We start from the raw sequence: 85,125 nt of genomic DNA, 5'->3' as shown, positions 1-85,125 counted from the left end.
TTGAAGCCGTTGTCCCAGTAGGCCAGGCCCTTGATGCCGCGCGGCTCCAGCTTGTCCAGCAGTTGCTGGCCGACCGGGCCCTTGGTGACCCTGTGCAGGGCTTCGTAGCCATTGAAGATGTAGGGCAGGTCGAAGACCTCGAACTCGCGCACGCCCAGCGGACCGAACTTCGACAGCGAGGGCGCCAGCATCTGCACCGCGCCCAGCTGCAGCGCCTCCACTTCCTCCTTGTCCTTGTACAGCGTGCTGTTGGGATACACCTCGATCCTGACCGCGCCATTGGTGTATTTCTCGGCCAGCTCCTTGAACTTGTCGGCCCCCTTGCCCTTGGGCGTGTCCTGCGCGACGACGTGGCTGAACTTGATGACGATCGGCTCGGCGGCGACGGCAAGCGTCGACAAGGGTGCCAGCGCCAGCGTCAGCGCGCCGCCGATCAGGGTACGGCGAAGATGGGAAAATTTGCTCATGGTCTCCTCCTGCTTGTTGTAAGAACGACTGCAAAAAAACGACTGATCAAAGGCCGAAGGTGGCGGCGACGGCCAGCACACGCTCGGCCCGCGCGATGACGGGAGCATCGATCATCCGCCCCTCGACCACCGCGGCGCCCCCGCCCGCGGCCGCCGCGGCCTGCTGCACCGCGCGCGCCCACTGGATCTCGCTGGCAGAGGGGGTGAATGCGGCGGCGGCCGCCTGCACCTGGCTGGGATGGATCAGCAACTGCCCGCCGAAGCCGTGCCGGCGCGCGCGCGTGGCATAGCGCTGCAGCGCCTGGGCATCGCCGATCACGGTGAACACGCCATCCACCGGCGCCGGCAGGCCGGCGCGCTGGCTGGCGAGCACCAGCATCGCGCGCCAGGGCAGGAAGACGAGCTCCTCGGGATCGGCTTCGTCCGGCACCAGGTCCAGCTCGACGGCGAGGTCGAGCTTGCCGAACACCAGGCGGGCACAGCCTTCGGCGCCGGCGATCTCGCGCAGCGCATCCAGCCCGACCGCGGTTTCGATGATCGCCAGCACCGGCTTGGCGCTGCTGGCATGGGCATGCCGCAGCTGGGCGGCGCTGTCGGCCTTCGGCAGCATCACCCCGGCCACGCCCGCATGGCGGCAGGCCTGCAGGTCGTCCTCGTGCCAGGCCGTGCCGGCGGCGTTGATGCGCACCACCACCGCTGCATTCGGGTTGGCATCCAGCCAGGCCACCAGTGCCTGGCGGGCAGCCGGCTTGTCGGCGGGCGCGACTGCGTCCTCCAGATCGACGATGACGACGTCGGTACCGGTGGCGAAGGCCTTGGCGATGCGCTCCGGACGGCTCGCCGGCACGAACAGGAAGGTCCGTGCCCGCGCCAGATCGAGTTTTTCTTCCATCACACCACCTTCCTTGCATGCAGCTCGGCGGCCCGGTCGCCGTAGCCGAGTTCGTCGAGGATCGCGTCGGTATGGGCGCCGAGCGCGGGCACCGGGTCCATGCGCGCCGGATGGTCGCCGCCCATGCCGGGCGGCTGCAGCGCGGGCAGCGGGCCGGCCGGCGAATCCACCGTGGTCCAGCGCTGGCGCGCCTGCAGCTGGGGGTGGGCCCAGATGTCGTTCATGGTGTTGACGTTGGCATTGGCGATGCCTGCCGCATCGAGCCTGGCAAGAACTTCCTCGGCGCTGAGACTGGCAAAGGCCTGCTCGATCACGGCGCGGAGCGCTTCGCGGTTGGCCACGCGCTGCGCATTGCTGGCAAAGCGCGCGTCGGCCGCGGTCGCGGCATCCCCCAGCACCTTGTCGCAGAACACCGCCCATTCGCGCTCGTTCTGCAGGCCGAGCATCACGGTGCGGCCGTCTCCCGAGCGGAACGGGCCGTAGGGATAGATCGTGGCGTGCGCCGCGCCGCAGCGCCGGGGTGGCTCCTGGCCGTTGTAGGCGTAGTACATCGGGAAGCCCATCAGCTCGACCATCGCATCGATCATCGCGATCTCGATGCGGCGGCCGCGGCCGGTCCTGCCGCGCTGGATCAGGGCGCCGAGGATGTTGGTGTAGGCGTACATGCCGGCGGCGATGTCGGCGATCGAGATGCCGGCCTTGGCCTGTTCCTCGGGCGTGCCGGTGATCGACAGGAAGCCCGACTCGCTCTGGATCAGCAGGTCGTAGGCCTTCTTCTCGGTGTAGGGGCCGCCTTCACCATAGCCGGAGATGTCGCAGACGATCAGGCCCGGGTTGTTCGGCGACAGCGCCTCGTAGGACAGGCCCAGGCGCGCAGCCGCGCCGGGCGCGAGGTTCTGCACCAGCACATCGGCCTTGGCCAGCAGCTTGTGCAGGATCTCCTGCGCCTCGGGCTGCTTGACGTCCAGCGTCAGGCTTTCCTTGGAGCGGTTGGCCCAGACGAAGTACGAGGCCTGGCCATCGACGCGGTGGTCGTAGGCGCGGGCGAAGTCGCCGACGCCAGGGCGCTCGACCTTGATCACGCGGGCGCCGAGATCGGCCAGATGGCGGGTGGCGAAGGGCGCGGCGACGGCGTGCTCGAGCGAGACGACGGTCACGCCTTCGAGCGGCAGCGAGCCCGCTTGCGGTTTGGGGGTATCGGTTATGGTCGCAGTCATGGTCCCACTCTCAGGAAGATGGAAGAAGCGCGCCGATGCGGGGCGCGGTACGCAGTTGCCACACGCGCCCGATCAGGGCGTCGATCTCGGCCCGGCCGGCGGCGCCGGAGAAGGCCGCCAGGCGCCGCGCCTTGTCGGCGAGCTCGGCGCGCGACAAGGTGTTGCCCGGATCGCCCTTGGGCTCGTCGATCGCCCCCTGGAAGCAGGCGCCCGATCTGGTCCTGACCTCGACCCGGCCCAGCCAGCGCTTGGGGTAGGCGGCATCGACCTCGTCGTCGAGCGTCATGCCGACCTTGTCGCGGAAGGCGGCGACCGCCGGGTCGGTCAGCGCGTGGTCGCGGAAGCTCTCGAGACCGGCATCGCCATGCACCGCGAGCAGGCCCAGCACCGTGCCCATCGAGAACTTGGCCTGATGCACGGTCGTCGGCACATCGACGACGCCGAGCACGTCGATCGCGCCCTTGTGCACCCGGGTCAGCACCGCTTCGATGTCGTCGGCAGCGAGCCCTTCGCGCTGCATCACGGCCTGCAGCGCATCCGCCGCCGGGTGGGTATGGCGGCAGGAGGCATGGAACTTGAACGAGGTTTCGAGCAAGGCCCAGCGGCTGCCGAGCCGGTCGCCCAGGCGTGCCGGATCGGCATCGGAGGACATGCCGGCGGCCATGCCTTTTTCGCCGTCGAGGATGCGCCGCGCCGCGGTGACGCCATCGCGCGCCAGATAGGCGGCCGCCAGCCCGCTGGCCGCCGCGTGCGCGGTATGGAGCTGCTTGGAATCGGCGGCGTCGCGCAGGAATTCCCACAGCCCCGCCGCCTGGGTGCCGGCCGAGCCGATGGCGTTGCGCATCTGCTCCGGCGACAGCTTCAGCACGTGCCCGGCGGCAACGGCGGCCGCCAGCGTGCCGACCGTGGCGGTGGTGTGGAAGATGCGGTAGTGCGAACGGCCGAGGAATTCGCCGATGCGGATGCCCGCCTCGTAGCCGGCCACGCAGGCGGCGATGAACTCCTCGCCCGAGGCGCCCGCGTCCTGCGCCGCCGCCAGCGCAGCGGGAAACACCACCGTCGCCGGATGCAGCACCGAACTGTTGTGCAGGTCGTCCTGCTCCACCAGGTGCGAGGACGCCGCATTCACCCAGGCGGCGAAGTAGGGCGAAGTCCGGCCGCGGCTGGCCAGCACTTCCGCCGGCCCGTCGGCCGGGCCCATGGCGCGGGCAAAGGCTTCGAACTGCGGCAGCGGATGCATGCCTTTCGCCGCCAGCGCCGAGGCGATCCAGTCGAGGAACAGTTCTTCGCAGCGTTCCACCACCGGCATGGGCAACTGCTCGTAGCGCAGGCCGGCGACGAAGGCGCACAGTGCGTCGGCGGGCGTGTTCTGATCGATCATCGCGAACTCCCTGGCCGGACTCAGAACGAACGCGGCAGCCCGAGCAGGTGCTCGGCGACGTAGGAGAAGATCAGGTTGGTCGAGATCGGCGCCACCTGGTACAGGCGGGTCTCGCGGAACTTGCGCTCGATGTCGTACTCGTTGGCGAAGCCGAAGCCGCCGTGGGTCTGCATGCAGACGTTGGCCGCTTCCCACGAGGCCTTGGCGGCGAGGTACTTGGCCATGTTGGCCTGGGCGCCGCAGGGCTGGTGGGCGTCGAACAGCTCGCAGGCCTTGAAGCGCATCAGGTTGGCGGCCTCGATCTCGATGAAGGCGTCGGCGATCGGGAACTGCACGCCCTGGTTCTTGCCGATCGGGCGGTCGAAGACGACGCGGTCGTTGGCGTACTTCACCGCGCGCTCGATGAACCAGTAGCCGTCGCCGATGCATTCGGCGGCGATCAGCGTGCGCTCGGCGTTCAGGCCGTCGAGGATGTACTTGAAGCCCTTGCCCTCTTCGCCGATCAGGTTTTCCTCGGGGATTTCGAGGTTGTCGAAGAACAGCTCGTTGGTCTCGTGGTTGACCAGGTTGGGGATCGGCCTGACGGTCAGGCCCTTGCCGACGGCGTCCTTCAGCTCGACGATGAAGATCGACATGCCTTCGGACTTCTTCTTCACCTCGGCCAGCGGCGTGGTGCGCGCCAGCAGGATCATCAGGTCCGAGTGCTGCACGCGGGAGATCCACACCTTCTGGCCATTGACCACGTAGCGGCCGTCCTTCTTCACCGCCACGGTCTTGATCTTGGTGGTGTCGGTGCCGGTGGTCGGCTCGGTGACCGCCATCGACTGGATGCGCAGCTTGCCGGCGGCGATGTCCGGCAGGTACTTCTCCTTCTGCGCCTTGCTGCCGTTGCGCAGCAGCGTGCCCATGTTGTACATCTGGCCATGCACCGCGCCGGAGTTGCCGCCCGAGCGGTTGATCTCTTCCATGATCACCGAGGCCGCGGTGAGGCCGAGGCCGGAGCCGCCGTATTCCTCCGGAATCATCGCCGACAGCCAGCCGGCGCCGATCAGGGCATCGACGAAGGCTTCGGGGTAGCCGCGCTGCTCGTCGATCTTGCGGAAGTATTCGTCGGGAAATTCCGCGCACAGGCTGCGGACGGCGTCGCGGATGTCCTGGTGCTGGTCGGGGGCGTTCATGACGGACATGGTTGTCTCCTGTGGTGGTAAGCGGGGGAATCGCGGCCAAGGCGCACCCCTGCGCTTCGCTGTCGAAGCGCATCGGTCGGTGAAGCGGAAGTGGAAGAGAAGCGGCCTACTCGAAGCCGACGGCGGCCTTCATCGTCAGGCGCCCGTTCTCGTCGGTCCAGAGCTCGGCGCCATCGGGCCCGGTGATGCGGCCGCAGACGTCGAAGCGGTGGATGTCGAACAGCGGCCCGACGGCGCGGAACGAGAAGCGGGTGATGCGCTTGTCCGGGTTGGCCTGGCGGAAAGCCTCGAGCAGCAGGGTCGCCGTCAGCGGGCCGTGCACGATCAGGCCCGGGTAGCCCTCGACCTGGGTCACGTAGGGATGGTCGTAGTGGATGCGGTGGCCGTTGAAGGTCAGCGCCGAATAGCGGAACAGCAGCACCGGGTCGGGATCGATGCTGCGGCGGAAGTCGGCTTGCGCCGGCACCGCTTCGCCCGCCAGCTTGCCGCCGCCGCCGGGCGAGGCGTTGCGATAGACGATGTCGTGCTCTTCGACCACCGCGGCGGCGCCGTCGGCGCCGGAGATGGTGTGCTCGACGGTGACGAACACCAGGTCGCCGCTGCGGCCGCTCTTGCGCTCACAGCTCAGGATTCGGGACACCCGGCGCAGGTTTTCGCCGACGCGCAGGGGCCGCTCGAAGCGCAGCCGCCCGCCCGCCCACATCCGGTTGGGCAGCTCGACCGGCGGCAGAAAACCGCCGCGCCGGGGGTGGCCGTCGGGGCCGATCTCGCTGGCGCGCGCATTGGGCGTGAAATACACCCAGTGCCACAGCGGCGGCAGCGCATCACCGTCGGCGATGGCCGACGGCTCATGGTCGAACGTGGCGGCCAGCGCCTGGGCGATGCGCAGATCGACGCGGTCGCTGCGAACTTCCTCCCGCCCCACCCACGCTGCCAGATCGGCGTTCGTGCTGTTGGCCCCAGTCTCCATAAACCCTCCTTTTCGGCGCATATATTTTTCTGCGGGACATGATCCGCCCGGCGCCGGACGATCACAATTCGCCATTCCTTTACCCTGCCTTAACGACAATCGAAGCCCCGAAAGCCCATCGAAGCCATAACATTCGAGGGGATAACGACCGGAACGACGGCATGAACATCGATCTGCGCGATCTGACCCTTTTCAGTCTCATCGCCGAAACCAAGAGCCTGACGAAGGCCGCGGAACGCAATTACCTGTCGCTCCCTGCGGTCAGCGCACGCGTCAAGAACCTGGAAGGCAATGCCGGCGTGCGATTGCTGTACCGCACGCCGCGCGGCGTCGCGCTGACGCCGGCCGGCCAGAGCCTGCTGCGGCATGCGCGCACGGTGCTGAGCGAGATCGAGCACATGAAATCGGAGCTGCAGCGCTTCGGCGAAGGGGTGCAGGGCAGCATCCGGATCTTCGCCAACACCACGGCCGTCACCGAGTTCATGCCCGAAGTGCTCGCCACCTTCCTCGCCGCCCATCCCAAGGTCGACGTCAATCTGCAGGAGCGCCCCACTTCGGAAATCATCCGCGGCGTGCTGGACGGCACCACCGACCTGGGCATCACTTCCGGCCCGATCACCGCCGACGGACTCGAACTCCATACCTTCAGCACCGACCGCCTGGTGCTGGCCGTGACCCCGGGACACCCGCTCGAAGCGCTCGACAAGGTCCGCTTCGCTGACATCATCGACTACGACTACATCGGCCTGCACCAGGGCAGCACCCTGCAGGCCTTCGTCGACCAGTTGATGCAGAACGCGCGCAGGCGGCTGCACATCCGGGTCCAGGTGAGCAACTTCGAATCGGTCTGCCGGATGGTCGAAGCCGGCGTCGGCGTCGGCATCGTCCCGGAGTCCGCCGCGCGGCGAAACAGCAAGACCATGGCGATCTCGATCAAGACGCTCGACGAGGACTGGGCGCTGCGCGAGCGCCACGTGCTGTCGCGCTGCGGCGACTCGCTGCCGAGCCATACGCTGGCGCTGATCGAAAGCATCATGGACTACCCCGGCCATGCAGAAAGCCGGGCAGGCATCCTCCCGCCCTCCGGCGGGGCTTCCTGAGCGCCACGCCAGCTCCGGCCCGCGCCGGCTGCGGCACCCCTTCTGCGACACGAAAAAAAAAGCCCGGCGAGCCATGCATCGCCGAGCCATAGCTCGCCACGAAAATCCGGAGGAGGGAGAGACGGATTTTCCTGGCGAGGAAAGAAGCGCCGGAGCGGGCCGGGAGCCCGCCCGACGCAACCGGTTGCCGCGCTCAGACGGCGGCGGTCAGTTCCGGCACGACCTCGAACAGATCGCCCACCAGGCCGTAGTCGGCCACCTGGAAGATCGGCGCCTCCGGATCCTTGTTGATCGCCACGATCACCTTCGAGTCCTTCATCCCCGCCAGGTGCTGGATCGCCCCCGAGATGCCCACCGCGATGTACAGCTGCGGCGCAACGATCTTGCCCGTCTGGCCCACCTGGTAGTCGTTCGGCACATAGCCCGCATCGACCGCCGCACGGCTCGCGCCCAGCGCCGCCCCCAGCTTGTCCGCCAGCGGCTCGAGCAGCTTGTGGTAGTTCTCCCCGCTGCCCACGCCCCGGCCGCCCGAGACAATGACCTTGGCCGCACCCAGCTCCGGGCGCTCGCTCTTGGTCAGCTCGCGGCTGACCAGCGCCGCCACGCCCAGGTCGGCCCCCGCGGCCAGCGCTTCGACCGGGGCGGCACCGCCTTCTGCGGCCGCATCGAAGGCGGTGGTGCGCACCGTGACGACCTTGACCGCGTCGGCGCTCTTGACCGTCGCCAGCGCGTTGCCGGCGTAGATCGGGCGCACGAAGGTGTCGGCGCTTTCGATGGCGACGATGTCGCTGATCTGCGCCACGTCCAGCAGCGCCGCCACCCGCGGCAGCATGTTCTTGCCGTTCGGCGTCGCCGGCGCCAGCACGTGGCTGTAGTTCGGCGCGAGGCCCTTGACCAGCTCGGCGACGTTCTCGGCCGTCTGCGCTTCGTAGTGCGCGGCATCGCATACCAGCACCTTGGCCACGCCGGCGATCTTCGCCGCCGCCTCGGCCGCCGCGCCGCAGCCGGCACCGGCCACCAGCACGTGGATGTCGCCGCCCAGCTTGGCCGCCGCGGTCACGGTGTTGAGCGTAGCGGCCTTGAGCGATTGGTTGTCGTGTTCGGCAATGACGAGAATGGCCATGTTCAGATCACCTTCGCAACGTTCTTGAGTTTGTCGACCAGCTGGGCGACGTCCGCCACCCGCTCTCCCGCGCTGCGCTTGGGCGGCTCGGCCACTTTCAGCGTCTGCAGCCGCGGCGCCACATCCACGCCCAGCTCTTCGGGCTTCAGCGTGTCGAGCGGCTTCTTCTTCGCCTTCATGATGTTGGGCAGCGTCGCATAGCGCGGCTCGTTGAGCCGCAGGTCCGTCGTCACCACCGCCGGCAGCGAAATCGACAGCGTCTCCAGCCCGCCGTCGATCTCGCGCGTGACCTGCGCCTTGCCGTCGGCGATCACCAGCTTCGAGGCAAAGGTCGCCTGCGGCCAGCCCGCCAGCGCCGCCAGCATCTGGCCGGTCTGGTTGGCGTCGTCGTCGATCGCCTGCTTGCCGCCGATCACCAGCGTCGGCTGCTCACGCTCGGCCACCGCCTTCAGCAGCTTGGCCACCGCCAGCGGCTGCAGCTCGGCATCGGTCTCGACCAGGATCGCACGGTCGGCACCGATCGCCAGCGCCGCGCGCAGCGTCTCCTGGCACGCGCCCACGCCGCAGCTCACCGCCACCACCTCGGTGGCCACGCCCGCTTCCTTCAGCCGAACCGCCTCTTCCACCGCAATCTCGTCGAACGGGTTCATGCTCATCTTGACGTTCGCTATATCCACGCCGCTGCCGTCAGCCTTGACGCGAACCTTCACGTTGTAGTCGACAACGCGTTTCACGGGTACCAGGATCTTCAATGTCATCCTCCTTGTTTTGGCGTCCGGGCATGTGTCCCGAACGGAAGCAGTTTAGTTTTATCGCGCCGGCGGCAGATTCATCATTTCCGAACTCTCGCTTCAGCAGGCTCGAAGCGGCGATCTGCCCCGGCAACGGCGAAGACGGGTTTCACGCCCCCTGGCGCGTCACCTCGGCCGACAGCAGATAGCCGTCGCCCCAGGCGGTACGCAGCAGGCGCGGGCGGCGCGGATCTTCCTCGATCTTCTTGCGCAGACGGCTGACCTGGGTGTCGATGCTGCGGTCGAAGGCGCCGTGTTCGTCGCGGTGGGTGAGATCGAGCAGGCGTTCGCGGCTCAGCACGGTGTTGGGATGCTCGGCCAGGGCGAGCAGCAGGCGGAACTCGACCGCGCTCAACTCGACGATGCGGCCGTTCCGATGCGACAGCGCGCGCTGGCCGATATCCAGCGTCCAGGCCTCGAAGCTCAGATAGCGCGCCTCGCCCATCACTGCAGGCGCAGCGGCCTCCGCACTACGCATCGTATTGCGCATCCGGCGCAGCACGGTCTTGATGCGGGCGACGAGTTCGCGCGGATCGAAGGGCTTGATGATGTAGTCGTCGGCCCCCAGCTCCAGCGCCGCCACACAGTCGGCCGGATCGGCCAGCACCGACAGCAGGATGACCGGCAGCTTCAGGTGTTCGTACAGGTAGCGGCACAGCGACAGCCCGTCCTCGTCCGGCAGCATGACCTCGGCGAGCGCCAGGTCGAAACGCTCGCGCGCCAGCAGGCTGCGACCGCTGCCCGCATCGGCGGCGGTGCTCACCTCCATGCCGTAGCGGCTCAGATAGGTGGTCAGCGAAGCGCGGATTTCGGGGTCGTCATCGATGAGCAGGATGCGGGGAGCGTCGGTCGGCACGATGATTCATCCGGAATGCCGCGCCACGGCCGGTTGCGGGTGAGCGCGGACGAGCGGGGAAATGGGGTTGTTCATGGGTATTCGCGGATAGCTTGCCCGACACCCTGCCCTCGGCCAGGCGTCCCATCGTGAAATGGCACGGGCATGCCACACATTTTCCATATTTCGACAAACAATTACAATTGTTAATGATTATGATTCTTATTTTATTGCTCATCCAAACACGCGATTCTACCTGCAGTCATGCCGGTGGCGTTGCCGTGCGACGTTTTTTAACTCCTGCCCGACGAGAACAACGATGCCTCGCTCTTCCTCCAGCCCTCTCACCTCGCACCGCCTCAGGCCACTGGTCGCGGCCATCGGCCTCGCCTGCCTGCCCGCGCACAGCGCATTCGCCCAAGACGCCACGCTCGCCGAGGTACAGGTGCTTGGAACCGCCGAAGAACAACTGCGCCAGGCACCCGGCGTTTCCGTTATCACCGAGGAAGACATCGCCGAGCGGCCGCCGGCCAACGACCTGTCCGAACTGATCCGCACCATGCCCGGCGTCAACCTGACGGGCAACAGCTCGTCCGGCGCCTATGGCAACAACCGCCAGATCGACCTGCGCGGCATGGGGCCGGAAAACACCATGATCCTGATCGACGGCAAGCCGGTCAGCTCGCGCAACTCGGTGCGCATGGGCCGCAACGGCGAGCGCAACACGCGCGGCGACTCCAACTGGGTGCCTGCCAGCGCCGTCGAGCGCATCGAGGTGCTGCGTGGCCCCGCCGCCGCGCGCTATGGCTCCGGCGCCGCCGGCGGCGTGATCAACATCATCACCAAGCGCCCGAGCGACACGCTCAGCGGCTCGGTCACCGCCTACACCCTGGTGCCGCAGGACAAGGACTTCTCCAGCACCCAGCGCCTCGGTTTCAACCTCGCCGGCCCGCTGGCCGAGAAGTTCTCCTTCCGCCTGTACGGCAACGTCGCCAAGACCGACGCCGACGAACCCGACCTCAACGCCTCGGTCGTGGATCCCGACGCGACACCGCCCGCCGGGCGCGAAGGCGTGCGCAACCGCGACATCAACGGCCTGCTGCGCTGGGACCTGACCGCAGGCCACGTGCTCGAATTCGAGGCCGGCTTCTCCCGCCAGGGCAACATCTACACGGGCGACCGCCTGTTCGACGGCAGCAACGCCGCGATGCAGGAGCTGGCCAACTCCGGCGCCGAAACCAACACCATGTACCGCCGCACCGGCAGCGTCACCCACCGCGGCGACTATGGCGAAGGCCGCACCTCGCGCGTCACGCTGGCCTACGAAGGCACGACCAACCGCCGCCTGAACGAAGGCCTGGCGGGCGGCGGCGAAGGCTCGATCGGCGCCAACGCCCAAGCTTCCGAAAACCAGCTCGACCAATACTTCCTGAACGGCGAATTCAACACGCCGCTGGAGATCGGCGGCATCCGGCAGATGCTGACCGCCGGCTTCGAATACCGCAAGGAGAAGCTCGAAGACCCCTACGCCACCACTCGCGGCCAGACCATCAACAACAACCCGACGGCGATCAGCAAATCCGACTCGCGGGCCGTGTTCGTCGAGAACAACATCGCCCTGGGCAACTGGGTGGTCACACCCGGCCTGCGCCTGGACGACCACGACAAGTTCGGCCTCAACTGGAGTCCCAGCCTGAACGCATCGTGGGAAGTCACCCCCGAAATCACCGTCAAGGGCGGCATCGCGCGCGTGTTCAAGGCGCCCAACCTCTACCAGTCCAACCCCAACTACCTGTACGTGACCGGCGGCAACGGCTGCCCCTACCTGCCCGACGGCACCCGCGTGCAAGGCCCCTGCTACATCTTCGGCAACGAGGATCTCGACCCCGAGATCAGCATCAACAAGGAACTGGGCGTGGCCTGGAACCGTGCCGGCTGGGGCGCGGGCCTGACCTATTTCCACAACGACTACAAGAACAAGATCATCGCCGACATGGGCGACCAGGACATCCCCGACTTCATCGACATCGGTGGCTCGCTGGCACGCCCCTTCCAGTGGGTCAACACCGGCAAGGCCATCATCCGCGGCTTCGAGGGCAACCTGGACATCCCGCTGTCGAGCGATCTCGGCCGCAGCCTGATGCTGCGCAACAACTTCACCTACATGATCGAAAGCAAGAACAAGAACACCGGCCAGCCGCTGTCGGTGATTCCCCGCTACACGATCAACAGCATGCTGGACTGGCAGGCCACGGAGAAACTCTCGGTGCTCGCCACCGCCACCTTCTACGGCAAGCAGGAGCCACGTGACCGCAACCCGGCCAACAACACCACCGTCACCGGCGACGGCCTGAAGGTGCGCGGCGCTTACGCGCTGTACGGTCTCAGCGCGGGCTACCAGTTCAACAAGACCTTCAACCTGCGCGCAGGCGTCAATAACCTGTTCGACAAGCGCCTCTATCGCGCATCGTCGGGCTCCGGCCAAGGCGCCAACACCTACAACGAGCCCGGCCGCAGCTTTTACGCGACGCTGACCGCTTCGTTCTGAAGCGGCACGGCAAACCCGATCCGCCTTGCACCGTCTCGGTGCCCGGTTTTCGCCGGGCCCGATTTTCATCGTGCTGCCGACCTGTGGTCGGACATCCCGCCCAACGAACGGCCGTGGCGATATCGACGAGCGGACATGGAAAGCGCCTGGCCGGGGCGCCTCGGCCCTGCAGGAATGTCAAGCCAGCCTGACACAGTTTTGACGCATTTAGACAAAATATGAAAATAATGAATGGATATGATTCTCATTATTTTGTTTATCCACCAGCACGATTCCGGCTGCAGCCATGCAAGCAGAATCGGTGCCCGGCACTTTCTTCAATCCTGCCCCACGAGAATACGATGCGCCGCACTTCTCCCAGTCCCTTCACCACGTTTCGTCTCAAGCCGCTGGTCGCGGCCATCGGCCTCGTCTGCCTTCCCACGCACGGTGCATTCGCCCAGCAGACGGGAGGAGCCGACGCCACGCTCGCCGAAGTCCAGGTGCTCGGCACCGCCGAGGAAACGCTGAAGCAGGCACCGGGGGTATCCGTCATCACCGCCGAGGACATCGAGAAGCGCCCGCCGGCCAACGACCTGTCCGACATCATCCGCCGCATGCCGGGCGTCAATCTCACCGGCAATGCCGCCAGCGGCGCACGGGGCAACAATCGCCAGATCGACCTGCGCGGCATGGGGCCGGAAAACACCCTGATCCTGATCGACGGCAAGCCGGTCACGTCGCGCAACTCGGTGCGCTACAGCCGCAACGGCGAACGTGACACGCGCGGCGACAGCAACTGGGTGCCGGCCGAGGAAGTCGAGAGCATCGAAGTCATCCGCGGCCCGGCGGCAGCGCGCTACGGCAGCGGCGCGGCCGGCGGCGTGGTCAACATCATCACCAAGGGCATTCCGGAAAAGCTGCGCGGTTCGGTGTCGCTGTACACCAACCAGCCGGAGGATTCCGACGAAGGCGATACCCGGCGCATCAACTTCAACGCCAGCGGCCCGATCAACGACCAGTTCGGTTTCCGCGTCCATGGCAACTACAACAAGACCGATGCCGATGCGCCCGACATCAACCTCGACGAGACCGTCGGCAGCACTGCCGCCGGCCGCGAAGGGGTGAGGAACAAGGACATCAAGACCACGCTGCGCTGGAAGCCGGTGCAGGGTCAGACGATCGACTTCGACTACGGCTATTCCCGCCAGGGCAACATCTACGCCGGCGACACCAACCTCGGCTCGAGCGCCACCGACCCGGGCCAGGCCACCGGCACCAACCCGGCGACCTTCCTCGGCAAGGAAACCAACACCATGACCCGCCGCACCTATGCGATCACGCACAAGGGCGACTGGGCCTTCGGCAAGTCCAGCGGCTACATCCAGTACGAGAACACGCGCAACAGCCGTCTCGGCGAAGGCTCGGCGGGCGGCGGCGAAGGCAACATCAACACCGACCAGAAATTCACCAGCGAGCTCGACAACCTCACCCTCAACGGCCAGGTGGACGTGCCCTTCAAGCTCGGCGTCAACCACGTGCTGACCGCCGGCGCCGAATGGAGCCGCTCGACGCTGGACGATCCGCGCTCGGTGCAGAACGCAGTTTCCGGCGGCATCAACTGGCCCGGCGTCCTTCCCGCCGACCAGCGCGACACCGAATCCAAGGCCACGCTGACCTCGGTCTTCGTCGAGGACAACATCGAGCTCACACAGGACGTCATCCTGACCCCGGGCCTGCGCTTCGACCACCACAGCGAGTTCGGCAACAACTGGAGCCCCTCCCTGAACGCGTCGTGGATGATGACCCCGGAGTTCACCCTGAAGGGCGGTATCGCCCGTGCCTTCAAGGCGCCCAACCTGTACCAGATCAACCCCAACTATCTGTACAACACGATGGGCAACGGCTGCCCGGTAGGCATGACCGGTCCGTGCTACGTGCTGGGCAATCCCGATCTCGATCCGGAGGTCAGCGTCAACAAGGAAATCGGCATCAACTACACCGCCAACGGCTGGAACGCGGGCTTGACCTATTTCCACAACAAGTACAAGAACAAGATCACCTCCGGCGAGATCAACTACAACACCGGTGGGCTCGTCACCGGCTCGGTGCTGAAGTGGGAAAACGCCACCGACGCCACCATCGCCGGTGTCGAAGGCAACCTGCTGATCCCGGTCGCGCACAACATCAACTGGATCAACAACTTCACCTACATGGACAAGCACCACGACAAGAACGGCCAGCCGCTGTCCATCATTCCGAAATACACCGTCAATACGACGATGGACTGGCAGGCCACCGACAAGCTTTCCTTCGTCGTCACCGGCACCTTCTACGGCAAGCAGAAGCCCCGCACCACCAACATCAGCACGGGGGGGGAAGTCACCGGCAATTCGCTGAACGAGCGCGAAGCCTACAGCCTGTGGGGCATCAGCGCCGGCTACGCCTTCAGCAAGACCCTGAAGGGCCGCGTCGGCATCAGCAATCTGTTCGACAAGCGCCTGTACCGCGAAGGCAATGGCAGTTCCGCCGGCGCAAACACCTACAACGAGCCCGGCCGCGCCTATTACGCGACGCTGACGGCCTCGTTCTGAACCGGCAGCCGCAGCGCTCGAGGCGTTGCGCTGTCTCGCGTCCGGCGGGAGCCGGGCACTTTTCGATTTTCGGCAACCACGCATGCATGCGACGCGCTTCGTCCTCGTCCTGATCTCCGCCGTCCTGGCCCTGTGCGGCGGCACGGCCATCGCCCAGCCCAGCCTCGAACGCGGCCCCGGGCCGGACATCACGGAGCGGGGTTCGGTCCATTACCGCTTCGAGACCCTGATGCTGGAGGCCCCCGGCGGCGAGCGCCGCTACCGCGTCCAGATCGCGCAACCGCGACTGGCGCCGCCGGCAGCAGGCTATCCGGCCATTTTCCTGCTCGACGGCAATGCCGCGATTGAGGCGCTCGACGACGAGCTGCTGGGCGAACTGGCCGCGGCCAATCCGCCGGTGATCGTCGCCATCGGTTACGACACGCCGCTGCGTTTCGACGTCGTCGCCCGTGCCTACGACTACACGCCGCCGCTGCCCGGCGGCGGACCGCAGACCGATCCGCTCGATCCCACGCGGACGAACGGCGGCGCTGTGCGCTTTCTCGATTTCATCCAGACCCGGGTCAAGCCCGAGCTCGCTGCGCGCGTCCCGCTCGACGCCGGGCGCCAGGGTGTGTGGGGGCACTCCTACGGCGGCCTGTTCGTGCTCCACACCCTGCTGACGCAGCCCGCCGCATTCAGCCACTATGCCGCCGCCAGCCCCGCGCTGTGGTGGCGCGACGGCCACCTGCTGACACTCGAGGAAGCGTTCGGCCGCAGCTTCGCCGGCCATCACGCCCATCTGCTGGTACTGCGCGGCGGCGCCGAAGGCCGCCGCACGCGTCCCGCCCCTTCCGCGGCACGCCTGGCCGAGCGCGAGCGCGCAACGGCCGCCGTGCCCGCCGACGCCGTGCCAGCCCTCGTCTTCCGTCTGGACAAAGTGACCGGGCTCGACGCGCAATACCGCGAACTGCCGGGCCTGGAGCACGGCCCCATGCTGCCGGCGTCGCTCGGCCACGCGCTGCGCTGGATGGCGGGGGCAGAACGATGAAACCCGCCTGGAGCGACGGCTATCATGCCGATCTCGCCTATCCGGCATTCTTCCATCGCGAGTTGACGCCGGCTTGGCTGCACGCCGTCCTCACCGCGCTGGGCCATCGCGCACCGGATCCCGCCGCGCCCTACACCTGGTGCGAACTGGGCTGTGGTCCCGGCCTGACGACGCTGCTGTCGGCCGCGACCAATCCCGGCGGGACCTTCCACGGCGTGGACTTCGACCCGGCCGCGATCGCGCACGCCCGCGGGCTGGCCGCGCAGGCTGAACTGGGCAACGTCCGTTTCCTCCAGCACAGCTTCGCCGAGCTCGCCGAAGCCGAGGACAGCGCGCTGCCGCCGCTGGACTTCATCGTCATGCACGGCGTGCTGTCGTGGATCTCGCCCGACAACCGGCGCGCGGTGATGCGCATCGTCGAACGCTGGCTCAAGCCCGGCGGCATCGCCTGCCTGGGCTACATGACCCAGCCCGGCAGCGCACCGATGATGGCGATGCAGCGCATCCTGCGGCGCAGCGCGGAAATCACCGGCGCCACGACAGGCCTGGCCTCGGGGCTGGCATTGATGCGCAAGCTGCGCGACGGCGGCGCCGGCCAGTTCGCCGTGGTGCCGGAGCTGGGTGCGCAGCTCGACCAGGTCATGATGCATCCGCCTGGCCATCTGGCCCACGAATTTCTGGGCGGCCACTGGGAGCCGCTGCACGTGGCCGACATGCTGGCCGCGGCGGAGCAGGCGGGATGCAGCTTCATTGGCAGCGCCACCCCGCTGGAGAACATCGACGCGGTCTCGCTGCCCGGCGGCACGCAGGCGACGATCGGCGCCCTGAGCGATACGGCGCTGCGCGAAACGGCCAAGGACATCGCCCGCAACCAGACCCTGCGCCGCGACATCTACCAGCGCGAACCGAGGCCACTCACTCCGGCCGAACATCGCCAGGCGCTGCAGACACAGCAATTCGCCGCCCTGCCGGGCGCGCCCGCTGGCGGCGCATTGCGCTTCGATACCCGCATCGGCCCGGTCGACGGACCCGCGCCAATGTTTTCGCCCTTGCTGAAGGCCCTGTCCAGCGGCCGGCCAGCCTCCTTCGGCAGCCTGCTGGCCCTGCCCGCCTATGCCGGCCACGGCGGCATGCTCAACCAGGCCTGCCAGATGCTGCTGTGGGCGGGACACCTCCACCCCTGCCTGCCGGCGACGGCTGCGGCGCCGGCTCAGGCGCTCAACCGTGCATTGTGGCGCGCCGCCGCCGCTGGCCACGACTACGGCTGGCTGGCCGCGCCCGCCCTCGGCTCCGGCCTGCCGGTAACACGGCCTGCCATGCTGGCCGCGCACGCGCTCGACCTCGACCCTTCACTGCGCGGCGAGGCGCTGCTGGCCGCGGTCCGTGCCCTCGACCCCGAAGCCGCGGACGCAGGCCGCCTCGCCGCCTTCGAACGCGAATCGCTGCCCGCATGGCAGCGGCTGGGCGTGCTGGCCAACTCGAGCTGACACACATCCCCGTCCCGGCGCCTCGCCATACACCCATATCGACCAGACAGAGAAAACAACAATGAAATCCGACACTCCCTATTCCACGTGTTTCGCCGACTATCGGCCCAGCCTCAACATCACCCTGCGCTCGATCATGGCCATCTTCGGCAGCTACGGCGTCGCCGCGCTGGCTGCTGCCGCATTCGCAGTCGGCCTACCGCTGCCGCGCACCGACGCGGTGATGGCCGCCATCATGCTCGCCTTCCTGGTCTACACCCTGGCGGTAATCTGGGTCTTCGCCGCCGCCACGCTGCTGCGCTCGGCCGCCGGCCTGGCGATCGGCGCAAGCGCCTTCGCCGCCTGGCAATGGCTGGCCGCCCCCGGAGGTGCAGCATGAGATTCGACAAGCCACGCACCTTCCGCCAGTCCATGTCCTGGGTGCATACCTGGGCTGGACTGCTGCTCGGCTGGCTGCTGTTCGCGGTATTCGTGACCGGCACCCTGTCCTTCTTCCGCAACGAGATCACGCTGTGGATGCAACCCGAACTGCACCGCGCCCATGACGACGGTCGTGCCACCGACAACGCACTGCGCACCCTGGAGCGCGTCGGCAGCGGCGCCCAGCAATGGACGATTTCGCTGCCCAGCCCCCGCAGCAACGTGGTCAATCTGAGCTGGCGAGAAGCCCAGCCCGAGCAGGCGCAAGGCCGCGGCACCGACGCGCGCAGCGGAAACGCCCGGGGTGGCGATGCGCGTGCGGACAGACAGCCCCAGAGCATGCGCGCTGCGGCGGAAACCGGCTCCAGAGCCACACGCGCACAGGGCGAACGAAGTGGCCCGCGCGCCGCCGACGGCAGCCGCCGCGCGGGCCGCGGCGCAGACGGAGCGGATGAGGATGGCGAAGGCGAGACGCCAGCGGCACCGGCGGCCCGGCCCGCCGCCGCTACGCAAGCCCCCGCTCCACAAGCCGCTGCAGCACAAGCCGGCGGTGGCGGCGGACGCCAGCAGCCCGGCCTGCACCGCGCGATCATGGACCCCGCCACCGGCGAGTTGATCGAGGCCCGCCAGACCGCCGGCGGCAACTTCCTCTACCGCTTCCATTTCGAGCTCTACGGCATGGATCGGGTCTGGGGGCGCTGGATCGTCGGCATCGCCACGATGGCGATGTTCGTGGCGCTAATCACCGGCGTCATCGTCCATCGCCAGATCTTCCGCGACTTCTTCACCTTCCGCCCGGCCAAGGGCAAGCGCTCCTGGCTGGATGCACACAACGCCAGCGGCGTGCTGTCGCTGCCCTTCCACCTCGTCATCACCTTTTCCGGCCTGGTGTTGCTGGGCTCGATGCTGATGCCCTCGGCCGTGTCGTCCGCCTATCCCGAGGACAGCGCCGCCTACGGCCGCGAGCTGCGCGGCACGGGCAACGCCGCTCCGGCTCCCCGCGCTACCGGCCAGGCGGCGCCGCTCATGGCGATCGCCCCACTGCTGGCCGAAGGTCAACGGCGCTGGCCGGAGGCCGGCGTCGGCAGCATCTCCATCACCCATCCCGGCGATGCCGGCGCCATCATCGAGCTGCGCCAGGCACGCGGCGACAGCCTCGCCAACCGTGGCGCCACCGAACGGCTGCTGTTCAACGGTGTCAGCGGCGAACTGCTCGATGCACCCCCGGTGACCGAGCCTTCCGCCGTGCGAGCGATCCAGAACGTGCTCAGCGCCGTCCACCTGGGCCGCTTCGCCTCGCCGCTGCCGCGCTGGCTGCTGTTCCTGTCAGGCGTGCTCGGTTCGCTGATGGTCGCCAGCGGCCTGGTGCTGTGGGTCGTGTCGCGCGCCAAGGACGCGCCTTCGGCCGAGACCTCGGTTGCCTCCTCAGTTGCCTCCATTCCGCGCGGCCACCGCCTGGTGCAGGTGCTCAACATCGCCGCCGTCGCCGGACTGATGATCGCCATCGCCGCCTACTTCTGGGCCAACCGCCTGGTTCCGGTCGAACAGGCCGAGCGCAACCTGTGGGAAATCCGCACGTTCTTCAGCGTCTGGGGACTGACGCTGATCCATGCCCTGTTCCGTCGCCACAAGCAGGCGTGGATCGAGCAGCTCGTCGCCGCCGGCACACTGTTCGCCGCCCTGCCCCTGCTCAACGCCCTCAGCGGCGGCATGCACCTGGGCTACAGCCTGGCGAACGGCCAGTGGCAGGTGGCCGGCTTCGACCTCACGGCGCTCGCCTGCGGCCTGCTGCTGTTCTTCACCGCCCGCGGCGTGATCCGCCACGTGCCGCGCGCACGCCCGAACAAGGCGCGCCCGGCAAAAACCCCTGCGCCCGCCGCGACCACGACGGATGCCGCCACACCCGGCGCCCTTCCTTCCACCCCTGCCGCAGCTCCGGCGCTGCGCACCGCGGAGCATGCCGGATGAACATGCCGACTCTCGACCTTCTCTCCTTCGCGCTGGCCTTCGCCGCCTTCAGCGCCATTGCCCTGGGCACTGAACGACACGCCAAACAGGTTTTCGGTCGGCAGCCCGCATCGACGGTGCGCCACACGCTGACCACCACCGGCTGGGTGCTGCTGCTGGCATCGATCGTCCCTGCGCTCGCCGCGCGCGGCCCTTCCATCGGCAGCCTGGCCTGGCTGGGTTATCTATCGGCGGCCAGCGTCACCATCGGCCTGATGCTGAGCTACCGGCCGCGCCCCTTGCGCTTCGCCGCACCGGCACTGCTGGGGCTGGCGGTGCTGGCATGGGGGATGGCCGGACGCTGAAGAAGCTGAACCGCTGACCATCCGCGCTGCCACCAGCAGCGTCAATAGCGCGCCCCGAACATCGACGTCCGGCGTAGCGCTTTCCTTACTCCAAAGCCATCAAGCAAAAACGCCTCGCATTTTCGTGCGAGGCGTTTTTGCTCGGCCGCAGGCCGGATCTGGTTTCACAAGAGTTCGGTTTCGGCCCCAGCACTGAATTCCGATTTCAATACCGGGCCCCACTCCATCCGCCTTACTCCACCGTCACCGACTTCGCCAGGTTGCGCGGCTTGTCCACGTCCGTACCCTTGACCAGCGCCGCGTGGTAGGACAGCAGTTGCAACGGGATCACGTGCAGCACCGGCGACAGCATGCCGTAGTGCTCGGGCATGTGCAGGATGTGCACGCCTTCGGACTCGGGGATCTCGCTGCCGGCGTCGGCGAAGACGTAGAGCTCGCCGCCACGGGCGCGGACTTCCTGCAGGTTGGACTTGAGCTTCTCCAGCAGTTCGTCGGCCGGGGCGACGGCGATGACGGGCATGTCCTTGTCCACCAGCGCCAGCGGGCCGTGCTTGAGCTCGCCGGCGGCATAGGCTTCGGCGTGGATGTAGGAGATTTCCTTGAGCTTGAGCGCGCCTTCCATCGCGATCGGCCAGTGGCTACCGCGGCCGAGGAAGAGCGCGTGCTCCTTGCCGGCGAAGCGCTGCGCCCATTTCGCGATCTCGGGTTCGAGCTCCAGCACCTTCTGCACCGCAACCGGCAGGTGGCGCAGCGCGGTGAGGTGGCGTTCCTCCTCCTCTGCGGACAGGCGGCCCTTGATCTTGGCCAGCGCCAGCGTCAGCAGCGCGAAAGCGGCGAGCTGGGTGGTGAAGGCCTTGGTCGAGGCGACGCCGATCTCGGGGCCGGCGCGGGTGATGAAGCGCAGCGCGGTTTCGCGCACGATGGCGGATTCCGGCACGTTGCAGATCGCCAGCGTGCGCTCCATGCCGAGCGACTTGGCGTGCTTGAGCGCGGCCAGGGTGTCGGCGGTTTCACCCGACTGCGAGATGACGACGACCAGGGTGTCAGCGTCAGGCACGGATTCGCGGTAGCGGTATTCGCTGGCGATCTCGACCGTGACCGGCAGCTTGGCGATGGCCTCGATCCAGTAGCGCGCGACGAAGCCGGCGTGGTAGCTGGTTCCACACGCGAGGATCAGAACGCGGCGCACACCGTCGAAGATTTCGGCCGCACGCGCGCCGAAATGCTGGGGCGCGACACCGCCGCCACCGGCGATCATTTCCAGCGTGTTGCCCAGCGCCTGCGGCTGCTCGAAGATTTCCTTCTGCATGTAGTGGCGGAACTGGCCCAGTTCGACCGCGTCGGCCGACAGGCTGGACAGGTGCACCTGGCGCTCGACCGGCGTACCGTCGGCCAGCACGACGCGATAGCTGTCGCGGCGCAGTTCGGCCAGGTCGCCGTCTTCCAGATACACGACCTTGCGCGTGACCTGCAGCAGCGCGGCGGTGTCGGAAGCGGCATACATGCCGTCCTCGCCCACGCCCAGCAGCAGCGGCGAGCCGCGACGGGCGACGATGGCGCGGTCGGGCTCGTTTTCGGCCAGCACGCCGATGGCGTAGGCGCCGATCAGTTCGTTGGTGGTCAGGCGCACCGCCTCGAACAGGTCGGGCGTGCTCTGCAGCTTGCTATGCAGAAGGTGGGCGATGGCTTCGGTGTCGGTGTCGGAAGTGAACACGTAGCCGCGTGCCTGCAGCTCGGCCTTGATGCTCTCGAAGTTCTCGATGATGCCGTTATGCACCACCGCCAGGCCGTCGGAGATGTGCGGGTGGGCGTTGCGCTCGGACGGCACGCCGTGGGTGGCCCAGCGGGTGTGGGCGATGCCGATGTTGGCGGAAAGCTTGCTGTCGTCGGCCAGCGCGGCGAGTTCGGCGACGCGGCCGGCGGAGCGCAGGCGGGTCAGTTCGCCCGCCAGCACGGCGAGGCCGGCCGAGTCATAGCCGCGGTATTCGAGTTTGCGCAGACCTTCCAGCAGGACGGGAACGACGTTGTTCGTTGCAATGGCGGTGACGATGCCACACATGGCGAAGCTTCCTTGAAAAAGTGATTCGTTGGCGTTGGCGGAGAGCAGGCGATCAGCGCGGCTGCTTCACCGGCCGCTTCCAGCTCTCGAGGCTGATCTGCCGGACGCGGGTGACGGTGAGCTGCCCCGCCGGCGCATCCTTGGTCAGCGTGGTGCCTGCACCAAGCGTGGCACCGCGGCCGACGCGCACCGGCGCGACGAGCTGGCTGTCGGAGCCGATGAAGACTTCGTCCTCGATGATGGTGCGGTGCTTGTTGGCGCCGTCGTAGTTGCAGGTGATGGTGCCGGCGCCGATGTTGACCTTGCTGCCGACGTCGGCGTCGCCGACGTAGGCCAGGTGGTTGGCTTTGGAATGGTCGGCGATGACGCTGTTCTTGATCTCGACGAAGTTGCCCAGATGCACGTCGCTGCCCAGCACGGTACCCGGGCGGGTGCGGGCGTAGGGGCCGATCACGCAGGCCTGGCCCATCGTCGTGCTGTCGACATGGCTGAAGGCTTCGATGCGCGAGCCGGCGCCGATACGCGCATTGCGGATCACGCAGTTGGGGCCGATGCGGACGTTGTCGCCGAGCTCCACCGTGCCTTCGAACACGCAGTTGGCGTCGATCTCGACGTCGCGGCCGATGCTCAGGCTGCCGCGCACGTCGATGCGCGCCGGGTCGATCAGCGTCGCGCCCTCTTCCATCAGGCGGCGGGCGATGTTGCCCTGGTGGATGCGCTCCAGTTCGGCGAGCTGCATCTTGTTGTTGACGCCCAGCGTCTCGGCGAAGGCGTCGGGCTGCTCGCTGACGACTTCGACGCCGTCGGCCACGGCGAGGCCGATGATGTCGGTCAGGTAGTACTCGCCCTGGGCGTTGTCGTTGCCGATGCGGCCGAGCCAGCCGCGCAGCCGGGCGACCGGGGCGACGAGGATGCCGGTGTTGACTTCCCGCACCTTGCGCTCCTCGTCGCTGGCATCCTTTTCCTCGACGATGCGGGTGATCCGGCCGGTCTCGTCGCGCAGGATGCGGCCGTAGCCGGTCGGGTCGTCCATCTTTACCGTCAACAGTGCCAGGCGCTCGCCGCCGGCAGCAGCGGCCAGACGGCGCAGCGTGGACACGCCGATCAGCGGCACGTCGCCGTACAGCACCAGCGCCATGTCGCCGTCGCTCAGGTGCGGCAGGGCCTGCTGCACCGCATGGCCGGTGCCCAGTTGCGGCTGCTGGCGCGCCCAGGCCAGGTCGGAAGCATCGAGATGTTCGCGCACCACCTCACCACCGTGGCCATAGACCACGCAGATGCGCCGGGCATCGAGGGTGCGGGCGGCATCGAGCACATGGGCCAGCATCGGCTTGCCGGCGATGGGTTGCAGAACCTTGGGCAGGACGGAGCGCATGCGCTTGCCCTGGCCGGCGGCGAGAACGACGACTTCCATGGAAATCTTCCAGCAGGTTGATGAATGGCGCGCGGAGTGTACCACTGCGACGCAGCACGAAATGTGAGCGAATGCATGGCGAATGCGTGAAAACGCCAGCCATGCTCCAGCAAATCCCGCACAAATTGACGCATTGCACAAATGCCGCGCTTTTCCGCTTATATTCGTCACAGGCAGCAGCTAGAATCGTATGCTGCACCGCACACAATAAATCAGGGATCCACCATGGAACATTCCGACACCCAGTTCATCCAGAACCGCACCTTCGACGAGATCCAGGTCGGGGATTTCGCCCAATTGGTGCGCACCCTGCGCCCGGAAGACATCCATCTGTTCGCAGCCATGTCGGGCGACGTCAACCCGACCCACGTCGATGTCGAGTACGCCCGTTCCAGCCAGTTCCGTGAAGTGGTCGGCCACAGCATGTGGGGCAGCACGCTGATCTCGACCGTGCTCGGCACCGAATTCCCCGGCCCGGGCACGGTGTACGTTTCGCAGGGACTCAACTTCTGGCGTCCGATCACGATCGGCGACACGCTGACGATCACCGTCACCTGCAAGGAAAAGTTCGAGCACAATCACCACATCATCTTCGACTGCCTGGCGGTCAACCAGGATGGGCTGAAGGTCATCGACGGCATCGCCGAAGTCATGGCGCCGACGCAGAAGATCAAGCGCACCCGCATCGTGCTGCCCGAAGTCACGATCTCCGACCGCGAGCTGCGCTACCGCCACCTGCTGTCGGTGTCGGCCGGCCTGTCGCCGATCCCGATCGCGGTGACGCATCCCTGCGACAAGGAATCGCTGTCCGGTCCGGTGCAGGCGGCCAAGGCCGGCCTGGTCGACCCGATCCTGGTCGGCCCCGAGAACAAGATCCGCTCGGTGGCCGAGGAACACGGCATCGACATCAAGGGTTTCCGCATCATCGACACCGAGCACAGCCACGCCTCGGCGGAGAAGGCCGTCGCCATGTGCCGCGACGGCGAGGCCGAAGCGCTGATGAAGGGTTCGCTGCACACCGACGAGATGATGAGCCAGGTGGTCAAGAACCTGCGCACCGGCCGCCGCATCAGCCACGTCTTCCTCGCCGACGTACCGACCTACCCGCATCCGCTGATGATCACCGACGCGGCGATCATGATCGAGCCGACGCTGGAAGACAAAGTCGACATCATCCAGAACGCGATCGAACTGGCCCACATGCTCGGCCTGCCCGAACCCAAGGTCGCGATCCTGTCGGCAGTCGAGACCGTCACTTCCAAGATCCGCTCCACCATCGAAGCAGCCGCGCTGTGCAAGATGGCCGATCGCGGCCAGATCAAGGGCGCGCTGCTCGACGGCCCGCTCGCCTTCGACAACGCCGTGTCGCTGGTCGCGGCCAAGACCAAGGGCATCAAGTCGGTGGTCGCCGGCAATGCCGACATCCTCGTCGTGCCCGACCTCGAATCCGGCAACATGGTCGCCAAACAGCTCGAATACCTCGCCAATGCGCTGATGGCCGGCGTGGTGCTGGGCGCGCGCGTGCCCATCGTGCTGACCAGCCGTGCCGACACCGCCGAAACTCGCGCCGCCTCGTGCGCCGTGGTCCAATTGATGGTGCACAAGAAACGGGAGATGTTGAAAGCATGAAAGCCGTCCTCGTCCTCAATGCGGGCTCCAGCAGCCTGAAGTTCGCGCTCTACGCCATCAACGGCGAAGTCGCCGCGGCGCCTGCCGTCTCCGGCCAGGTCGAAGGCATCGGCGCCACGCCCGAGATCACGCTGAAGACGGCCGACGGCGAGCGCATCCAGGAAGCGGTGAACACCACGGGCAGCCAAGGTGAACAGCACCGCGACGCCCTCGACCACGTCTTCAAGCTGCTGGCGACGCACAACCCCAGCCTCGAAATCGTTGCCGCCGGCCATCGCATCGTGCATGGCGGCGACCGCTACAGCGCGCCGGTGGTGCTGGACGCCGAGCTGATCGACGAACTGGAAGATTTCATCCCGCTCGCGCCGCTGCATCAGCCGCACAACCTGCGGGCGGTGCATGCGGTGATGGCGCTGATGCCGTCCATTCCGCAGGTGGGCTGCTTCGACACCGCTTTTCACCGCACCCAGCCCGCCATCGCCCAGGCCTTCGCGCTGCCGCGCCGCCTGACCCAGGGCGGCATCAAGCGCTACGGCTTCCACGGCCTGTCCTACGATTACGTCTCCCGCCAGTTGCCGGAAGTCATCGGCGAGCGCGCCAAGGGCGCGGTCGTCGTCGCTCACCTCGGTAACGGCGCCTCGATGACGGCGCTATGCGACGGCAAGAGCGTGGCGTCGACAATGGGCTTCACCGCCGTCGATGGCCTGATGATGGGGACGCGCACCGGCAGCATCGACCCCGGCGTACTGCTCTACCTGATGGAAGAAAAAGGCATGGACGCGCGCGCGCTGACCCGCCTGCTGTACAAGGAGTCGGGCCTGCTCGGCGTCTCCGGCATCAGCCAGGACATGCGCACCCTGCTCGCCTCCGACGCCCCGGAGGCGAAGGAAGCGGTGGACCTGTTCTGCTACCGCATCGCCCGCGAGCTGGGCTCGCTGGCGGCGGCGGCCGGCGGCCTGGACGCGCTGGTGTTCACCGGCGGTATCGGTGAGCACGCCGCGCCGGTCCGCCAGAAGGTGGCCGAACTGGCGGCCTGGATGGGCGTGAAGATCGACGCCGCGGCCAATGCCGACCATGCCCGCCGCATCGATGCCGCCGACAGCCGCGTCGCCGTGGCGGTGGTGCCGACCAACGAAGAGCGCATGATCGCGCGCTACACGGCCGAAGCCCTGAGGCTGTGATCGCAGCGCGGGCGCGGCCGGGCAGGCCGCGCCCCGGCGCCTTGCGCCTTTTTCCCCGCCCGGAGTTGCCCGCCCCGAGCTGCCCGCTTGGGGTTCTCCCGCCTTGAGGCGGCTTTCCGCCGGGTGCTAATGTCATTGCTCCAGCACGATGGAGTAAGGACATGATCCCCGCCCGCAAGCTTCTCGCCACCGCCCTGATGATGGCCGCCTTCGGCGCCTGGGCGAAACAGGCTGTCGACACCGGCCACGGCGGCGCCGTCGCCACCATCTCGCACCACGCCAGCCAGGCGGCGATGCAGATCCTCGATGCCGGCGGCAACGCCATCGACGCCGCAGTCGCCGCCGCCGCCACGCTCGGCGTCACCGACCCCTTCAGTTGCGGCATCGGCGGCGGCGGCTTCATGCTGATCTACTCGGCGCGGGACAAGCGCGTGATCGCGCTCGACCACCGCGAAACGGCCCCCGCCCGCTTCCATCCCGAGGTCTTCCTGAATGCCGACGGCAGCGAAATGGAATGGGAGGCCGCGGTCCCCAACGGCCTGTCGGTCGGCGTGCCCGGCACCGTGCGCGGCTGGCACGACGCGCTGGCGCGCTACGGCACGATGGACTTCGAGCAGGTGCTCGCACCGGCGATCCGCGTCGCCGAGCAAGGCTTCGCCATCGACGACAACTTCCACCGCCTCAACCAGGGCAACGAAGCGAAGTTCGCGCGCTTTTCCAGTACCGCCGCGCTCTACCTGAAGGACGGCAAGGCGCTGCCGGTCGGCACCCATTTCCGCAACCCGGACCTGGCACAGACCTACCGCGACATCGCCCGCGGCGACGTCAAGGCCTTCTACGAAGGGCCGATCGGCGCCAGCATCGTCGCCGCGGTCAACTACCCGCCGGCCAACCCGGGCGTCAGCGTCATTCCCGGCCACCTCGGCATGGCCGACCTCGCCGACTACGAAGCCCGCGTCCGCCAGCCGATCCGCTCCAGCTATCGCGGCTACGAGATCCACGGCATGCCGACGCCGTCCAGCGGCGGCATCGCCATCGCCCAGGCGCTGAACATGCTGGAGACCTTCGACCTCTCCCGCCTGCCGCGCGCCGAAGTCGAGCACCTCTACCTCGAAGCCTCGCGCCTGGCCTTTGCCGACCGCAACGCCTACGTCGCCGACGAGGCCTTCATCGACGTCCCGCGCGACGGCCTGCTGTCCAAGGACTATGCGCGTGAACGCGCCGGGGCCATCGGCGCCGCTGCCGCGGCGGGCAAGGTCGCGGCAGGCGATCCCTACCCGTTCCAGCACGACCTGTCGGTGCCGCTGCGTCCGGCGGCACCGCCGCTCGCACACGAGTCGATGCACACCACCCACCTCACGGTGTCCGACCGCGAGGGCAACGTCGTCGCCTACACCTTCACCATCGAATCCTGGGGCGGCAGCGGCATCGTGGTACCGGGGCGCGGCTTCATCCTCAACAACGAGATGACCGACTTCGACTTCAGCGGCCCGCACCCCAACGTGCCCGAAGCCCACAAGCGGCCGCGCTCCAGCATGAGCCCGACCATCGTGCTGAAGGACGGCGCCCCCGCCTTCACCATCGGCTCGCCCGGCGGCTCGACCATCATCACCACCGTGCTGCAGACCATCGTCAACCACATCGACCTCGGCATGAGCCTGGCCGACGCGCTCGCCGCACCGCGCATGAGCCAGCGCAACGCCGGCACCACCCAGGTCGAGACGCTGCTGGACTTCCCCGGCAGCGCACAGGCCAGGGCGCTGGAAGCGAAAGGCCACGCCTGGAGCGAAACCGATCAGATCGGCGCCGCCAGCGGCATCCGCTTCAACGCCGACGGCACCGTCACCGCCGTCAGCGAGCCGCTGCGCCACGGCGGCGGCAGCGCCATCGTGCAGAAGCAGTGACTCAGGCGAACATGCCCGCCTCGTCCGCGGCGATCCATGCCGCGGTCGCGGCGAGCAGCACCGCCATCGTGTAATTGAAGAGCCTCAGCGCCGCCGGCGCCTGCAGCCATTCGCGCAGGCGCGCACCCGCCCCAGCCCACAGCGCGATGCAGGGCAGATTGACCACCAGGCAGACCAGCGCCAGCCCGGCCGCCGCCTGCCAGCCCGCGTTCGGCGGCAGGAACAGGATCGCGGCATTGAGCGCCATCATCCAGGCCTTCGGATTGACCCACTGGAACATCGCCGCGCCCAGGAAACCCAGCGGCCTTGCCCGCCCGCCGCGGCCCGGCTGGCCGGCGCGGGCCTGGCGCAAGGCCAGCCACAGCAGGTAGCCGCAGCCCACCGCCACCAGCGGCGGCCGCAGCGCATCGAACCAGGCCATGGCCCAGGCCAGGCCGGTGGCGACGATCAGCATCTGCAGGCTGCTGCCGACGCTGACGCCGAGCATGTGCGGCAGCGTGCGGCGAAAGCCGAAGTTCACCCCGCTGGCGGCGAGCATGATGTTGTTCGGCCCCGGCGTCACCGACATCGTGGCCACGTAGGTCATCAGCGGCAGGTCGATCATGGCGTTCTCCTGATGGGCATCGAGGAAGAACTATACGAATCGGCGCCTCATGGTTACAGAGTCAGGAAAATTGATTTATAGTGGATACAGATGATTCTCCGCACCATCTGTATCCATCGAAGGCAGCGTGTACTGTGACCCCTGGCCCCCACTCTCCGGATCTCCCATCCCCGCCGCTCTACCAGGCGCTGACCGAGGAACTGCGCGAAGCCATCCGCGACGGCCGCCTCGCTGCTGGCGCGCGCCTGCCGTCGGTGCGCGAAGCGGCCGCCAGCCGCGGCATCAGCATCAACACCGTGCTCGCCGCCTACCGCCAGCTCGAAGCCCAGGGGCTGGTCGATGCGCGGCCGCAGGCCGGCTATTTCGTTCGCGCCCGGCTGGCCGTGCCACCCGCCCCGCAGGCCGCGGCGGCCGAACCGAGTTCGGCGATCGCGGCCGAGAGCACCGTGCTGAGCCGCATCGCCGCGGTGCTGGCGGCGCAGACCCGCCCGGACACCATCGACCTGTCGCTGGCCTGCCCCAAGGGCAGCGATTTCTACCCGGGCGAAAAGCTCGGCCGCATCGTCGCCGAGCTGACCCGCCGCCACCCGGAACTGCTCACCGATTATTCGCTGCCGCCCGGCTCGCTGCTGCTGCGCCGGGAAATCTGCCGCCACGCCACCGAGCTGGGCATGCAGTTGCAGCCCGACGCCATCCTGCTGACCAACGGCTGCATGGAAGCGCTGCAACTGGCGCTGCGCGCCACCACCCGGCCCGGCGACACCGTGGGGCTGGAATCGCCGACCTATTTCAACCTGATTCCGCTGCTCGACCGCCTGGGCCTGAAGGCGATCGAGATCCCCACCCATCCGGAAGGCGGGCTGTCGCTGGACGCGCTCGAACTGCTGCTGTCGGAAAAGCGCCTGCAGGCGGTGGTGACGATGCCGACGGTGCACAATCCGCTCGGCACCAGCATGAGCCCGGCCAACAAGCGCCGCCTGGCCAGGCTGGCACACGACTGGCGCGTGCCGGTGATCGAGGATGCGCTGTATGCCGAACTGCAGTTCAGCACGCCGCTGCAGCCGACGGCCAAGGCTTTCGACCGGGACGGCTGGATCATCGTCTGCGCCTCCTACACCAAGACCCTGGCGCCCGGCATGCGGGTGGGCTGGATGGAAGGCGGCCGCTTCGGCCGCGAACTGGCCGAACTCAAGTTCTGCGCCTCGGTGGCGCAGCCGGCGCTGCTGTGCGAAGCGATCGGCCGCTTCCTCGAGAGCGGCGGCTACGCCCAGCACATGCGCCGCCTGCGCCGCACCTATGCCGCCCAGACCGAGCGCCTGCGCGGCCTGATCCACGACGCCTTTCCCGCGGGCACGCGCGCCACCCGGCCCGGCGGCGGCTTCCTGGTGTGGGTCGAGCTGCCCGAAGGCTGCGACACCAACCGCCTGTTCGACCTCGCCCTGCGCCGCGGCATCGGCATGACGCCGGGCAAGCTCTATTCACCTTCCGGCCGCTACGACCGCCACCTGCGCCTGTCGGGCTGCTATCCCTTCAGCGACCGCCACGTGCATGCGCTGATGACGCTGGGTGAACTGGCCGGCGGGCAGCTGCGCTGAACGGCCCACCGGCCGGCTCTCACCGGTTGTAGCTGCCGACCGCCACCAGCAGGCCCTGGCTCAGGCGAAACAGGGTGTGCTTGCTTTCCATCTTGCCGGTGGTCGGGTTGCGCCAGAAGTAGTCCAGCTCGCCGCTGCCGTCCTTGCGGGCGATCTCCAGCATCTGGCGGATGATGTACTGGCCGCGCGGATCGCGCAGTTCGAAACCGTCGGTGCCCACCAGCACCGGCGTCGCACCATGGGCGAGGAAGCGGCCGCTCTCGGCATCGACGACGAAGACGTACAGGTCGTTGCGCACGAAGCGGCCGTTCAGGTCCTGGAACTCGGCGAGCGCCGCATCCTTGCCACCATCGAGCGCCCGCAGCGCGGTGCGCAGCATGGCCCTGGCTTCCAGCGCAGTCGCGCGGGGCGGGTAGTAGCCCACCGCCACGATCACCTCGCCGACCTTGCGGAACAGCGTCGTCTTCGGCTCGCCCCGGCTGTCGGCGGGATTGAACCAGCGGTACTCGACGCTGCCCTGGCCATCCCGCCTGGCGATCTCGATCATCTCGCGGAAGAAGGCCTTGCCATCGGTATCGGTGTAGTCGAGCACGTTGTCGCCGACCAGCGCCGCGGACGAGCCGCCGCTAGCGAGGAAGACGCCGTCGGTCCGCAGCGCGTAGGCATAGAGGTCGCGATCGACGAAGGCCGACTGGCGGGCGAAGTCCTGCGCACCGGCCTCGCCCTTCTCGGCGACGTGCCGGGCAGCGATGTCGAGCAGGACTTCAGCGCGTGCCTGCAGCACGCTCCTGGCCACCGGGGCATCAGCCGTCTCCGCCAGCGAGGGCGCAGGCGCGGCGATCGTGGCGAGCATGGCCCCCAGGATCAGCGGTTTCAGGCAAGAAACCAGCGATTTCATCATGTTCTCTCTCCCAATGATCTTCAGTAACCCATCATTCGTGGCAGCCACAGGCTGATCGCCGGGAAGAAGGCGATCACGAACAGGGCCAGGGTCTGCGCAAAGACGAAGGGCGGCACGCGGGCAACGATTTCCTCGACGGTCGATCCGCCGATCCCCGAGGCGACGAAGATGTTCTCGCCCAGCGGCGGCGTCATGAAGCCGATCGACAGCGCGCAGATGACGACGATACCGACGTGGGTCGGGTCCGCACCGAGCATGTACATCATCGGCAGCAGCACCGGCACCAGGATCATGATCGCCGCCAGCGTTTCCATGAACATGCCGAAGAACAGCAGGAACAGGATCAGGATGGTCCAGATCAGGTACATGTTCTCGGTCAGGCTCAGCAGCGAGGCCGCGACCGTGGCCGGAATCTGCTGCTCGACCATCAGCCGGCCGAACACCGTGGCGGCGAACAGGATCAGCAGCACGCGGCCGGTGATCCAGGTGGTGGTGCGCAGCGAGATCAGCACTTTCGAGAACTTCAGTTCGCGGTGCAGGAAGAAGCCGACGAACAGCGTGTAGAAGATCGCCACGATGGCCGATTCGGTCGGCGTGAACATGCCGGTGTAGATGCCGCCGAGGATCACCAGTGGTGCCAGCAACGACCACACGCCGCGGCGCACGGCCAGGCCGATGTCCTCGAACGACCATTTTTCGGTCAGGCCGCGGTAGCCGCGCTTCTTCGAGATGACATAGTTCATCAGGATCAGGCTGACGGCCATGATCAGGCCCGGGATCACGCCGGCGACGAAGAGCTTGGGAATCGACAGCGTGTCGAACTCGCCGAACTTCGCCACCGCCTCGGCCGGCGGCACCAGGCCCAGTCCCGAGATGCCGAAGATGACCATCGGAATCGACGGCGGCAGGATGATGCCCAGCCCGCCGGAAGCCGCCGTCACCGCCGAGGCGTAGCTCTTCTCGTAGTTGCGCTTGGCCATCGCCGGAATCATCAGCATGCCGACCGCGGCGGTCGTCGCCGGACCCGAGCCCGAGATCGAGCCGAAGAACAGGCAGGCCAGCACCGTGGCGGCGCCCAGCCCGCCGGTGATCGGCCCGGCCAGGGCTTCGGCGAGATCGACCAGGCGTTTGGAGATGCCGGCCGCTTCCATCAGCGCCCCGGCCAGCACGAAGGCCGGCAGGGCCATCAGCGGAAAACTGCCGACCGAGGTGAAGGCGATCTGCACGAAGGCGATCGGGTTCTTGTCCAGCGCCAGAAAGGCGACCATCGCCGAACCGGCGAGCGCCACCGTGATCGGCGCGCCCAGCAGCATCAGGCCCAGGAAGCCGCCGAACAGAATGGGGATCAGATATTCTTCCATTGTTTTGTCTCCTCCGCGTGGCGGCAATCAGCCTTTCTGGGCTCTCACGGCAGCCACCCGCTTGATGTTCTCGATTTCCTTCGCTTCCGGATCGAGGATCTCGACGCCCTTGACCAGGCTCAGGTAGTTGTTCCACAGGATGCGGATCGACATCAGCACGAAGACGACCGGCAGGATCATGTAGAAGTACTTCATCGGCAGGCCGATGGTCTGCGACTTCCAGAACAGGTTCATGCGGTTGAAGACGAAGTCGTAGCTCAACCAGGCCATGTAGAGGTTGAAACCCACCCACAGCAGATCGGCGATCGCCTCGCTGACCTTCTTGACGATCGGCGGGAAGTAGCGGAAGTGGAAGGACACCCGGTTGTGCGCCGACATCTTGGCGGCGACCACGGCGCCGAGATAGGCGAACCAGACGAACATGTAGGTCGCCAGTTCCTCGCCCCACGGGATGGTGTAGCCCCAGAACTGGCGCAACAGGATCTGCACGAAGAGCAGCACGACGAAGAACGCCAGCAGCACTTCACAAAAGTACTCTTCGATGTTTGCAAAGAAATTGACGATGACGCGCTTGGCGGACACGGCGGACTCTCCCTGTCTGTTGCACCTCGGGCGCGCCTCGCCGGGCCGCTGCAGGCAGCGGCCCTGTGGCGGCGAAGGCGCCGTGCAGGTACGGGTTGGGATTGGAGATGCGGAGGGGTTTCCCCCGCGGACCCGGAGGCGACCGGCACCGTCGGTGCGCCGGCCACCTCCCGCATGCGGGGGCCCGGCGGGATCAGCGGCCCAGTGCCTTCAGCGTGGCATCGAGCTTGTCCTTGCCGCCGATGCTCTTGTGGAACTTCGGCCACACGGTGGTCGTGGCCTTCTCGATCCACTCCTTCTCGCCATCGGCCGGATCGGAGATTTCCATGCCCTTCGCCGCCAGGTCGGCGCGGATCTTTTCCTCGGATTCGAGCAGGAAGCGGTAGCTGTGCTCGGTTGCCTCGCGGCCGGCTTCCAGGATCGCCTGCTGCACATCCGGCTTCTGCGACTGGAACACCTGCTCGCTGACGATCAGCGGCTCGAGCGAGAACAGGTAGCGGATGTTGGTGATGTACTTCTGCACCTCGTTGAACTTCATCGCCGACACGGTGATGTAGGGATTGTCCTGGCCATCCACCACGCGCTGCTGCAGCGCGGTGAAGGTTTCGGACCAGGCCATCGGCGTCGGGTTGATGCCCCAGGCCTGGTAGGTGGCGATCATGATCTCGTTCTTCGGCACGCGGACCACCACGCCCTTGAGATCGTCCAGGGTCTTGATCGGGCGCTTGGAATTGGTCAGTACGCGAAAGCCCGAGTAGGACCAGCCGATGATGCGCACGCCGGCATCGCGGATGGTGTTCTCGGCCAGTTCCTTGCCGATGTCGCCCTGCGTCAGCAGCTTCGCCTCCTCGGCGCTCTGGATCACGTAGGGCAGCGTCAGCACGCCGACCGTCGGCGAGAAGGGCGTGATGTTGTTGATTGCGACGATGGAGAAGTCCAGCACCCCCATGCCGGCGTTGTTCACCGTGTCCTGCTCGTCGCCGAGCTGGCCGTTGGGGAAGAGGTCGACCTTGTGCTTGCCGCCGGTCTTGTCGCTGAAGCTCTTGGCGAAGCTGGTGCCGAGCTCCCACTGGGTGCCGCCGGCGGCATCGCCGATCGCCATCTTGAAGGTCGCGGCCATGGTCGCGGGCGCGGCCATCATCAGGCTGGCGGCGGCCAGTACGGGCATCAGTACGGTCTTGCGGATGTTCATGATTGTCTCCTCGGGCACTTGAAGTGGCCTTATAGGTTTGAAAAGGTGCTGCAAACTCGACTGCTCATGCAAAGCGGGCTCCGGGGCATGCGGGCACCCCTGTCGTCCCGTCGTCGTTGTTGTCTTCGCGGGCGCTCCTCAGAGGACCTCGTCCTTCAGGTGGTACCAGCGGTACAGCCACCACTGGCCGAAACGGCGGAAAGGCGCAAACATCTCGGCTTCGACCATTTCGCGCACGTTCGGGAAAGGCAGCCTGGACTTGAAGATCGGCAGCTCCAGCTCCCGGCCGCGGCCCGCGATCCACTGCGCCAGCCGGCGTCCGGCCTGGGCCGAATACATCACGCCGTTGCCGCCGTAGCCCAGCGCGTAATAGATCGTCTGCGCCGGATCGGGCTGATAGATGCGCGGCATCATGTCGTGGCTGACATCCACCCAGCCCCACCACGAGTAGTCGATCTGGATGCCTTCCAGCGCCGGGAACTTGCGGTGCAGGTCGCGGACCAGGAAGTCCTCGTACTTCTTCTGCGGCGCATCCATGCCGGAGATGGCGCTGCGGCTGCCGATCTGCACGCGGTTGTCGGGCATCAGCCGGTAGTAATGGCGCAGCACGCGCGTATCGGTGATGACCTGGGTGGTGCGGAAGTTGCACGCCTCGATCTCGGCCGCCGTCAACGGACGCGTGACGATGGAGTTCGACAGGATGGGCAGCAGCCGGTTCTTCAGCTCCGGATGCAGGCTGTTCGAGGTGTAGCCGCCGGTGGCGATGCCCACCGCGCGGGCGCGCACGATGCCGCCCGGCGTGCGCAGGTGATGCACGCCGTTGCGCGTCTCCCAGCCCTGCACCGGGCTGGCCGGATGTACCGTGGCGCCCAGTGCGCGCGCCTTGCGGAGGTAGCCGAAGGCGAGCTTGCCGGCGTGGATGCCGATGCCTTCCGGCTCGTGCATGGCGCCGCAGGCTTCCTTGTCGTCGACGTACTCGCGCTTGACCGTCTCGGCGTCGAGGATACGGGCGTTGTAGCCGAAGGTCTCGCGTAGCAGGCGGGCTTCCTTCTCCAGCACCGGCATCACCTTGTCGCGGTGGGCGATGTACAGGTGGCCACCGGGCTGCGGATCGCAGTCGATGTCCTTGATCAGCTCCTTGAAGTTCTCCATGCCATCGAGACACTCCTGGTGCATCTTCTTCGCCGTGTCCAGGCCCCAGCGCTCGATCCATTGCGAACGCTTCAGACGCCCGGAAGCGCATTGCGCCTGGCCGCCGTTGCGCACGCTGCAGCCCCAGGCGCTGCGGTTGGCTTCCAGCACCGTGGCCTTGATGCCGTACTCCTGGGCCAGGAAGATCGCCGTGGTCAGGCCGGTGAAGCCGGAACCGATGATGGCAACGTCGACGTCGATGTCGCGGGTGATCGGGCCATCGTCCTCCGGCGGTTCGCCGGCGGTGCCGATCCAGTAGGTCGGCGCGTAGTCGCGCCCATGCCCGGGCGTGGGCGATACCAGCGGGTCGTAGGCCGGATCGTAGGGCGCCGACGGCGCCGTGGCCCGCCCCGCTCCGCCAGATTGATTGAAGGCTGCTGCATCCATGTTCGGACTCCGTATCGGTGAGGGCCGTATCCGAATCAGGCGGCGGCGACCGGCGGACGATCCTTGCGGTAGGCGTTCTTCACCGCGATCTTGCCGTTGTGGAAAGTGAAGACATCGACCATGCGCGCCTCGATCCGCGTGCCGTCGGCCTTGGTGCCGGAGAAGGTGGATTCGCTGACGCCGCGGTCGCCGGCAATGAAGTGGTCGGCGTCGAGCCAGGCCGCATCCGGGAAGGTCTGCCAGGCGAGCTGGAAGCCTTCGCGCACCGCGTCGCGGCCGACGAAGCTGCGGCCGAGCAGGTCGGGGCCGGCCACGGCATGGAAGGAGCAGTCGTCGGCCATGAAGCTCATCAGGGCGTCGATGTCGTGGCGGTTCCAGGCATCGCTGAAGGCTTGCAGGAACTCGACGGTAGGCTGGGTCATGGGGGTCTCCTTTATCTTGGCTCGTCTGTTGTCGGTCGCCGCCGGCGCCGGGCCGCAGCGGTGTCGAGGCTCAAGATTAGAAAACCGTCGAAGATCTGCGTAGAACCAGTTGGCAACAATCGTTTGGGCCAGCAGAACCGCTCAGGCCCGGCCGGCTGGCTCCAGGCGCTGGAAAGCCGTGGCGAGCCGACGGATGCCGGCTTCGACGTCGCCGGCGGAGATGGACGAGAAGCCCAGGCGGAAGCAGTTGGCCGGCGGCGGCTCGACGTTGAAGAACACGCTGCCCGGCTCGATCAGCACCCCCTCGGCTTCGGCTTCGCGCGCCAGCTCGGCGGCATCGAGCCAGGCCGGGCCTTCGACCCAGCAGGCCGAGCCGCCCGACACCGGCCGGTAGCGGAACTCCGGCAGATGGCGGTCGAGCGCCTGCATCAGGGATGCCGCACGCTCGTGGTGCGCCGCCGACAGCCGGCGCAGCAGGGCGTCGTGATGGCCGAGCGACAGGAACAGCGCGAAGGCGCGCTGCATGAAGGCGGTCGGGTGGCGCAGGTTGAGGCGGCGGATGCCGCGGATCTCGCGGATCAGTTCGGCCGGACCGACGATGTAGCCGATGCGCAGGCCGGGTGCGAGGCTCTTCGACAGGCTGCCGACGTAGATCACGCGGTCGTGCCGGTCCAGGCTCTTCAGTGCCGGCACCGGCTCGCCCTCGAACGGATTCTCGCTGTCGTAGTCGTCCTCGATCAGGACGAAATCCGCCTCCTCGGCCATGTCCAGCAGGGCTTCGCGCCGCGCCACCGGCATCGTCACCGTGGTCGGGCACTGGTGGCTGGGCGTGACGTAGACGTAGTCGCAGGTCCGCAGCAAGGCATTCGCGACCAGGCCGTCGGCATCGACGTCGAGGTCGACGATGCGCGAACTGCGGCTGCTGAAGATGTTGCGCGCATCGGGATAGCCGGGATTCTCGATGCCCACCGGCGTGTCCGTGCCCACCAGCAGGTCGGCGAGCAGATAGAGCGCCTGCTGCGCACCGACGGTGACGACGATCTCGTCGTCCGAGGCCCACACGCCGCGGCGCGGCAGCACGCGGGTGCGGATCTGGCGCACCAGCGATTCGTCGTCGCGCAGGATGCGGTCCTGCGCCCACTCGCCGATCTCCAGCGCGCTCAGCGTCTTCATGCAGCACTCGCGCCAGTCCGAGGTCGGGAACAGCGAGGGATCGAACTGGCCGTACAGGAAGGGATAGGGATAGCTCTGCCAGTCGGCACGCTTGGCGATGTTGCGCTGCAGGGACGGGCGGAAGCGGAAGCGCCGGCCCCACTCCGGCGAGCGCGCACTCGGCGTGGGCGCCGTTTCGGCCGGCGGCGGCGTGGCGCCGGCGGGCTGCGCCCGCCCTTCGAGCATCGCCGGATTGACGAAATGCCCCTTGCGCTCGTGCGATACCAGATAGCCTTCGTCGGCCAGCTGCTGGTAGGCGATGACCACGGTGTTGCGGGCAACGCCCAGTTGCGCCGACAGTTCGCGGCTGGACGGTATCGGTGCATCGAGCGGCAGCTGGCCATCGAGGATGGCGCTCACCAGCATTTCGCGGATCTGCCCCTGCAAGCTCAAACCCGGAGACGTCGAACGCTGGAAGAACTGCTGCCACATCGTACCGGTCAGTTTGACGCTCATCGCCGGAATCATTCCTTTCGATCGTGTCCGGGCGCGGCCCAGCAAGAATTGCTGCCGCCCCTCGGTAAAGCGCTTTTACCTTGGAGGCGGCCCTGCGGCAAAAAGATCATCAGCCTCCACGCTCCGCCGCTACGCGGGTCGCAAGAGGGCCAGCTTTGCACAGCCGGCCCGTTCCGCAGGCGCGGAGCAGTGCTCCGCGAAACCCCTGCTCCACCCCCCGAGGGGGCGCTTTTTGCCTCGGGACGGCCCGGCGGCAAAAAAGAAGAGGCGCGAGGGTATCACTCCCGGAAACGTTTGGGGTGCGGGCTCAGGCCGCCTTGCCGAGCGGGGAAATCATGCCGGTGGCCGGCGACGATGCTTCCGCCATGTAGAGCTTGCGCGGCATGCGCCCAGCGAGGAAGGCCTCGCGCCCGGCGCGCACCGCATGGCGCATCGCGCCCGCCATCAGCACCGGATCGCGCGCATGGGCGATGGCGGAATTCATCAGCACCGCGTCGCAGCCCAGCTCCATCGCGATCGCCGCATCCGAGGCCGTGCCGACGCCGGCATCGACCAGCACCGGCACCTTGGCGTTGTCGATGATCAGGCGCAGGTTCCAGGGGTTCAGGATGCCCATGCCCGAGCCGATGATCGAGGCCAGCGGCATCACCGCGACGCAGCCGATGTCTTCGAGCATGCGGGCCTGGATCGGATCGTCGGAACAATAGACCATGACGTCGAAGCCTTCGTTCACCAGCGTCCGCGCCGCCTTCAGCGTCTCGGGCATGTTGGGGTAGAGGTTGTTCGGGTCGCCCAGCACTTCGAGCTTGACCAGCGCGTGGCCATCGAGCAGTTCGCGCGCCAGGCGCAAGGTGCGCACCGCATCCTCGGCGGTGTAGCAGCCGGCGGTATTCGGCAGATAGGTGTAGCGCGACGGCGGCAGGTAGTCGAGCAGGCTCGGCTCGCCCGCGCTCTGGCCGATATTGGTGCGGCGGATGGCGACGGTGACGATCTCCGCCCCGCTCGCCTCCATCGCCAGCCGCGTTTCGTCGAAATCCTTGTACTTGCCGGTACCCACCAGCAGGCGGGACGTGTAGGGCCTGCCGGCGATGATCAAGGGATCCTGCATGTCTGTTGTCTCCTCTTTCTGCTTGTCGTGCCGGCCCGCAGCCGGCGGCCGGACTCAGCCGCCGCCGACGGCGGCGATCACTTCCAGCGAATCGCCGTCATGGAGCAGGATCTCGCCATGCTCCGCTCGCGGCACGATGTGTCCGTTGCGCTCGACCGCCACCCGCTTGCCGGCGAGCCCCATGTAGTCGAGCATGTCGCGCACCGTCAGGCGGTGCTTCAGGGTCTGGGTCTGGCCGTTGAACGTCACTGTCAGCATCGCCGTCACACCGTCCTGCAGATGGCCGCTGCGCCGCCGTGGGCGAACGAGGCGGAAAGTTTTTCGGGGGCAGTCATGGGGGTCTCCGTGGGGACTCAGGCCGGCAGCAGGCGCATCAGCATCACGATGGCCATCATGTAGAAGGCGATGAACAGGGTTTCGCTCGACAGCAGCGCGATCGGCTTCCAGCCCAGCGCGGCCAGCTTCTCGAACGAGGTCTTGACGCCCAGTGCGGAGATCGAAATCACCAGGCACCAGCGCGACACGTCCGAACTCACCTCGACCACCTGGGCCGGAATCCAGCCCAGGCTATTGACCACCACCAGCGCGGCGAAGGCGATCAGGAAGAAGGGCAGCAGCGGCGCCTTCTTGCCGCCGGCCGCCTGGGCGGACTGGGCGCGGAAGCCGAACGCGAGCACCATCACCACCGGCACCAGCATGGCGACGCGGAACATCTTCGCCAGCGTCGCCGCATCGCCGACCGCTGGCGAGATCATGAAGGCGGCCCCGACCACCTGGGCGACGTCGTGGATCGAGCCGCCGAGGAACATGCCGGCCTCGCCCACCGAAAGCCCGCCGGCGGACACCACCAGCGGATAGAGGATCATCGCCGCGGTTGAGAAAGTCGCCACACCGATCGCCGTCAGCAGGGTGTAGTGCTCGTTCTCCTTGGTCTGCGGCAGCGTGGCGGAGATCGCCATCGCCGCCGAGATGCCGCAGATGCCGGTCGCGCCGCCCGAGATCAGGCCGAGCATGGAAGGCAGGCCGAGCATGCGCGCCATCAGCATGCCAAAGCCGATCGTCAGCACGACCGCGCCGGCCAGCGCGCCGACACCGGCCAGGCCGAGGTCGGCGACGTCACTGAAGGCGATGCGCGCGCCCAGCAGGGCGACGCCGATGCGCACCAGCTTCTTCGCCGAGAACTCGATCCCGGGAATGCACTTGTCGTTGTCCGAGAGGAAATGGAAGGCGATGCCGAGCAGCAGCGCGTACAGGAATTTGGGGCCGCCGTAGTGATCGGAGACGAAGGCGGCGGTAATCGCGATCACCGTGCACAGCATGAAGCCGGGCAGCAGCTTGCGCGCGTCGGCGAACATCGAGGCAGGCATGGCATTGGTCTGGGCGGTCATGATGCAAAGGCGCGCGAGCGCGCTCGTCCCTCTGTGCGTGGTCCGGGGGGAAAATACCCCGCCCTTTCGGGCGGGGCCTGTTTCACGGCGCGTTGCCGCTCAGACGTAGTCCTTGTACTTGTCGAGGAAGCGCACCGGCTTGGAGAGCGCATCGCGGCGGAACGGATCGCCCAGCTCGCGCGTGCACATGATCTCGATGATCGTCGTCTTGCCGTGGTTCATCTGCAGATCGATCGCCTTCTTCAGCGCCGGACCCACGTCCTCCAGCCGATCCACCGTGATCCCTTCCGCGCCCATCGCCCGCGCAATCTCCGCAAAGCTCTGGTTGTCCAGCTCGCCCGCGACGAAACGACGGTTGTAGAAGTCCACCTGGTTCTTCTTCTCCGCGCCCCACTGCCGATTATGGAACACCACCGCCGTCACCGGGATGTTGTGCCGCACGCAGGTCATCGTCTCCATCAGGCTCATGCCCCACGCACCGTCGCCCGCGTACGACACCGCCGGACGGTGCGGCGCCGCCGCCTTCGCGCCGATGATCGTCGGGAACGCGTAGCCGCAGTTGCCGAAGCTCATCGCCGCAAAGAAGCTCCGCGGCTTCTCGAAGCGCAGGTAGCTGTTGGCCACCGAGTTGATGTTGCCGATGTCCGTCGACACCATCACGTCTTCCGGCATCGCCTTTTCCAGCTCGCGCAGCACCTGGCGCGGATGCAGGTATTCACCGCCCGAGAACGGCTTTTCCTTCGCGTTCTCTTCGATCATGTCCAGGCTGAACGGGTCGCGCTCGTGCGTCCATTCGTCCAGCTCCTTTTCCCACGCCGCCTTCTCGGCTGCCACCCTGGCCGCGCGCTCGGCCTTGGTCGCGTCGCAATCGAGCGTGCGGCCGGCCAGCCGCTGCGTCAGCGCCACCGCCGCCGCCTTGGCGTCGCCGCAGATGCCCACCGAGATCTTCTTCACCAGACCCAGCATTTTGTTGTCCGCGTCGATCTGGATGATCTTGGCGTTCTTCGGCCAGTAGTCCATGCCGTGCTGCGGCAGCGTGCCGAACGGCCCCAGCCGCGAACCCAGCGCCACCACCACGTCGGCCTGGCTCATCAGCTTCATCGCCGCCTTCGAGCCCTGGTAGCCCAGCGGGCCGCACCACAGCGGGTGGCTCGCCGGGAACGAGTCGTTGTGCAGGTAGCTGTTGACCACCGGCGCGCCCAGACGCTCGGCCAGCGCCTTGCATTCCTCGACCGCGTCGGCCATCACCACGCCGCCGCCCGAGATGATCACCGGGAACTTCGCCTTCGCCAGCAGCTCGGCCGCTTCGTTCAGGCTCTGCTCGCCGCCCGCGCCGCGTTCCAGGCGCTGCGGCTTCGGAATCTCGCAGGTGATCTCGCCGTAGAAGTAGTCGCGCGGGATGTTCAGCTGCGTCGGGCCCATCTCGCTCATCGCACGGTCGAAGCAGCGCCCGGTGTACTCGGCCATCCGCGCCGGGTGCGTGACGTGGCCCTGGTACTTCGTGAACTCCTGGAACATCGGCAGCTGCTTGCATTCCTGGAAGCCGCCCAGCCCCATCGTCATCGTCCCCGTCTCCGGCGTGATGATCACCACCGGGCTGTGCGCCCAGTACGCCGCGCCGATCGCCGTCACGCAGTTGCTGATCCCCGGGCCGTTCTGACCGATCACCACGCCGTGACGGCCCGACACCCGCGAGTAGCCGTCGGCCATGTGGCCCGCGCCCTGCTCGTGCACCACCGGAATCAGACGGATCCCCGCCGGCGCGAAGATGTCCATCGCGTCCATGAACGCCGAACCCATGATCCCGAACATGTCGGTCACACCGTTCGACACCAGGGTCTCGACGAACGCCTCCGACGGCGTCATCTTGGTCGGACCGCTCGGAATCGTGCGGCCATCGGAAAGAGTGTGCGGCTGGCTCATGGGTAGCGTCTCCGTCAATGTTCTTGGATATAAATAAAACGATACATTAAGTTCCGATAAACGAAACTTGATCGGAACTCTAGTGCCAGACGCACATGGCGTCAAGCATGAAAAACAAAAATCGGAACTTTATGTACAAATTTCCGGAACTAAAATAAGATTGCCTGACCCCCACACATGCGCGCTCCGGCCCGCGGCATCGCAAGCCGGACCGGCACGTGCAAAAAAGGAAGCAAGGAGACAGAGGTGACGGAATTCGTCCTGCAAAGCCCCGACCACATGGTGTCGGTGCGCGAGGTGTTCGGAATCGATACCGATCTGAAGGTGCCTGCCTTCGCCGAGCGCGAAGACCACGTGCCGGACATCGACGACGCCTACCGCTTCAACCCCGACGTCACGCTGGCGATTCTGGCCGGCTTCAGCCGCGACCGCCGGGTGATGGTGCAAGGCCTGCACGGCACCGGCAAATCCACCCACATCGAGCAGGTCGCGGCGCGGCTGAACTGGCCCTGCGTGCGGGTGAACCTCGACGGCCACATCAGCCGCCTCGATCTCGTCGGCAAGGACGCCATCGTGCTGCGCGACGGCCTGCAGGTGACCGAATTCCAGGAAGGCATCGTGCCGTGGGCGCTGCAGCGCCCGGTGGCGCTGATCTTCGACGAATACGACGCCGGCCGGCCGGACGTGATGTTCGTGATCCAGCGCATCCTGGAGCGCGACGGCAAGTTCACCCTGCTCGACCAGAACCGGGTGATCCACCCCCACCCCTGGTTCCGCCTGTTCGCCACCTCCAACACCGTCGGCCTGGGCAACCTGTCGGGCATGTACCACGGCACCCAGGTGCTGAACCATGCCCAGATCGACCGCTGGAACATCGTCGCCACGCTGAACTACCTGCCACACGACGAGGAGATGGCGATCGTGCTGGCACGCGTGCCGGCCAAGAACGACGACAGAGGCCGCAAGCTGATCTCGGCGATGGTCACGGTCGCCGAACTGACCCGCAAGGGCTTCGCCGCCGGCGACCTGTCGACGCTGATGTCGCCGCGCACCGTGATCACCTGGGCGGAGAACTGCGAGATCTTCCGCGACCCGGCGCTGGCCTTCCGGCTGTCCTTCCTCAACAAGTGCGACGAGGCCGAGCGCCCGATCGTGGCCGAGTACTACCAGCGCTGCTTCGGCACCGAACTGGACGAATCCTGGATGCGCGCACCCGGAGCGCAGTGATGTCCAGCGCCCAGCAAAAGGCGAGGCGCCAGCAGCGCGTCGAGGAACTGTGCGCCGCCACGCTGCGCGCGCTGACCGGCGACCGCCGGCTGCACTACCGCGGCCGCCGCCTGTACGCCGGCGAGCGGCCGCTGGCCATGCACGCGCCGCACCTGCGCGTCGATGCCGGCGAAAGCGGCTTCGGCGACTGCCGTGCCGCGGCCGACGGCATGGCGCTGCGCCTGCTCCACTCCGACCCCGCGCTGCACCGCAGCCTGTGCCCCACCGACCCGGTCGAGCGCCTGGTGTTCGAGCTGCTCGAGCAGTTGCGGGTCGAGACTTTCGTGCCCGCGGACATGGCCGGCATGGCCGACAATCTGCATCGCCGCTTCGAGAGCTGGTCGCTGGCCTTCTACCGCTCGGGGCTGACCGACAGCACGCTGGGCATGCTGCTGTACACCGTGGCGCAGATGTGCTGGTCGCGCCTGACCAGCTTGCGCGTGCTGGAGGAAACCGAGGACTACATCGAGAGCATGCGCTTCTCGCTGGCCGGCGAACTGGGCACGCACCTGGCGGGCCTGCGCCGCAGCCGTGCCGACCAGCGCGCCTTCGCCGTCCATGCGCTCGCCATCGCCGCCATCGTCGGCGAGCGCGTGCGCGCCGAGCAGGCCGCCGCCGCGGACACCGACGGCAGCGACGAAAATGACGACGAGACGCTGCGCGAATTCGCCCTGCTGCTCGATTTCGACCAGGACGGCGATGACGGCGACGGCATCGCCGCCGCCACGACCGGCACCAGCAAGGTCTTCGACGAGGCCGAGCATGCCTATCGGGTGTTCACCACCCGCTTCGACAGCGAAGTCGCCGCCGCCGGCCTGGTGCGCAAGGCCTTGCTGCGCGAACTGCGCGAGCGGCTCGACAAGCGCATCGCCGAACAAGGCCTCAACCTCGCCCGCCTGGCGCGCATGCTGGGCGCGGCACTGGCCGAACCCCGGCACGACGGCTGGCTGTTCGGCGAGGAAGAAGGCCGGGTCGATGGCCGCCGGCTGGCACAGCTGATCAGTTCCCCCACCGAGCGCCGCCTGTTCCGCCAGGATCGCCTGCGCCCCCACGCCGACTGCGTGGTCGCCTTCCTGGTCGATTGCTCGGGCTCGATGAAGGCCCACATCGAAGCGGTGGCGGTGATGCTGGACGTGCTACTGCGCGCGCTGGAAATGACCGGCGCGCGCACCGAGCTGCTCGGCTTCACCACCTCTGCGTGGAATGGCGGCCGCGCCTGGCGGGAATGGCTCGCCCAGGGCCGCCCGCCGCGACCCGGCCGGCTCAACGAGGTCTGCCACATGGTGTTCAAGGACGCCGACCGCAACTGGCGGCGGGCACGCACCGATGTCGCCGCGCTGCTGAAGGCCGACCTGTTCCGCGAAGGCATCGACGGCGAGGCGGTGGACTGGGCCTGCAACCGCCTGCTGGCGCGCGGCGAACGCCGCCGCATCCTGGTGGTGATCTCGGACGGCTGCCCGGCCGACAGCGCCACCAGTCTCGCCAACGACGCCTTCTACCTCGACAACCATCTGAAGGACGTGGTCGCGCGGCGCACGCAGCAGGGCGCGGTCGAGATCATCGGCCTGGGCGTCGGCCTCGACCTGAGCCCCTTCTACCGGCGCTGCCTGGCCACCGACATGAGCCAGGCGCTGGACAACACACTGTTCTTCGAGATTGCCCAGATGCTCGGCGGCCGTCTGCACGGCGCCCGCCGGAACCCGTAGCGCGCCGGCCCGCGCGCAGCTTTCCGTGCCGGCCAGGCGGCGCGGCATTCGACAGGAGAAAACGCATGGCAAGGAAACGTCTGGCCGTCCAGCTCGGCCTGGGCACCTCGATCCGCAGCCGGAACTATACCCAGGCCGCGGCCCGCGCGATCCGCGACGCGCTGTGGCACAACTCGCTCAACCTCGCCGACGCCTTCGGCTTTCCGCGCGAGGCGATGCAGATCGACGTGGAACTGGGCGTGCCCTGCCCGGAAGCGGTGGATTGCGCCGCGCTGCTGCCGATCTTTCCCTATGGGCAGGTGACGATCCGCGTATCCAGAGGCGGCCTGGAAGTCGCCAAACCCGATGGCAGCAGCAGTTCCGTGATGGTCAATGCGGCGCTGGTCGTCTACTTCGACATGGAGCAAAGCCATGACTGAAAAGCGCATCATCCTCGAAATGGGAAGCGGCAACGATCTCTACGGCGGCGACTACACCAAGGCGGCCTGCCGCGCGGTGCAGGACGCCCTGCACCATTCCTCGCTCGTGCTGCTGCGATCGCTCGGCTACGACCACCTCGACATGCGCGTCGAAGTGACGATCGGCGTGCAGGCGCCGGAAAAGGTCGATACCGCCGCCGTCGCCGCCACACTGCCGCGCGGCCGCGCCGAAGTGAAGGCGGTGTTCGGCGGGCTCGACGTCCATGATCCCGAAGCCGACACCACCCACATCGTCGCCACCGCGGCGATCGCCGCCTTCTTGCCGATCGAAGCCGGCGCCTGGCGGCTCAGTGCCGCCGCCGAACGCTGAGGCCGCTATTCCGTGGCGAACCCGGGCCGGGATTGCCCGGGTTCGAATGCCCCGTATTCAGGCCACCCGCGCCGACAGTCCGAACTTTCCCTCGGCCTTGTGCCGCTGCTGCGCAGTGCGCACCGAAGCCGGTGCCGCGGCATCGGCCCGCTGCGCCAGCAGCGCCTCGTCCTCGGCACCAAGCCGCAGGCCAAGCACTTCGAGCCGCGCCAGCACGGCCTCGATTTCCCACGGCGCGGCCAGCACGCGCTTCTTGCCGTCGTTGAAGCGCACGTGCAGCCAGTAGGCGTCGACGTCCGGCGCGTGCCGCAGGTACAGGCATTCGACTTCCTGCGGCGAGGCTTCGATGCGCGACATGGCGTCCTGCTTCTTGGCCCGCCCCCTGAACCAGGCGAGCGTCAGCACCGCAAGCAGGGCGATGAAAGCGAACAGGGTCTCGGACATCGGAATCTCCTCTCGAAAACGGCACCGGGCAAAAACCCCGGTGGACGGCCAGCGCATGCGTTGATGTTTCGAGAGAATAGTGATCTCGATGTTTTTTGGCACCCCTATCTATAAAACCAATAGTTATAAGCAGCTCGGGTGCGCAAAAGCGCCAGGCCGACGGCCCCCTGCCCGTGGCCGCAGTCAGCGCAGCATCGAGCTCACGGCATTAAAGACCAGGCCGCCACCGATTACGATCAGCACGCCGAAGGCGATGCGCCGCATCGTGATCGCCGAGAACGGCGGCGGATAGCGGCGCCCGGCCAGCGTCGCCAGGGTCACCAGCGGCACGGTGAAGGCGACCAGCACCCAGACTTCCTGGGTGAAGGTGCCCTGGGTGCCGGCGAAGATGGTGCGCACCCCGGACGTGAAGGCGAAGGTCAGCAACAGCATGTTGCGGATCGTCTCCAGGCTGAAGGGCTGGCGGTAGAAGTGGAAGATTACCGGCGGGCCGGCCATGCCGAACAGGCCGCCGAACAGGCCGGAGAAAAAGCCGCTGACGAAGAAACTGCCCCTGGACGAGCGCTCGCTCAGCGGCGTGGGCCGCAGCATGAAGACGATGCCGCTGTAGATGATCGTGATGCCGAGCAGGAATTCGAGCAGCAGCGCCGCAGCAGCGCTCAGATACTCGAGCAGCAGCACCCCGCAGACCACCGAGGGCACCACGCCGAGCAGCACGGCGCGTGATGCCGGCCAGTCGATGTGGTGCAGCTTGCCCGGCAGCGCCACCGCGCTGTTGACCAGCGTCACCAGGCTGATGAGGACGGCCACCATGGTGATCGGCGCCAGCCCGAAACCGCTGGTGATGCCCATGACGATCATCCCCAGCCCGAATCCGGTCACGGTCTGGAAATAGGTGCCGACGGCGATGACGCCCAGCAGGGCGGCGGTGGTTTCGATGTCCATGTCAGTGCGCGGCGCCGCGCTCAGCCTCCGGCCTTCGCCGCAACGTCGTGTGCCTGCACCACCGTGACGGCGATGACGTGGAACACGTCCTCCGAACTGCAGCCGCGCGACAGGTCGTTGGCCGGCTTGGCGAGCCCTTGCAGCAAGGGTCCGATCGCCACCGCGCCACCGACGCGCTCGGCCAGCTTGTAGCCGATGTTGCCCGCTTCCAGGTTGGGGAAGATGAGCACGTTGGCCCTGCCCTTGACCTGGGACTCGGGCAGCTTGCGATTGGCGATCTCGGCGACGATCGCGGCGTCGAGCTGCACGTCGCCGTCGATGGCCAGCCCCGGGCGCATCGCCTTGACCCGGTCGGCGGCGGTCGTCACCTTGTCGACCGCCGCATGCTTGGCGCTGCCGCTGGTCGAGAACGACAGCATCGCCACCCGCGGCTCCTCGCCGAGCAGGTTGCGCGCGCTGTCGGCGGCCGCCATCGCGATCTCGGACAGTTCTTCCGCATTTGGCTCGACCACCAGGCCGCAGTCGGAGAAGATCAGGCCGCCCTTCAGGCTGTGAAAGGGCTCGCACATCATCATCAGGAAGAAGCTCGACACCAGCTTGAACGACGGATCGGTGCCAATCACCTGGATCGCGGTGCGCACGACGTCGGCCGTGGTATGCACCGCGCCGGCCACCGAACCGTCGGCATCACCGGCGCGCACCATCAGATTGGCGAAGACCAGCGGCTTCAGCACTTCCTGCTGCGCCTGGGCGAGCGTCATGCCCTTCTTCTCGCGCAGGCGGAACAGGGTTTCGGCATAGCCGGCGGCAAGCGGCGAATCCGCCGGATCGATCAGCGTCATGCCGCCGAGGTCGATGGCCTCGTCCTCGGCCAGTTGGGTGATCCGCTGCCGTTGGCCGACGAGCAGGATGTGCGCCGTGCCTTCGCGCGTGGCGCGCAGCGCGGCCTGCAGCACGCGCGGGTCGTCGCCCTCGCACAGCACGATGCGCCCGGGCTTGGCACGGGCACGGTCGATGATCCGGTTGATCGCTTTCATGTTTCGGCATCCTCATGGCCGCCGTGTCCGGCGGCACATCGAAAAAGGCACAAAAAAAGCCGGCATCACAGCCCCACAAGCGTGCGATGCCGGCCAATCTCAATCCGATCAGGGGAGAGGGGTCGGAATTGAGGGAGGGTAAATCCACCCCCGCCGTTCTCAGGCGGGGCCTGTTTCACGGCGCGTTGCCGCTCAGACGTAATCCTTGTACTTGTCGAGGAAGCGCACCGGCTTGGAGAGCGCATCGCGGCGGAACGGATCGCCCAGCTCGCGCGTGCACATGATCTCGATGATCGTCGTCTTGCCGTGGTTCATCTGCAGATCGATCGCCTTCTTCAGCGCCGGACCCACGTCCTCCAGCCGATCCACCGTGATCCCTTCCGCGCCCATCGCCCGCGCAATCTCCGCAAAGCTCTGGTTGTCCAGCTCGCCCGCGACGAAACGACGGTTGTAGAAGTCCACCTGGTTCTTCTTCTCCGCGCCCCACTGCCGATTATGGAACACCACCGCCGTCACCGGGATGTTGTGCCGCACGCAGGTCATCGTCTCCATCAGGCTCATGCCCCACGCACCGTCGCCCGCGTACGACACCGCCGGACGGTGCGGCGCCGCCGCCTTCGCGCCGATGATCGTCGGGAACGCGTAGCCGCAGTTGCCGAAGCTCATCGCCGCAAAGAAGCTCCGCGGCTTCTCGAAGCGCAGGTAGCTGTTGGCCACCGAGTTGATGTTGCCGATGTCCGTCGACACCATCACGTCTTCCGGCATCGCCTTTTCCAGCTCGCGCAGCACCTGGCGCGGATGCAGGTATTCACCGCCCGAGAACGGCTTTTCCTTCGCGTTCTCTTCGATCATGTCCAGGCTGAACGGGTCGCGCTCGTGCGTCCATTCGTCCAGCTCCTTTTCCCACGCCGCCTTCTCGGCTGCCACCCTGGCCGCGCGCTCGGCCTTGGTCGCGTCGCAATCGAGCGTGCGGCCGGCCAGCCGCTGCGTCAGCGCCACCGCCGCCGCCTTGGCGTCGCCGCAGATGCCCACCGAGATCTTCTTCACCAGACCCAGCATTTTGTTGTCCGCGTCGATCTGGATGATCTTGGCGTTCTTCGGCCAGTAGTCCATGCCGTGCTGCGGCAGCGTGCCGAACGGCCCCAGCCGCGAACCCAGCGCCACCACCACGTCGGCCTGGCTCATCAGCTTCATCGCCGCCTTCGAGCCCTGGTAGCCCAGCGGGCCGCACCACAGCGGGTGGCTCGCCGGGAACGAGTCGTTGTGCAGGTAGCTGTTGACCACCGGCGCGCCCAGACGCTCGGCCAGCGCCTTGCATTCCTCGACCGCGTCGGCCATCACCACGCCGCCGCCCGAGATGATCACCGGGAACTTCGCCTTCGCCAGCAGCTCGGCCGCTTCGTTCAGGCTCTGCTCGCCGCCCGCGCCGCGTTCCAGGCGCTGCGGCTTCGGAATCTCGCAGGTGATCTCGCCGTAGAAGTAGTCGCGCGGGATGTTCAGCTGCGTCGGGCCCATCTCGCTCATCGCACGGTCGAAGCAGCGCCCGGTGTACTCGGCCATCCGCGCCGGGTGCGTGACGTGGCCCTGGTACTTCGTGAACTCCTGGAACATCGGCAGCTGCTTGCATTCCTGGAAGCCGCCCAGCCCCATCGTCATCGTCCCCGTCTCCGGCGTGATGATCACCACCGGGCTGTGCGCCCAGTACGCCGCGCCGATCGCCGTCACGCAGTTGCTGATCCCCGGGCCGTTCTGACCGATCACCACGCCGTGACGGCCCGACACCCGCGAGTAGCCGTCGGCCATGTGGCCCGCGCCCTGCTCGTGCACCACCGGAATCAGACGGATCCCCGCCGGCGCGAAGATGTCCATCGCGTCCATGAACGCCGAACCCATGATCCCGAACATGTCGGTCACACCGTTCGACACCAGGGTCTCGACGAACGCCTCCGACGGCGTCATCTTGGTCGGACCGCTCGGAATCGTGCGGCCATCGGAAAGAGTGTGCGGCTGGCTCATGGGTAGCGTCTCCTCAGTCTATTTATCAAACAAAACGGAACGAAAAATTCCGATATATTGAATACAAGCACACTCTAGTGCTGCGACGTTGCGCAGTCAAGAGAAAATTTAAAAATCGGTACGGTTCATACAGCTTTATGAAACAACAGGACGGATGGTGCCGGCACCACCCGTCCTGTCAGGGACATGCTTTCGATCAGGCGCGCAGCGCGCTGGGCCGGGACTGCAGCAGCGCCTGCCGCTGCCTGCGCCCGATCCAGGTCGCCGACAAGGCACTGACCACTGCCGCGAACATCACATAGGCGCAGATCAGCCAGGGCTCGCCGTTGCCTTTCTGCAGCAGATAGGTGGCGATGATCGGCGTGAGTCCGCCGGCAAAGATGCCCGAGAACTGATAGACGAAGGAGATACCGGTGTAGCGCACCCGGGCGTCGAACAGTTCGCAGAACAGTGCTGCCTCAGGGCCATATACGGCGGCATAGAAGACGCCGAACGGGATGATGATCGACAGCCAGACGATCAGCATGTTGCCGTCGCTGTACTTCATGAACCAGAAGCCGATGAAGGCCGACAGGCCGGTCAGCAGCGAGCCCCAGAAGTAGATCCGCGTGCGTCCGATGCGGTCGGACAGCCTGCCGAACAGCGGGATCGTGACCACCATCACGAGCGCAGCAGCCATGACGCCGAGCAGCGCATCGGTGCGACTCAGATTCAGCGTCTGCGTCAGGTAGGCAATCGAGAACACGCCGAAGACGTTGAAGAACACGCCGTCGATATAACGCGCGCCCATCCCCGCCAGCACATTGCCCGGAGACTTCGTGACCACCTCCTTGATCGGCAGCTTGACCTCTTCACCCGAGGCCTTGACCTTCGCGAACTCGGGCGTTTCCATCACGCTCAGGCGGATGTACATGCCGACGACGACGAGCAGGAAGGACAGCAGGAAGGCGACGCGCCAGCCCCAGGCCAGGAACTGCTCGTCGTTCAGCATCATCGACAGCAGGGCGACGACGCCGGACGCCATGCACAGGCCGAGCGCCAGACCGATCTGCGGGATGCTGGCATACAGGCCGCGCTTTTCCTTCGGCGCGTATTCGAAAGCCATCAGCACCGCGCCGCCCCATTCGCCGCCGAGGCCGATGCCCTGGGCCACGCGCAGGACGAGCAGCAGGATGGGCGCCCAGACACCGATCTGGTCGTAGGTCGGCACGAGACCGATCAGCACCGTCGCCACGCCCATGATCATCAGCGTCATGACCAGCATGCTCTTGCGCCCGATCTTGTCGCCGAAATGGCCGAAGATGACGCCGCCCAGCGGCCGGCTGATGAAGCCGACGGCAAAAGTGCCGTAGGCGAGCATCGTCGACACCATCGGATCGTCGACCGGAAAGTACAGCTTGTTGAAAACGATGCCGGCGACGACACCGTACAGAAAGAAGTCATACCACTCGATGGTGGCGCCGATCAGGCTCGCCGTTACTACGCGCCGTGCTTCCTTCGGGTCTTTGCCCTTCTTGGCCGGGTCATGCATGTTCTTGTCTCCAGAATAGTTATCTTTTCGTGATGCGGAACAGCTACGGGGATGGGGAATGGGGGTGGCTTCGGCACTCCTGTCGGCTGGGGTTTCAATGGAGAAGCGCGCCATCGTCGAGAATCATGTCCGCCGCCTTTTCGGCGATCATGATGGTCGGGGCGTTGGTGTTGCCCGAGATCAGCTCGGGCATGATGGAAGCATCGACGACACGCAGACGGTCGACGCCATGGACGCGCAGGCGCTCGTCGACCACCGCCATCGGGTCCTGGCCCATCTTGCAGGTCCCGACCGGGTGGTAGATGGACTGGCTGTAGCGCCGCGCGGCGTCGAGCAGCTCGTCATCCGTCGCAAAGCTGCTGCCCGGCACGAACTCGGACAGGATGTGGGGCGCGAGCGAGGGCGCCGCAGCGATGCGCCGCGCCACCTTGATGCCGCCGACGACGACGGGGTGGTCGCGCTCGTCGGCCAGGTAATTGGGATGGATCGCGGGATAGGCCAGCGGATCGGCCGAGCGGATCTCGACCTGCCCCCGGCTGTACGGACGCAGCTGGCATACCGAGGCGGTGAAGGCCGAGAACGGGTGCGCCCCTTCGCCCGGCTTGTCCGCGCTCAGCGGCTGCATGTGGAACTGGATGTCCGGCCGCTCCACGTCCGGCGCGGAGCGCGTGAAGATCGCGACCTGGCTGGCGGCCAGGGTCAGCGGCCCGGTGCGCGACAGCATGTACTGCAGCCCGATCCACAGCTTGCGGATCGGGCTGTTGACCTCGTCGTTGAGCGTGCGCGCGCGGGTCTTGTATACGAGGCGCACCTGCAGATGGTCCTGCAGGTTCCGGCCGACGCCGGGCAGCGCGTGACGCACCTCCACGCCGACCCTGCGCAGCAGCTCGGCCGGACCGATCCCCGAGTTCTGCAGGATCTGCGGCGAGCCGATCGCGCCGCAAGCGAGAACGACCTCGGCTCGCGCACGCGCCTGGCGCAGCACACCGCCCTGCAGGAACTCGACCCCGACCGCCCGCCTGCCTTCGAACAGCACGCGCGTCGTCTGCGCCTTCGTCTCCACGGCAAGATTGGCACGCGTCCTGGCCGGCTTCAGGAAACCTTTCGCGGTGCTCCAGCGCAGTCCCTTGTGCGCGGTCTGCTGAAAGTAGCCGACCCCCTCCTGCGAGGCACCGTTGTAGTCGTCGTTATAGGGAATGCCGATGTCCTGGGCGGCAGCAATGAAGTAATCGGCGATCGGACGGCGCAGGCGCAGATCCGATACCTTCAAGGGCCCGCCGACACCGTGCCACTCGTCGGCGCCGCGCTCCTGATCCTCCGAACGCTTGAAGTAGGGCAGGACTTCCTCATAGCTCCAGCCCTTGTTGCCGAGTGCCGCCCAGCGGTCGTAGTCCTCGCGCTGGCCACGTACGTACAGCAGGCCGTTGAGCGAGCTCGAACCGCCCAGCACCTTGCCGCGCGGCCACTGCAACTGGCGTCCGGCAATGCCTTCGTCCGGTTCGGTGCGATAACACCAGTCGAGTTCGGGATCGTGCATGGTCTTGAAGTAGCCGACCGGAATGTGGATCCACGGATTGCTGTCAGCCCCGCCCGCTTCGAGCAACAGCACGCTGTTGCCCGGATCCGCACTGAGGCGGTTGGCCAGGACGCATCCCGCCGACCCCGCACCGACCACGATGTAATCGAATTCCATCGACATTGAAGAACCTCCCTTGGGCGTTCGGCGAGCAGAAGCGAGATGCTGACAGCCGCCAAAATTTGTTTTAAATGAAACGTTTCATTCCGAAATTTGCTTCATAATCACTATCGATTGATTCATTTGCAAAACCAATGAAAATCTGCATGAGGCCGCGAAAGTGAAACGAAAGCTGGCGGAAGCGGACCAAAAGGACCGCGAAACCGAGTTGGACGCACCGGGCGGAGACACGCCTCCCGGGCAGGCGGAGGACATCAGGCGCCTGCGGCCGCTGATCCTCCTCGAACATCTGAACGAATCGCGGCAGCCCCTGACCCTCGCCCAGCTCGGAAGCCTGATGCGGGTGCCGAAAAGCACGCTGATGCGCCTGCTGCGCGCAATGGAAGCGCACGGCTATGTCCTGCACATGCCTGCCGAGCGAGGCTTCGTCGTCGGTCCGCGCGCAACCACGCTCGCGCTGCAGATCCTCCGCAGCCCGAACCTGAGGCGCGAATGCCGCGCCGTGCTGCGCAACCTGGTGCGCAAACTCGGCGAAACCTGCAATCTCACCGTTCCCGACGCCGGCCGCGTGCTTTACGTCGAGCGTGTGGAGACCCATGAACCGCTTCGCATGCACCTGCCTCCCGGTACCTGGGTGCCGATGCACTGCACCGCCAGCGGCAAGCTGTTCCTCGCCACGATGCCGCTGCTCGAACGCCGAAGCCTGTTGGCCCATATGCCGCTGACCCGCCATTCGCCGCACACGATCACCGACCGGCAGGAACTCGAAGCGGAGCTGGCGCGGCTGGCGACCAAGCGCCATGGCGTGGATAACGAGGAGTTCGTGCGCGGCATGATCGCGATAGCGGTGCCGATAGTGGACAAGAGCGCCAGGCCCGTCGCCGCGATTGCCTGCCACGGCCCGACCGCCCGCCTCTCGCTGGACGACCTGCACGCCAACCTGGCCCATCTGCGCATTGCCGCGGACACGATGCAGGAAGTGCTGTTCGCAGTCTGAGGCCAACCGCGGTACGAGCAAAAAAACGGTACGATGCCTACCCTTTCATGGAACGGAATGAAGGCATCGACATGAACGAGCGTCCCGGACACGCCAGGCTCGACGGCGACACGCCCACGATGCGCCTGCTTGCGCTGCTTGAAGTGATCGCCGCCAAGGATCAGCTGGTGACGCTGCAAGGGCTGGTCGAGGAGACCGGACTGCCGAAACCGACCGTCCACCGCATGCTGCAGCAGCTCGAGGCGGCCGGCATGCTGCAGCGCGACAGCGACGGGCGCCAGTACGGTACCGGCGCACGCCTGCGCCGCCTGGCCGAGAACCTGCTGCTCAACGACACACTGCACGGCGCACGCCACACCGTGCTGCGCCAGCTCGTCGAGGAGATCGGCGAAAGCTGCAATCTCACCGCGCTGTCGGGCAGCGAAGTGCTCTACCTCGACCGGGTCGAGACGGCCGCCCCGCTACGCTTCTACCTGCACCCGGGATCGCGCGTCCCGGTCCATTGTTCGGCGAGCGGCAAGCTCTTCCTGGCGCAGATGACGCCCACCCAGCGCCGCCGCCTGCTGGCGCACGCGCCCTTGATGCAATACACACCACGCACGCTGGTGGAAATCGATGCGCTGGAAGCGGAAATCGAGCATGTCAGCCGCGTCGGCTACGCTTTCGACAACGAGGAATTCCTGCCCGGGCTGTTCTGCATCGCCATGCTGGTGCCTTCGCCCACGGGCCGCTCGAACATGGGGATCGCGATCCAGGCGCCGATCATGCGGATGACCGAGCACAACGCCCTCGACTCGCTGCCCGCGCTGCGGCGGGCAGTCGATGCCCTGGCCGCCATCGAGGCCGAAAACGCCGGCCTGTCCGCGCCGGCCTGAAACGCCGGCGGGCTGCGATCACACGTCGTTGTCGCTATCGGCCGCCAGCACATCGGACAGCAGCCCGCCGCCGAGGTCGTCCAGCTCGAGCTCGACGGTCTGCAGCATGTCCGTACGCATCGGCGTCCGCAAGGCATGCTGCGCGCCGCTGAAGATATCGCGCTCGAGCACCGAAACGGCCTCGATCCAGGCATTCGACGCTTCGCAGGCCGGCTTGTCCTCACCCTGGCGGCAGACCGTCAGCGCTTTCCCCTCCAGCGTGAAATGCATGCCCGGCAGCGGCCGCACACGGATCTCGTCGTCGGCCTGGGCGACGAAGCGCAGCATGCTGTCACGCTCGTCGCCGAGCAGGTCGAGAATCAGCGCGGGCAAGGCATAGATCGGCAGATCGCCGGTACGCACCGGGCCGCGGCGGCCGTCGATGACGACCAGCGGCGTGGCGACCAGCGTACGGAACATGGCGTCGTCGAACTCGCTGCGGCTGGCGGCGAGCAGGCCCGATTCGGCATAACCGCCGTGATTCCAGCCCAGCGACGGCAGATGGTCGCCGAACAGCACGATGATGGCCTCGGGGTCGCGCTCGCGCAATTCGCGCAGGAAAGCCATCAGCTCGCGCGACTTGTAGTAGACGGTATTGGCATACGCCGCCACCAGTTCGTTTTCGCTGCGGGCTTCGATGACCGGCGGGCGCGCCTCGTTGAGCGGATAGTCGAGATGGCCGAAATAGGTCAGCACGTAGTTGAACAGCGGCTGGCCGTTCTCCAGATCCGGGCCGATGCGCTCCAGCACCTGGCGATAGAGCGAGGCGTCGCTGAGGAACTCGCGGTTCATGTCGTCGAGGACGAAGTCGCGGTCGGACCAGTATTGCCCGAAGCCGAGCCGGCTGTAGGCATTGATGCGGTTCCAGAACGGCGCGGAATTGGGATGGGAGGCGATGCTGCGGTACCCCGCTTCGCCCAGATGGCGCGGCAGGCAGGGCACGTCGCGGCGCACGCCGCCTTCGAAGAACACCGCGTCGGCCCGCACCGGGAAGCCGCACAAGGCCTCGAACTCGGCATTGGCGGTATAGCCGCCGAACACCGGCGACAGCGCCCTGGCATTGCCGGTGGCCTTCCACAGCTTGCGGAAAGCCGGGTCGAGCGGGTCGGCCGACAGGCCGGCCGCCTTCAGCGGCGTCGGATCCCAGAAGGATTCGAGCACGATCATGTGCACGTTGCGACCGGCACCGCCGCTCGACTGCTGCGCCGCCTTGAAGAAACCGCTGGGCGGCTTGGCCCCCAGCCGTGCCAGCGCCTCATCGACTTCGTCGGCCTGCGGCGGCGGCAGGCGGCGCGACAGATTGCGTGCGGCCTCCTGGGCAAGATGGATGGGCAGGCCGCGCATCTCGTAGTTGCCGCGCTGGTTCCACACCCAGTCGCCGAAACGGGCGTCCATCCAGCTCACGACCGGCGCCGGATGCCGCAGCACCGCCATCACCGCCAGCACCACGCCGGCCAGCGCCAGCCAGGCCCGCGGCTGCCGCCAGGCGAACATCCACAGCAGGCCCGCCAGCGGCACCGCCAGCATGGCGACGCTGCCCCACAGCTGCCAGCCTTCGAGCAACAAAAAGAGATTCTTTGCGGCGATGAAATCGTCCGGCATCACCGGCCCGCCGAGCACCGCGAGCTTGATCGCGTTGGACACCGTGAAGGCCGAAAACACGATCGCCATCGCCAGCGCAAAGCGCTTCAGGCTGCGCGCCATCAGGAACAGCGCCGTCCCCGCCAGCAGATGGGCAAGCAGGTCGCGCAGCCAGGCGTCCTGCCCTGGCGATACGCCGATGGCAAAGGCGATACCGGCCTGGGCAGCCAGGTACCATGCCACCACGATGCCCATCGCGCAGGCCCATTCGCGCAGCATCGCGAACGGACGGGCAGGCGGCGGAGTGATGGAATGGGACAGGGCGGAACGGGACACAGTGATACTCCCGGGCTGGATGGCCGGCAATAATACCGCTGTAACATCACTGTGAACCGGAATCCGGCCCGCGCTTGCGGCAATGCAACAGGCTCAATTGCGACAAGGCATTACGCCCGGCGCCGGCAAAAACGAGGAAGCGGCCCGCAGGCCGCCCCCAATCACCGATGAGCGCCGAAGCTCAGCGCGGCAGCAGACTCTCGCCCATCAGGAACTCATCGACAGCAGACGCACACTGCCGACCTTCGCGCCTTGCGAGCCGGCCGGCCCACAATCGTCAACTCCCCCTGCGGGCGATTCCGTCATCGCAGCAACAGGCTTTCACCCATCAGATACTCGTCGACAGCACGTGCGCACTGACGGCCTTCGCGCCTTGCGGGCCAACCGGCCCGCAATCGTCAACTCCCCTTGCGGGCGATTCGGTCATCGCGGCAACAGGCTTTCACCCATCAGATACTCGTCAACAGCACGTGCGCACTGCCGACCTTCGCGAATCGCCCACACGACCAGCGACTGCCCGCGGCGCATGTCGCCGGCAGCAAAGACCTTGGGCACGTTGGTGGCGTAGCAGCCTTCGCCGTCGGTGGCGGCGCTGGCGTTGCCGCGCGCGTCCTTGGTGACACCGAAGGCCTCGAGCACGCCGCCCACCGGGTTGGTGAAGCCCATCGCGAACAGCACCAGGTCGGCCTTGATCTCGAATTCCGAGCCCGGCACCTCGACCATCCTGCCGTCCTTCCATTCGAGGCGACAGGCTTTCAGTGCCTTGACCTTGCCGTTCTTGCCGATGAACTCCTTGGTGGCGACGGCGAAATCGCGCTCGCAGCCTTCGTCGTGCGAGGACGAGGTGCGCAGCTTGGTCGGCCAGTACGGCCAGGTCAGCGGCTTGTTCTCCTGCACCGGCGGCATCGGCATCAGTTCGAACTGGGTCACGCTCGCCGCGCCGTGGCGGTTGGAGGTGCCGACGCAGTCCGAGCCGGTGTCGCCGCCGCCGATCACGACCACGTGCTTGCCCTTGGCCGAGATCGGGTTGGGCTTGTCGCCGGCGACCTGCTTGTTCTGCGGGATCAGGAACTCGAGGGCGAAATGCACACCGCCGAGTTCGCGCCCCGGCACCGGCAGGTCGCGCGGCACTTCGGAGCCGCCGGTCAGCACGACGGCGTCGAAGTCCTGCTGCAGCTGTTCGGCGCTGATCACCTCGGTGGCGTCGTTGACGATGCCGGCGGGCATTTCCTTCGCCCCCACCAGCACGCCGGTGCGGAAGCGCACGCCTTCGGCCTGCATCTGCTCGACGCGGCGGTCGATCAGCCACTTCTCCATCTTGAAGTCGGGGATGCCGTAGCGCAGCAGGCCGCCGACGCGGTCGTTCTTCTCGAACACGGTGACGTCATGGCCGGCGCGCGCCAGTTGCTGGGCAGCGGCCAGGCCGGCGGGGCCGGAACCGACCACCGCCACTTTCCTGCCGGTCTTCTCCTCGGCCGGTTGCGGCACGACCCAGCCTTCTTCCCAGGCCTTGTCGATGATCGCATGCTCGATCGACTTGATGCCGACCGGATCGGTATTGATGTTCAGCGTGCACGCGGCCTCGCAGGGCGCGGGGCAGATGCGGCCGGTGAACTCGGGGAAGTTGTTGGTCGAATGCAGCACCTCGATCGCTTCACGCCAATGGTTGCGATACACGAGGTCGTTCCAGTCCGGAATGATGTTGTTGACCGGGCAGCCGTTGTTGCAGAACGGCACGCCGCAGTCCATGCAGCGCGCGCCCTGGATCGCGGCCTGCTCGTCGGTCAGGCGGAGAACGAACTCCTTGTAGTTCTTCAAGCGCTTGTCGACCGGCGCGTAGGCCTCGGACAGACGCTGATATTCGATGAATCCGGTTGGCTTGCCCATTTATGCGGCCTCCTTCTCAGCTTCGCGCTGCTCCGCCATCTCGGACAGCGCGCGACGGTACTCATGCGGGAACACCTTGACGAACTTCTTCCGCCAGACGGCCCAGTTGTTCAGGATCTCGCGGGCGCGGACGCTGCCGGCGAAGCGGACGTGGCGCTCGATCAGGCCCTTGAGGATCAGCTCGTCGCCCATCGTCAGGTGGTCGATGTCGACCCGGCCGTGGGATTCGAGCTCGTCGCCCGATTCCGAGCCCTGGCGCGCGGCGATCTCGTCCGGCAGCGGCTCCAGCGAGACCTGTGCCATGTTGCAGCGCTGCTCGAAGCTGCCGTCCTCGTCCAGCACGTAGGCGACGCCACCCGACATGCCGGCGGCGAAGTTGCGGCCGGTCTCGCCGAGCACCACCACGGTGCCGCCGGTCATGTATTCGCAGCCGTGGTCGCCCACGCCTTCCACCACCGCAGTGGCGCCGGAGTTGCGCACCGCGAAGCGCTCGCCGGCGACGCCGGCGAAATACACCTCGCCTTCGGTCGCGCCGTACAGCACGGTATTGCCGACGATGATGTTGCTGCCCGTCTCGCCGCGGAACTCGGCCTTCGGCTTGACCACGATGCGGCCGCCCGACAAGCCCTTGCCGACGTAGTCGTTGCCCTCGCCCACCAGCTCGAGCGTGATGCCGCGCGCGAGGAAGGCGCCGAAGCTCTGGCCGGCAGTGCCGTTGAGGCGGATGTGGATGGTGTCGTTCGGCAAGCCGGCATGGCCCCAGGCCGCCGCGACCTTGCCCGACAGCATGGCGCCGACGGTGCGGTTGATGTTGCGCACCGGCAGGTCGATGTTGACCTTCTCGCCCTTCTCCAGCGCCGGCTTGGCCAGCGCGATGAGCTGCTGGTCGAGCGCGCCGTCCAGGCCGTGGTCCTGGCCTTCGGTATGCATGCGCGGCACTTCGGCCGGCACCGGCGGCAGGTAGAAGATGCGCGAGTAGTCCAGGCCGCGCGCCTTCCAGTGCGAGATGCCGGCTTTCATGTCGAGCAGGTCGGCACGGCCGATCAGTTCGTCGAACCTGCGCACGCCGAGCTGCGCCATCAGTTCGCGCACTTCCTCGGCGATGAAGAAGAAGAAGTTGACCACGTGCTCGGGCTGGCCGGAGAAGCGCTTGCGCAGCTCGGGGTCCTGCGTCGCCACGCCCACCGGGCAGGTGTTGAGGTGGCACTTGCGCATCATGATGCAGCCTTCGACGACCAGCGGCGCGGTGGCGAAGCCGAATTCGTCGGCGCCCAGCAGCGCGCCGATGACGACGTCGCGGCCGGTCTTGATCTGGCCGTCGACCTGCAGGCGGATGCGCGAGCGCAGGCGGTTCAGCACCAGGGTCTGCTGGGTTTCGGCGAGGCCGAGCTCCCACGGCGAACCGGCATGCTTGATCGAGCTCCACGGCGAGGCGCCGGTGCCGCCGTCATGGCCGGCGACGACGATGTGGTCGGCCTTGGCCTTGGCCACGCCGGCCGCCACCGTGCCGATGCCGATCTCGGACACCAGCTTCACCGAGATGCTGGCCGCCGGGTTGGTGTTCTTGAGATCGTGGATCAGTTGGGCCAGATCCTCGATCGAGTAGATGTCGTGGTGCGGCGGCGGCGAGATCAGGCCGACGCCCGGCACCGAGTGGCGCAGGAAGCCGATGTATTCCGATACCTTGTGGCCGGGCAGCTGGCCGCCTTCGCCGGGCTTGGCGCCCTGGGCCATCTTGATCTGGATCTGGTCGGCGTTGACCAGGTATTCGGTGGTGACGCCGAAGCGGCCCGAGGCGACCTGCTTGATCGCCGAGCGCAGCGAATCGCCGGCCTGCAGGTCGAGGTCGCGCGCGATGCGCTTCTCGCCGATCACCTGCGACAGCTTGATCGCCGCGGTCAGCGGCTTGAAGCGCATCGGGTCCTCGCCGCCTTCGCCGGTGTTCGACTTGCCGCCGATGCGGTTCATCGCCACCGCCAGCGTGGTGTGGGCTTCGGTCGAGATCGAGCCGAGCGACATCGCGCCGGTGGCGAAGCGCTTGACGATTTCCTTGGCCGGCTCGACTTCTTCCAGCGGCACCGGAGTGGCCGCGGTCTTCAGCTCGAACAGGCCGCGCAGCGTCATGTGGCGCTTGCTCTGGTCGTTGATGATGCGGGCGTATTCCTTGAAGGTGTCGAACTTGCCCGAGCGCGTCGAGTGCTGCAGCTTGGCGATCGCGTCCGGCGTCCACATGTGCTCTTCGCCGCGGATGCGGAAGGCGTATTCGCCGCCGGCGTCGAGCATGTCGTGCAGCACCGGGTCGGTACCGAAGGCGGCCTCGTGCTGGCGGATCGCCTCTTCCATGACCTCGAACAGGCCGATGCCCTCGACCTGGCTGGTGGTGCCGGTGAAGTACTTGTCGAGCAGCCCCTGCTGCAGGCCGACGGCTTCGAAGATCTGCGCGCCGGTATAGGACATGTAGGTCGAGATGCCCATCTTGGACATGACCTTCATCAGGCCCTTGCCGATCGCCTTGACGAAGTGCTTGACGTACTTGGCCGCCGATTCGGCATCACCGGCGAGGTGCTGCAGGGTTTCCAGCGCCAGGTAGGGGTGCACCGCCTCGGCGCCGTAGCCGGCCAGCACCGCGAAGTGATGCACTTCGCGCGCCGAACCGGTCTCGACCACCAGGCCGGCGCGGGTGCGCAGGCCCTTCGCCACCAGGTGCTGGTGGATCGCCGACAGCGCCAGCAGCGCCGGAATGGCGACGCGCTCGGCGGTCAGCTTGCGGTCGGACACGATCAGGATGTTGTAGCCGCCCAGCACCGCGTTCTCGGCGTCGGCACAGAGCGAGGCCAGGCGCGCTTCGACGCCCGCCTTGCCCCATTCGACCGGGTAGCAGATGTCCAGCTCGGCCGAGCGGAACTTGTTCTGCGTGTAGCGCGCGATGTTGCGGATCTTGGCCATGCCGTCGAAGTCCAGCACCGGCTGGCTCACCTCGAGGCGGAACGGCGGGTTGATCTCGTTGATCTCGAGCAGGTTGGGCTTGGGACCGATGAAGGACACCAGCGACATCACCATCTGCTCGCGGATCGGATCGATCGGCGGGTTGGTGACCTGGGCGAAGAGCTGGCGGAAATAGTTGAACAGCGGCTTATTCTTGCTCGACAGCACCGCCAGCGGCGAGTCGTTGCCCATCGAGCCGGTCGCTTCCTCGCCCGCCTTGCCCATCGGCTCGAGGATGAACTTGATGTCTTCCTGGGTGTAGCCGAAGGCCTGCTGGCGGTCGAGCAGCGGCGCGACGCGGCCGCCTTCGGCGTCGGACACGCTGCCGCCATTGACCGGCGCGGCCAGGGTGTCGAGCTTGATGTTGATGCGGCGCAGCCAATCGGCATAGGGACGGGCGTTGGCCAGCGACTCCTTGAGCTCCTGGTCGCCGATGATGCGGCCCTGCTCCATGTCGATCAGGAACATCTTGCCCGGCTGCAGGCGCCACTTCTTGACGATCTTGCTGTCGGGAATCGGCAGCACGCCGGATTCGGAGGCCATGACGACGAGGTCGTCGTCGGTGACGAGGTAGCGCGCCGGGCGCAAGCCGTTGCGGTCGAGCGTGGCGCCGATCTGGCGGCCGTCGGTGAAGGCCACGGCGGCCGGGCCGTCCCACGGCTCCATCATCGCCGCATGGTATTCGTAGAAGGCACGGCGCTTCTCGTCCATCTGCGCGTGCGATTCCCAGGCTTCGGGAATCATCATCATCATCGCGTGGGCGAGCGAGTAGCCGCTCATCACCAGCAGTTCGAGCGCGTTGTCGAAGGAGGCCGAGTCGGACTGGCCGGGGTAGATCAGCGGCCAGATCTTCTGCAGGTCCTCGCCCAGCAGCGGCGAATGCACGCCCTTCTCGCGCGCGCGCATCCAATTGTAGTTGCCGCGCAGGGTGTTGATCTCGCCGTTGTGGGCGATGTAGCGGAAGGGGTGGGCAAGATCCCACTTCGGGAAGGTGTTGGTGGAGAAACGCTGGTGCACCAGCGACAGCGCCGACACGGTGCGCGGATCGACCAGGTCGAGGTAGTACTCGCCGACCTGGTTGGCCAGCAGCAGGCCCTTGTAGTTCACCGTGCGCGCCGACATCGACACCATGTAGAACTCCTTGCCGTGCTTCAGGGCAAGGGCGCCGATGGCGTTGGCGGCGCGGCGGCGGACGACGTAGAGCTTGCGTTCGAGCGCTTCGGTGACCATCACGTCGGCGCCGCGGCCGATGAAGATCTGGCGGATCACCGGCTCCTTGGCCTTCACCGTCGGCGACATCGGCATCTCGGGGTTGACCGGCACGTCGCGCCAGCCGAGCACGACCTGGCCTTCGGCGACCACGGCGCGCTCGATCTCTTCCTCACAGGCCAGGCGCGAAGCGGCTTCCTTGGGCATGAAGACCATGCCGACGCCGTATTCGCCGGACAGCGGCAGGATCACGCCCTGCTTCGCCATTTCCTCGCGGTAAAGCTGGTCGGGGATCTGGATCAGGATGCCGGCGCCATCGCCCTGCAGCGGATCGGCACCGACAGCGCCGCGGTGATCGAGGTTCTTCAGGATCTCGAGGCCCTGGAGCACGATCTCATGGGTTTTCCTGCCCTTGATGTGGGCGATGAAACCCACGCCACAGGCATCATGTTCGTTGGCCGGATCGTACAGACCCTGCTTTTGGGGCAGTTCCATCTTCTTTTCCTCAAAAACGACAGAAGAAATCACGCGCTGGCCTCTCATTCGAAGTTCAGCAGACAAACCGAACGCGCACAAAAAAGCCGGGCGCATGCGCACCGGCTTCATGTCCCGCACCATATTGGTGCAAAAACCCTAGTTTTATCGACCGATGCACCACAATGGAACCATTGCATGCACCATTTTGGTAATCAGTAGCGAAAATCCGCTTGACAAAAAAACTATACGCCCCGGAAACACTGGCTTCAAGAATTTTTTTGCGCTGCGACATGCCCTTCTAAAGCAGGAATCGAGCCAGAAAAAGGCACTCTTCTGGAGCAGCAGCCTTGCTCGCCCGGCAGCGGCGGAGCCACGCCCGATGAATTTCGCTGCTCCCAAGCTGCGCGGCCCGACTCATTCCACGGTTCAAAAGGGGCCTCGGCTCCTACGCACGATTTCAGTGGATCTCGCCGACGGCGAACAGCCGCCGATGCTCCTTCATCGCGTAGCGATCGGTCATGCCGGCGATGTAGTCGGCGATGGCCCGCGGCTTGTCCTCGCGCGCCATGGCCTGGTACTGCGGCGGCAGGATGTGGGGGTCGTCCATGAAGGCGGCGAACAGTTCGCCGATGATGCGCCGTGCCTTGTTGGTCATGCGCAGTACCTGGTAATGGCGGTAGAGCTGTTCGCGCAGGAACAGCTTCAGCTCGCGCAGGCGGGGCTGGAGCGCCTCGGAGTAGGCCACCAGCCGCGGCGCGGCGCGCACGTCGTCCAGCGAGGCCACACCGGCGGCGGCGATGTTGGCACGGGTCTGCTCCAGCAGGTCGATCACCATCAGGTGGATCATGCGGCGCACGGTCTCGTTGATCAGCCGGCGCCCGGACAGTCCGGGCCAGCGCGCCTCGGCCGCGCGCCGCTGCTCGGCGAACAGCGGCACTTCGTCGAGCTGTTCGAGCGTGATCAGGCCCGAGCGCAGGCCGTCGTCCACGTCATGGTTGTTGTAGGCGATCTCGTCGGCCAGATTGGTGAGCTGCGCTTCGAGCGAAGGCTGGGTGCCGTCGAGAAAGCGCCGGCCGAGCTCGCCCAGGCGCTCCGCATTGGTGCGCGAGCAGTGCTTGAGGATGCCCTCGCGCGTCTCGAACATCAGATTCAGGCCGTCGAAGCCGGCATAGCGGTCTTCGAGCACATCGACGGTGCGCAGCGACTGCAGGTTGTGCTCGAAGCCGCCATGCGCCTTCATGCAGGCGTTCAGCGCATCCTGGCCGGCGTGGCCGAAAGGCGTGTGGCCGAGGTCGTGGGCGAGCGCGATCGCTTCGGCGAGGTCCTCGTTGAGGCCGAGCTCGCGGGCGATGCCGCGGGTGATCTGGGCGACTTCGATGCTGTGCGTCAGGCGGGTGCGGAACAGGTCGCCTTCGTGATTGACGAAGACCTGGGTCTTGTACTCCAGGCGCCGGAAGGCGGTGGAATGGACGATGCGGTCGCGGTCGCGCTGGAAGTTGCCTCGCGCCACCGGTGCCGGCTCGTCATGGACGCGGCCGCGGGAATTGCCTTCGGTGACGGCATAGGGTGCAAGCTGCAGCATCGTTTCATCCTCGATTCGGGAAACTGCCGAACTCAGCCGCAGCAAGCCTCGATCGCCGCCGCGATGTCGGCCTGCGGAGCCTCGCCGTGGATCACGCCCTTGCCGAGCGCGCGCAGCAGGACCAGCCGCAGCTTGCCGGCTTCGACCTTCTTGTCGTGCGCCATCAGCTCCAGGTAACGCGCTGCACCCAGTTCTGGCCCGCGCACCGGCAGCGCCGCACGCTCGAACAGGGCGGCGATGCGGGCAACACCCGCCTCGTCCAGCCAACCCAGGCGGCGCGACAGCTCGGCGGCCATCATCGTGCCGGCGGCCACCGCCTCGCCGTGCAGCCACTCGCCGTAGCCCAGCCCGGTCTCGATGGCATGGCCGAAAGTGTGGCCGAGGTTCAGCAGCGCGCGCTCGCCCTGCTCGGTCTCGTCGGCGGCGACCACTTCGGCCTTGTTGCGGCAGGAGATCTCGATCGCATGAGCCAGCGCCTCGGGCTCGCGCGCCATCAGGCGTTCGAGATTGTGCTCCAGCCAGTCGAGGAAGCCGGTATCTCGGATCAGGCCGTACTTGATCACCTCGGCCAGGCCGGCGGACAGCTCGCGCGCCGGCAGCGTCGCCAGCGTGTCGATGTCGGCCAGCACCAGCTTGGGCTGGTAGAAGGCGCCGATCATGTTCTTGCCCAGCGGGTGGTTGATCGCGGTCTTGCCGCCGACCGAGGAATCGACCTGCGCCAGCAGCGTGGTCGGGATCTGGATGAAAGGCATGCCGCGCTGGTAGCAGGCGGCGGCAAAGCCGCCCATGTCGCCGACGACACCACCGCCGAGCGCGACCAGCGTGGTCGAGCGCTCGCAACGCTCTTCCAGCAGCATGTCGAAGATGGTGTTCAGCGTCGGCCAGTCCTTGTGCGCCTCGCCGTCGGGCAGCACGATCGAGGCGACACGCACGCCGGCGGCTTCCAGCGTGGTCCGCAGACGGCCGAGATACAGCGGCCCGACGACGTCGTTGGTGACGATGGCGACGCGCTTCGTCTTCAGGTGCGGCAGGATCAATTCGGCGCGATCGAGCAGGCCGCGGCCGATGTGGATCGGGTAGGCGCGATCGCCGAGGGCGACGTTCAGGGTTCGCATGGTGTGTTCTTCGGTTTCTGCTGGGCGAGCTTCTGCACGCCGTTTTCGATCATGCGCACCATGGTGCCGGGGTTGCCGCGGCCTCCCTCGACGATCAGGTGCGCCACCTCGCGGTAAAGCGGGTCACGCTGCCGGTACAGTTCCTCGATGCGCTGGCGCGGGTTCTCGACCTGCAGCAGCGGGCGGTTGCGGTCATGGCGGGTGCGCTCGTACAGCACGGCCGGCGGCACGTCGAGGTAGATCACCACGCCGCGCTCGCGCATCAGGCCGCGATTGGCCGGCGTGACGACGACGCCGCCGCCGGTGGCGATGACGATGTCCGGCTCCTGCGACAACTCGTCCATCATCTGCGTCTCGCGGCGGCGGAAGCCTTCCTCGCCCTCGATCTCGAAGATGGTCGGAATGCTCACCCCGGTACGGGCGATGATCTCGTGGTCGCAATCGGCGAAGCGGACCTTGCGCCGGCGCGCAAGCTCCTTGCCGACCGTGGTCTTGCCGGCTCCCATCATGCCGATCAGTATCAAGCAGCTCACGCGCGATTCGCCGGAAGTCGAAATGGAAAGGGATACACGAAAGATAAAAAGGCGGGCATCCACGCAGGATGCCCGCCCCGACATTGTATCAGCAGCGCAGTGGCTTACCGCAGCGTCAGCGCGTCGGCGACGATGCGCGGGGTGATGAAGACCAGCAGCTCACGGCTGTCGGAGACTTTCTGCCGGGTCTTGAACAGATGCCCCAGCACCGGGATGTCACCCAGCAGCGGCACCTGCTCGACATCGTTCGAATCGACCTCTTCATAGATACCGCCGATCACGACCGTGCCGCCGTTCTCGATCAGGACTTCGCTCTTGACCTTCTTGGTGTCGATCGACGGAATGCCGTTGGTCACCTGGCCGCGCGAATCCTTGTTCACCTCGATCGTCAATCGCATCCGGCCATCGGGCGTGATCTGCGGCGTCACTTTCAGCGACAGCACGGCCTTCTTGAACGACACGCTGGTCGCGCCGGAGCTGCTGGCTTCCTGGTAGGGAATCTCGTTGCCCTGTTCGATCAGCGCCTCGACCTGGTTCGCGGTCAGCACGCGCGGGCTGGACACCAGGCGGATGCGGCCGTCGGTTTCCTGCGCATGGAGTTCGAGGTTCAGGAATCGAGTGAATTTGTTGTTGAACAGCGTCAGGTTCAGATTGCCGAAGCCGCTGGTGACACCGCCAGGTCCGCTGTTCGCGTCGCCGCTGGGATTCAGAAGCCGGCCGATCGAGTTGATGTTATCCCCGCTGCCCGTAGCGGGTTCGAATGTCGCCACACCATTTTCGTCGACCGTCGTTTCGCCGAACACCCCCTTGCCGAAGCCGACTTTCCCCAACCGGCCAACCGATGCGAGCCCCAGGCTGCCCAGTCCCATGCGCACACCCAGGTCACGCGAGAAGGTCTTGCTGGCCTCGACGATGCGCGCTTCGATCATGACCTGGCGCGGCGCGAAATCGATCTCCTGCACCAACCGGCGCAAGGCCTGCAGGCGGGTGCCGACGTCGGTCACGAAAAGCTTGTTGCTGCGCTCGTCGACCACCACGCTGCCGCGCTTGGACAGGATGGTCTGGTCCTTGCTCTTGAGGAAATCGAAGATTTCCTTGGCCTTGTGGTAGTTGATCTGGAAGCTCTCGGTGGACAGCGGCTCCAGGTCGATGATCTGGGCCCTGGCCTCGAGCTGCAGCTTCTCCCGCGTCGCCAGTTCATCACTCGGCGCGATCCAGATCACGTTGCCGTTCTTGCGCATGTCCAGGCCCTTGGCCTGCAGGATGATGTCCAGCGCCTGGTCCCAGGGCACGTCCTTCAGGCGCAGCGTCAGGTTGCCCTGCACCGAATCGGAAGTGATGATGTTGAAGTCGGTGAAGTCGGCGATGACCTGCAGCACCGAGCGCACGTCGATGTTCTGGAAGTTCAGTGACAGCTTCTCGCCCTGGTACTGGCCGCGTGCGCCCTGGACGAGCTTGTTGGGGTCCTCGAGTACGCGCTTGACTTCGAGCACGAAGCGGTTGTCGCTCTGGTAGGCGTTGTGCTCCCACAAACCGTTCGGCACCACCGTCAACCTGACGTTGTCGCCCGCCTGCTGCGCAGCCATCGCCGTCACGGGGGTGCCGAAGTCGATCACGTCGGAACGGCGGCGCAGATGTTCAGGAAGAGCCGTCTTGAGGAACTCGACGACCAGGTTGCCGCCTTGCTGGCGGATGTCGATGCCCGCATCCGGGCTCGACAGATCGACGACGACCCGCCCTTCGCCTTCGGTGCCGCGGCGGAAGTTGATATCGCGCACCGCCATGCCGCCGCCGGCAGCGACCCGGGATTCGGCGAAGTTGCCCTGCGCCTGCTCCACCACGGAGCCGCGCGCTTCCTGCGCATTGCCCGGCCGGATGGCGATGATGAGGTTGCGGCCGTCGATGCGCGTCTCATACGGGCTGAGCTTGACCAGGTTGAGCACCAGCCGCGTGCGGTCGCCGGCCTGGACGATGTTGGCGCTGCGCAGGTCGCCCTGCTCGATGCTCTGCACGCTGCGCCCCAGCGCATTGCCGGTGTCGCGGAAATCGAAGGCGATGCGGGCAGGACTGGCGACGCTGAAGCTCGGCGGTGGGCTCGCCAGCACTTCCTTCATCGTCAGGCGCAGGTAGATCCCGTCGTCGTGCTGAGCGACGTCCAGCGCTTCGATCTGGTTCGTCTGGCTCCGGGCCTCCACCGCGTCCTGGGCCAATGCGGCAGGCATCGGCACGAGCCCCGCAAAAGCCGTGGCCAGCGCCCAAATTCGAATGTGTTTCATCATCTCCCGGCCTCCTGCCGCTCCTGCAGGGTCAGCGTGCTGATCCGCTCGACCCAGTCGCCCTGCGCATCCTCGACAAGCTCCTTCAGGGTCATCTCGCTCTCGCTGATGCTCGTGACCACGCCGAAGTTCTGCCCCATGTAATTCCCGACCTTGACCTGATGCAGGTTCTTGCCCGCAAGCACGAGGGCGCGGTTGCTTTTGCCCTGCGACAGCACGCCGACCATGCGCAGCGACTCGAGCGGGTAGGCTTCGAGCGGCTCCTTGCGGCGATTCAGATCGGGCCGCAGCGAGGTATTGACCACCCGCTTCTCGACCTCCATGCGTCCCTTGGAGAAGGGATCTTCCGCAGCGCTGCCGACGTACTCGACGATCGGAAACGGTTTGATCTCCGGCAGCGCCTTGACCGAGCCGCGCATGCCCCTGGCCTGCTCGTCCATCCAGACGCGGATATCCTCCTGCTCGCCGCTGCCGCACGCCGCAAGCATGGCAGCGCAGGCGAGGACCAACGCACGCTTCATCGTCTCTTCCCCTTGGCTGCCGCAGCCTTGGCATCCTGGCGCTGCTTGGCGATCTCGTCCTCGTCCAGATAGCGATAAGTGATCGCCTTGGCCTCGAGCTTGAGCCGGCCGTCCTTGTCGGTGTTGATCGCGAGGTTGTTCAGCGTGACGATGCGCGGCATGCGGGCGACATCGCTGGCGAACTCGCCCAGCTCGTGATAGTTGCCGGTGACGCGGATGTCGATCGGCATCTCGGCGTAGAACTCCTTGACCACGTTGTTGCCCGGCTTGAACAACTCGAATTGCAGCCCGCGCCCCAGTCCCGCCTGGTTGATGTCGGACAGCAGTGAATCCATTTCGGCCCGGTTCGGCAACTGCTTCAGCAGGGCACCGAACTGCCGGTCGATCTCGGCCAGTTGACGGCGGTGTTCATCGAGATTGACGGCCTGGCGCTTCTTGGCCGCCCAACTGTCGCGCAGTTGCACTTCTTCCTGTTCGCGCTGGGCCAGGGTGTCCGCCTGTTCCTGCCAGTCGAACCACCAGAAGGCGCCGAGCGTCGCCGCGAGCAGCCCGACCATGACGGCCACCCTCGGCGCCAGCGGCCACATGCCGGGGTCGTTCGGATCGAGCCCCTTGAAGTCCTGCGCAAGCCGCTTGAAATCGATCTTCCGCGCACTCTTGAGCGTGTCGGCCTTCACTTGCGCCCCCTGTTCGCCTGCGCGGCGCTGCTGGTGGCCTCGGCAGCCGGCTCTTCGAGCTTCGGACGCTCGATCCCGATACCGAGGTTGAATTCGCTGACGCGCCGCTCATCGACCGTCGCCGCCTTGGTCTCGACCAGCGTCGGCCGCTCGAGGAAGGGAGAATCCTCGAGGTTGCGCATCAGATGCGATACCCGCGCGTTGGACTGGGCATAGCCGACCAGGGTGATGCGGCTGCCCGTCTGCTTGACCGACTTCAGATACACGCCCTCGGGGATGCCTCTGGCCAGCTCGTTGAGCAGATGGACCGACTCCGCGCGCGTGCTCTGCAGATCCTCGATGACTTTCTTGCGTACCAGCAAGGCGTCGATCTGCTCCTTCAGGCGGCGGATCTCGGCGATCTGCTGGTCGAGCTTGGCGATCTCGGCCTTCAGGAAAGCGTTGCGCGACTCCTGCCGCTCGATGTAGCCGGCGTAGATCGAATGCACCAGCAAACCGATCAGCGCGCCCAGCACGATCATCGACGCCGACAGCACGTAGAACTGCGTGCGGCGCTGCTTGCGCTTCTCTGCGCGGTGCGGCAGCAGGTTGATACGGATCATTGGTCGAACCTCCGCAGGGCCAGCCCGCAGGCGACCATCAGGCACGGCGCATCGGCCAGCAGGTTCTTCGGCCTCACCTTGGACGAGACGGTCATGCCGGCGAAGGGATTGCCGACGATGGTCTCGACCTGGGTGCGTGCAGCGACGACGTCGGCCAGGCCCGGCATCATCGCGCAGCCGCCTGCCAGCACGAGATGGTCCACGTGGTTGTACTGCGTGGAGGTGAAGAAGAACTGCAGCGCGCGCGAGACTTCGAGCGCCAGGCTGTCGAGGAAGGGACGCATCAGATCCCGGCGATAGGTGTCGGGCAGCGAACCCGCGCGCTTGGCGGCCTCGGCCTCATCGACGCTCATGCCGTACTGCCGAGCGATGTCCTGCGTCAGTTGGCTGCCGCCGAAAGCCTGCTCCCGTACGTAGATCTGCTGCCGGTTGCGGAACACGCTGACGTTCATCACGTTGGCGCCGACATCGATGAGGCCGATCACCTTGTCCTGGCCGGCATTCGGCAACTGCCTGCTGACCAGTTCGAGCGCCGCCTCGATCGCGAAGGACTCGACGTCGATCACCGTGGCCTTCACGCCGGCAGCCTGGGCGACGGCGACGCGGTCTTCGACCTTGTCCTTGCGCGATGCGGCGACCAGCACTTCGAGTTCGCCCGGGCTACCTGCCGCCGGGCCGATGACCTGGAAATCGAGGTTGACCTCGTCGATCGCGAACGGGATGTATTGATTGGCCTCGGACTCGACCGCGACCTCCATTTCCTGCTCGCGCAGACCGGCGGGCAGGATGATCCGCTTGGTGATGACGGACGAGGCCGGCAACGCCATCGCGACATTCTTGACGCCGGCGCCGAAGCGCCTGAGCGCACGGCGCACCGCTTCGCCGACCGCTTCGAGGTTGGCGATGTTGCCGTCGACGACGGCGTCGCGCGGCAAGGGCTCGATGGCATAGCGCTCGACTTTGTAAGCTTCCTTGTCCCCCCCGGACAGCTCGACGAGCTTGACCGATGAAGATGAAATATCGAGCCCTGCCAACTGATTGGCGGCGGAGCCGAAAAAGGGGAGTTCAATCACAAAGAAAGTCCTTACATTTCTTCATGTTACGAGCAAAACATGATGTTTGCCGTGAAATCGTATCAATAAGTTTCAGTATGTGTAAAGCAAACTGCATCACGCTTCACACCAGGAAACCGCTGGAAACCGCCAGCCTCGGGGCCATCTCGTATAATGCGCACCCCAAACGACGTTTCCTGGACTGCTGATGCGCTGGGTCCTCTATCCGATCGCGGCGCTGCTGGCGCTGGTGGTTCTCGGCCTCGCCACGCTGGCAGCGATGGCGCTGTTCGCCTGGCCCAATCTTCCTTCGCTGGAGTCCCTGACCGACTACCAGCCCCGCGTCCCGTTGCGAGTATATACATCGGATGGCTACCTCCTGGGCGAGTTCGGTGAGGAGCGCCGTGATGTGGTTCGCATTGCCGAGGTTCCGGCGCTGCTCAAGCATGCCATCCTGGCCGCGGAGGACGAACGCTTCTACGAGCATGCCGGCGTCGACCCGATGGGCCTCGCCCGCGCTGCGTTGTCCAACCTGACCACCGGCGGCCGCGGCCAGGGTGCCTCGACGATCACCATGCAGGTGGCGCGGAACTTCTTCCTGACGCGCGAGAAGACCTACAACCGCAAGCTCTATGAAATCCTGCTCTCGTTCAAGATCGAACACGAACTGAGCAAGGACCAGATCCTCGAGCTCTATATCAACCAGATCTACCTGGGCCAGCGTGCCTACGGTTTTGCCGCGGCGGCACGTACTTATTACGGCAAGACCCTGGACCAGTTGACCCTGCCCGAGGCGGCGATGCTGGCCGGGCTGCCGAAAGCGCCCTCCGCCTTCAATCCCGTCGTCAATCCCGCGCGCGCCGCGCTGCGCCAACAGTACGTGCTGCGCCGCATGGTCGAGACCGGCATCATCACGCCGAGCGACTACGAAAACGCCATCGCCGCCGCCACGCCGACCCGCAGCCAGCGCGATACCGCCGCACGCAAGCCGCAGGAAAGCAGCATCCATGGCGACTACGTCGCCGAAATGGCACGCCAGATCGCCGTCGAGCAATTCGGCGACAAGGCCTACGAACTGGGCATCCGCATCTTCACCACCGTCACCCGCAAGGATCAGGAAGCCGCCTACGCCGCACTGCGCAAGGGCGTCATGGACTACGACCGGCGCCACGGCTACCGCGGCCCGGAAGCCTTCGCCGAACTGCCGCCGAACGATGCCGCGCCCGAACAGCTCGACGAACTGCTGGCAGGCCGCAGCGACTACGACGACCTCCTCGCCGCGGTGGTGCTGCAGGCCTCGACCAAGCAGGTCACGGTCTATCGCCGTGGCGAAGAGATCGAGATCAGCGGCAACGGCCTGCGCTTCGCTGCGCCGATGCTGGCCGACAAGGCGCCGCAGACGCGGCGCATCCGCCGCGGCGCCATCGTCCGCATCCGCGATACCGGCAAGAACGGCTGGGAAATCAGCCAGGTTCCCGAAGTGCAATCGGCCCTGGTGGCGATCGATCCGCGCGACGGCGCGGTGCGTGCGCTGGTCGGCGGCTTCGATTTCAACCGCAACAAGTTCAACCACGTCACCCAGGGCCAGCGCCAGCCGGGCTCCAGCTTCAAGCCCTTCATCTACTCCGCCGCGCTCGAACGCGGCTACGGACCGGGCCACGTCGTCGAGGACGAGCCGCTGTACTTCCCCCCCGGCGTCACCGGCAGCCAGGCCTGGGAACCGAAGAACTACGATGCCAAGTACGCCGGGCCGATGACGATCCGCGACGCCCTCGTCCGCTCCAAGAACATGGTGTCGATCCGCATCCTGCAGGACATCACGCCGCGCTACGCCCAGGACTACATCGGCCGCTTCGGCTTCGACTCGGCCAAGAACCCGCCCTACCTGCCGATGGCGCTGGGCGCGGGCAGCGTCACGCCCTGGGAACTGGCCGGCGGCTATGCCGTGTTCGCCAATGGCGGCTTCCGCGTCGATCCCTACGTGGTCAAGGAAATCTACGACGGCAACGGCAAGCTGATCGCGCGCACCGATCCGCCGGTCGCGAGCGAAAGCGCACCGCGCGTGCTGGATCCGCGCAATGCCTGGCTGATGGATTCGATGCTGCAGGACGTGGTGACGCGCGGCACCGCCGCGCGTGCCCGCAGCCTCAAGCGCAACGACCTCGCCGGCAAGACCGGCACCACCAACGATTATCTGGACGCCTGGTTCTGCGGCTACAACCCCGACCTGGTGGCCGTGTCCTGGGTCGGCTTCAGCCAGCCACGCAACCTGGGCCGGGGCGAGACCGGTGGAGCGGCGGCGCTGCCGATCTGGATCGATTACATGCGGGTCGCGCTCGAAGGCACGCCGGAAATCCAGCGCCCCCGCCCCGGCGGCCTGATCCAGATCGAGGCCGGCGACGGCAGCCGCACGGATTACCAGTACGCCGAATACGATCCGCCCGAACCACCGGTCGCGCCCAACTGGCTGCTGGAGATGTTCGCGTCGGACCACGGACCGGCGCTGGAAGCGCCGGAAGAGGCCATCCCGCCGGTTGCCCCGCCGCCGCAGCCCATCCCCGCCGCACAGGCCCCTGCTCCGGTCGAAGACCGCATGCCGGTGCCGATCCGGCGCTGAATTTCAGTCCGGACGGACCAGGGTGACGGTTTCACCGGCCTGCTCGCTCGCCAGCGCAGCCAGCATCGCCCACAGCTCGCCGTCATCGCGGGTGTTGCGCCAGACGCCTTCCACCGGGCGGAAATGAAAGCCGCCCGACCTAGCTGCGACCCAGATCTCGCGGGCGGCGGTATGGCGGTTGATGATCATCTTGCTGCCGTTGTCGAATTCGATCTCGAGCACGCCGCCGGGCTTGGGTTCGATGTCGATGTCGGCGCCACAGGCATCGAAGGCGTTCTCGATGCGCGCCAGTTCGGCCTCGGCCAACATGTTGAATGCGGACTCTTCCATGCGGATTCCTTCTGATAGCATTCCGGTTTTTCGTGAATGATGGCGATGCGAGCCAAACTTACCGTGATCGCGCTTGCCTGCGCGCTGTTGTCGGCCTGTGGCATCAAGGGCCCGCTTTATTTGCCCGCACCCAGGACCGGCGCCACCGGCCAGCCCGCGCAGGGCGCCGATCATAGCAAACCCTCCCAGCCGCCGGCCCAGGACGAACAGCCGGGCCAGTACACGCCGATCCAGTGAGCCCGACGCGATGAGCACCTTGAACGCCCCCCTCAGTCCCCTGCCGACGCCGACCCTGCACGCCCGGGACGGCATCCTCACCCTCGAAGGGTGCTCGCTGGCGCAGCTCGCCGAAAAATTCGGCACGCCGACCTACGTCTATTCGAAAGCCGCGCTGACCGCCGCCTTCGAAGCCTGGCAGCAAGCACTGTCCGGCCACCGTTCGCTGATCTGCTACGCGGTGAAGGCCAACTCCAACCTGGGCATCCTGTCGGTGTTCGCCCGCCTCGGCGCGGGCTTCGACATCGTCTCCGGCGGCGAACTGGCGCGCGTGCTGGCCGCCGGCGGCCAGGCGAGCAAGGTCGTGTTCTCCGGCGTGGGCAAGACCCGCGACGAAATGCGCCAGGCGCTGAAAGCCGGCATCCGCTGCTTCAACGTCGAATCCGCCACCGAACTCGAGCGCCTCGACGCGATCGCCGGCGAACTGGACGTGCTGGCGCCGGTGGCCTTGCGCGTCAATCCGGACGTCGATCCGAAGACCCACCCCTACATCTCCACCGGGCTCAAGGGCAACAAGTTCGGCGTCGCCTTCGCCGACGCTCAGACGCTCTACCGCCGTGCCGCGGCGCTGCCGAACCTGCGCATTACCGGCGTCGCCTGCCACATCGGCTCGCAACTGCTCGACCCGGCGCCGATGGCCGAAGCAGCGCAGAAAGTCGCCGACCTGGTCGATCGCCTCGCCGGCGACGGCATCACGCTCGACCACATCGACCTCGGCGGCGGCCTCGGCATCCGCTATCGCGACGAAGCGCCGCCGGTGGTGGCCGACTACCTGGCGCCGCTGCTGAAGGTGTTCGAAGGCCGCAGCGAGGAACTGTGCTTCGAGCCCGGCCGCTCGCTGGTCGGCAACGCCGGCCTGCTGCTGACCCGCGTCGAATACCTGAAGCCCGGCGAAACGAAGAACTTCGCCATCGTCGACGCCGCCATGAACGACCTCGCACGCCCGGCGCTGTACGACGCCTGGCACGAGGTCGTCGAAGTCGCGGCCCCCTGCGCCGATTCGCAGATCTACGACATCGTCGGCCCGATCTGCGAAAGCGGCGATTTCCTGGCCCGCGAACGCCGGCTCGCCGTGGCCGAAGGCGAGCTCCTCGCCATCCTGTCGGCCGGCGCCTACGGCATGACAATGAGCTCCAACTACAACACCCGGCCGCGCGCCGCCGAAGTCATCGTCGATGGCGAACAGGCGCATCTGGTGCGCGCACGCGAAACCGTCGCCGCACTGTTCGCGGACGAGAAGCCGCTGCTCTGAGCCGCTCATCTAGCGACCGGATGGATTGGGGCTTCAGCAGCCCCCTTCAGGCGCTCCCATCGCCAAGACGCTCGGACTCCTGATAGAGCGCCCGGCCGAAAGCCTTCCAGGCCTTGCCGCCGCTGGTATGCACGCCGATCTGCGCACTCTGGCGCATGGTGTCGAGCATCAGATCGGCCAGGGCGAAAAGTTCGCCCGTGAGCTTGTCCTGGCGGACCGGGCTGCGCAGGAGCTTCATCACGCCTCCCGGTTCGGCGCTCAGCGCCTGGCGGGCCAGTTCCCGCATCCGGCCCTGATCGTCCCAGTCCAGCCCCAGCGCCAGGCCGCGCTTGTAGATTTCGCGCTCAAGCTCGTCGGCCGTGCGCGCATAATGTCCGAATCCACTCATTCTCGATACTCAGCAATCAGGCCGGAGCACATGCTCCCGGCACCTGTACCCATGAAATCCCACAGGCGTATCCGGTTTTCATCATTGTCTCCATCGGCCCCATTCTATCGTCGTGCAGCAGCGCACCTCCGCCCTCTCCGGCACTCACCGTGCTGCAGTGCACTACTCCAGCGATTCTGCCACTACCTGGGCTTGCTTTGCAGCGCGCTGATCCTGTTCGCCCCCCCCGTCTTCGCTGCCGGCGGGCTTCCGCTGCCGGTGAAACTGGCGCTCGAACGCGCCCGGATCGGCGAGGATGCGGTATCGGTCTGGGTACAGCCGGTGGACGCGGTACGGCCCGGCCTGGCCTTCAATGCCGGCAAGGCGATGAATCCGGCCTCGGTGATGAAGCTCGTCACCGCCTTTGCCGCGCTCGACCGGCTCGGCCCCGCCTGGACCTGGACGACCCGGCTCGCCAGCAACGCCACCGTCGCCAGGGGCGTGCTGGACGGCGACCTGTACGTCGTCGGCAGCGGCGACCCGGTGCTCGACCAGGAACGGATCGCGAAGCTGCTGCGGCGCCTGCGCGGGCTCGGCATCGACCGGATCGGCGGCGACATCGTGCTCGACGCCTCCGTGCTGAAGCTGCCGCCGCACGACCCGGATGCCTTCGACGGCCGCGGCCTGCGCCCCTACAACAGCGGCCCGCACGGCCTGCTGATGCACTACAACACCCTGCAGCTCGCGCTCTTCCCCGGCAACGGCAACAATGAATCGGTGACCGTGGTCGCCGAGCCGCCGCTGGCCGGTGTCGTCATCGACAACCGTCTGCAGACTTCCGCCAGCAACTGCGATGTCTGGTACCGCGATCTCGAAGCGCGGATCGAACCCGGCCGCCGCCTCGTGCTCAGCGGCAGCCTGCCGGCAGCCTGCGGCCCGCGTACCTGGAGCGCGGCACCACTGCCGCCGGCCGAATATGGTGCCGCGCTGGTCGCCACGCTGTGGTCGGAAGCCGGCGGCCGGCTCGACGGCCAGGTGCGCGACGGCATCGCCCCACCCGGCGTACGTACCCTGCTGAGCCACGAATCGCCGCCGCTCGCCGATATCGTGCGCGACATGAACAAATGGTCGAGCAACGTCATCGCCCGCCAGTTGCTGGCCGATCTCGGCGCCTTCCTCGCCGGCCCGGCCAGCGATGCGCCGGACATGGTCGCCGCCGGCGCCCGCGCCACGACCGCGCAACTCGCTGCCGCCGGCCTCGATGTCGATGGCCTGGTGATCGAGAACGGCTCGGGTCTGTCGCGCATCGAGCGCATCCGCGCCGACACCCTGGGCAAGATGTTGTTGCTGGCCTGGCAGCGGCCGTGGATGCCGGAATTCATCTCGGCGCTGCCGGTCGCCGGCCTCGACGGCACGGCGCGCAACCGCCTGCGCAACAGCCCGGCCGGCGGCCAGGCCCACATCAAGACCGGCACGCTGAACGGCGTGCGTGCAATCGGCGGCTACCTGCTGGATCGCAACGGGCGGCGCCATGTGCTGGTGATGATGGTGAACCACCCCGAAGCGGCCGCCAGTGCCGCCGCACAGGATGCGCTGCTGGAATGGGTCTGGGCCGGCCAGCCCTGAAGGGCTGGCCGGTTTGCTGCTGTCAGCCTTGCGGCGGCATCGGCAGCGGCGCGCGCTGGATCAGCACCCACCAGCCGCGCACGACGCGGTAGAGAATCCACAGCCCGGCAAGCAGAATCACCGCGAACGCGAACGGCAGGCCGATGACGGTCACGGCCATCAGCCCGGCGATCAGCACCCACAGCACCGCGAACCAGAAGGTGCGGATCTGCCAGCGGAAATGGCTTTCGAGCCAGGTGCCGCGCACCGCCGTCTGGTTCCAGTAGTTCAGGATCACCGCCGCGATCGACGGCAGGCTGGCGATGAAGCTGAAGATGATCGTCGCCGAACCGACGACGGCGGAAAACACCGCGAACGCATGAAGCGCATAGACCAGGTGCGTGACGGTGACCATGTTCTCGGACGGCTGGCCGATCGGCAGCGGGGCGGGAACGGGATTGCTCATCGATTCTCCTCGGTTGCAGGTGCCGCGCGGGATTGGCGGCATCCGTGACGGCGACTTCGACCCCCTCACCGCCTCGGCGTTCGGCACTGGGGCAACATCAAACGTAAGCGGGTGTTCCGCCGCGGCGGTTCGCGCCTGCCATCACAGGCCGAGTTCGCCCCACATCGCATCGACCTTCGCCTTGACCTCGGCATCCATGGCGATCGGCGTGCCCCATTCGCGGCTGGTCTCGCCCGGCCACTTGTTGGTCGCGTCCAGCCCCATCTTGCTGCCCAGGCCCGCGACCGGGCTGGCGAAATCGAGATAGTCGATCGGCGTGTTGTCGACCAGCGTGGTGTCGCGGGTCACGTCCACGCGCGTGGTCATGGCCCAGATCACTTCCTTCCAGTCGCGGATGCGCACATCGTCGTCCACCACGATGATGAACTTGGTGTACATGAACTGGCGCAGGAAGCTCCAGATGCCGAACATCACCCGCTTGGCATGGCCGGGATACTGCTTGCGGATGCTGACCACCGCCAGCCGGTAGGAGCAGCCTTCCGGCGGCAGGTAGAAGTCGACGATCTCGGGGAACTGCTTCTGCAGCAGCGGCACGAAGACCTCGTTCAGCGCCAGTCCCAGCATCGCCGGCTCGTCGGGCGGCTTGCCGGTGTAGGTGCTGTGGTAGATCGGATCGCGACGCATGGTGATGCGCTCGATCGTGAACACCGGGAATTCGGAAACTTCGTTGTAGTAGCCGGTGTGGTCGCCGTAAGGGCCTTCCGGCGCCATGTCGCCGGGGTGGATCAGGCCTTCGAGCACGATCTCGGCCGATGCCGGCACCTGAAGATCGTTGCCGAGGCAGTTCACCAGCTCGGTCTTGGCGCCGCGCAGCAGGCCGGCGAACTGGTATTCGGAGATCGTGTCCGGCACCGGCGTCACCGCGCCGAGGATGGTCGCCGGATCGCAGCCCAGCACCACCGACACCGGGAAGGGCTCGCCCGGATGCGCGCGCTGGTGCTCGAGGAAATCCAGCGCGCCGCCGCGGTGGGCCAGCCAGCGCATGATCACGCGGTTGCGGCCGATCACCTGCTGGCGGTAGATGCCCAGGTTCTGGCGCTTCTTGTGCGGCCCGCGCGTCACCACCAGGCCCCAGGTGATCAGCGGCGCGGCGTCGCCCGGCCAGCAGTGCTGGATGGGCAGCTTCGCCAGGTCCACCTCCTCACCTTCCCACACGACCTGCTGGCAGGGCGCGGAGCGGACTTCCTTCGGCGCCATGTTGAGCACCTGCTTCAGCACCGGCAGCTTGTCCCAGGCGTCCTTCAGGCCCTTGGGCGGCTCCGGCTCCTTCAGGTAGGCGAGCAGCTTGCCGACTTCGCGCAGCGGCGTGCTCCAGTCGCCGTCAGCGACGTCCTCGCCCATGCCCATCGCCACCCGCTCCGGCGTGCCGAACAGGTTGGCGAGCACCGGAATGGCCTGCGGCACGCCGCGCGTCAGCGGCTTCTCGAACAGCAGCGCCGGGCCGCCGGCGCGCAGCACACGGTCGGCGATCTCGGTCATTTCCAGATGAGTGTCGACCGGCAGCGTGATGCGCTTGAGTTCGCCGCGGGCTTCGAGCTGGCTGATGAAGTCGCGCAGGTCGTCGTATTTCATGCGGTTGCCCCAGGATCAGCGATGCGCGTTGATCGCGTCGCGGGTATCGAGCGCGGCCTGGCGCGCAGCAGCGGCGAAATCCTCGCCCTTGCCGGCGTACAGGATCGCGCGCGAGGAATTGATCATCAGCCCGCTGCCGTCCGCGCTGCGCCCCGCCGCCATGGTCGCGGCGATGTCGCCGCCCTGGGCGCCGATGCCGGGCACCAGCAGCGGCATGTCGCCGGTCAGTTCGCGCACGCGGGCGATCTCGGCCGGGAAGGTGGCCCCCACCACCAGGCCGCAGTTGCCGCTGGCATTCCAGTCCTGCGCCACCAGCCGGGCGACGTGTTCGTACAGCTTGATGCCGCCGACGTCGAGGAACTGCAGGTCGGAGCCGCCCGGATTGGACGTGCGGCACAGCAGGATGACGCCCTTGTCGGGGTAAGCGAGATAAGGATCGACCGAATCGCGGCCCATGTAGGGATTGACCGTGATCGCGTCGGCCTTGAAGCGCTCGAAGGCTTCGACGGCGTATTGCTCGGCGGTGCTGCCGATGTCGCCGCGCTTGGCGTCGAGCACCACCGGCGTGCCCGGATGGCGGGCATGGATGTGTTCGATCAGGGCTTCGAGCTGGTCCTCGGCGCGGTGCGCGGCGAAGTAGGCGATCTGCGGCTTGAAGCAGCACACCAGGTCGGCGGTGGCATCGACGATCTGCCTGCAGAACTCGAGGATCGCATCCGGCCGTCCCTGCAGGTGGGCGGGAAAGCGGGCCGGATCGGGATCGAGGCCGACGCACAGCAGGCTGTTGCGCTGCTGCCAGGCGGCTTTCAGGGCGGTCATGAAATGCATGTCGGCATCCAGGGACAAGAGGTTCGGAGGGGTGCGGACCGGCCGTGCTCAGGCACGGCGCAGCAGGTCGTCGATCAACAGGCCGGCGAACACCGCCGCGCCCAGCCAGTTGTTGTGGCGGAAGGCCTTGAAGCAGCCGGCGCGGTCGCGATCGCGGATCAAGGTGTAGTGATAGCCGGCGATCACCGCCGCGACCAGCAGGCCGATGAACCAGGCCGGCCCTCGCCCGGCGGCGACACCGACGGCGGCGAGCAGGCCGAGCATGGCCGCATAGCACAGCATCACCGCAGCGACGTCGAAGCGGCCGAAGGTGATGGCCGAAGACTTGATGCCGATCTTCAGATCGTCGGGCCGATCGACCATCGCGTACTCGGTGTCGTAGGCGATCGCCCAGAAGACGTTGGCGAGCAGCATGACCCAGGCGATGGCCGGCACTTCACCGAGGATCGCGGCAAAGCCCATCGGGATGCCGAAGCCGAAGGCAATGCCGAGATAGCCCTGCGGAATGGCGAGGAAGCGCTTGGTGAAGGGATAGCTGACAGCGAGGAAAAGCGCCGGCAGCGACAGCCAGAGAACCAGCGAATTCAGCGGCAGGACCAGCAGGAAGGCGAGCAGCGACAGGCCGCCCGCGAGCAGCAGCGCTTCGCGGGTGCTGACCATGCCGGTCGCCAGCGGGCGCTCGCGGGTGCGCTCGACGTGGCCGTCGAAATCGCGGTCGGCGTAGTCGTTCATGACGCAGCCGGCCGAACGCATCAGGAAGGTACCGATGACGAAAATCACCAGGATGTGCAGCGGCGGCCAGCCCTCGGCAGCGAACCACAGCGCCCACAGCGTCGGCCACAGCAACAGCAGCGTGCCGATCGGCTTGTCGATCCGCATCAGGCGGGCGTAATGGGGAAGCTTGTCGCTGAAGCGCATGGTCTCGGTCATCGGGGCAGCTCGAAAATCGCAGGCAGGAAGAACTCGCTCACCATCAGCGCGCGGCCGTGGCGCAAGAACAGCGAGCGGCGTCCCCACAGCTCGCGCTCCATCGCCACCGGCGGCTGCCGCGCCGACAGCACGGAACGGGCCCGATGATAACGCGCATCGCGTGCATCGAGCCGGGCGCAGGCCAGCGGCGCGCGTTCGATCGCCGGGTCGGCGAACAGCGCGGCGCCGAGCGGACGTGCGCCGAAACCGTGGAAGAGGTTCCACGCCCCGCGCACGTTGCGGCGCGGCAGCAGGGAGCGGGCGAACACCACCGGCACACCGTCGGCAATCAGCAGAACCTCCCTCACCCACACCCGCTCGCCCGCACGCAGGCCGAGCAGCACGGCTTCGTCCCCCACGGCCTGCCCTAGCCCCTGGTACAGCACCTCGACGCCGAAACGCCCACAGCGCCGGCGGATGCGGGCAGTGAGCGACGAAGGATCGGTGAGCCAGGGGATCAGTACGGGCGGAACCGTGGCACGCGGCGGCGTCGACGACCAAGTTTCGCGATGAGGACAGGAAAGCATGGAATCTCTTGCGGGAACAGACGGCATTCTAATCCGCCTTGCGCCCGAAAACAGGCTCCTTGCCTGAACGGCAGGCTGTCAGGCCGCCGGCTTGCCGTATGCCTGCCACTCAACCTAGCAGCTCGAAACCCTATCGTTTCCTTGCATTTCATTAAGCTGATCCCAGCTCTGCGAAGGGCAGCCATCAGGCTTCGATGCTGGCATGCACCACTGCTGATGAGTGCCGACTTGTTTTGACTCCAAGCAGCTTTGAAATTGATCGACTTCCAAGTACCTGGGAGGCAACGCCGATGCAGCCGAATCAGGTTGAGCCGTTGGCGATTGTCCGCCTGAGTTGCAGGCGCAGAGCATTAAAACAGAGGCAACAAAAAGAAGGGGGGTTGTGCTTTTGACTGCGTGCATAAGACAGAGCTCCGAATCAGGAAAAACCAGGCGAAAACGCTTGAATACTACCTTGAGGTGTCCTATGTTTTTCGCCTTCCAATCGTCCGCCTTCATGCTGCGATTTCTTGCTGTGGGCAATCATGACTGCGCGCAAGCGATAGGCAAAACAGGTCAGACCGACCGGCAAGAGCCTGGCTAACCTGGTGGCCGACCATGAAAGGTGTCGCGGCTGATCCCCGCGCCCCGGTCGCGCCGACGAGTGTTAGCACTCATCCCAGCCACTCCGCGAGTGCGTCGTTTGAAGCATAGCCGACAAGCCCTACACCATTGGGGTCGTCGATGTGCCCATATGCGAGTGAGAACAAGCCGGTCTCCGGATTGTAGAGAAGGCATTGGCCAACTTTGTCATTGCAATAGGCCACCGCAATCATGGAATAAGGACCCGAGCCGAGGCCGCAATACTGCTGCGCCCAGGAATTTGCGTAAGCAACGACGGGAACAGGCTCAATAATGTACTTGCGTAGATGAGTCCGCTGCTCCTGCAAGTAAGTCTCACGATCCGAGGCGCCCATGTTTGGCGTGGCACTATCTCCGGCCAGCGATGCCTCTAAGGCTTGAATCGCGACATTGCTGCTCATGAGTGCTAACGTCGGCCTTCAGCGGACGGCGAAATGCGTAGCATTTTGACGGTCCGCTGCAAGTGACTACAAAGGGACTTCCCACTTCCGCCGTTGGCCTGTTGGGCCCGGCATCGAAGTGCCAAGATTGAATTGCTGACCTTCAATCTGAAGACGCGAAAGGGGAAGTCCAAATGAATGCTACGACGATCGGGGTGGATCTGGCAAAGAACGTGTTC

At 66.6% G+C, this 85,125-nt stretch carries 71 protein-coding genes; 22 read left to right on the top strand and 49 right to left on the bottom strand.

Going from position 1 to position 85,125, the window contains the following annotated elements; genetic code table 11:
- The 6 genes from dctP to NX068_RS17345 all read right to left on the bottom strand — a co-directional run.
- A partial coding sequence (gene dctP, locus NX068_RS17370; RefSeq protein WP_263462521.1) for a TRAP transporter substrate-binding protein DctP occupies nt 1-467 on the bottom strand: 467 nt, incomplete at its 3' end.
- 46 nt (nt 468-513) lie between these two features.
- Entirely contained in the window at nt 514-1,359 is an 846-nt protein-coding gene (locus NX068_RS17365) for an HpcH/HpaI aldolase/citrate lyase family protein (RefSeq protein WP_263462520.1), read from the bottom strand.
- The gene (locus tag NX068_RS17360; protein ID WP_263462519.1) at nt 1,359-2,576 is read right to left on the bottom strand and encodes a CaiB/BaiF CoA transferase family protein; all 1,218 of its coding nucleotides are present in this window, start codon (nt 2,574-2,576) and stop codon (nt 1,359-1,361) included. The genes NX068_RS17365 and NX068_RS17360 overlap by 1 nt, the downstream gene beginning before the upstream one ends.
- A gap of 10 nt (nt 2,577-2,586) precedes the next feature.
- Entirely contained in the window at nt 2,587-3,957 is a 1,371-nt protein-coding gene (locus NX068_RS17355) for an MmgE/PrpD family protein (protein WP_263462518.1), read from the bottom strand.
- Between the two features lie 20 nt (nt 3,958-3,977).
- Nucleotides 3,978-5,144: an acyl-CoA dehydrogenase family protein gene (locus NX068_RS17350; RefSeq protein ID WP_263462517.1), complete on the bottom strand. Its 1,167-nt coding sequence runs from the start codon at nt 5,142-5,144 to the stop codon at nt 3,978-3,980.
- Between the two features lie 106 nt (nt 5,145-5,250).
- Complete coding sequence (locus NX068_RS17345) at nt 5,251-6,114, bottom strand: HTD2 family dehydratase (RefSeq protein WP_263462516.1); 864 nt, start codon at nt 6,112-6,114, stop codon at nt 5,251-5,253.
- A 161-nt stretch (nt 6,115-6,275) separates the two neighbouring features.
- On the opposite strand from NX068_RS17345, the gene NX068_RS17340 reads away from it, so the two are divergent.
- The gene (locus tag NX068_RS17340) at nt 6,276-7,214 is read left to right on the top strand and encodes a LysR family transcriptional regulator (protein WP_263462515.1); all 939 of its coding nucleotides are present in this window, start codon (nt 6,276-6,278) and stop codon (nt 7,212-7,214) included.
- Between the two features lie 193 nt (nt 7,215-7,407).
- Here NX068_RS17340 and NX068_RS17335 read toward each other — a convergent pair whose 3' ends face one another.
- The 3 genes from NX068_RS17335 to NX068_RS17325 form a co-directional block, all read right to left on the bottom strand.
- On the bottom strand, nt 7,408-8,337 hold the full coding sequence (locus NX068_RS17335; protein ID WP_263462514.1) for an electron transfer flavoprotein subunit alpha/FixB family protein: 930 nt from the start codon (nt 8,335-8,337) through the stop codon (nt 7,408-7,410).
- 2 nt (nt 8,338-8,339) lie between these two features.
- Nucleotides 8,340-9,089 carry an electron transfer flavoprotein subunit beta/FixA family protein gene (locus NX068_RS17330; RefSeq protein WP_263459647.1) on the bottom strand — a complete coding sequence of 250 codons (750 nt, stop codon included), beginning with the start codon at nt 9,087-9,089 and terminating at the stop codon, nt 8,340-8,342.
- 148 nt (nt 9,090-9,237) lie between these two features.
- On the bottom strand, nt 9,238-9,984 hold the full coding sequence (locus tag NX068_RS17325) for a response regulator (RefSeq protein ID WP_263462513.1): 747 nt from the start codon (nt 9,982-9,984) through the stop codon (nt 9,238-9,240).
- Between the two features lie 298 nt (nt 9,985-10,282).
- Between NX068_RS17325 and NX068_RS17320 the strand changes: the two genes are divergently transcribed.
- The 7 genes from NX068_RS17320 to NX068_RS17290 all read left to right on the top strand — a co-directional run bounded on the left by NX068_RS17320 (nt 10,283) and on the right by NX068_RS17290 (nt 20,333).
- The gene (locus NX068_RS17320; protein WP_263462512.1) at nt 10,283-12,511 is read left to right on the top strand and encodes a FepA family TonB-dependent siderophore receptor; all 2,229 of its coding nucleotides are present in this window, start codon (nt 10,283-10,285) and stop codon (nt 12,509-12,511) included.
- Between the two features lie 341 nt (nt 12,512-12,852).
- Complete coding sequence (locus NX068_RS17315) at nt 12,853-15,084, top strand: FepA family TonB-dependent siderophore receptor (RefSeq protein WP_263462511.1); 2,232 nt, start codon at nt 12,853-12,855, stop codon at nt 15,082-15,084.
- A gap of 82 nt (nt 15,085-15,166) precedes the next feature.
- A complete protein-coding gene (locus NX068_RS17310) occupies nt 15,167-16,114 on the top strand; it encodes an alpha/beta hydrolase (RefSeq protein ID WP_263462510.1) in 948 nt (315 codons plus the stop codon).
- On the top strand, nt 16,111-17,601 hold the full coding sequence (locus NX068_RS17305) for a class I SAM-dependent methyltransferase (RefSeq protein WP_263462509.1): 1,491 nt from the start codon (nt 16,111-16,113) through the stop codon (nt 17,599-17,601). Before NX068_RS17310 ends, NX068_RS17305 begins: the two co-directional genes overlap by 4 nt.
- Nucleotides 17,602-17,662: 61 nt before the next feature.
- A complete protein-coding gene (locus NX068_RS17300; RefSeq protein ID WP_263462508.1) occupies nt 17,663-17,980 on the top strand; it encodes a hypothetical protein in 318 nt (105 codons plus the stop codon).
- Nucleotides 17,977-19,989, top strand: a complete 2,013-nt coding sequence (locus NX068_RS17295) for a PepSY-associated TM helix domain-containing protein (protein WP_263462507.1) — start codon at nt 17,977-17,979, stop codon at nt 19,987-19,989. The genes NX068_RS17300 and NX068_RS17295 overlap by 4 nt, the downstream gene beginning before the upstream one ends.
- Nucleotides 19,986-20,333, top strand: a complete 348-nt coding sequence (locus tag NX068_RS17290; RefSeq protein ID WP_263462506.1) for a DUF3325 domain-containing protein — start codon at nt 19,986-19,988, stop codon at nt 20,331-20,333. The genes NX068_RS17295 and NX068_RS17290 overlap by 4 nt, the downstream gene beginning before the upstream one ends.
- A gap of 232 nt (nt 20,334-20,565) precedes the next feature.
- Here NX068_RS17290 and glmS read toward each other — a convergent pair whose 3' ends face one another.
- Complete coding sequence (gene glmS / locus NX068_RS17285) at nt 20,566-22,392, bottom strand: glutamine--fructose-6-phosphate transaminase (isomerizing) (RefSeq protein WP_263462505.1); 1,827 nt, start codon at nt 22,390-22,392, stop codon at nt 20,566-20,568.
- Nucleotides 22,393-22,444: 52 nt separating this feature from the next.
- Nucleotides 22,445-23,806: a bifunctional UDP-N-acetylglucosamine diphosphorylase/glucosamine-1-phosphate N-acetyltransferase GlmU gene (gene glmU / locus NX068_RS17280; RefSeq protein WP_263462504.1), complete on the bottom strand. Its 1,362-nt coding sequence runs from the start codon at nt 23,804-23,806 to the stop codon at nt 22,445-22,447.
- A gap of 225 nt (nt 23,807-24,031) precedes the next feature.
- Between glmU and NX068_RS17275 the strand changes: the two genes are divergently transcribed.
- The 3 genes from NX068_RS17275 (at nt 24,032) to ggt (ending at nt 28,520) form a co-directional block, all read left to right on the top strand.
- On the top strand, nt 24,032-25,435 hold the full coding sequence (locus tag NX068_RS17275; RefSeq protein WP_263462503.1) for a bifunctional enoyl-CoA hydratase/phosphate acetyltransferase: 1,404 nt from the start codon (nt 24,032-24,034) through the stop codon (nt 25,433-25,435).
- On the top strand, nt 25,432-26,616 hold the full coding sequence (locus NX068_RS17270; RefSeq protein ID WP_263462502.1) for an acetate/propionate family kinase: 1,185 nt from the start codon (nt 25,432-25,434) through the stop codon (nt 26,614-26,616). Before NX068_RS17275 ends, NX068_RS17270 begins: the two co-directional genes overlap by 4 nt.
- A gap of 161 nt (nt 26,617-26,777) precedes the next feature.
- On the top strand, nt 26,778-28,520 hold the full coding sequence (gene ggt, locus NX068_RS17265; protein ID WP_263462501.1) for a gamma-glutamyltransferase: 1,743 nt from the start codon (nt 26,778-26,780) through the stop codon (nt 28,518-28,520).
- 1 nt (nt 28,521) lies between these two features.
- Here the strand turns inward: ggt and NX068_RS17260 are convergent, their stop codons facing one another.
- Nucleotides 28,522-29,124 (bottom strand): LysE family translocator, encoded by a 603-nt coding sequence (locus tag NX068_RS17260; RefSeq protein WP_263462500.1) that lies wholly within the window; start codon nt 29,122-29,124, stop codon nt 28,522-28,524.
- Between the two features lie 134 nt (nt 29,125-29,258).
- Between NX068_RS17260 and NX068_RS17255 the strand changes: the two genes are divergently transcribed.
- On the top strand, nt 29,259-30,719 hold the full coding sequence (locus NX068_RS17255; RefSeq protein WP_263462499.1) for an aminotransferase-like domain-containing protein: 1,461 nt from the start codon (nt 29,259-29,261) through the stop codon (nt 30,717-30,719).
- Nucleotides 30,720-30,738: 19 nt separating this feature from the next.
- Here the strand turns inward: NX068_RS17255 and NX068_RS17250 are convergent, their stop codons facing one another.
- The 11 genes from NX068_RS17250 to xsc (NX068_RS17200) all read right to left on the bottom strand — a co-directional run bounded on the left by NX068_RS17250 (nt 30,739) and on the right by xsc (NX068_RS17200) (nt 42,842).
- Complete coding sequence (locus NX068_RS17250) at nt 30,739-31,620, bottom strand: cache domain-containing protein (protein WP_327084835.1); 882 nt, start codon at nt 31,618-31,620, stop codon at nt 30,739-30,741.
- A 20-nt stretch (nt 31,621-31,640) separates the two neighbouring features.
- Nucleotides 31,641-32,981: a TRAP transporter large permease gene (locus NX068_RS17245; protein WP_263462498.1), complete on the bottom strand. Its 1,341-nt coding sequence runs from the start codon at nt 32,979-32,981 to the stop codon at nt 31,641-31,643.
- 27 nt (nt 32,982-33,008) lie between these two features.
- Complete coding sequence (locus NX068_RS17240; RefSeq protein WP_263462497.1) at nt 33,009-33,563, bottom strand: TRAP transporter small permease; 555 nt, start codon at nt 33,561-33,563, stop codon at nt 33,009-33,011.
- Nucleotides 33,564-33,756: 193 nt separating this feature from the next.
- Complete coding sequence (locus NX068_RS17235) at nt 33,757-34,755, bottom strand: TRAP transporter substrate-binding protein (protein ID WP_263462496.1); 999 nt, start codon at nt 34,753-34,755, stop codon at nt 33,757-33,759.
- A 138-nt stretch (nt 34,756-34,893) separates the two neighbouring features.
- Complete coding sequence (locus tag NX068_RS17230) at nt 34,894-36,333, bottom strand: NAD(P)/FAD-dependent oxidoreductase (protein WP_263462495.1); 1,440 nt, start codon at nt 36,331-36,333, stop codon at nt 34,894-34,896.
- 35 nt (nt 36,334-36,368) lie between these two features.
- A complete protein-coding gene (locus NX068_RS17225; protein WP_263462494.1) occupies nt 36,369-36,755 on the bottom strand; it encodes a nuclear transport factor 2 family protein in 387 nt (128 codons plus the stop codon).
- Nucleotides 36,756-36,896: 141 nt separating this feature from the next.
- Complete coding sequence (gene pdxR / locus NX068_RS17220) at nt 36,897-38,423, bottom strand: MocR-like pyridoxine biosynthesis transcription factor PdxR (RefSeq protein WP_263462493.1); 1,527 nt, start codon at nt 38,421-38,423, stop codon at nt 36,897-36,899.
- A 307-nt stretch (nt 38,424-38,730) separates the two neighbouring features.
- Nucleotides 38,731-39,531, bottom strand: coding sequence for a thiazole synthase (locus tag NX068_RS17215; protein WP_263462492.1), 801 nt, complete (start codon nt 39,529-39,531; stop codon nt 38,731-38,733).
- A 54-nt stretch (nt 39,532-39,585) separates the two neighbouring features.
- The gene (gene thiS / locus NX068_RS17210; RefSeq protein WP_263462491.1) at nt 39,586-39,789 is read right to left on the bottom strand and encodes a sulfur carrier protein ThiS; all 204 of its coding nucleotides are present in this window, start codon (nt 39,787-39,789) and stop codon (nt 39,586-39,588) included.
- Between the two features lie 95 nt (nt 39,790-39,884).
- Nucleotides 39,885-40,919 carry a YeiH family protein gene (locus NX068_RS17205; protein ID WP_263462490.1) on the bottom strand — a complete coding sequence of 345 codons (1,035 nt, stop codon included), beginning with the start codon at nt 40,917-40,919 and terminating at the stop codon, nt 39,885-39,887.
- A gap of 99 nt (nt 40,920-41,018) precedes the next feature.
- Nucleotides 41,019-42,842, bottom strand: a complete 1,824-nt coding sequence (gene xsc / locus NX068_RS17200) for a sulfoacetaldehyde acetyltransferase (RefSeq protein WP_263462482.1) — start codon at nt 42,840-42,842, stop codon at nt 41,019-41,021.
- 246 nt (nt 42,843-43,088) lie between these two features.
- Here xsc (NX068_RS17200) and NX068_RS17195 point away from each other — a divergent pair, with 246 nt between their 5' ends.
- From NX068_RS17195 to NX068_RS17180, 4 genes are all read left to right on the top strand, one after another.
- On the top strand, nt 43,089-44,069 hold the full coding sequence (locus NX068_RS17195; protein WP_263462489.1) for an AAA family ATPase: 981 nt from the start codon (nt 43,089-43,091) through the stop codon (nt 44,067-44,069).
- Nucleotides 44,069-45,814 carry a cobaltochelatase CobT-related protein gene (locus NX068_RS17190; RefSeq protein WP_263462488.1) on the top strand — a complete coding sequence of 582 codons (1,746 nt, stop codon included), beginning with the start codon at nt 44,069-44,071 and terminating at the stop codon, nt 45,812-45,814. The genes NX068_RS17195 and NX068_RS17190 overlap by 1 nt, the downstream gene beginning before the upstream one ends.
- A gap of 65 nt (nt 45,815-45,879) precedes the next feature.
- On the top strand, nt 45,880-46,233 hold the full coding sequence (locus NX068_RS17185) for a Lin0512 family protein (protein WP_263462487.1): 354 nt from the start codon (nt 45,880-45,882) through the stop codon (nt 46,231-46,233).
- Entirely contained in the window at nt 46,226-46,603 is a 378-nt protein-coding gene (locus NX068_RS17180; RefSeq protein WP_263462486.1) for a Lin0512 family protein, read from the top strand. The genes NX068_RS17185 and NX068_RS17180 overlap by 8 nt, the downstream gene beginning before the upstream one ends.
- 57 nt (nt 46,604-46,660) lie before the next feature.
- Here NX068_RS17180 and NX068_RS17175 read toward each other — a convergent pair whose 3' ends face one another.
- The 6 genes from NX068_RS17175 to NX068_RS17150 form a co-directional block, all read right to left on the bottom strand.
- Nucleotides 46,661-47,047, bottom strand: coding sequence for a hypothetical protein (locus tag NX068_RS17175; RefSeq protein ID WP_263462485.1), 387 nt, complete (start codon nt 47,045-47,047; stop codon nt 46,661-46,663).
- 183 nt (nt 47,048-47,230) lie between these two features.
- Nucleotides 47,231-47,992: a TSUP family transporter gene (locus NX068_RS17170; protein ID WP_263462484.1), complete on the bottom strand. Its 762-nt coding sequence runs from the start codon at nt 47,990-47,992 to the stop codon at nt 47,231-47,233.
- 20 nt (nt 47,993-48,012) lie between these two features.
- The gene (gene pta / locus NX068_RS17165; protein ID WP_263462483.1) at nt 48,013-49,029 is read right to left on the bottom strand and encodes a phosphate acetyltransferase; all 1,017 of its coding nucleotides are present in this window, start codon (nt 49,027-49,029) and stop codon (nt 48,013-48,015) included.
- Nucleotides 49,030-49,221: 192 nt separating this feature from the next.
- Entirely contained in the window at nt 49,222-51,045 is a 1,824-nt protein-coding gene (gene xsc / locus NX068_RS17160; protein ID WP_263462482.1) for a sulfoacetaldehyde acetyltransferase, read from the bottom strand.
- A 196-nt stretch (nt 51,046-51,241) separates the two neighbouring features.
- Nucleotides 51,242-52,576: an MFS transporter gene (locus NX068_RS17155; protein WP_263462481.1), complete on the bottom strand. Its 1,335-nt coding sequence runs from the start codon at nt 52,574-52,576 to the stop codon at nt 51,242-51,244.
- Between the two features lie 94 nt (nt 52,577-52,670).
- On the bottom strand, nt 52,671-54,275 hold the full coding sequence (locus NX068_RS17150) for a GMC family oxidoreductase (RefSeq protein ID WP_263462480.1): 1,605 nt from the start codon (nt 54,273-54,275) through the stop codon (nt 52,671-52,673).
- 157 nt (nt 54,276-54,432) lie between these two features.
- Between NX068_RS17150 and NX068_RS17145 the strand changes: the two genes are divergently transcribed.
- Both NX068_RS17145 and NX068_RS17140 read left to right on the top strand, forming a co-directional pair.
- Nucleotides 54,433-55,269, top strand: coding sequence for an IclR family transcriptional regulator (locus NX068_RS17145; protein ID WP_263462479.1), 837 nt, complete (start codon nt 54,433-54,435; stop codon nt 55,267-55,269).
- 71 nt (nt 55,270-55,340) lie between these two features.
- The gene (locus NX068_RS17140) at nt 55,341-56,144 is read left to right on the top strand and encodes an IclR family transcriptional regulator (RefSeq protein WP_263462478.1); all 804 of its coding nucleotides are present in this window, start codon (nt 55,341-55,343) and stop codon (nt 56,142-56,144) included.
- An 18-nt stretch (nt 56,145-56,162) separates the two neighbouring features.
- Here the strand turns inward: NX068_RS17140 and NX068_RS17135 are convergent, their stop codons facing one another.
- The 12 genes from NX068_RS17135 to NX068_RS17080 all read right to left on the bottom strand — a co-directional run bounded on the left by NX068_RS17135 (nt 56,163) and on the right by NX068_RS17080 (nt 73,037).
- On the bottom strand, nt 56,163-58,100 hold the full coding sequence (locus tag NX068_RS17135; protein WP_263462477.1) for an LTA synthase family protein: 1,938 nt from the start codon (nt 58,098-58,100) through the stop codon (nt 56,163-56,165).
- Nucleotides 58,101-58,523: 423 nt separating this feature from the next.
- Nucleotides 58,524-59,987, bottom strand: coding sequence for a glutamate synthase subunit beta (locus NX068_RS17130; protein WP_263462476.1), 1,464 nt, complete (start codon nt 59,985-59,987; stop codon nt 58,524-58,526).
- Nucleotides 59,988-64,676, bottom strand: coding sequence for a glutamate synthase-related protein (locus NX068_RS17125; RefSeq protein ID WP_263462475.1), 4,689 nt, complete (start codon nt 64,674-64,676; stop codon nt 59,988-59,990).
- A gap of 55 nt (nt 64,677-64,731) precedes the next feature.
- On the bottom strand, nt 64,732-64,950 hold the full coding sequence (locus NX068_RS17120) for a hypothetical protein (RefSeq protein ID WP_263462474.1): 219 nt from the start codon (nt 64,948-64,950) through the stop codon (nt 64,732-64,734).
- Nucleotides 64,951-65,115: 165 nt separating this feature from the next.
- On the bottom strand, nt 65,116-66,240 hold the full coding sequence (locus tag NX068_RS17115; protein WP_263462473.1) for a deoxyguanosinetriphosphate triphosphohydrolase: 1,125 nt from the start codon (nt 66,238-66,240) through the stop codon (nt 65,116-65,118).
- 32 nt (nt 66,241-66,272) lie between these two features.
- Nucleotides 66,273-67,355 (bottom strand): 3-dehydroquinate synthase, encoded by a 1,083-nt coding sequence (aroB, locus tag NX068_RS17110; protein WP_263462472.1) that lies wholly within the window; start codon nt 67,353-67,355, stop codon nt 66,273-66,275.
- On the bottom strand, nt 67,343-67,888 hold the full coding sequence (locus tag NX068_RS17105) for a shikimate kinase (RefSeq protein WP_263462471.1): 546 nt from the start codon (nt 67,886-67,888) through the stop codon (nt 67,343-67,345). The genes aroB and NX068_RS17105 overlap by 13 nt, the downstream gene beginning before the upstream one ends.
- A 104-nt stretch (nt 67,889-67,992) precedes the next feature.
- On the bottom strand, nt 67,993-70,164 hold the full coding sequence (locus tag NX068_RS17100) for a type IV pilus secretin PilQ (protein ID WP_263462522.1): 2,172 nt from the start codon (nt 70,162-70,164) through the stop codon (nt 67,993-67,995).
- Complete coding sequence (locus NX068_RS17095) at nt 70,164-70,685, bottom strand: pilus assembly protein PilP (protein WP_263462470.1); 522 nt, start codon at nt 70,683-70,685, stop codon at nt 70,164-70,166. The genes NX068_RS17100 and NX068_RS17095 overlap by 1 nt, the downstream gene beginning before the upstream one ends.
- The gene (locus tag NX068_RS17090; protein WP_263462469.1) at nt 70,682-71,362 is read right to left on the bottom strand and encodes a type IV pilus inner membrane component PilO; all 681 of its coding nucleotides are present in this window, start codon (nt 71,360-71,362) and stop codon (nt 70,682-70,684) included. Before NX068_RS17090 ends, NX068_RS17095 begins: the two co-directional genes overlap by 4 nt.
- On the bottom strand, nt 71,359-71,964 hold the full coding sequence (locus tag NX068_RS17085; protein WP_263462468.1) for a PilN domain-containing protein: 606 nt from the start codon (nt 71,962-71,964) through the stop codon (nt 71,359-71,361). The genes NX068_RS17090 and NX068_RS17085 overlap by 4 nt, the downstream gene beginning before the upstream one ends.
- Nucleotides 71,961-73,037 (bottom strand): pilus assembly protein PilM, encoded by a 1,077-nt coding sequence (locus tag NX068_RS17080; RefSeq protein ID WP_263462467.1) that lies wholly within the window; start codon nt 73,035-73,037, stop codon nt 71,961-71,963. The genes NX068_RS17085 and NX068_RS17080 overlap by 4 nt, the downstream gene beginning before the upstream one ends.
- Nucleotides 73,038-73,224: 187 nt before the next feature.
- On the opposite strand from NX068_RS17080, the gene NX068_RS17075 reads away from it, so the two are divergent.
- Nucleotides 73,225-75,633, top strand: coding sequence for a penicillin-binding protein 1A (locus NX068_RS17075; protein WP_263462466.1), 2,409 nt, complete (start codon nt 73,225-73,227; stop codon nt 75,631-75,633).
- A 3-nt stretch (nt 75,634-75,636) separates the two neighbouring features.
- Here the strand turns inward: NX068_RS17075 and cyaY are convergent, their stop codons facing one another.
- Nucleotides 75,637-75,963 carry an iron donor protein CyaY gene (cyaY, locus tag NX068_RS17070; protein ID WP_263462465.1) on the bottom strand — a complete coding sequence of 109 codons (327 nt, stop codon included), beginning with the start codon at nt 75,961-75,963 and terminating at the stop codon, nt 75,637-75,639.
- A gap of 45 nt (nt 75,964-76,008) precedes the next feature.
- On the opposite strand from cyaY, the gene lptM reads away from it, so the two are divergent.
- On the top strand, nt 76,009-76,200 hold the full coding sequence (gene lptM / locus NX068_RS17065) for an LPS translocon maturation chaperone LptM (protein ID WP_263462464.1): 192 nt from the start codon (nt 76,009-76,011) through the stop codon (nt 76,198-76,200).
- Between the two features lie 10 nt (nt 76,201-76,210).
- Complete coding sequence (gene lysA / locus NX068_RS17060; protein WP_263462463.1) at nt 76,211-77,491, top strand: diaminopimelate decarboxylase; 1,281 nt, start codon at nt 76,211-76,213, stop codon at nt 77,489-77,491.
- A 46-nt stretch (nt 77,492-77,537) separates the two neighbouring features.
- Here the strand turns inward: lysA and NX068_RS17055 are convergent, their stop codons facing one another.
- Entirely contained in the window at nt 77,538-77,879 is a 342-nt protein-coding gene (locus tag NX068_RS17055) for a hypothetical protein (protein WP_263462462.1), read from the bottom strand.
- Nucleotides 77,880-77,930: 51 nt separating this feature from the next.
- On the opposite strand from NX068_RS17055, the gene dacB reads away from it, so the two are divergent.
- Complete coding sequence (gene dacB, locus NX068_RS17050; RefSeq protein ID WP_442806761.1) at nt 77,931-79,484, top strand: D-alanyl-D-alanine carboxypeptidase/D-alanyl-D-alanine endopeptidase; 1,554 nt, start codon at nt 77,931-77,933, stop codon at nt 79,482-79,484.
- 22 nt (nt 79,485-79,506) lie between these two features.
- Here dacB and NX068_RS17045 read toward each other — a convergent pair whose 3' ends face one another.
- The 6 genes from NX068_RS17045 to NX068_RS17020 form a co-directional block, all read right to left on the bottom strand.
- Entirely contained in the window at nt 79,507-79,929 is a 423-nt protein-coding gene (locus NX068_RS17045; protein WP_263462460.1) for a DUF4870 family protein, read from the bottom strand.
- Between the two features lie 141 nt (nt 79,930-80,070).
- Nucleotides 80,071-81,561 carry a 4-hydroxy-3-polyprenylbenzoate decarboxylase gene (gene ubiD, locus NX068_RS17040; protein WP_263462459.1) on the bottom strand — a complete coding sequence of 497 codons (1,491 nt, stop codon included), beginning with the start codon at nt 81,559-81,561 and terminating at the stop codon, nt 80,071-80,073.
- Nucleotides 81,562-81,576: 15 nt separating this feature from the next.
- Nucleotides 81,577-82,389: an orotidine-5'-phosphate decarboxylase gene (gene pyrF, locus NX068_RS17035; RefSeq protein ID WP_263462458.1), complete on the bottom strand. Its 813-nt coding sequence runs from the start codon at nt 82,387-82,389 to the stop codon at nt 81,577-81,579.
- Between the two features lie 48 nt (nt 82,390-82,437).
- Entirely contained in the window at nt 82,438-83,319 is an 882-nt protein-coding gene (gene ubiA, locus NX068_RS17030; RefSeq protein WP_263462457.1) for a 4-hydroxybenzoate octaprenyltransferase, read from the bottom strand.
- Entirely contained in the window at nt 83,316-83,885 is a 570-nt protein-coding gene (locus NX068_RS17025; RefSeq protein WP_263462456.1) for a chorismate--pyruvate lyase family protein, read from the bottom strand. The genes ubiA and NX068_RS17025 overlap by 4 nt, the downstream gene beginning before the upstream one ends.
- Nucleotides 83,886-84,538: 653 nt before the next feature.
- Nucleotides 84,539-84,907, bottom strand: a complete 369-nt coding sequence (locus tag NX068_RS17020) for a hypothetical protein (RefSeq protein WP_263462455.1) — start codon at nt 84,905-84,907, stop codon at nt 84,539-84,541.
- Between the last annotated feature and the right edge of the window lie 218 nt (nt 84,908-85,125).

Origin of the sequence: Thauera carbonicopians, assembly GCF_025699485.1 — a bacterium.
Lineage (GTDB): Bacteria > Pseudomonadota > Gammaproteobacteria > Burkholderiales > Rhodocyclaceae > Thauera.
This window is presented reverse-complemented; position numbering and strand designations above follow the sequence as displayed.

Coding starts and splice junctions, on each gene's coding strand:
- NX068_RS17365 (WP_263462520.1), bottom strand. CDS start 1,359: ATGGAAGAAAAACTCGATCTGGCGCGGGCACGGACCTTCCTGTTCGTG.
- NX068_RS17360 (WP_263462519.1), bottom strand. CDS start 2,576: ATGACTGCGACCATAACCGATACCCCCAAACCGCAAGCGGGCTCGCTG.
- NX068_RS17355 (WP_263462518.1), bottom strand. CDS start 3,957: ATGATCGATCAGAACACGCCCGCCGACGCACTGTGCGCCTTCGTCGCC.
- NX068_RS17350 (WP_263462517.1), bottom strand. CDS start 5,144: ATGTCCGTCATGAACGCCCCCGACCAGCACCAGGACATCCGCGACGCC.
- NX068_RS17345 (WP_263462516.1), bottom strand. CDS start 6,114: ATGGAGACTGGGGCCAACAGCACGAACGCCGATCTGGCAGCGTGGGTG.
- NX068_RS17340 (WP_263462515.1), top strand. CDS start 6,276: ATGAACATCGATCTGCGCGATCTGACCCTTTTCAGTCTCATCGCCGAA.
- NX068_RS17335 (WP_263462514.1), bottom strand. CDS start 8,337: ATGGCCATTCTCGTCATTGCCGAACACGACAACCAATCGCTCAAGGCC.
- NX068_RS17320 (WP_263462512.1), top strand. CDS start 10,283: ATGCCTCGCTCTTCCTCCAGCCCTCTCACCTCGCACCGCCTCAGGCCA.
- NX068_RS17315 (WP_263462511.1), top strand. CDS start 12,853: ATGCGCCGCACTTCTCCCAGTCCCTTCACCACGTTTCGTCTCAAGCCG.
- NX068_RS17310 (WP_263462510.1), top strand. CDS start 15,167: ATGCATGCGACGCGCTTCGTCCTCGTCCTGATCTCCGCCGTCCTGGCC.
- NX068_RS17305 (WP_263462509.1), top strand. CDS start 16,111: ATGAAACCCGCCTGGAGCGACGGCTATCATGCCGATCTCGCCTATCCG.
- NX068_RS17300 (WP_263462508.1), top strand. CDS start 17,663: ATGAAATCCGACACTCCCTATTCCACGTGTTTCGCCGACTATCGGCCC.
- NX068_RS17295 (WP_263462507.1), top strand. CDS start 17,977: ATGAGATTCGACAAGCCACGCACCTTCCGCCAGTCCATGTCCTGGGTG.
- NX068_RS17290 (WP_263462506.1), top strand. CDS start 19,986: ATGAACATGCCGACTCTCGACCTTCTCTCCTTCGCGCTGGCCTTCGCC.
- glmS (WP_263462505.1), bottom strand. CDS start 22,392: ATGTGTGGCATCGTCACCGCCATTGCAACGAACAACGTCGTTCCCGTC.
- glmU (WP_263462504.1), bottom strand. CDS start 23,806: ATGGAAGTCGTCGTTCTCGCCGCCGGCCAGGGCAAGCGCATGCGCTCC.
- NX068_RS17275 (WP_263462503.1), top strand. CDS start 24,032: ATGGAACATTCCGACACCCAGTTCATCCAGAACCGCACCTTCGACGAG.
- NX068_RS17270 (WP_263462502.1), top strand. CDS start 25,432: ATGAAAGCCGTCCTCGTCCTCAATGCGGGCTCCAGCAGCCTGAAGTTC.
- ggt (WP_263462501.1), top strand. CDS start 26,778: ATGATCCCCGCCCGCAAGCTTCTCGCCACCGCCCTGATGATGGCCGCC.
- NX068_RS17260 (WP_263462500.1), bottom strand. CDS start 29,124: ATGATCGACCTGCCGCTGATGACCTACGTGGCCACGATGTCGGTGACG.
- NX068_RS17250 (WP_327084835.1), bottom strand. CDS start 31,620: ATGATGAAATCGCTGGTTTCTTGCCTGAAACCGCTGATCCTGGGGGCC.
- NX068_RS17245 (WP_263462498.1), bottom strand. CDS start 32,981: ATGGAAGAATATCTGATCCCCATTCTGTTCGGCGGCTTCCTGGGCCTG.
- NX068_RS17235 (WP_263462496.1), bottom strand. CDS start 34,755: ATGAACATCCGCAAGACCGTACTGATGCCCGTACTGGCCGCCGCCAGC.
- NX068_RS17230 (WP_263462495.1), bottom strand. CDS start 36,333: ATGGATGCAGCAGCCTTCAATCAATCTGGCGGAGCGGGGCGGGCCACG.
- NX068_RS17225 (WP_263462494.1), bottom strand. CDS start 36,755: ATGACCCAGCCTACCGTCGAGTTCCTGCAAGCCTTCAGCGATGCCTGG.
- pdxR (WP_263462493.1), bottom strand. CDS start 38,423: ATGAGCGTCAAACTGACCGGTACGATGTGGCAGCAGTTCTTCCAGCGT.
- NX068_RS17215 (WP_263462492.1), bottom strand. CDS start 39,531: ATGCAGGATCCCTTGATCATCGCCGGCAGGCCCTACACGTCCCGCCTG.
- thiS (WP_263462491.1), bottom strand. CDS start 39,789: ATGCTGACAGTGACGTTCAACGGCCAGACCCAGACCCTGAAGCACCGC.
- NX068_RS17205 (WP_263462490.1), bottom strand. CDS start 40,919: ATGACCGCCCAGACCAATGCCATGCCTGCCTCGATGTTCGCCGACGCG.
- xsc (WP_263462482.1), bottom strand. CDS start 42,842: ATGAGCCAGCCGCACACTCTTTCCGATGGCCGCACGATTCCGAGCGGT.
- NX068_RS17190 (WP_263462488.1), top strand. CDS start 44,069: ATGTCCAGCGCCCAGCAAAAGGCGAGGCGCCAGCAGCGCGTCGAGGAA.
- NX068_RS17185 (WP_263462487.1), top strand. CDS start 45,880: ATGGCAAGGAAACGTCTGGCCGTCCAGCTCGGCCTGGGCACCTCGATC.
- NX068_RS17180 (WP_263462486.1), top strand. CDS start 46,226: ATGACTGAAAAGCGCATCATCCTCGAAATGGGAAGCGGCAACGATCTC.
- NX068_RS17175 (WP_263462485.1), bottom strand. CDS start 47,047: ATGTCCGAGACCCTGTTCGCTTTCATCGCCCTGCTTGCGGTGCTGACG.
- NX068_RS17170 (WP_263462484.1), bottom strand. CDS start 47,992: ATGGACATCGAAACCACCGCCGCCCTGCTGGGCGTCATCGCCGTCGGC.
- pta (WP_263462483.1), bottom strand. CDS start 49,029: ATGAAAGCGATCAACCGGATCATCGACCGTGCCCGTGCCAAGCCCGGG.
- xsc (WP_263462482.1), bottom strand. CDS start 51,045: ATGAGCCAGCCGCACACTCTTTCCGATGGCCGCACGATTCCGAGCGGT.
- NX068_RS17155 (WP_263462481.1), bottom strand. CDS start 52,576: ATGCATGACCCGGCCAAGAAGGGCAAAGACCCGAAGGAAGCACGGCGC.
- NX068_RS17150 (WP_263462480.1), bottom strand. CDS start 54,275: ATGTCGATGGAATTCGATTACATCGTGGTCGGTGCGGGGTCGGCGGGA.
- NX068_RS17140 (WP_263462478.1), top strand. CDS start 55,341: ATGAACGAGCGTCCCGGACACGCCAGGCTCGACGGCGACACGCCCACG.
- NX068_RS17130 (WP_263462476.1), bottom strand. CDS start 59,987: ATGGGCAAGCCAACCGGATTCATCGAATATCAGCGTCTGTCCGAGGCC.
- NX068_RS17125 (WP_263462475.1), bottom strand. CDS start 64,676: ATGGAACTGCCCCAAAAGCAGGGTCTGTACGATCCGGCCAACGAACAT.
- NX068_RS17120 (WP_263462474.1), bottom strand. CDS start 64,950: ATGTCGCAGCGCAAAAAAATTCTTGAAGCCAGTGTTTCCGGGGCGTAT.
- NX068_RS17115 (WP_263462473.1), bottom strand. CDS start 66,240: ATGCTGCAGCTTGCACCCTATGCCGTCACCGAAGGCAATTCCCGCGGC.
- aroB (WP_263462472.1), bottom strand. CDS start 67,355: ATGCGAACCCTGAACGTCGCCCTCGGCGATCGCGCCTACCCGATCCAC.
- NX068_RS17100 (WP_263462522.1), bottom strand. CDS start 70,164: ATGAAACACATTCGAATTTGGGCGCTGGCCACGGCTTTTGCGGGGCTC.
- NX068_RS17095 (WP_263462470.1), bottom strand. CDS start 70,685: ATGAAGCGTGCGTTGGTCCTCGCCTGCGCTGCCATGCTTGCGGCGTGC.
- NX068_RS17085 (WP_263462468.1), bottom strand. CDS start 71,964: ATGATCCGTATCAACCTGCTGCCGCACCGCGCAGAGAAGCGCAAGCAG.
- NX068_RS17075 (WP_263462466.1), top strand. CDS start 73,225: ATGCGCTGGGTCCTCTATCCGATCGCGGCGCTGCTGGCGCTGGTGGTT.
- cyaY (WP_263462465.1), bottom strand. CDS start 75,963: ATGGAAGAGTCCGCATTCAACATGTTGGCCGAGGCCGAACTGGCGCGC.
- lptM (WP_263462464.1), top strand. CDS start 76,009: ATGCGAGCCAAACTTACCGTGATCGCGCTTGCCTGCGCGCTGTTGTCG.
- lysA (WP_263462463.1), top strand. CDS start 76,211: ATGAGCACCTTGAACGCCCCCCTCAGTCCCCTGCCGACGCCGACCCTG.
- NX068_RS17055 (WP_263462462.1), bottom strand. CDS start 77,879: ATGAGTGGATTCGGACATTATGCGCGCACGGCCGACGAGCTTGAGCGC.
- dacB (WP_442806761.1), top strand. CDS start 77,931: ATGAAATCCCACAGGCGTATCCGGTTTTCATCATTGTCTCCATCGGCC.
- NX068_RS17045 (WP_263462460.1), bottom strand. CDS start 79,929: ATGAGCAATCCCGTTCCCGCCCCGCTGCCGATCGGCCAGCCGTCCGAG.
- ubiD (WP_263462459.1), bottom strand. CDS start 81,561: ATGAAATACGACGACCTGCGCGACTTCATCAGCCAGCTCGAAGCCCGC.
- pyrF (WP_263462458.1), bottom strand. CDS start 82,389: ATGCATTTCATGACCGCCCTGAAAGCCGCCTGGCAGCAGCGCAACAGC.
- ubiA (WP_263462457.1), bottom strand. CDS start 83,319: ATGACCGAGACCATGCGCTTCAGCGACAAGCTTCCCCATTACGCCCGC.
- NX068_RS17025 (WP_263462456.1), bottom strand. CDS start 83,885: ATGCTTTCCTGTCCTCATCGCGAAACTTGGTCGTCGACGCCGCCGCGT.
- NX068_RS17020 (WP_263462455.1), bottom strand. CDS start 84,907: ATGAGCAGCAATGTCGCGATTCAAGCCTTAGAGGCATCGCTGGCCGGA.